Genomic DNA, 114547 nt, shown 5'->3' with positions numbered 1-114547 from the left:
TGTTGCGCCCGGCCAGTAGCACGAAGTAGTAGCGCCAGCGCCACAACTTGAGCGTCCCTCGTAGATCCAGAGGATGGCGCCCCCATTGGCGTGCGCCAAAAGCAACCTTTAGCGCATCGAGCTGCTCGTCACTGAACGAATCCTTGAGATCATCGGGCAGGCGCTCCTTGAGCCCCTTGATGAAGGAGTCTTGCTCATTCACGGTCTTTCTCCAAATAGCTGAACCCTTCATGCCAGACACCTTATCAGCCCTCAACGAAAACGGGCCCCGTCATCGGTGATGACGGGGCCCGCTCGATTCACTTGCCGAATTCAGCGCGAGGCGAACGCCGCACAAAAACCACTGAGATTATCGGCGCCACAGATGTGGTTGACCGATGTCATCAGCATCTGGCTCGGCGTGGACTGGGAATCCACCGACATCATCACGCTCAGCGCAGTGATAGTGACGATCGAGAACACGAACAGCTTGCGTGCCCAGACCTTGTCATCGACAGCCTTGTAACCCGACACCCCCATCCACAACCAGTAGGCGCCGCTGACCACTGCTACCACGAAGTAGCTGTAACCGGCGTAACCACTGATGGTCAGCATCAAGGTGGCGACCAGGAACGCGGCGATGTACAGGACGATGCTGCGCTTGGCAGCAGGAATGCCCTTGATCACCGGCAACACCGGAATGTTGGCGGCCTGGTAGTCATTGAAACGAAAGATGGCAATAGCGTACGAATGGGGCATCTGCCAGAGGCTGAAGATCAGCAGCAGAATCGCTGCTCCCATATCGAACTCGTTGCTTACAGCGCAATAGCCCACAACGGGTGGAGCGGCGCCCGACAGACTGCCAACCAGCGTTCCATAAACCGAATTGCGCTTGAGGTACAGGCTGTAAAGCCCGACGTAGACGACGAAGCCCATCAGGACCAAGGCGACAGCAAGCAGATTCGTAGCTTTATAGAGCAAGGCAACGCCTGCAATCCCAAGGATGCAGGCGTAAATGATGGCATGTGTCGGCGGAACCAGGCCTTTAACCAGCACCCTGTTCTTGGTCCGCTCCATCTTTACATCGATGTCCCTATCGATGTAGTTGTTGAACACGCAACCGGAAGCAATCACCAGAGCGACGCCGAGTGCTGTTGCCAGGAACAGCATCAGGTCGATATCCCCCTTCGAAGCCAGGAAGAAGCCACCGGCGACGGAAATCATGTTTCCGAAGACGATGCCTGGCTTGGTCAGGAGCAGGTATTGCTTGAACATCAGGCTGCTCTCTTTTTAGTTGGCCATCATGTAGTAGTGCATGCTCCAGATGATCCAGATCGAGAGCGCTACGACGATGATGGTGATCAGGATGGTGAACGCGAACGCCACCGTATTCCAACGCTGCTCGGACGAGGTGTTCATGTGCAGGAAGTACACGAGGTGTACGTAGATCTGCACGACCGCGAAAGCGACGATGGTGAACAGCGTGGCCGCTTTCGACATGACGGGATTCATCACGATCGCGAACGGGATCACGGTGAGGATTACCGACAGTAAGAAACCGACGACGTAATCCTTGGTGCTGCCATGGCTCGCGCCGGCGGCAGAGTGGTGATCATGAGCCATTACAGAGCCCCCATCAGATAGACAACGGTAAACACGCAGATCCACACCACGTCGAGGAAGTGCCAGAACAGGCTCAGGCAGCTCAGGCGGGTCTGGGTGACCGGCGTCAGGCCGCGGCTAGCGACCTGATGCATCATCACCGCCATCCACACCAGGCCGGCACTAACGTGCAGACCGTGGGTGCCGACCAGGGTGAAGAACGCGGACCAGTAGGCACTGACCTGCGGCGCGGCACCTTCGTGGATCAGGTGATGGAACTCGTACAGTTCGATCGAGATGAACACCACACCGAACAGGAAGGTGGCTGCCAGCCAAGCCAGCACCTTGCTCTTGTCGCCACGGTACATGGCCAGCATGGCCATGCCGTAGGTGATGCTCGAGAACAACAGAGCGAATGTTTCGACCAGAACGAGCTTCAGGTCGATCAGATCTGCCGGAGTCGGACCGCCGGCGTACGCGGTGCTGAGCACCGCGAAGCCTGCGAAGATACTCGCGAACAGGATGCAGTCGGTCATCAGGTAAATCCAGAACCCGAAGACCTTCATCTCACCCGCGTCGTGGTGATGTTCGTGCTCATGCTCATCGGCATGAGCAGCGTGGTTGCTGATCACTTCACTAGACATGGTTTAAGCCTGCTTAGCCTTTGCTTGAATGTGTGCCTTCTCGATGCGTTCGATCTCATCGGGCTGCACGTAGTAGTCGACGTCCGTGTTGTAGCTGTTGCGAATCAGGACGGCGAAGGTACCCACGAAGCTCAATGCAGCCAGCCACCAGATGTGCCAGATCAGGGCGAAACCGAAGGCCAGAGCGCCTACGGACATGATCAGGCCAACGCCGGTGTTCTTCGGCATGTGGATCGGCGAGTACTTGCTTGGCGCAGCCGGCAGACCGTCACGCTTCATTTCGTGGAACTCGTCGATACGATCACCACGCGGGGTTACCGCGAAGTTGTAGAACGGCGGTGGCGACGAAGTCGACCATTCCAGAGTACGAGCGTCCCACGGGTCGCCAGTCACGTCGGCCAGTTCTTTGCGCTTGATGATCGACACAGCGAACTGGATCAGGGTGCAGAGGATACCGATACCGATCAGCACGGCGCCGACCACGGCGATGTGCAGCCACGGCTCCCACTCGGGGTTGGTGGTGCTGTTCAGGCGACGGGTCATGCCCATGAAGCCGAGGATGTACAGCGGCATGAACGCCAGGTAGAAACCGACGATCCAGAACCAGAACGACGCCTTGCCCCAACCTTCGTGCAGCTTGAAGCCGAACGCTTTCGGGAACCAGAAGGTGATACCGGCCATGTAGCCGAATACCGCACCGCCGATGATCACGTTGTGGAAGTGGGCGATCAGGAACAGGCTGTTGTGCAGCAGGAAGTCAGCACCTGGAACGGCCAGCAGTACGCCGGTCATACCACCGATGGAGAAGGTGATGATGAAGCCCAGGGTCCACAGGATCGGCGAAGTGAACTCCAGACGACCGCGGTACATGGTGAACAGCCAGGTGAAGATCTTCACACCGGTCGGGATGGCGATGATCATCGTCGCGATACCGAAGAAGGCGTTGACGCTGGCGCCAGAGCCCATGGTGAAGAAGTGGTGCAGCCATACCACGAACGACAGTACGGTGATCGCCACGGTAGCCCAGACCATCGAGGCATAACCGAACAGACGCTTGCGAGCGAACACCGACGTCACTTCGGAGAACACACCGAAGGCCGGCAGGATCAGGATGTACACCTCAGGGTGGCCCCAGGCCCACAGTAGGTTGACGTACATCATCGGGTTGCCACCAGCTTCGTTAGTAAAGAAGTGGAAATCCAGGTAGCGATCCAGAGTCAGCATGCCGAGTACGGCGGTCAGAATCGGGAAGGCGCCGCAGATGATCACGCTGGTGCACAGGATGGTCCAGGTGAAGATCGGCATTTTCATCAGAGTCATGCCAGGGGCACGCATCTTGATGATGGTCACGAAGAAGTTCACACCGGTCAGCAGCGTACCGATACCGGATATCTGCAGAGCCCATATGTAGTAGTCGACCCCGACTCCCGGACTGTACTCGATGCCTGACAGCGGTGGATACGCGACCCAGCCGGTCATGGCGAACTCGCCCACGAACAGCGAAACGTTGGTCAGCAGTACACCCACCACGAACAGCCAGAAGCTCAACGAGTTGAGGAACGGGAAGGCAACGTCGCGCGCACCGATCTGCAGCGGCGTGACGATGTTCATCAGGCCGACCACCATTGGCATGGCCACGAAGAAGATCATGATCGTACCGTGAGCGGTAAAGATCTGATCGTAGTGGTGCGGAGGCAAATACCCTTCAGAGCCGCCAGTGGCGATAGCCAACTGGGTACGCATCATGATCGCGTCGGCAAAGCCGCGCAGCAGCATGACCAGGGCGACGAGGATGTACATCACGCCGATTTTCTTGTGGTCGACCGAAGTCAGCCACTCGTGCCACAGGTAGCCCCACTTCTTGAAGTAGGTCAGGGCGGCGAACAGCCCGAGACCACCCAGCACCACGGCAATCATCGTGACGACAAGGATGGGCTCGTGCAGGGGTATTGCGTCTAACGTCAGCTTTCCGAACATCGTTTATTCCTCCGCACCTGAATCGTGCGCGGCTTCGCTCACAGGGTTGCTCTTGTAATCGATGTACTGGCCAAGGATCTGACGGAACAGACCAGGCTGAGCGTTGAAGTACTCGACGGGATTGTTCTCACTTGCCTTGCTCAGCAGCTGGTAGCTGCCGTTGAAGTCCAGCGTGTTCGGCGACTGTTTGACCTTGGCCACCCACTGCTCGAACTCTTCGTTGCTGGTTGCATGAGTCTTGAACTTCATGCCAGAGAAACCATGGCCGCTGTAGTTGCCCGACACGCCGAAGAACTCGCCCGGCTCGTTGGCAATCAGATGCAGCTGAGTGCGCATACCGCCCATCGCGTAGACCATGCCGCCCAGTTGCGGGATGAAGAAGGTATTCATCACGGTCTGAGAGGTGATCTGGAAGCTCAGCGGGGTGTTCGCAGGCACATACAGTTCATTGACGGTAGCGATGCCCTGCTCCGGGTAGATGAACAGCCATTTCCAGTCCAGCGAAACCACTTCGACAACCAGCGGTTTGACGTCGGATTCGATCGGCTTGTACGGGTCGAGCTCGTGCGTGGTTTTCCAGGTAATGACCGCCAGTACGGCGATGATCACGCAAGGAACGCCCCAGACGATGGCCTCGATCTTGTGCGAATGAGCCCACTCAGGCGCGTAAGTCGCGTCTTTGTTCGAGGAGCGATAGCGCCAGGCGAACAGAATGGTCATGAAAATGACGGGCACCACCACGATCAGCATCAGCAGAGTGGCGGTAATGATGAGGTTGCGCTGCTCGATGCCGATCTGGCCTTTCGAATCGAAAAGAATCCAATCGCAGCCACTCAGGGAGACGGCCACGACAATCGTCAGAAGCGTGCGGAACAAGCGGTGGTACTTCTCTTCTCTCATTTCACGACCTTCAGCAAAGTGATATCCCACATAGCGTTCTGTTCAGCCTGATACCCAATACGGCAGGGCATGCCAGGAAAACGGTGCACAGGCGCACCGAAATCGTTTCAGCATCGAAACTACTAAACGGAGGGGGCGACATTTTCGGTTACGCAGCCAAAAAAACCAACCGCATAACGACGATGGGCCTACAAATAGTCGGGGTGTACAGCTCGCCCCGCCCTGCCCCAGCCCTACACCGCCGGCCGCAACCCTGCGCCCGGTGACATCTCGCTTAACTCGCAAAGCCCCATATGACCGCACCTACAGCGCGAGACAAAATCGCGGCCCGCTAACGGGCTACGGATAAATGGATATGTTGCGACTCATAATAGTGGCTCATATCACCAAAATTGCGCGGCAATATGTCGCACAGCAATACCCCTTAAAAATACAGGGAATTGCCTGAAATCAGGATCCTTCTGCCGGTTTCCAGTCGCAGTAGCAGCCTACGGCCATGGTATTGGCCGCAGAAACGCTGCGATTAGCTGAAAGCGCGTCGAGAATCGGTTCTACGAAACTGTTCGAGGAGTTGCACACCAACCCCTCGCTATAAGGGCCGGCATAGGCCAAACGGCCCTGCTGATCCCAGATGGCGATGGCCGGGCTGGCCGGAATCGACTCCATGCCTTCCAAAGACTCGAGCGGCGTGAGCTTGCCACGCAGGAACGGCAGCATCTCGCCCTCGCTCCCGGGCTTCTGCACGCTGTAGAACTCGACCCCGGAGAAACGGTAGAGGCTGATCAGATAATTGAGGTGGGCGTCGGTTTCCTTGTGGCACGGGCACTGGGGATCCCAGAAATGCACCACACGAATCTTGCCAGGCCCGGCGAGTTCGGCAGGCAGCTTGAGCCCGCCGCCCTCGAAGAACACTGCTTGTTCCTGATCACCGAAGGGGCGCAGATACGCCACGCCAAAACGCCCCCACACCCAGGCAGCGATCGCCAGCACGATGGCCAGCAGCAGCAGGCACAAAATCAGCAGGAAGCGCTTGGACGGGGCGGTCTGGTCCTTGCTCATCTACTCGGGCTCACGGCCGTACTTGATACGGAACTGCTTTTCCATTTCCTTGCAGCTATCGGTAGCGAACGAGCGCGAGGTCGGCTTGGCAGACGGGTCATTCGCCTTGACCCAGCAGGCCTGGATGGCACCAAGCTCGTTGGCTTGAATGTCGGCGGTCTGCTCACGGGTGATGGCGTAGATGATGATGCCGAAAACCAGGGCGATGAAAGCCAGGCCCAACAGGGTCAGCCACAGACAGCCGCCGCGCTTGCCAGTGTCCAGCTGATCTGTCGATGGATTGCGTGCCTTGTCGTCGCTCATGATCTACCCCTGCCGAAGAGGGTGCGGAACATAGCATTTTTACCCTGGCCGGGGCAGGGGCCAAAAAGCACACAGAAAAAGCAGGGTTATCGCCCTCCCCCACCCTGCCGAGCCGCTGAGGCCCGCTATTACAGGGCTCCAAGGCCTGCGCCAGAGCGCCCATGATCGTCGCCGGACATACTCCGTTACGACGCTTCTGCTCGCTCGCGGAACCCGCCGAGCATCCCGTCATTCGCAGCCTCTGGCGTGATGCCTGGCGCGCTGTAAGTGCCTGCAGCCGGCATCGGGCAAATTTCTGGTCAAACCTATTGCGGTGAACTTCACTCATACCTTGTGAGGGCTGAATTGTATTGCGGGTGCCGCACGATCCAGGCTGATCAGCTCTCGGATATCTCATACCGGCAGCAATGCCGGAGCCAGAGGAGAAGAGTCATGATCAATCACATTTGGGGGCTACTGGCCAATCCGGGCCGCGAGTGGCGCAACATTGATCGGGAAAAGGAAAGCATCACGCGCCTTTACGCCCATCACGTATTACTGATGGCACTCATTCCCGTCGTCAGCGCCTTCATCGGCACCACCCAAATCGGTTGGCATCTGGGTGGAGAGGCCTACAAGGTGGCATTACCCACGGCAGCAGCGCTGGGTATCGTGTTCTATATCCTGATGCTGGTCGGCGTTGCCATCATGGGTAACGTCATCCACTGGATGTCGGATTCGTTTGCCAGTCGCCCGAGTCGTCGCCGCTGTATCGTCTTCGCAGGCTATGTAGCCACGCCACTGTTCATTGCCGGTATCGCACTGCTTTATCCCAAGGCATGGTTGCTGCTGATGGTCGGCATCATCGCCCTCGCCTACAGCGCTCGCCTTCTTTATGTTGGCATGCCAGCGTTCCTGCGTATTCCGGTCAACGAAGGCCTGACCATCTCCGGCGGCACTCTGGCGATCGGCGTGCTGGTACTGGAGCTGATTCTGGCACTGACCGTTGCGCTCTGGGGCCTGGGCTTCGATGACTATGCGGTAAGCTGGTCGCTGTTCCGTTAAGACAGCCACCAGTCTCAAACTGCAAGCCCCAATCCAGACACTGCGACAGCAGTGCCCTGGCCTGGGGCTTTTGGCTCAAGGCCTGCTTAAAGGAACCAGCGATATTCGCGGGCACTGATGCTGTCCATAAATGCCAGGTGATCCTGGCGTTTGTTCTCGCAATAAACCATCACGAACTCCTCGCCCAACCCGGCATTCACCGAAGGATGGTGGCGCATGGCTGCGACCGCGGAAAGCATGTCCATGGGGAAATCGATACCGCTCTGGCGGTTCTCATTGAGTGGCGCGATAGGCTCCAGTCGCTGCTCAAGGCCGTACTCCATCGCCGCCAAAATCGCCGCCAGTACCAGATAGGGATTGGCATCAGCACCCGCAAGACGGTGCTCGATGCGCAGGTTGCGAGCGTCCGAATCGGGGATACGCACACAGGCATCACGATCTTCATAGCCCCAACTGGCGCGACTCGCGGCATTGACCCGCGAGCCATAGCGTCGGTAGGCGTTGTGGTGGGCGGCGAAGATCGGCATGCAGTGCGGCAACCACTCCAGGCAACCGGCTACCGCGTGGCGTAGCGGCCGCTGTTCGTCGACCGCCAGCAGGTTGTTGCCCTGTTCGTCATAGAGGCTGACATGCACGTGCATGCCACTGCCCGGCGCGTCGAGATACGGCTTGCTCATGAAGCTAGCGCGATGACCGTTCTTGAGCGCCACACCGCGAGTAAGCCGCGTAAAGAGCGCAGCCCAGTCCGCCGCCTGCAGGCCATCATCGCAATGGCCGAAGTTGATCTCGAACTGCCCTGGGCCGATTTCCGCGGTGATCACGTTGGCGTCGATGCCCTGCTCTTCGGCCGCCTCGACTATCTCGTGCAGCACCGTGGAGAAGCGCGACAGCCGGTCGATGTGCAGAGTGGGCTGGTCGTCCTCATCGCCACACAGGGTGTCGCGCGGGTACTGCGGCAGCCCGTCCTTGAGGGCACGGTCAAACAGATAGAACTCCAGTTCGAAGGCCACCACTGGGCGAATGCCCTTGGCCGCCAACCGCTGCAGCACCCGCGACAACACCTCTCGCGGTTCGAACTCGATGGGCGATTCGGTGCCATCGGAGCTGATCAGCATCTGGCCCAAGGGTTGGTTTTCCCAGCGCACCGGCTTGAGCGTGCCGGGAATCAGCCGGCGGGTGGCATCCGGGTCGCCATCGTTGAAGCAGTAGTCGCCGATCACATGCAGGCCGCCCTGGGCGCCGAGCAGCACGCAGTTCTGCGGCAGCTTGAGCAGGCTGCCGGCCGCGACCTTCTCCAGCATGTCGATGGGATAGCGCTTGCCGTAGAAATGCCCGGGAATGTCCAGGCAGATCAGATCCACATAGCGAACGTCAGGGTGAGCGGCGCGAAAGGTGCGGACTTCGTCGAGCAGGTTGTCGGTGGTCATGGCGAGGTTCCTGTGTCCGCTCAGCGGAACACCCAGAGTACCCGTGCGGGCTGATCAGTGAGGTTGGCGTAACGAAAGTGGCGATGGGGCGGCAACTGGAAGCTGTCGTTGGGGCCCAGAGTGACGGGATCCGGCTGATCGTCCAGCCAGATGCTCAACTGCCCTTCGAGCACGAAGCCGCCCTGCTCGGAACTGTCGTTCAGGTGCCCGTCACCACTGGTGGCACCAGGCGCCAGGTGACTTTCCAGCATGGAGAACCCGGCCGACATGCTCGGCGAAACCAGCACATCGGTGATCCCACCGGCGTAATAGAGTGTGCGGCGCTCCCCTGGCCGGGTGACCCAAGGCAACACCCGCGGCTTGGCGAGGCTATAGAAGTAGGTGGTCGGCACCCCCAGGGTCTCGCTGATGGCGGTCAAATCGGCCACGGTCGGCCGCGACAGGCCACGCTCGACCTGGGACAGAAAGCCCACCGAGCGACCGATACGTGCCGCCAGCTCACCCAACGTCAGGTTCTTGTGCTTGCGCAGGTCGCGAATCAGGATCGCGAGCCCCTCGATTTCTTCTTGCATGTCCATGGCGCTGTCCTTCAGATGCTGTCGCGCAGCCGGTACCAGGCCTTGCCAGCCGCTTCGAGCGGCGCAGCCAGCCAGGAGCCGCCGGGAAAACGCGGATTGCCGATTCGTTGATAGAGTGCCAACAACTGCTCATCGCCAAGAATCGAATCGCTCACCGCCCGCGCCGCGGCCAGGGTCGGCAGCACGCCGTGCCCGGAAAATCCCTGCAGCCAGTAACGCTGCCCCTGGCGACCGATATCGGGTGTGCGCTTCATGGTGACGTCGATATGCCCGCCCCAGCCGAACTCGATATCCACACCGGCGAGCTGCGGAAACACCCGTTCCAGGTAGGGCCGGGTCGCCGCGGGCACGTCACTGGGCAAGCCCCCCAGATAGGTGCAACCACCGCCGAACAGCAGGCGGTTGTCCGGCATAAGGCGGAAATAGTCAGGGACGAACTGGTTGTCGATCACGCAGCTGTCATGGGGCAGCAGCGAACGCGCCAGCTGTGGATCGAGCACCGCCGTCGCCACCTGATAGGAGCCCACCGGCAGAATGCGCCGGGACAGGGATCTGTCCAGATCATCGAGATAGGCATTGCACGCCAGCACCAGCACATCGGCCCGCACTTCACCTCGAGCGGTACGCGCACGATAGCCGCCAGGCACCTCTGCGTAATCGAGCACTTGGCTCTGCTCGAAGATCAGCCCGCCAGCCTGTTCGATAGCCTTCGCCAGCCCCTGGGCCAATTTAAGCGGATTGAGATGAGCGCCACGGGCGTCGTGCAGCGCTGCGATATAGCGCGGGCTATCGACCCACTCGCGCAGCTCCTCGCCCTCGATCAGGCGAAGATCCCCATAGCCCCATTTGTGCAGTGCTTCGCTCTGCGCCTCGCGCAACTGACCGACACGCCGCTGCTGGACTGCAGTCCACAAGCTGCCAAGCCGGTAATCAACCTCAAAACCGTGGCGCCCGGGCAGCTCGCGCATTTCTTCGGCAGCCCAGCACATGCTGTCCCAGAGGCGTCGCGCGCCCTCTAGGCCAAGCGCCTTTTCCAGCGGCGGCATATCGCAGGACCAGCCCAGTAACGCCTGCCCGCCGTTACGCCCAGACGCCGCCCAGGCAACACGACTGGCCTCCAGCAGCACCACGCGCTTGCCAGTCAATGCCAGGCGCAGGCCGGTGTGCAGACCGCTGAAACCAGCGCCGATGATCAGCACGTCACAATCGAGGCTAGCCTCCAGAGCAGGACGAAGTGGAATCGGGCCGGGGTAGGTGCCGGCATAGTAAGTACCGACATGCTGGGCGGATTGCTTGAACATGAAATGAAATGAAATGAAATGAAATTATCGAAAGATATTTCATGAAAAAATACACGATTAATTTCACATCGCCAAGCCGGTTCGACTTTTACCGAGATGAACGAACCGTTGAGCTGCAACCGGGTCGAACCCCCCACAACAATCGAAGCACTGGCGGCTGTGTGACCAGAATCGGTCACCGAGCACAGCCCGTCCTTGCCCTGGAGCCAAGCAATGAACCGACTTTCACACCTGACCACTCCTCTGTTGCTGGCATTCGGCATCCTGCTGATGGCCGGTTGCGCCAGCCGGGAAGATGCAGCCAAGCCGCCCGCCACCCAGGATCCGGCCGCAGCAGTGACGCCTGAACAGCAGGCAGGTGACGACGACTTCCAACGCCTGAGCAGCATGGCGCAACGCGGCGACCTGGACAGCCAGTTCAAGCTCGGCAGCTTCTACTTCGTCGGCAATCCGCAGAAGGATCTCAAACAGGCCGAATACTGGTGGAAACAGGCAGCCGACCGCGGCCATGCCGAAGCCGCCGTCAGCCTCGCCTACCTGTACACCGGGCGCGACAACCCTGAGTTCGGCAACCCGCAAGCCATGCTCAAGTACCTGAACCAGTCCGCCAGCAGCGGCAACCCCATGGCTCAGCACATTCTCGGCAACCTTTATATGCGTGGCGTCCAGGGCGTCGAACGCGACCCGAACCAGGCCCGCCGCCTGTTCCAGAGCGCCTGTAGGCAGAACTACGCAGCCAGTTGCAAGGCGTTGGACAGCAAACCGGGCGCCTGACTGCGCCTATGGCTGCAGACCGAAAGCCGTCTGCCCGGTGAGCATGTCGAAGGGGATGGAGAAATGCTCATGGGCGATCAGCCAGTGATCGTTCTGCTTACGATAGCTCTGACTGACGCGCATCCATGAAGACTGCATTTCACCCTGCTCGTTGATCCCCCCGCAGTGGCAAAGGAAATAACCAAAGCCCAAATCCTGCCCCAACTCGATGTGCAACTGCTGCACATCGAACAAGGTAGGGCCTGGGCAGGCGGCCATGCAGGCTTGCCAGTGCGCCATATAGGCATCGCGCCCTTTGAACTGCAATTGCCCTACTGCATCGAAAGCCACCACATCGGCGCAGTAATGTTCGCGGATACGTGGCAGATCCTTGTCGGTAACGGCCTGGCTCCAGTGCTTCAACGTCTGCTCGATGCTGGCGTGATCCGCCGCGTTCCGGGTGATGGTATTCATCGCCTCCTCCACTCATCGTCCACATTCGAAGCGCCCATGCGCTCCGATGTAGCCCTACTATAGCCGGGCGATCAGCAGTGGTCGGAGAAGGCGACGAATGCCCTGCCTGGAGCGCTAAGCCAGCGCCTGTAACGCCTCGTCCAATGCAAAGACCAGCAGATCCGCATGCGCCTTCTCGAAGGCCAGCAGTGGGCGAATCTTTAGGATGTTCTCCAGTGGCCCGGCCGCGCTGATCAGCACACCACGCTCACGCATGCCGTTGACCACCCGCCGCGTCTGCTCCGCCGCCGGTTTTTTGCTTGCCCGGTTGGTCACCAGTTCGACGCCGAGGAACATCCCGGCGCCGCGTACATCGCCGATCAGCTCGTGACGCTCTCTCAGCTTGCCAAGCTCATCGAGCAGATAGCCGCCAACCTGCGCCGAACGCTGCTGCAGGCCTTCGTCACGAATCACATCCAGCACGGCCTGGCCGGCGGCGCAGGACACCGGGTTGCCGCCGAAGGTATTGAAGTAGCGCATGCTGCGCCCGAAGGGCTCGAGCACTTCAGGGCGTACCACCACGCCGGCGATCGGCTGGCCATTGCCCATCGGTTTGCCGAGGCTGACCAGATCGGGCTGCACGGCATGCCGCTGAAAACCCCACATGTGTTCACCGGTACGGGCAAAACCGCACTGCACTTCATCGGCGATATACAGCAGCCCTTCGGCCTGAGCGATGGCCACTGCTTCGCTGATGCAGCCCTGAGGGCCTGGGAAGATGCCATCACTGGCGAAGATACCGTCGATCAGCAGTGCCGCAGGCTTGATGCCGTTGGCGCGCAGATCGGCGATGGCGGCGCGTACGTCCTCGGCGAACAGCTTGCCCGCCTGCTCGGCACCCAGACGATAGGCGTCCGGCGCGCGCACGCTGCGCGCATGGGCGGGCAGCTGGATGCTCGCACCGAGCGACGGCGACAGAGAGGAAATATCGCCGGTAACGCCGTGGTAGGCGAACCGGGTGATGATCACCCCGGTGCCGCCGGTGTAATGGCGGGCGATGCGCAGGGCCAGGTCGTTGGCTTCGCTGCCGGTGCAAGTGAACATCACCTGCTGCAGGCCGGCGGGAAAGGTGGCGAGCAGGTTCTCGGCATAATCGAGAATGCCTTCCTGCAGATAGCGGGTGTGGGTATTCAGGCGCGCCGCCTGCTCGGCGATGGCCTGTACCACCCGCGGATGGCAATGGCCAATGGACGCAACGTTGTTGTAAGCGTCCAGATAGGCGCGACCGTTCTCGTCGTACAGCCACACGCCCTCGCCGCGCACCGTGTGCAGCGGGCGCTCGTAGAACAGCCGGTAGGCGGGGCCAAGCAGCCGTTCACGACGCTCGATCAGGCTTTTTTCCCTGTCGCTCAAACGTGCCGCATCGGCGGCGCCGAAACCGTTGATCATGCTCATGGCTGCAGCGCTCCCTGACAGGCCTGATGAATTCGATTGCGCGCCGTATCGCTGGAGATGGCCGCCAGGCCACGCAGACTGGCACTCGCCTGGCGAACGTTGCGCAGGATGTAGTCGCGATTTTCCGGATGCAGGCTGGCCCGCCAGGCGGTAATGCTGATGGTCATCACCAGCCGCGTGGCGATCAGTTCGGCGAGAATATCCAGCTCGGCATCGTGTAGCGGATTGAGGCGGTGATAAGCGGCGATGAAGGTCAGCGCCGGCGCCAGCACGTCGCCCTCGCTGCCCAGTTGATAGGCGGCTGCCACGCCGACTTCATTGATCAGCGGCGCATGCACCATATCGCCGAAGTCGAGGATGTTGAGCAGTCGCTCCGGACGCAGGGGGTCAACGATGACGTTGTGCGGGTTGAGATCGTTGTGGATGACCTGCGCACGCAGCTGCGGGTAACGCGGCTGTGCCTGGCCCTCGAAGGCATCCAGCGCCTGCGTCACCAGATCGCGCAGTTCACCGTCATCGATGTGTTGCAGCAATGGCCGCAACCGTGTGGCTTGCTGCATGTCCCACAGCAGTTCATGGCTTGAGGCAGGATGGTGAAAGTCGCTCAGCGCGCGGTCGAGCCGCGCCATGGCCTCGCCCAGGTTATGACGAAGCGCCGAACTGCGCTGTGCCACCTGGTGCAGCGGCAAGCCCTCGACGAAGGAGAACAGACGCACCAGCATCTGCTGCCCGTCGATATCGACGGAGACCGCATAGCGCCCGTCCCGCGCTGCATATACACGCTGCACGGGGAGTTCGGGATCGGCCCGCTGGATATGCAGCAGGGCCTGATTCTGGAAGTCCACCACCTGGGGATTCTCCAGGGGATGGGAAATTTTCAGCAGGTAGGATGAGCCGTCCGCACAAGACAGCTGGAAATTCAGATCGCGCTCGCCGGCCAACGGCCGGATCGCGCCCAGCACGCCAAAGCATTCGCTGGCGATGGCGCCAGCCCGCACCGGGCTGACCCGGGCCGGCTGCGCCTGCAACAAGGGATCATGCACAACCAGGGTATTCAGCGACACATCCTTACACTCCGCAATTGACTGCTTACTGGCGGTGCCCGGCTGCTTCTAGGCGGCCGGGCACCGCGCGTTTACTTGCTGGCCCAGGCGTTGAAACGCTGCTCCAGATCTTCGCCATGGTCGATCCAGAACTCGATATCCATGGCCCGTGCGTTCTTCAGGTTCTGCGGCGCCGTTGGCAGGCTGCTCTGGATCGCCGGATCGATCATCGCGGTCGTGTGGATATTGGTCGGGCCGTAGGGAATGCCCTCGGCGTAGACTTTCTGCAGTTCCGGCGTGCTGGCCATTGCGATGAATTTCTCGGCCAGCTCCTTGTTCTTGCTGCCTTTGACGATCGCCCAGTGATCAAGGTCGTAGAGGCTGCCGTTCCACTGCATGACGAAATCGCGGCCTTCCTTCTGTGCGGTGGTAACCCGACCGTTGTAGGCCGAAGTCATCACCACGTCCCCGGCGGCCAGCCACTGCAATGGCTGCGCACCGGCTTCCCACCACTGGATATTCGACTTGATCTGATCGAGCTTGCGGAACGCCCGCTCGACACCTTCGTCGGTGCCCAGCACCTTGTAGAGATCGGCCTGCGCCACGCCATCGGCGAGCAGGGCGAACTCGAGCGTGAACTTGGCGCCACGGCGCAGGCCACGCTTGCCGGGGAATGTCTTCACATCCCAGAAATCCGCCCATCCCGTCGGTGTGCCCTTGAGCTTGCTGCTGTCGTAGGTCAGCACCGTCGACCAGATGAAAATGCCGGCGCCACATTCGCTCACCGCTTCCGGGATGAAATCCTCACGCTTGCCGATGCTTGCCCAGTTCAGCGGCTCGAACAGCCCTTCACTGCAACCACGGATCAGTTCCGGGGTCTCCACTTCTACGACATCCCAGGTGACCTGACCGGTATCGGCCATGACCTTGATCTTGGCCATCTCGCCGTTGTACGCGGAGGCTTCGATACGCACCTTCTCGCGCTCTTCGAAGGGTTTGTAGAAGGCTTTTTCCTGAACCACCTTGTTATCGCCGCCGAAGGAAACCACGGCGAGCTTTTCCGCCGCTTGCAAGGTCGCGGCGCTGCAGGTGATGGCGATCAGTAATGCGGTTTTCTTGAACATTGAGGGTTGCTCCTGGCAGGGCCTCTTCAGGCTCTGGATGGGTAAGGGCAGCTTCAAGAAACGAACACCGATGCTTTACCTACAAGAACCATTAGGTACCTGGGGGTGGAGCGGGAGCCTAGCGCTGGGAGGCTGACAACGTTCATCAGGCCATCTAATTGTTGTTATTGGCTTGCACGGCAGGGCCATTAAAGCACTCAGAAAATTATGATGCATCATATTTTTAATTGAGCCATGATCCATCCAGGCAGTTGTGCCTGAGCACGCCTTCTATTCCGGGAGATACGCAATGAGCGATCAGAAAACGCTGCTGCTGACCGGCGCCAGCCGCGGCATCGGCCATGCCACGGTGAAGCATTTCAACGCGGCCGGTTGGCGGGTGTTCACCGCCTCGCGGCATGACTGGGTGGCTGAATGCCCGTGGGCGGAAGGCAAGCTCAACCATATCCACCTGGATCTGGAGGACATCGAGCACTTGGAGGAGAGCCTGCCGCTAATACGCGAAAAGCTTGGCGGGCGCCTGGATGCACTGGTCAACAATGCCGGCGTGTCGCCCAAGGGCGACGAAGGCCAGCGCCTCGGCGTGCTGGGCAGCGACTACGCGACCTGGATCCAGGTGTTCAACGTCAACCTGTTCTCCACGGCCCTGCTCGCCCGCGGCCTGTTCGAAGAGCTGAAGGCAGCCAAGGGCAGCATCATCAACGTCACCTCCATCGCCGGTTCACGGGTGCACCCATTCGCGGGCTCGGCCTACGCTGCGTCCAAGGCCGCCCTCTCCGCCCTGACCCGGGAGATGGCCCATGAGTTCGGCTGCCACGGCGTGCGGGTCAATGCCATCGCTCCCGGTGAGATCGACACCTCGATTCTGTCCTCGGGCACCGAGCTGATCGTCGAACGCGACATTCCCATGCATCGCCTGGGCAAACCCGAGGAGGTGGCGTCACTGGTGCATTTTCTGTGTACCTCCGGCGCGGGTTACGTCAACGGCGCAGAAATTCACGTTAATGGCGGGCAGCACGTGTGACGTTCGCCGCGGTAGAATCCGCGCGCCCGCGCTCCGGAAGTCACTGCCATGAAGTACCCCATCGATGGTCTCAGCCACGCCTACCTGGGCAGTGGCGTTTATGCATTGCTGCGCGAAGCGCTGATCACCGGCCGCTTTCGGCCTGACGATCGCTTGCGCATCCGCGACCTGGCCGAGCAGTTGGGCACCAGCGTCACACCGGTGCGCGACGCCATTCTGCAACTGGCCAAGGAAAAGGCCCTGGTTCTCAAAACGCCGCGAGATATTCGCGTGCCGGTACTGAGCCAGGAGCAGTACGCCGAGATCCGCAGCATCCGTCTGGCGCTTGAAGGCCTGGCGGCGGAAACCGCAGCCGCCAAGGTGACGGCCGAGCAGCTGCAGGTGCTCGAAAGCAACATTCGCGACAACCTGCACGCCGTGCACAGCGGTGAACTGGTCGCTGCGCTGAAGCTCAATCAGGCTTTTCATTTTGCCCTGGCCGATATTGCCGGCATGCCGCTGCTGCGCGACGTGCTCGATAGCCTGTGGATGCGTACCGGCCCACTGATCGCCCTGGCCTACGGCGACTTCAACGAACGCATGGCCATCGAACATCATTGGGAAGTGTTGCGCGCCCTGGAAAAAGGCGACGGCGCTGCGGCGCGCCAGGCGATCTGCACCGATATTCTCGATGGCAATCAGAAGATGATGGAATTCATCGCTCAGCGCGAAGCCACGGTAGCCTGAGAACCGGTGCGCTTGTGGCGCACCGGGTGACGCTCAAGGGTAAGAACCGCGGTCAGGCTTGTGGCCCGGCGCGTATAAGCGAGGCCGCCGAGGCGACCCGCCTATTCGGTCAGAGCGGAGTGACCAGCTCACCACGCTCTATAAAGGCATCGAGATTATCGAACACCAGGTTCTCCATGGCCAGCCGGGTTTCCTCGGTGGCGCTGCCAACGTGGGGTAAGAGCACCACGTTGGGCATCTCGAACAGTACGTCGGGCACTCGCGGCTCATCTTCGAACACGTCCAGCCCTGCACCACCTAGGGTACCGGCCTGCAATGCAGCGACCAGCGCCTGCTCATCGATCACGCTGCCCCGGGCGATATTCACGACGATACCTTGCGGCCCAAGCGCCTCGAGCACTGCAGCATCGATCAGATGATGGGTCGACGCCCCACCGGGACAGGCCAGCACCAGAAAATCGGCCCAGCCTGCCAGCGCCTTGAGATCGGCCTCGTAGCCATAGTCGGTGGTCGGATCGGGACGGCGATTGTGGTAGCGGATTTCCATGTCGAAACCGGCAGCACGCTTGACGATGTCCTTGCCGATCCGGCCAAAGCCGACGATGCCCAGTTTCTTGCCACTGACCTTGCGGGTCAGCGGGTACTGGCCCTTGAGCCATTTGCCCTGCCGCACATGCTGATCGGAGGCGGAGAACTGCCGTGCGGTGTCGATGAGCAGGCCGATGGCCGTATCGGCGACACATTCGTTGAGTACGTCCGGCGTGGTGCTGATGGGGATGCCCCGCGCTTTCGCGTCATCGACGGCAATCGAATCGTAGCCGACACCGAAACTGCAGATGGCCCGCAGGTTGGGCATCTGCGCCAGTTGCTCGGCCGAGCAACCGTAGCGAGCCGAGGTGACCACGATGTCGATATCGGCACCGTGCTCGGCGAGAAAATCCTTGGGCTGTTCCCAAAGGCGGGTCAGTTGATAGTCGCGCTGCAGACGCTCGTTGAAGCGGCTCGGGAAACGACCGACCTGAAGTACGTTGGGGCGACTCATGCAGCTCTCCTCTGATTCTGGCTGAGAAGCAGATGATACCTGCCACTGCGCAAGCGAAAGCAACGCGGCAGTGATCATCGCGCTATAAAACGAACCGGCCTCAAGTCTTGCGAGCTAGAGCCCTGCAAGGCAAAAAGAGGCGAGGAAGCGGAGTGTACTTTTGTACATGAGCATTCCGAGCCTGTTTTTAACGCCGCAGGGCCGACGCGCAGCTGACTTTAGGCTGGTTCTCAGGTCACTGGAGCCGGATTGAAAAGCACCAAGTCGTTGTGCAGGCGATGCTTCTCCGCCCAGGTCTGCTTCCTGCCGCTGGCGACGTCCAGATAGAGCTGGAAAATGTGCCAGCCCATCTCGTCGAGGGTCATGCGCCCCGAGGTGATCTGCCCGGCATCGACGTCGATCAGGTCCGGCCAGCGCTCCGCCAGTTGCGTGCGGGTGGCTACCTTGATCACCGGCACCATGGACAGGCCATAGGGCGTGCCGCGACCGGTGGTGAAGATGTGCAGGTTCATGCCGGCCGCCAATTGCAGCGTGCCGCAGATGAAATCGCTGGCCGGGGTGGCGCAGAAGTACAGACCTTTGCCACGAATCCGCTCGCCCGGCGAAACCACGCCGACGATCGGACTGTTGCCCGATTTGGCGATGGAGCCCATGGCCTTCTCGACGATGTTATTCAGGCCGCCTTTCTTGTTGCCTGGCGTGGTGTTGGCACTGCGATCGGCCATGCCGCGTTCCAGGTAACGGTCGTACCAATCCATCTCGCGGATCAGCGCGTCGGCCACTTCGGTGGTCGAGGCACGCGGGGTAAGCAGGTGGATGCCGTCACGCACTTCGGTGTTTTCCGAGAACATCACGGTGGCGCCAGCCCGCACCAGCAGGTCAGAAGCCACGCCGAGGGCCGGGTTGGCGGTGATGCCGGAGAACGCGTCGCTACCGCCACACTGCATGCCGACCACCAGCTCGGAAGCCGGTACGGTTTCGCGACGACGCTGATCGAGCACCTTCAGGCGCTCCTCGATCATGGCCATGATTTCTTCGACCATTCCGACGAAGCCGGTGCTGGAATCCTGCAAGCGGAACAGCCACTCCTCCTCCTCCATGCCGTTGGTCAACTGGTCGCCATCCATCAACTGATTGGCCTGCAGCTTTTCGCAGCCCAGGCTGATCACCAGCGCCTGGCCGCCAAGGTTGGGGTTACGACTGATGTTGTAGAGGGTACGGATGGGCACCACGGCGTCCGGCGCGTTGATCGCCACACCACAGCCGTAGCTGTGCGACAGCGCCACCACGTCGTCGACGTTCGGGTATTTGGGAAGGATTTCCTTGCGCACGCGGTCGACGCAATGGTCGAGCACGCCGACCACGCACTGCACGGTGGTGGTCACGCCGAGGATGTTGCGCGTGCCGACGGTGCCGTCCGGGTTACGGAAGCCTTCGAATGTATAGCCTTCCAACGGCGCCGGCGCAGGGGCCTTGATCGTCGCCTTGGGCAGGTTGTCCAGCACTGGCGGCTCGGGCATGCGCAGCACCGCCTCGGTCACCCAGGTGCCGGCGGCGATGGGGTTCAGCGCATAGCCGATCACCTCACCGTAGCGCACCACGTTGCCACCTTCGGGAATCGCCACCAGCGATACCTTGTGGCTCTGCGGAATGCCCTCCAGCGCCTCCAGGCCATCGGCGAAACGGCCACCGGCCGCCACCCCCTGTTCATTGACCACTACGCCGACATTGTCGTCGGCGTGCAGGCGGATGTAACGCGGGGAGTCCAGATGTTGAATGAGTTCCATGGGGCTAATCCTTTTCTTGTTGTGGTAACACGTTCATGGCCTCGCCTGCCGGTGCCAGGCGAGGCCATGAGCGGGGTCAGGTCGCCGGAGCAGGCGAAGCCTGATCGTTGAGCGCCTGGCCGTTTTCATCCTTCAGCACGACGCGCTGGATAGGGCCGACGATAAACAGGTAGCTGAATACCGCTACCAACGCGTTGGCGCCTACATACACCAATGCCCACTTGAACGAACCCGTGGCGCTGATGATGTAGCCGATGACGATCGGGGTGGTGATCGAAGCGATGTTGCCGAAGGTGTTGAACAGGCCACCGGACAGGCCGGCGATCTGCTTGGGCGAAGTATCCGATACCACGGCCCAACCCAGGGCACCGAGACCTTTACCAAAGAATGCGAGGGTCATGAAACCGACGACCATCCACTCGGCGGAGACGTAGTTGCACAGCACCATGCTGGTCGACAGCATCAGGCCGCAGACGATCGGCAACTTGCGCGCAAGGGTCAGGCTGTGACCGCGACGCAGCAGCCAATCGGAGAGCACGCCGCCCAATACGCCACCGACGAAACCCATGATGGCCGGCAAGGAGGCGATGATGCCGGCCTTGAGGATGGTCATGCCGCGCTCCTGCACCAGGTACACGGGGAACCAGGTCAGGAAGAAATAGGTGATGGCGTTGATGCAGTACTGGCCCAGGTAGACGCCAACCATCATGCGGTTGGTGAGCAGCTGAGTGATGTAATTCCACTTCGGCCCGCCGCTGCCCTTGGTTTGATCCATATCGACCAGGCCGCCATTGTTGGCGATGTACTCGACCTCGGCAGCGCTGACGCGCGGGTGTTCCTTGGGGTTGTAGATGGTCTTCATCCACACGCCGGCGAATATGATGCCCAGCACGCCCATGACCACGAACACGTGCTCCCAGCCGTAGGTGTAGACGATCCAGCCCATCAGCGGCGCGAACAGTGCGGTGGCGAAATACTGCGCCGAGTTGAAGATGGCCGACGCCGTGCCCCGCTCTGCCGTAGGAAACCAGGCGGCGACGATGCGCGCGTTACCGGGGAACGAAGGCGCTTCGGCGAAACCGACCATGAAACGCAGTACGAACAGGGTCACCACGGCCCAGGCAATCGGCATCATGCCGACGAAGCCCTGCAGCAGGGTAAACAGCGACCAGATGAAGATGCCCGCGGCATACACGCGCTTGGAGCCGAAACGGTCGAGCAACCAGCCGCCCGGAATCTGCCCGATCACATAAGCCCAGCCGAAAGCAGAGAAGATAAAGCCAAGAGTGACCGCATCAATGCCCAGATCCTTCTGCATGCTGGAACCAGCAATGGAGATGGTGGCGCGGTCGGCGTAGTTGATGGTGGTTACCAGAAACAGCATCAGCAGTATCAGGTAACGGACGTGGGTTTTCTTCGTGTCTCCCATGGAGATCTCACCTCAGTGTTATTTTTATTACTGAAAAGGTTGTTATCAGGCACGTGCGGGCGTACCAGCCGCCTTGGGGCGGGGATCATCAAGTTTTGAACGAGGTTGTACTTGGCGCGCTAGCTCGTGGCAGCAGACGTCGTGACACCCGGATCGGATCTCAGAACGTTGGGCGCAGACAAGGACGGTCGAACGCAGCCCGTTTTGGGGCTTGGGGAGGACGTGCGGATACTGTTTTTCACGGTTTTATTATCCTTATTGGCTGACGGCGCCTGGCACGGTGACGGCAATCAATGATTGCGCAATCAATCCGGCAGTGAACACGGCACCACGCAGTTCGCTACACAGCCGACTCTACTATGATTGCGCAATCATTCAAGCAATTTCTTGTTACGTTGTCAGTTGTCTGATGAGAGGTCAGGTGGTAGCGCGGTCGACCAGCGTGAAGCCGGTATCCAGACGCACTGGCTCCAGCTCGCCAGCATCACGAAAACGCTGCAACAGCGCGTTGGCGACCTGCTTGCCCATGCGCGCGCCGTCGACGTTCACCGTCGACAGCGCCGGATGCAGGTGCGCTGCGCTGGACAAGTCACCGAAGCCCATTACCGCCAATTGGCTGGGAATCTCGATGCCCTGGCTCGCCGCCTCGGCCAGGATGCCCTGGGCCACGGTATCCGAACTGCAAACGATCACCTGCGGCTGATGACCGTCGGCGAGCAACTGACGCAGCCCTTCCCGTCCGCTTTGCAGCGTGGCGGGCGCGCTAAGCACTGCCATCGGTACTTCATCGACCCCCAACTCCTTGAGCTGCGCGATCACGCTGTTGCCCCGCCGGAAAGCCCGGGAGTCGTCCACCGAGACGATGGCGAAACGTCGGTAGCCCTTGCCATGCAGATGATTGGCGAGCGCCTGGCCGACCTTTTCGTGGGAGAAGCCAACCTGCATGTCGATGGGGGACGCGCCCAGATCCCACGCTTCTACCACAGGAATGCCGGCCGCCTGCAAGCGCAGCCGGCTCTCCTCGGTGTGCAGCGTGCCGGTCAGCACGATCCCGTCGGGGCGCCGCCCCAGCACCGCGCCGAGCAGACGCTCTTCCTGCTCGGCGGAATAGCCGGTGAGGCCGATCATGGTCTGGTAGCCGGCGGCAGTCAGGTGATCCATCAACGACTGCACCGTCTCGGCGAAGATCGAGTGCGCGATGGTCGGCACGAAGATGGCGATCAAGCGGCTCTTGTTCGACGCCAACCCGCCCGCCAGCATGTTCGGCACGTAACCGGTCACGCGCACGGCTTCGAGGACTTTCTTGCGCGCATCCTCGCTGACCACTTCGGGCCGGTGCAGCGCCCGCGATACGGTGATCGGCGACACACCCGCCACCTTGGCCACGTCGATCAGGGTGACGCTCGCGCCCTTGTTGACAGGCGACAGCGTGGATGCAGAGCGGGGGGATTTCTTTGCCATGACGGGCCGCGGGGTTGTGCGAGAGAAGCCGCATCTTAACCAGCGCACAGGGCAGTAACTAGGGTCTATTGACGTTTCAACGCGAGCCGCGTTGCCGCGAGACGGCGTTACTCGATGGCTCATTTGGCCCGCCAAACTTCGCATCTCGTGCCTTGCCTCGCGCAAAAACAGGCTCCGGCGCGGCCGTGCGTGAAACGTCAACAGACCCTAGACACAGCTGTAATCGAGTGTTGCCTACGGAATGCAAAAAGCCCGGGCACGAGGCCCGGGCTTTTCGAGTGCCTTGCAAAGACGAAGCGCTTACTGGGCGCCTTGCTTCTTGATCAGCGCAGCCAGTTGCTCGTACTCGGCAGGCCGCAGGTCGGTCAGTGGCGCGCGAACCGGGCCGGCGTCGTAGCCGGAGATCTTGGCGCCAGCCTTGACGATACTGACCCCGTAACCGGCTGTCAGGTTGCGGATATCCAGGTACGGCAGGAAGAAGTCATCGATGATCTTGCCAACGGTGGCGTGATCTTCACGGGCGATCGCGTTGTAGAAGTCCATCGCGGTTTTCGGAATGAAGTTGAACACCGCCGAGGAGTAAACCGGTACGCCCAGTGCTTTGTAAGCAGCGGCATAGACTTCAGCAGTCGGCAGACCGCCCAGGTAGGTGAGACGATCACCCAGACGACGGCGGATCGAGACCATCAGTTCGATGTCACCCAGGCCATCTTTGTAACCGATCAGGTTCGGGCAACGCTCGGCCAGTTGCTCCAGCAGCGGAGCGGTCAGGCGGCAGACGTTACGGTTGTAGACCACCACACCGATCTTCACCGACTTGCACACTTGCTCGACGTGCGCAGCCACACCTTCCTGCGAGGCCTCGGTCAGGTAATGCGGCAGCAGCAGCAGACCTTTGGCGCCCAGGCGCTCAGCTTCTTGTGCGTACTGGATGGCCTGGCGAGTGGAACCACCTACGCCAGCCAGGATTGGCACGCTACCGGAGCAGGTGTCGACGGCAGTCTTGATGATGGAGGAGTACTCGTCGGCAGCCAGGGAGAAGAACTCACCAGTACCACCAGCGGCGAACAGAGCGGTAGCGCCGTACGGGGCCAGCCACTCGAGGCGACGTACGTAACCAGCCGGGTTGAATTCACCAGCAGCATCGAAGTCGGTCAGCGGGAAGGACAGCAGGCCGGAGGAGAGGACGGTTTTTAATTCTTGTGGAGTCATTCTTCTTACACCTTGGATGAGGACATGGAGGCCGTTACCGGCAACGGAAGTCATACGTTATCGTACAACTATAAATATTCCAAGTCCCAGAGGGCATTTTTCTTCTACTTGCACCATTTCGGAGCGATAGCTGAAAAGTCCAACGATATGTCCAAAAAACAGGAAAAACCTCGGCAAATCTCCAATTACATTGGAAATCTCATGCTTTAGATTGGTGAAAAGTCGCTTTCTGGCGAAGAAAGTTCCCACTGACCCAAGCGTTCACGGGCAATAAGCAGCAGATAGGTCGTACGACGACCTCAGCCAGATAGCTGTTACGAATCGACAATCATAAAGGTGCGCAACATGACGACACCCCTCCGCAACCGCCAGGACATCAATGTCCTTTGCGCCAAGCCGCATGCCGGCCTGACCGCCCTCCCCCATCAATCAAGCGCATTGCGGCACCACATACAACGTCGGTAGCCACCCGCGTTCGAGCCACCATCACGCCGCCACCAACCAGCGCCTGTTTTCACCCAGGTGCCGTGCATGGCTGCGCCGATTGCGGCCATCAGCGGAAGCCTGACAACGGCGCCCCGCACCTTCGCTGCACAATAACAAGAGAAGGAAATACCCATGCGACACACCTCCCTGCACAAAGCCCTCGGTCTGTTTGCGGCCCTTTCCATGAGCGCCGTAGCGCCCCACGTGTATGCCGACGACAAGTACCCGACCAAGGCCATTCAAGTCGTACTGCCCATCGCCCCGGGTGGTGACACCGATGTGAATGCTCGCGTCTTCAACCGCTACCTGGAAAAGGAACTCGGCAAGCCGCTGGTGGCCGTCAACGTGGATGGTGGTGGTGGCACCATCGGCATGCGCCGGGTGATGTCGGCCAAGCCCGATGGCTACACCGCACTGTTCTTCCACGGCGAGGCCATGGTGCCGAAGCTGGCCGGCTTATCGGACATCGACATCGATGATTTCCAGATGGTCGCCGTGGCCATGGAAGATGACACCACCATTCTGGTGACCGGCAAGGATGCGCCCTACCAAGACATGAAGTCCTTCGTCGACTACGCCAAGGCCAATCCCGGCCAGACCCGCTTCGGCATGCTCACCGGCGGCTATCCGCACCTGGTCGGCGTTGCCCTGGAGCACGAGTTGGGCGTGAAGATGAACCTCATCGACGTGGGCGGCAACACCGCCAAGATCGTCGCCCTGCGAGGCGGCCGCGTGGATCTGATCAACGTCCAGTACAACCTGGTGCGCGACTACCTGAAGGCCGGCAGCTTCATCAACCTCGGCCTGCTCTCGGATGAACGCAACCCACTGATCGCCGACTCACCTACCACCGCCGAACAGGGCTTCCCGGCCAGCTTCAGCAAGTTCTTCTTCTTCGCCATGCCCAAAGAAACCCCGACCGCGGTGGTCGAGAAGTTCTCTGCGGCGGTCAAGCGCGTGGTGGAGAACCCCGAGTACCACGCCGAAGCCAAGAAGATGCTGGTGACCCCGACCTACCTCGACCCGGAGGAAGGCGCTGCTTTCGCCAAGGCCCAGCAGCAAACGCTGCAGCAGTATCAAAGCCTGCTGCGCGGCCAGTAAGCCCGCTCGCCTGAATATCTCAGGCAATGTCTGGGCGCTGCGATGAGGCGCCCTTCCCTATTCCTTCCCTCCGGGCTGGCTTGCCCCCCGGACAGGAGAGCGCTCATGCCTCAATTCGCGTTACGCGATTACCGTGACCTGATCACAGGTTCGGCGGTGATTCTCGGCGCCGTAACGATGTTCGTCGCCTCGGCCAACCTCAAGGATTTCGCCGCCATCGGCGTCGGCGCTTCGTTCATGCCACGCCTGACCGCCCTGCTGCTGTTCATCGTCGGCCTGGTCATCGTGGCCTCCACCTGGCGCAGCGCTGGACGCAACCGCGAGCCACTGAAGGCCGAGGAAAGCGAACCGGGCGTGTTTGGCGGTCTCCCCGCCGTGCTGCTGAGCATCGTGCTGATGTTCATCTACCTGGCGCTGCTCGACCCGCTGGGCTTTCTGCTCTCATCGGTGCTCTACGCCTTCGCCCAGATGATCGTGCTGACCAAGGACGGCAACCGTCGCTACCTGGTGTTCGCAGTTTCCTCGCTGGTCACGGCCATCGCTGCCTACTACCTGTTCGTCAACGTTTTCGACATCAGCCTGCCTGCCGGATTAATGGGCTAAAGCGCTGAAAGGAGCTGCAACGTGTTAATCGAAGGCATTCTGTCGATCCTCAACTTCCAGACACTGTTCCTGATCATCGGCGGAACCGTGCTGGGCATCATCATCGGCGCCATTCCCGGCCTGACGGTGACCATGGGCGTGGCCCTGTTCCTGCCTGTGACCTTCGCCATGAGCCCAGTGGACGGCCTATCACTGCTGATGGGGCTGTATATCGGCGGCACGTCGGGCGGTCTGATCCCGTCCATTCTGCTGAACATTCCCGGCACGCCGGCTTCGGTGGCGACGACCTTCGACGGTTATCCCATGGCCGTTCGTGGCGAGGCTGGCAAGGCGCTGTCGGTAGCGATCATTTCGTCATTTCTGGGCGGCGTGTTCAGCCTACTGGTGCTGTTCGCGGTGTCACCGATCCTCGCCGAAGTGGCGCTGAAGTTCGGCCCCTACGAATACTTCGCCGTGGCGCTGTTCTCCCTGACGCTGGTCGCCGGCCTCAGCGGCGGCTCGCTGGCACGCGGCATGGCCGCCGCTGGTATCGGCCTCACCGTGTCCTTCGTCGGCATGGCGCCGATCACCGCCTTCCCGCGCTTCACCTTCGACTGGCACGAGTTGGACGCCGGCATCACCCTGCTGCCTGCGCTGATCGGTTTGTTCGCGGTATCGCAGATCCTCGAGGAAGCCGAATCGCGCAAACCGCAGAAGAAGCTCCAGGTTCTGAGCTACAAGCTCAACAATCTGGGTTTCTCGGTCAAAGCCATCCTTGCGCACTTCCCCAACTGGCTGCGCTCGTCGCTGATCGGCACCGGTATCGGCGTACTGCCGGGCCTGGGCGCGGCGGTGTGCAACATCCTCGCCTACGGCGCCGCGAAAAAGCGCTCCAAGCACCCGGAGAAGTTCGGCACCGGCATCAGCGACGGCGTGATCGCCAGCGAATCGTCGGGCAATGCCTCGACCGGCGGCGGCATGGTGCCCCTGCTGACGCTCGGCATTCCCGGCGACAACACCTCGGTGATCCTGCTGGCCGGCTTCATGATCCACGGCATCACCCCGGGGCCGATGCTGTTCGAAACCCAAAGCCTGCTGGTGTACGGCATCTTCGCCGCCCTGGTGGTCTCCAACCTGGCGATGATCATCGCGCTGTTCGGCCTGATGCGCGGCTTCGTGCACATCCTCTCGGTGCCCAAGCACATCCTGCTGCCGATCATCATGTTGCTCTGCGTGATCGGCGCCTACGGCATCAACAACCGCCTGTTCGATGTCGGTTGCATGCTGGTGTTCGGCGTGTTGGGCTGGCTGATGAAGAAGGCCTCTCTGCCGATTACTCCGCTACTGCTGGGTTTCATCCTCGGCCCGATCATCGAAACCAACCTGCGTCGCGGCCTGATGAGCAGCCAGGGCGACTTCATGCCCTTCATCACCGAACCGATCTCCGGCGTGGTGCTGGTCGCCACCGTGATCGTGGTGATCGTCACCGCCTACAAGGAATACGTGAAAATCCGCCGGCCGCAGGGGCAGATCGTGACCAGCAGCTAAGCGACGTCGAAACGGAAAAGCCGCTGTAGCCTCGAGGGTTACAGCGGCTTTTTTCGCATATTGGAATTCAATCCAGGCAAAGCGTGTAGATGCTAAAGCGAAGGCAGGAAAGTGGCGAAAGCGGTCATCTGCTGCGAGGTTCGATCTGATCGTTCCTCACGCTCCGCGTGGGAATGCCTGCAGGGACGCTCTGCGTCCGATGTCGAGGCCTGGCGGGCGCAGAGCGCCCTGGATTGGGCTCCCACGCGGGAGCGTGGGAGCCATCATCAAGCGGTGCCTGAAGGTCGAAACGTGGCGACGTTTGTGGGAGAGGCTTTAGCCTCGATTTTGCCTGGCTAAGCGTAAAGAGCTCGCGGCTAAAGCGGATCGCCGCCCGGCCCCTCCCACGAGATCGCGACCGGCTGCTTTTGCCTTGTGACAGCCCATCAAGCATCAGACAGCCTGACTAACTGTAGAGCACCGACCACAGCATAAATAATTGCCGCAAACGAAAAAGCCCAGGCACTAGGCCTGGGCTTTTGTTTTGTCGCGTATAGCTTACTGAGCGCCTTGCTTCTTGATCAGCGCAGCCAGTTGCTCGTACTCGGCAGGCAGCAGGTCGGTCAGCGGAGCGCGAACCGGGCCGGCGTCGTAGCCGGAGATCTTGGCGCCAGCCTTGACGATACTCACTGCATAGCCGGACTTGCGATTGCGGATGTCCAGGTAAGGCAGGAAGAAGTCGTCGATGATCTTGCCAACGGTGGCGTGATCTTCCTTGGCAATGGCGTGGTAGAAGTCCATCGCGGTTTTCGGGATGAAGTTGAACACCGCAGACGAGTAAACCGGTACGCCCAGCGCCTTGTAGGCAGCGGCGTAGACTTCGGCGGTCGGCAGGCCGCCCAGGTAGCTGAAACGATCACCCAGACGGCGACGGATCGAGACCATCAGTTCAATGTCGCCCAGGCCGTCTTTGTAGCCGATCAGGTTCGGGCAACGCTCGGCCAGTTGCTCGAGCAGCGGAGCGGTCAGGCGGCAAACGTTACGGTTGTAGACGACTACGCCGATCTTCACCGATTTGCAGACCTGCTCGACGTGAGCGGCAACACCTTCCTGCGACGCTTCGGTCAGGTAGTGCGGCAGCAGCAGCAGGCCTTTGGCGCCCAGACGCTCGGCTTCCTGTGCGTACTGGATGGCCTGGCGAGTGGAACCGCCTACGCCAGCGAGAATTGGCACGCTGCCGGCGCAGGTGTCGACGGCAGTCTTGATGACAGACGAGTACTCGTCGGCCGCCAGGGAGAAGAATTCACCAGTACCGCCAGCGGCGAACAGCGCGGTAGCGCCGTACGGGGCCAGCCACTCGAGGCGACGTACGTAGCCTTCTGGGTTGAATTCGCCTTGGGCATCGAAATCGGTCAGCGGGAAAGACAGCAGACCGGAGGAGAGGACAGTTTTTAATTCTTGTGGGGTCATTCTTCGAATACCTGTAGCGGGGATGGAAATTGAGCAGCCTAGGCTGTTAGAGATACGTTATCGTACGACATTATTGAAAGCCATACTTTTCTCTTCGTCCGCTCACAGAGCGCTCTATCTCGGCCATGTCAGGTAATGCTCAGGTATCCCTGCGATTAGCTGAAGCGCTTGCAGGCCACCGTCATCCGACAACTTCTGCAAGCCCTTCTCATACATGCATGCCATCGTCCCGACTACGGCGCGGTGGCGATTCCCAGGTATCGCTTCGCTCAACCCAGGCTACGGGCTGAAGCGCATGCAAGACACCGTCATCTGACAACATCTGCCAGCCCTTCTCATACATGCATGCCATCGTCCCGACTACGGCGCGGTGGTGATTCCCGGGTATCGCTTCGCTCAACCCAGGCTACGGGCTCGCGAAACACTCTGCTGGCCGCTACGGTTGCCAGAGTTGGTTGAGCAGTAGCCCGTCATGACGACACGCCAATGATAACGTCATCAGACAACCTTAGACTTAAGCACGATGCCAGCGGTCGCCGCGTCCACCCCCATCACTTAGGACATAAAGCCGTCTATCTCGACCGTTACAGCCCTATCAAGCGACACAATGGGACGATATTCTTGTTTTGTGAGCGCGTTGACAAACGCTTGGATGGATGTCGATAATCCAGCCATGTCATACGACAACAGATGACAATCTCTAAATAACAACAAGCAGAGAACAGGCCTCCCGCCCATGACTACGACTTCCAACGCCCAAGTACCCTTCAATCGTCTGCTGCTCACTGGCGCAGCTGGCGGGCTGGGCAAGGTACTGCGCGAACGTCTGCAGCCCCTGACCAAGATCCTGCGTCTCTCGGACATCGTCGAAATGGCGCCGGCCGAAGGTGACCACATCGAAGTACAGCTCTGCGATCTGGCCGACAAGCAGGCCGTTCATCAGCTCGTTGAAGGTGTCGATGCGATCCTGCACTTTGGCGGGGTGTCGGTTGAGCGTCCATTCGAGGAAATCCTCGGCCCGAACATCAGCGGCGTTTTCCACATCTACGAAGCCGCACGTCGCCATGGCGTCAAACGTGTGATCTTCGCCAGCTCCAACCATGTCATCGGTTTCCACAAGCAGACCGACACCATCGACGCCAACGCCCCGCGCCGTCCCGATGGTTACTACGGCCTGTCGAAGTCCTACGGCGAGGACATGGCCAGCTTCTACTTTGATCGCTACGGTATCGAAACCGTCAGCATCCGCATTGGCTCCTCGTTCACCGAACCGCTCAATCGCCGCATGATGAGCACCTGGCTGAGCTACGACGACCTGGTGCAACTGATCGAACGTGGCCTGACCACCCCGAATGTCGGCCACACCGTGGTTTACGGCGCGTCGGCGAACAAGACCGTGTGGTGGGACAACAGCAAGGCCGCTCACCTGGGCTACGTACCCAAGGACAGCTCCGAAGTATTCCGCGACAAGGTCGAGACCCAGCCAGCAGTGGCGGCAGATGATCCCAACGCTCTCTACCATGGCGGCGCCTTCACGGCAGCCGGCCCGTTCGGCGACAACTGATACCTCGCATACTCGATAACAATAAAAGAGGTCGGACATGCCCAAGCAAGCCGAACTGATTCTCGATGCCCGCAACACAGTGGGTGAAAGTCCGGTGTGGAGCGCACAGGATCAGGCCCTTTACTGGGCCGACATCCCCAACAAACGCCTGTACCGCTGGAACCTGACGGACGCCACCACGCAAAGCTGGGAAGCGGATGAGATGCTTGCCTGCATCGCCCGGCGCGCTGACGGCAGCTGGATCGCTGGCATGGAAAGCGGCATCTTCCAGCTAAGCGCCGGTGAAGATGGTCGACTGACTGGCGAACGCCTGGTCGAAGTCAGCCATGCTCGCGAAGGCATGCGCTTCAACGACGGTCGCTGTGACCGCCAAGGCCGTTTCTGGGCAGGCACCATGCTCCTGGACATGGCCGCAGGCGCCAACGTCGGCGCGCTGTATCGCTATGACGGCGCCGGGCAGAGCACCCTCCCGGTGCTGCTCGATGACCTGATCGTACCCAACGGCCTGGGCTTCAGCCCCGACGGCCGCACCATGTATCTGTCCGACTCGCATCCGTCGGCGCAGCTCATCTGGGCATTCGATTACGACATCGACAGCGGCACGCCACACAACCGCCGCCTGTTCGTCGACATGAACGACTATCCCGGCCGCCCTGACGGCGCAGCCGTGGATGCCGATGGTTGCTACTGGATCTGCGGCAACGATGCGGGCCTGATTCACCGTTTCACCCCAGCCGGACGCCTTGATCGCTCGCTGGAAGTACCCGTGAAAAAGCCGACCATGTGTGCATTCGGCGGCGCCAACCTCGATACCTTGTACGTCACTTCGATTCGCCCGGGCGGCAACCTGGACGATCAACCTCTGGCTGGCGGCGTGTTCGCCCTGCAGCCAGGCGTCAGTGGCCTTGAAGAAACATCATTCCAGTTCTAATTACCAACATCTGGGGAACCCGTGATCCAGCGGGCCACCCTGGAGCTTCATAACGCTGCACACCAACAACAACAAAACGGAGCTTCACATGAACCTCAAGCGCAAGTTGCTCATCGCCGCACTCCCGCTGGCCATCGGCCTGTCGAGCCTGGCTCAGGCTGCGACCACCCTGAAAATGGCTGAAATCCACCCCGCCGGTTACCCGACCGTCGTGGCCATGGAAAATCTCGGCAAGAAGCTTGAAGAAGCCACCAAAGGCGAACTCAAGTACCGCATGTTCGCTGGCGGCGTTCTGGGTTCTGAAAAAGAAGTCATCGAACAAACCCAGATTGGCGCCGTGCAGATCACCCGCGTGAGCCTTGGCTCCGTAGGCCCGGTAGTACCGGACACCAACGTCTTCAACATGCCGTTCGTGTTCCGCGATGTTGACCACATGCGCAAGGTCATCGACGGCGACGTTGGTCAGGAAATCCTCGACAAGATCACCGCTTCCGAATTCAACATGGTCGGTCTGGCCTGGATGGATGGCGGCAGCCGCAGCATCTACACCAAGAAACCTGTTCGCAAGATCGAAGACCTCAAGGGCATGAAGATCCGCGTGATCGGCAACCCGCTGTTCATCGATACCCTCAATGCCATGGGTGCCAACGGCATCGCCATGGACACCGGTGAGATCTTCAGCGCCCTGCAAACCGGCGTGATCGACGGTGCCGAGAACAACCCGCCTACCCTGCTCGAGCACAACCACTTCCAGTCGGCCAAGTACTACACCCAGACCCATCACCTGATCCTGCCGGAGCCGCTGATGATGTCCAAGGCCGCCTGGGAGAAGCTGACGCCTGAGCAGCAAGAGCTGGTCAAGAAGTTCGCCAAGGAAGCTCAGCTCGAAGAGCGCAAGCTGTGGGACGAGAAGAGCGCAGCCAGCGTCGAGAAACTGAAAGCGGCCGGCGTTGAGTTCATCGAAGTCGACACCAAGCCCTTCTATGACGCCACTGCTCCGGTTCGCGAGAAGTACGGCGCACCTTATGTCGAGCTGATCAAGCGCATCGAAGCCGTCAAGTAAACCGATCACTCCGACGAATGCTGTGGCGGCGCGTCCTGCGCCGCCACGCTGTGGTGAAGTCTCATGAAGAATACATTCTTACGCGCCTGTGACGCCCTATACATGACCTGTATCTGGGTAGCGGGGCTGTCCATCCTGGTCATGGCCCTGATCATTCCTTGGGGCATTTTTGCCCGCTACGTGCTTGGTGCTGGCTCCAGCTGGCCCGAGCCCGTAGCCATTTTGCTGATGGCACTGTTCACGTTCGTCGGTGCCGCAGCCAGTTACCGCGCTGGGGCGCACATGGCCGTGACTTCCCTGACCGATCGCCTGCCGAAAGCTTGGCATGGCGCAATCACTCTGCTGGTAGAGCTGCTGATGGCGGCGGTGTGCCTGTTCATGCTCATCTGGGGCATCAAACTGTGCATGGCTACCTGGAACCAGTTCCTCGCCTCACTGACCTCGGTGCGCGTGGGCATGGCTTACTCCCCTATTCCAATCGGTGGTTTCGTGACCCTGATCTTTATCCTCGAAAGGCTGTTGTTCGGCGATCAGAGTGGTCGACGAGTGAGCAATTACGAGCATGTTGAAGAAGCCAAGGAGGCCGTGTAAATGGACGCGCTAATCCTGCTTGGTAGTTTCGTCGTACTGATCCTGCTGCGTATGCCGGTGGCTTATGCACTGGGTCTGTCTGCGCTGATCGGCGCGTGGTGGATCGATATTCCGCTGCACGCGGTGATGATTTCCGTCACCGGCGGCATCAGCAAGTTCTCCCTGCTGGCCATTCCGTTCTTCGTACTCGCGGGTGCGATCATGGCGGAAGGCGGTATGTCCCGCCGTCTGGTCGCTTTCGCTGGCGTACTGGTAGGTTTCGTCCGTGGTGGCCTGTCGCTGGTCAACATCATGGCCTCGACCTTCTTCGGCGCCATCTCCGGCTCGGCCCTGGCGGATACCGCCTCGGTAGGTTCGGTGATGATCCCGGAAATGGAGCGCAACGGTTATCCGCGCGAATACGCCACCGCCGTAACGGTGAGTGGCTCGGTACAAGCGCTGCTGACCCCGCCGAGCCACAACTCGGTGATCTACTCGCTGGCTGCTGGTGGCACCGTCTCCATCGCATCGCTGTTCATCGCCGGCATTGGCCCGGGTCTGCTGCTCAGCGCCGTGATGATGGGCCTGTGCATGTTCTTCGCGAAGAAGCGCAACTACCCGAAAGGCGAAGTCATCCCGCTGCGCCAGGCACTGAAGATCTGCGTCGATGCGATCTGGGGCCTGTTCACCATGGTGATCATCCTCGGCGGGATCATCTCCGGCATCTTCACCGCTACCGAATCGGCAGCGATTGCAGTGCTGTGGGCGTTCTTCGTCACCATGTTCGTCTACCGCGACTACAAGTGGCGTGACCTTCCCAAGCTGATGCACCGCACGGTGCGTACGATCTCCATCGTGATGATCCTGATCGCCTTCGCGGCCAGCTTCGGCTACATCATGACGCTGATGCAGATCCCGGCGAAGATCACCACCGCGTTCATGACCATCTCCGACAACCGCTACGTGATCCTGATGTGCATCAACTTCATGTTGCTGGCTCTGGGCACGGTAATGGACATGGCGCCGCTGATCCTGATCCTCACCCCGATCCTGTTGCCGGTGGTGCTGTCGATTGGTGTCGATCCGGTGCACTTCGGCATGATCATGCTGGTCAACCTGGGTATCGGGCTGATAACGCCACCGGTGGGTGCGGTGCTGTTCGTCGGCGCGGCGATTGGCAAGGTCACCATCGAAAACACCGTGAAAGCACTGCTGCCGTTCTACGCTGCACTGTTCATGGTACTGATGGCCGTGACCTACATCCCGGCAATTTCGCTGTGGCTGCCTAGCGTCGTACTCTGATACTGCTACACCCGCGGCGGGTCGCGTGCATAACGCGACCCGCCGTTTTTTTTAGAGAGGCAGAACGGTCACCAAGCCGTCACGCCATCTCGCCCTGACGGCTCAATCAATACGGAAATTGCTGCCATGACGTCCCCTGCCCTGTTTCCCCGCCATATCGCCGTGCTGTTGTTGGCCCTGCTGGCATGCTCCTTCGCCGGCAACCACATCGCTGCACGCATCGCTTTCGACAACGACACCGGCCTGCTCCTGGCGATCCTGTGTCGTTCCGGTGTCACCATGCTGGTGCTACTGGGCATCGTCGTCTGGCAACGCCAGGCTCTGCAGATGCCACCTGGCGCCTGGCGCTGGCAATTGCTGCTGGGTCTGCTGATCGCCACCCAGAGCATCTGCCTGTACTCCGCTGTGGCGCGCATCCCCGTGGCACTTGCGCTGCTGATCGGCAACACCTTCCCGATCCTGCTCGCCCTGCTCACCTGGGCACTGGGTGGCTCGGCGCCGACGCGGCGCACGGTGATGCTCATGGGCCTGATTCTGCTCGGCCTGATGTTCGCCCTGGATCTTCCCGCACGCCTGAGCGCCAGCGAGCCTGCCGGCCCGGAATGGGTGGTTGGAGTAAGCGTGTCGTTCCTCGCCGCCTGCGTATTCGCCTGCGCGCTGTGGATCACCGACCACAAGCTGTCGAGCCTGCGCGGCTCGGTGCGTAGCATGCTGACCCTGATGATCGTGTTCAGCAGCATGGCACTGGCTGGCAGCGCCGACCTGATCCCTGGCGGCATGAACCTGCCGGGCAACGAAACCGGCTGGATCGCGCTGGGCGCCCTGGTGCTGCTCTACGGCATCGCCTTCTGCATGCTGTTCGTCACCGTGCCGCGCCTGAACATGGCCAAGAACGCACCGGTGATGAACATGGAGCCCATCGCCACGCTGCTGTTCGGCTGGCTGCTGCTGGATCAGGTATTGAGCGGTATACAGATGATCGGCGGCGCGATCGTGCTGGCGGGGATTGTTCTACTGACCTATCGCAAGGACGCCTGAGCATCTACCTGCGATCAGCTGTGCATCGATTTTGCGGCGTTAGAAACAGGCTGGCTCTGCAGCCCGTTTCTGCCTTGCAGGGCTCAGGCCTGCTTGACGACCACTTCAGCGGCCTCATGGGCCTGACGCAGCCGCTCGCGGCTGTTGGTCAGGTGCAGGCGCATGGCGGCGCGCGCAGCGTCGGAGTCCTGGCGGGCGATCGCTTCGAAGATCTGCTCATGCTCACGCTCGAGGCGCGCCATGTAGTGGGCATGATCGTCATGGGCGATACGCGCCGAGTTCAGCCGGGTACGCGGAATGATGCTGGTACCCAGGTGGCTCATGATATCGGTGAAGTAGCGGTTGCCGGTGGCGTGAGCGATCTGCAGGTGAAACTGGAAATCCGACGACACCGCATCGCTTTCGTGGGCCGCGCCTTCATTCAGCGCATCCAAAGCCTGGCGCATGGAAGCCAGTTGCTCAGGCGTACGCCGATGGGCAGCCAGGCCAGCCGACTCGACTTCCAGGCTGATGCGCAGCTCGAGCACGGCGAGCACTTCACGCAGGGTGACGATGGTCGCGGGATCGATGCGAAAGACACCCGGATTGGGAATATCCAGAACGAAGGTACCGATGCCATGGCGAGTTTCTACCAGGCCAGAAGCCTGCAAACGCGACAAGGCTTCGCGCACTACGGTGCGGCTTACGCCCTGCTCTTCCATGATCGCCGACTCGGTCGGCAACTTCTCGCCACGCTTGATCACTCCATCGCGAATGCGCTCGGACAACTCCGCGACCAGCTCCTGAGCCAGGCTGCGGTGCTTGCGGCGCGCACGTGGTGGTGTGTTCTGATTTTCCATAGCAATCAATATCGTCTGGATGGGCAAACTGCATCATATATCAGGCGGTTGTATGATGACACGTTCTTCGTTTATCTCCGGCAAATGACTCGTTAACTGCACAGGTACCGCACTATGCCGCTCGACACATTGCATCTGCAGGATCGCTTCACACGCCTCACTCTGGCTCCTCGAACCGGTGGCAGCATCGCCAACTGGACGGTCAAGGACGGGGGGCAGCCCTTGCTACGCCATAGCGACGAACAAGCCCTGCAGGCCGGCACCCCTCGCCAGCTTGGCTGCTACCCGCTGGCGCCATGGTCGAACCGCATTACCGATGGCGGCTTCGACAATCCGCAAGGCTGGCTCGCGCTGGAGGCCAATGCCGACAACTCGCCACTGCCGATCCACGGCAGCGCCTGGCAGCAGCCCTGGCAAGTAGTGGAGCACAGTGAAGATTCGGCACTGCTGCGCCTGGAAAGCCAGACACCGTTCGCCTATATCGCAGAGCAGCACATCCGTCTGCACGAAGGCCGCCTGGACATCCACCTGCAAGTCACTCACATGGCCGACGCGCCAATGTGGCACGGCCTGGGGCTGCATCCGTATTTCCCGCGTACGCCCGCTACCCGCCTGCAGGCGCGTGCCGGGCAGGTCTGGAATTGCGACGCGAACAGCCTGCCGACGCAATTGAGCGAACTGCCGGAACATTGGGACTTCAACGACGAGCATGATCTGCCGGCCCAACATACCGACAACGCCTTTGTCGACTGGAACGGCCAGGCTCGCATCCTGCAGCCCGACGCCGGCTACAGCCTGGAGATCAGCGCCACGGGCAGCGATCTGTATCTACTGTTCTGCCCGGAGCAAAAGCCGTTCTTCTGCTTCGAGCCAGTCAGCCACCCGGTCAACGCTCATCACCTGCCAGGCAGGCCCGGACTGGTGCTGCTGGACAAGGGGCAGAGCCACAGCCTGACGTTCAGCCTGCAGTACCGAACGCTAGCTTGATGCAATATGAGTCACAACTCGTGGCGGCTTTGCTGGACTTTCGCTGCACCTTGGCGATAATCAGCCGCTGCACCCTGACTTTCGACTACGTTTGACGCCAATAGCCGGAACTTTAGTAGGGGCAACAGCTACAAATAGATGTGGCGACCGTATCAGTAAGACCGCCCGGTCTTACGTTGTCGCCCTTCTCTTATTAGAAACCATGGGTACTATCGTGACGAAAGACGAACTGCGCGCCGAACTCGAGCGCCAGGCGCAGCGTTACAAGGATGTATACGGCGGAGAGGTCATCACTTACGCCGCCCAACCGGATCCGGAACGCAAGCCTTGGCGCAAGCGAGCCAGCCTGCTTGATCAGGCATTCGATAAAGAAATCGAGAAGATCGAGAAAGACTTGTCCAGCAAGGAAGAAGCCAGAGCCGAAAGCGCCTGACCAGCTGACCGGTGCCGGCTGGCGCGCTCGAGCACGCCGCCGGCGGTGCATCACTCAGCGTCGCTTCGACGTCGACTTGCCACCCAGCAAAGACCCCAGCACACCGCGAACCAGTTGCCGACCGAGTTGATTGGCGACTTGGCGCATGGCGCTTTTCATTGCCTGACCAGCCAACCCGCCGAGGAACTCGCCAGCCACGCTGACCGTGGACGGCGGCGCCTTGCCCGCCTGAACCTGTTCGCTCGCCTGGGTCGCACGGGCGGTCAGGATCTCGTAGGCCGACTCCCGGTCGAATGCCTTGTCGTAGCGCCCCGCCTGCGGCGACTGGCGAATCAGGTCTGCGCGCTCGCCTGCCTCCAGCGGCCCGATACGCGATTGCGGCGGGGCGATGGCGACACGCTGCACCATCGCCGGCGTGCCTTTGTCCTCCAGCGTACCCACCAGCGCCTCACCGATCCCCAACTCGGTCAGCACCGACAGGCAGTCGAACGCCGGATTGGGCCGGAACCCGTCAGCCACCGCGCGCAGCGCCTTCTGCTCCCGCGTGGTGAACGCCCGCAGGCCGTGCTGGATACGCAAACCCAGTTGCGCCAGCACATCGTCCGGCAGATCTCCCGGCGACTGGGTGACGAAATACACGCCCACGCCCTTGGAACGAATCAGCCGCACGACCTGCTCCAGCCGCGCCTGCAAAGCCTTCGGCGTATCGGCGAAAAGCAGATGGGCCTCGTCGAAAAACAGCGCCAGAATCGGTTTGTCCGCATCACCGCGCTCGGGCAACTGCTCGAACAACTCGGCCAGCAGCCACAGCAGAAAGGTCGCATAGACCTTGGGCGCTTCGTGAACCAGGCGACTGGCATCGAGCAGGTGAATACGCCCGCGACCGTCTCGATCAGGCTGCAGGATGTCTTCGAGCTGCAGCGCCGGTTCGCCGAAGAGCGCATCGCCGCCCTGTTGTTCCAGGCTAGCCAGACGGCGCAGCAGCGCCTGCGCGGAAGTATTGGTGAACAACGCGCTGTCGGCGCCCAGCACCTGCGGCTGCTCCCTGAGATGGGTCAGCAAAGCCTTGAGATCCTTCAGGTCGAGCAGCAACAGGCCTTCACGGTCGGCCACCTTGAACGCCGCATACAGCGCCGCCTGCTGACTGTCGGTAAGTTCCAGCAACGCGCCGAGCAGCAGCGGGCCCATTTCACTCAAGGTGGTACGCAGCGGATGGCCGCTTTGCCCGTGCACATCCCACAGGCTGACTGGATAGGCCTTGGGGCTGTGCGCCAGCCAGGGCATGCTGGCGATACGTTCGGCTATCTTGCCCTGCGGCGCCCCTGCAGCGCCGAGCCCACAAAGGTCGCCCTTTACATCGGCAGCGAACACGGCCACGCCGGCATCGCTGAAGTTCTCGATCAGGCGCTGCAAGGTTACGGTCTTACCGGTTCCCGTGGCACCGGCGATGAGACCGTGACGATTGGCAAGACGCAGTGATTGGCCAACCGCTTGGCCATCGCCACCAGCGCCCAAAACGAATTGCTGACTCAAAGACATAATGCCGTCCTCTGGATTAAAGCTTTGCGGCCTCAATGCCGACATAAACGCCATGCGAAGACCGATCAGCCTTCGCTGATCGCCTACCCCGCTCTACTCGCCCGATGGCGACGCCCCCAAGACTGGTTCCAGTGACTTCCGGACGCAAGATGCCATGACGAGAAACCTGCAGTTCAGCCACAAGATTCTGCTGGCCGCCACCCTGGTGGTCACGGTCGCCTTTGCCTTGTTCAGCCTTTATAACGACAGCCGCCAGCGTAACAGCATCCAGCAGGCACTCCAGAACAACCTGAGCCAGGCCAGTAACGCTGCGGCAGGCAACATCGAAAGCTGGCTGTCGGGGCGTATTCTGCTGGTCGAGAGTCTTGCCCAGAATCTGGAGTTGGCGATTGCCGAAGGCAACCTGCAGGAGGTCATCTCCCGTCCGGTGTACAAGAGCGCGTTTCTCTCCACGTATATTGGCCTGGAAAGTGATGGACGCTTCCTTTCCAGCCCGCCCACGCAGATGGCCGCCGGCTACGACCCGCGTACACGTCCCTGGTACAAGGACACCGCCCAGGCCAACCGCACGATTCTCACCGCCCCCTACGTCGACCAGATCACCAACTCGCTGGTGATTTCGCCAATCGCGCCAGTCCGCGGCCCGGATGGCAAAGCGTTCGGCATGACCGGCGGCGATGTCAGCCTGGAGACGTTGGTGAAAATCATCAATTCCATCGAGCTGGGTGATCTCGGTTACGCCTTCCTGGTCAGCAAGGACGGCACCGTCTTGGTTCACCCCCAGGCCGACCTGGTGATGAAGAACCTGCGCGACCTTTACCCCAACACCAGCATCGGCCTCGACAGCAAGCTGACCGAGGTTGCACAGGATGGCCAGGATCGGCTGCTGACCTTCGCCCCGGTCAAGGGTCTGCCCGATGTGCAGTGGTATGTCGGCTTGTCCATCGACAAGAACCTGGCCTACGCGGAGCTCAATGAATTCCGCCTGTCGGCGGCCGTCGCCACGCTGATTGCAGTGGCATTGATCATCGCATTGCTCAGCGTGCTGATCCGTGTGCTGATGCAGCCGCTGACCACCATGGGCAAGGCCATGGAAGATATCGCCCGCGGCGAAGGTGACCTGACCAAACGTCTGGCCATTCAGTCCAACGACGAATTCGGCGCCCTGGCCAGCTCGTTCAACCGCTTCGTCGAACGTATCCACGCGTCCATTCGTGAGGTGTCCTCGGCCACCGCCCAGGTCAACGAAGTCGCCAAACTGGTGGTCAATGCGTCCAACTCGTCCATCGTCAATTCGGACGAACAGGCCAGCCGCACCAACAGCGTCGCGGCGGCGATCAACGAGCTTGGCGCCGCCGCCCAGGAGATCGCCCGTAACGCTGCGGATGCTTCCAATCAAGCGTCGGACGCCCGCCTGCAGGCCGAGGATGGCGGCAAGGTGGTGCAACAGGCGATCAAATCCATGACCGAGCTGTCGACCAAGGTCATCGACGCCCGCGCCAAGATCGAGATGCTCAACGGCAAGACCGTCGACATCGGGCAGATTCTCGAAGTGATCAAGAGCATCTCCCAGCAGACCAACCTGCTCGCCCTCAACGCCGCCATCGAAGCGGCACGCGCCGGTGAAGCGGGTCGCGGTTTCGCCGTGGTTGCCGACGAGGTGCGCAACCTCGCCCACCGTACCCAGGAGTCGGCGCAGGAAATCGAGAAGATGATCGAGGAACTGCAGATCGGTTCCCGCGAATCGGTCACCACCATGACCGAGAGCCAGCGCTACAGCGAGGAAAGCGTGGCGGTCGCCAACCAGGCAGGCGAGCGACTGGGCAGCGTCACCACGCGGATTGGTGAGATCGACGGCATGAACCAGTCGGTGGCGACCGCCACGGAAGAGCAGACCTCGGTGATCGAGGCATTGAACATGGACATCACCGAAATCAACACCCTCAATCAGGAAGGCGTGGAAAACCTCCAGGCCACCCTGCGCGCCTGCGCGGATCTGGAGCAACAGGCAGCTCGCCTGACCCACCTGGTCGGCAGCTTCCGCATCTGATCGCAGAAAACCAAGAAGGGCGCCATTGGCGCCCTTCTTCGTCGATGTCCGACCTACTTGTCCGACGTAGCGTCACGCTCACGCTGCAAGCGCTGCCATAACGCCTCGGCACCTTCGAACTCGGTGCCATCCTCTTCGCTCAACGCCTGCGGATCATAACGCCGCACGCAACCTTCACCCAGAGTGGGAGGTGGCGTTGCGGTACCGGGCTGGTGAGGCTCGTCATCGCTCATTGGAGATCAGCCGCGCGGATGGCCCTGTTCATGCTGAGCGAACTCCTTCACCGCCAGCAGCACATCATGACGACTGATCTGACCGACCAGCTTGCCACCTTCCACGACCGGAAAACGTCGGCGACGACCTTTCAGGAAACGCTCGGCCACATCGATGATGTCGGCTTCCGGCGAGGTGGTTTCGACGTTGGTGGTCATGTAGGAACTGATGGTGCCGCCAGTCGACTCGTAGTAAGCCCCCTGAAGAATGCCGCGCAGGCAGTCGCCCTCCGACAACAAGCCAACCAGACGACCCTGACCATCGACCACTGGCGCCCCGGAAATACGGTGCTCCAGCAATTGGTTGATGGCCGTGAACAGATCGGTGTCGGCATGGAAAGTGACCAAGTGACGGGTCATGTAATCACGCACTTTTACGGACTTGAGCATGAACGGACTCCCTTATTCGAGCATCGGGTCGAATGGATCAGTCGAACACAACGGTCTTGTTGTTGTGTACCAGTACCCGATCTTCCAAGTGATAGCGCAGACCGCGGGAAAGCACCATCTTTTCCACGTCCTTGCCGAGGCGCACCATCTCTTCGATGCTCTCGCGATGGCTGACGCGCACCACGTCCTGTTCGATGATCGGGCCGGCATCCAGCTCTTCGGTCACATAGTGGGACGTCGCGCCAATCAGCTTGACGCCTCGTAGCGAGGCCTGGTGGTAAGGCTTGGCACCTACGAACGACGGCAGGAAGCTGTGGTGAATGTTGATCACCCGCTGTGCATAGTCCTGACACAATTTGGGCGGCAGGATTTGCATGTAGCGGGCCAGCACGATGGCATCGGCACGGTTTTCTTCAACCAGGCGCGCGACCTCATCGAAGGCCGGCTGCTTGTTCTGCGGGTCCACCGGCACATGAATGAACGGAATGCCGTGCCACTCGACCATGCTGCGCAGGTCGTCATGGTTGGAGATCACGCAGGGAATGTCACAGTCGAGTTCGTTGCTGTGCCAGCGATGCAGCAGGTCGGCCAGGCAGTGGGACTCGCGGCTGGCCATCAGCACCACGCGCTTTTTCTGCGCCGAATCGGTGATCCGCCACTCCATGGAGAATTCCCGAGCGATCGGCGAGAACGCCTGATTGAAGCCATCGAGATCGAAGGGCAACGAATCAGCGCGAATTTCATGACGCATGAAGAACCAGCCGCTCTGCGTGTCCGAGTGGTGGCTCGCCTCGGTGATCCAGCCGTTGTAAGTCGCCAGAAAGTTACTGACCTTGGCAACGATGCCGGTACGGTCAGGGCAGGCGATGACCAGCCGAAAAGTGCGCATGAACAACTCCAGAGAAATAGCGAAGGCGCGCATTTTAGCCAGACTAACGGAAAACTGCAGTATCCCGACGAACCTGACTGCGTTGCCTTGCCCGGCATGCCTCATGATGCGGAGAGAAAACTCTGCTGGCCTCGGTAATAAGGCGTTCAATCCCAGGCGAAAAGGGATTAATTCCCACATACTTTTAAGTGCCACTAAAACAGTAAATCGGTGTTGCCGAATGCAACTACTTTGGTATGACAGCGTCTCTTTACTACAAATCGGTTTACTTATAATTAACCGATGTCTACCATAAGCAAAACTTGGTCACTACCCCCCTGCATTATTAAAGGTAAGCACATGTCCCTGATCACTGAATACCGCAGCCTTGAAGAAAACATCAAAGAACTGCAAGAACGCCTGAAGAATCTGTCGCAAGACGACAAACTGAAGAAAGAACTGGAATTCGAAGGCAAGCTGCGCACCTTGATGGGCGAATACCAGAAATCGCTGCGCGACATCATCGCGCTGCTGGATCCGGATGCCAAAGCTGGCAAAACTACGCGTAATGCCAAAGCTGCAACAACTGGCACCAAGCGTGCTCGTAAAGTTAAGCAGTACAAAAATCCGAATACCGGCGAAGTCATCGAAACCAAAGGTGGCAACCACAAGACTCTGAAAGAGTGGAAAGCCAAGTGGGGCGCTGACGTCGTTGAAAGCTGGGTCACCCTGCTGGGCTGATGCCATGCCGGGGCGGTGAGTCCATAAAAAACGCCAGCATTGCTGGCGTTTTTTATGGGCGCTATTAAGTTAATCGCTTAGAAAAAATCACCATGAACAGAGCAACGCAAGCTCAGCGTGCCTTGAGGCGCGCGCCTCTTGCCTTTTGCTTGCCCACCTATGGGTTTACAGCGTGTAACGCTGACGCAAACGCTCGGCATACTCTCTCCACCCCTGCAATATCACTCGCTGAGCATCTGTCGCGGTGGTCAGGTACTGCATCATTTCCGTCTCGAAACTCGCCAGCGTATTAGGTGCCCCGAACTCAGACTGGCTCAGGCGCTGCTGACAGAATTTGTGCCAGCGCCGCCGTTCCTCATCATTCAAGGTCATGGGAAAGTTGCGGGCCCGATAACGGAACAGCAATTCAGGTAAGCGATGATCATCGAAAGGCCAGCGCTGAGTTCCTAGCTGTTGTGGATCGCAATTGCGTACTTGTTCACAAAGTCGTCGATCCCGATCTCCGATAAAGCCGTCATACAACTGCTGTTCCGGATCAATCCCGGCGGCAAAATTTTCTTCCTCATAGACCTGCGACAATTTGTCCTGCCACTCGGACTGACAATCGATCAGATGCTGTGCACGGGCTACGTAATCGGTTTTATCCAATTGCAGCCGCTGGCAATCCTCTGGGCGTAGCACACTCAAGGGAGCAACCACCGGGCAACGGTTGATATGGATAAGCTTGAGTGGCACCGGCAGTTGCCCCTCGGCCAGCTCGTCACGGCGGGTGTACAGCCGGCGACGCAGCGTTTCGCCATCTTCATTGAGTAGCGGCGTGCTATCGAGGTGCAGGTCGCAGACGATCAGTGCATTGCGGTTACGCGGATGCCAGGCCAGCGGTAGCACGATTCCTAGATAATGACGTGCCCCGGCAAAGCGCCCGGACACGTGCACCAGCGGCTGCAACAGGCGTATCTGATCGAGCACCCGCTGCTTGCTACGCAATCCATAGAGATACTCGTAGAGTTTCGGCTGGCGCTCACGCACCAGGCGCGCCAGCGCAATAGTCGCGCGTACATCGGACAACGCATCGTGGGCCTGGCCATGTTCGATGCCGTTGGCGGCGGTCAGCCGCTCAAGCTTGAGGCTGACACCCGCCTCGTCGCGCGGCCACTCGATGCCCTCCGGGCGCAATGCGTAGGCGGTTCGCATCATGTCTATCAGATCCCAGCGGCTGTTGCCGCCCTGCCACTCCCGCGCATAGGGGTCGAAGAAGTTGCGATACAGGCTGTAGCGCGTTACCTCGTCATCGAAACGCAGGCTGTTATAGCCCACGCCGCAGGTGCCAGGGCGTGCCATTTCGGCATGCACGCGGGTCATGAATTCGGCTTCGCTTAGCCCGTCACTGGCCAATCGATCCGGGCCGATACCGGTAATCATGCAAGCGGCGGGATGCGGCAGGATGTCGTCGCTAGGCTGACAGTAGAGGTTGAGCGGCGCTTCGATTTCGTTGAGCTGCTCATCGGTGCGGATACCCGCGACCTGGAGAGGCCGATCACGGCGTGGGTCGATACCGGTGGTTTCGTAGTCGTACCAGAACAGGCTCGAAGGCACGGGTAGCTCCTGTAAATAGTGGATGCCGCAGTCTAGGGGCTGTTACCGCCTGATCACAAACTGCAGCGTATTATCCAAAGCTTGATGGCCCGCACATCTTGAGCGAGGGCGTAGTGCGCTGGCCCTTGTGGCGCTTCACTTCCATCATTAATATTACGAAACAATCTTGTTCACACTCGCCAAGGATGAATCATGAGTGACGTTATTTCCGCAAACCCCTATGCCGTTCCCACCAGTGAATTGCAGGAAGCGCCCAGCAGCAACGAGGCGCCGAGCATCGAGCAAGCCCTGAGCCGTGGCTACGACTTCAGCATCAGCGCGCTGATCAGCGAAGCTTGGCAACTGACCAAGGGCACCAAAGGCATCATTATCGGCGGCTTCCTGATCTTCTACGTGGCGATCTTCATCGCCTCGTTCGTGATCGGTGCAGTACTGGGCATTTTCACCGCGTTCAGCGAAAACCTGGTACTGATCATCATCGGCCAGATCGTCACGACTATTCTCGCGTCCGCCGTGAGCTACCCCTTCATCGCCGGCCTGAACATGATCGGCATTCGCCGCGCTGCAGGCCAGCCATACAGCTTCAACGAGATTTTCAGCCACTTCGGTCGCACCGTACCGCTGCTGATCGTTGCGGTAGTGATGATGCTGTTCATCTACCTCGGCATGATCCTGCTGCTGATTCCGGGTATCTACCTGGCGGTCGCCTATATGCTGGCCATTCCCCTGGTCGTCGAGCGTGGCCTGTCGCCCTGGCAAGCCATGGAAGCTTCGCGCAAAGCCATCACTCAGCACTGGTTCAAGGTATTCGGCCTGTTCCTGCTGCTCGGTCTGATCCTTGCCATCAGCGCCATCCCGGTGTTTATCGGTCTGATCTGGACCGTGCCACTGTTCGTCGTAGCCATGGGCGTGCTGTACCGCACCATCTTCGGCGTACTGCCGGTCGCACGTTAAGCACCTCCTTACCTGGCCGCGTTTCTCGCGGCCAGGTTGCTTCCTGACTCGCTGCTGGCTAGCATCGGGCTTTGCTCATACGACGTGACGATGCCGCCCTCCTCAATTCCCCCCATCACTCGACAGCAGCAGCCAGTGCTGGATACGCGCTATCAGGTGGAAACTCCGGAAGGCATCGACCTGGCATTGCGCCCAGCCGGCCTGGTACCTCGGGCGCTGGCCTTTACCATCGACCTGCTGATCCGCGGCGCGATTCTCGCGGTCGTCTACCTGACGCTGGGCATGTTCGGCCAACTCGGCATGGGCATCGCGACCATCGCGCTGTTTCTGGTCACCTGGTGGTACATGGTGCTGTTCGAAGTACTCAACCAGGGCCGCTCACCGGGCAAGCAGCTACTCGGCCTGCGCGTGGTACATGACGATGGCACGCCAATCGGCTGGCCAGCCTCGCTGACCCGTAACCTGCTGCGCTTCGTCGACCTGCTGCCATTCGCCTATACCCTTGGCATCATCAGTTGCCTGAGCAATCGCGCGTTCAAGCGTCTAGGTGACATTGCCGCCGGCACGCTGGTGGTCTATCGCGATCAGTCCATCGAGCGTCCCAGTATTCCCGAGGCCGACGCATTGCGTGCGCCCTTCCCGCTCGACTTCGCCGAACAGCGCGCCATGCTCGCCTTCGCCGAACGCAGTGAAGGCCTGTCGACTGCACGGCGCGCCGAGCTGGCGGCCATTCTCGCCGAACCCCTGCAGGTGGATGCCGAGCATGCGGAAGGCAGAATCAACGGCATCGCCCGCAGCCTGTTGGGTCCGACATGAAGCAGAGTCTTTTCGAGTCCCGGCACCAACCACAGTGGCAAGCATTCAGCGAGCAGTTGGCTCGACTGGAGAAAGGCAGCGCCGATGCGGAAAAAAGCCGTACCTTCGCCGCCGACTACCGACGCCTCTGTCAGCATCTCGCTCTGGCCAGGGAACGCGGCTACAGCAACCACCTGATCGATGAGTTGCAGCAACTGGCGTTGCGAGGCCATCAGCAGTTCTATCGCCATCACAGCGCCATAGGGCCGCAACTGATCAGCTTCGTGCTGGCGGGGTTCCCGCGTCTGGTGCGTGAGGAATGGCGCCTGGTGACGATCGCCAGCCTGCTGTTCTTCGGCAGCCTGGCCGTCATGGGCACTCTCGTCTACCTGTTTCCGGATCTCGTCTACAGCGTCATGGATCCCAGCCGCGTCAGCGAGATGGAGAGCATGTACGACCCCGATACCTCGCGCCTCGGACGCTTCGGCGAACGTGACTCCGGCGATGACTGGATGATGTTCGGCTACTACATCATGAACAACATCGGCATCGCCTTTCAGACCTTCGCCAGCGGCCTGCTGTTCGGCGTCGGCAGCCTGTTCTTCCTGCTGTTCAACGGGCTGATGATCGGGGCCGTGGCCGGTTACCTGACGCAACTGGGCTACAGCGAAACCTTCTGGTCATTCGTCATAGGCCACGGCGCCTTCGAGCTGACCGCCATCGCCCTGGCCGGCGCCGCTGGCCTCAAGCTCGGCTGGGCGCTGCTCGCTCCAGGCCGCCTGCCCCGTGGCGAAGCCCTGCGCCTGGCCGCGACGCGCGCCGTACGGCTGCTTGGCGGTGCGGCCCTGTTCCTGCTGATCGCGGCGTTCATCGAAGCCTATTGGTCCTCCATGACCTTCACCACACCGCATATCAAATACTGGGTGGGAGCCGGCCTCTGGGCACTGGTACTGGCTTATCTGTGCCTGGCCGGCAGGGGGCAGCATGCGCCTGACTGATGCCAGCGTGGCGATCCGCCCGCGCACGCCCTGGGAAGCCATCGATCTCGGCGTGCTCATGGCCGGCCGTCATCGCGGCCTGCTGATGGCCAGCTGGGCTGCCGTCACCGTGCCGATTTTCGCCCTGCTCTGTGCGCTGCTGTGGCAATACCCCACCTGGGCCATGTTCATTTTCTGGTGGCTGAAGCCGGCCTACGAACGGCTACCGCTGTACATCCTCTCTCGCGCGCTGTTTGGCGATACGCCGACCTTCAAACAGGCACTCAAGGCTTTCCCCGGCCTGCTCAAACCGCAGTTGCTGGCCAGCCTGACCTGGCGACGCTTCAGCCCGTCGCGCAGTTTCGACCTGCCGGTGCTGCAACTCGAAGGCCTCAAGGGCAAGGAACGTACGCAGCGTCTGAACGTGCTGGCGCAACGCGATGCCGGCGCCGCGACCTGGCTGACCGTGGTTGGCGTGCACCTCGAAACGGCCCTGTGGATCGGCCTGGGCAGCCTGGTCTACCTGCTGATCCCCACCCAGGTATCCACCGAGTGGGATTGGCAGAGCCTGATCAATGGCGATACCAGCGGCTGGCTCTGGCTGGAGCACCTTTCCAACCTGGCCTACGTGCTGCTGCTGATTCTCTGGGAACCGATCTACGTCGCCTGCGGTTTCAGCCTGTACCTGAACCGTCGCACTGCGCTGGAAGGCTGGGACATCGAATTGACCTTCCGCCGCCTGCGCCAGCGTCTCACCGGTGTCGCTTACGCACTATTGCTGGGCTGCGGCATGTTGTTGCTGAACGTGCCGACGCCAGCCCTGGCAGATACGCCGCACAGCTGCCCGCTGCCCAGCGAAGACCCGAACGGCCCACAGGCCCCGCGCATGCTCGCCCAACCGCTGAGCAGCGAAGCCTCGCGCGAATCGGTGCTGGCGATTCTTGACGAACCACCCTTCGTGAACCGCGAGACGGTGACCCGCTGGCGCTTCGGCGACGAAGCCAAGCAGGAGGAACCCTCGGAAGACACCCGCAAGGCGCTGGAAAGCCTGTTCGAGATGCTCGAGAACCTGACCGCCTTGAAAGGCATCGCACTGTTCTTCGAGGCCCTGCTGTGGGCCTTGCTGATCGGCATCATCGGCCTGGTGCTGTGGCGCTACCGCGAATGGCTGAGCACCTTCGCTGGCCGTACACGCCTGCGCCTGCCGGAAAGACATGAATCACCTAACCAGCTGTTCGGCCTGGAAGTGCTGCCACAGAGCCTGCCTGACGATGTCGCCAGCACCGCCGAACGACTCTGGCAGGACGATCCACGGGCGGCCCTGGGCCTGCTTTACCGCGCGCTGCTCAGCCGCCTGATTCACGATCACAAGTTGCCGCTCAAGAGTTCTCATACCGAAGCCGAAGTACTGCCCCTGGTCGACGGCCTCGACGATCCGGAGCTCAGCAATTTCAGCCAGACCCTGACCCGGCACTGGCAGAACCTCGCCTACGGCCACCGTCTGCCGCCGACAGAGGCGCGCCCGGCGCTGTGCAATGACTGGCGACGCCTGATCGAACACGGTGGCCGGCCATGAACCGCACCGCACGTTTCGTCATCGGCGCCCTGCTGGTACTGGGGCTTGGCTTGCTCGGCAGCTACCTGCTGAGCCGTGCCGAGCCCTATGAGGATGTAGTGAGCCACGGGCCATCTCCGGAGGCACGTGACAACCCCTATATGGCCGCCGAGCACTTTCTGCGCAAACAGGGCCTGGAAGTGGCGCGCGCCGACAACCTTACCGGCCTGGCCGAATTACCCAGCCGCGGCCATACCCTGCTGCTGCTCGGTAACCGCAGCAACCTGACACCACGCCAGAACGAACGCCTGCTGCAGTGGGCAGCACAGGGCGGTCACCTGCTGTTTGTCGCCGAACGCATGTGGGACGAAGAGCAAGGCAAGAGCGGCGACCTGCTGCTCGATGCTCTGAATGTGCAGCAATACCCGGTCGAGAAACTCGACGAAGACGAGGAAGAAGCAGACAGCGCTGCCGACGAGGAAACCGCGGAGCCGACCCGTGAGGAAAGCCAGGAAGAACCGAAGGATGCTTATCCGCAGCTGACCAAGCTGTACCTGGAAAACGAGCAGGCACCGGCCTATGTCAATTTCGATACCGACTTCCACCTGTACGACGCCAACAACCTTGCCCATGTCTGGGCCAATAGCGGCGAAGCCACGCACCTGCTGCAGATCTATCACGGCGAAGGGCTGATCAGCATCGTCACCGACGCCTGGATCTGGCAGAACGCCAACCTGGCCGATTACGACAACGCCTGGCTGCTCTGGTACCTCAGCCAGGACAGTGCCGTGACCCTGATCTACAACGCCGACCGTGACAACCTGCTGACCCTCCTGCAGCGTCATTTCACTCCGGCTCTGCTGGCCCTCGGCCTCCTGCTGCTAATGGGCCTGTGGCACGTCGGCCAGCGGCGCGGCCCGCTGCTGCAGCCGCAACCGGCGAGCCGCAGGCAACTGCAGGAACACCTGCGCGGTGCGGCCGACTTCCTGCTTCGTCACGGAGGCCAGCAGCGCCTGTTGAACAACCTGCAGCAGGACATCCTGCGTCGCGCCCGACGCCGTCATCCCGGCTTCGAGCGCCTGGGCGTCGCCGATCAGTGGCAGATTCTCGGCCGCCTCAGCCGCCAACCTTCCGCAGCCATCAGCCAGGCCATGCGCCCGCTGAGCAAGAAACGCCTTTCCGCCAGCGACTTCACCCGTCAGGTCGCCCACCTGCAAACACTCAGGAATGCCCTATGAGCGAACATACGCCCGACCAGCCGAGCAGTCCGATCAGCGAGCCTGCCAGCACCACCGCCGCACCAGCCGCCAGCAATATCGCCCAGCAGCGCCAGCGTGCCAGCCAGTTGGCCCAGGCCTTGCGCCAGGAACTGCAGAAGGCGGTAATCGGCCAGACGGCAGTCATCGACGACGTACTTACCGCGCTGATCGCTGGCGGTCACGTACTGCTCGAAGGCGTACCCGGCCTCGGCAAGACCCTGCTGGTGCGCGCCCTGGCCCGCTGCTTCGGCGGTGAGTTCGCACGCATCCAGTTCACCCCGGATCTGATGCCCAGCGACATCACCGGCCACGCCGTGTACGACCTGCAGAGCGAACAGTTCAAACTGCGCAAGGGGCCGATCTTCACCAACTTGCTGCTTGCCGACGAGATCAACCGCGCTCCGGCCAAGACCCAGGCCGCGCTGCTGGAGGTCATGCAGGAGCGTCAGGTGACCCTAGAGGGCCGTCCGCTGGCAGTACCGCTGCCGTTCATGGTGCTGGCCACCCAGAACCCCATCGAACAGGAAGGCACCTACCCGCTGCCGGAAGCCGAACTCGACCGTTTCATGCTCAAGCTGCACATGGATTACCCCGAGCAGGACGAAGAGTTGAGCATGGTGCGTCAGGTATCGCGCTCGACCAAGGCCGACATGCTCGAAGTCACGCCCCTGCGCACCCTGCTGCAGGCCAAGGACGTGCTGATCATGCAGAAGATCGCCGGCGATCTACCGCTGGACGAACAGGTACTCGACTACGCTGTGCGCCTTGCCCGTGCGACCCGCAGCTGGCCGGGCCTGGCCATCGGTGCCGGCCCGCGCGCCTCCATCGCGCTGGTACGCGGCGCCCGCGCACGCGCTCTGCTGCGTGGCGGCGATTTTGTGCTGCCCGATGACGTCAAGGGCTGCGCCCTGGCCGTGTTGCGCCACCGCGTACGCCTGTCGCCGGAGCTGGATATCGAAGGGCTGTCCATCGATCAGGTGCTGCTGCAGTTGCTCGATCAGGTTCCCGCACCCCGTCTATGAACACCTCGACCCTGGATAGCACGGCATGAAGCCCTCCTCCCTCCTGCTCCGCCTGCTGGCCGGGCTGCTGGTGGTCGCCATCGTCCTCGGCGCGCTGGACGCCCTGTCCGTCGCCGTGCCGGAGCGCCTCGTCGCGCTCTGGTGGGGAGCCTTGCTGATCCTGACGGGCGCCGCGCTGATCGACGCCCTGCGCCTGTATCGCCAGGCGTCGCCGCGCCTGCAACGGCACCTGCCGGGCAACCTGCCACTGGGTCGCTGGAGCGATGTGCAGCTGACCGTCCATCACGCCTACCCGCGTGCGCTGCACATCCAGGTATTCGATCATGTCCCGCAGGACATGGCTGTCGAGCATCTACCGCAACAGGTCGAACTGCGCCCGGGCGAACAGACCACCTTCAGCTACCGGGTGCGCCCGCTGCTGCGTGGTCATTTCGTCTTTCCACGCTGCGAGGTCAGCCTGCCCAGCCCGCTGCGTCTGTGGCAGTCGCGGCGCTATCTGGATCTGCGCGACGAAGCGCGCGTCTACCCGGATTTCGCCCGCCTGTACGGCGCACAACTGATGGCCGTGGACGACTGGGTCGCCCAGCTGGGTGTGCGCCAGCAGCAGCGTCGTGGCCTCGGCCAGGAATTTCATCAGCTACGCGAATTCCGCGATGGCGACACGCTGCGGCAGATCGACTGGAAGGCCACTGCCCGCAAGCGCACGCCCATCGCCCGTGAGTATCAGGACGAACGTGACCAGCAGATTCTGTTCCTGATCGACTGCGGCCGGCGCATGCGCAGCCAGGACGGCGAGCTGTCGCATTTCGACCACGCCCTCAACGCCAGCCTGCTGCTCAGTTACGTGGCCCTGCGCCAGGGCGATGCCGTGGGGTTGATGACTTTCGCTGGTGAGCAAAGCCGCTACCTGGCGCCAGTCAAGGGCCAGGCTCAGGTCAATGTGCTGCTCAACGCCGTCTACGACCTGCAGAGCACCCAGCGCCCGGCCGACTACGCCGCGGCTGCGGATACCCTGCTCAGCCGCCAGAGCCGACGCGCCCTGGTGGTACTGATCACCAACCTGCGCGACGAGGACGACGAGGAGTTGCTGGGCGCGGTGAAACGCCTGGAACGTCGGCACCGGGTGCTGATCGCCAGCCTGCGCGAGGAAGTGCTCGACAGCCTGCGGCATACCGAGGTGCGCGACTACGAGTCGGCCTTGAACTATTGCGGCGCCGTGGATTACCTCAACGCACGCAACACCCTGCACGAGCGCCTGGCCGCTCACAACGTCCCGGTGCTGGACGCCCGCCCGGGTGAACTCGGCCCCGAGCTGGTCAACCGCTACCTGGCCTGGAAAAAGGCTGGAGTGCTGTAAAACCCACTTTTGTAGCCTGGGTCGAGCGCAGCGACACCCGGGAGATGGTGTCCAGGGTTTTACACGGCTCAACCTCAGGCTACGGGTGAGGTTGTTTGTTTCTGGCTACTGCCCTGGAACGCGCCATTCCTTATACTGCGCCCCATCGATTTCGCCTGTGGAGCGTACGCCTGTGAATTTTTCTTCCTGGACACCCAAGGAGCGCCTGATTTCCGGGGCTTTCTTCGCTGTGGCCATCGGTTGCCTGCTGTACGGTTTCACATCGGGCGTGCCGCCCATGAGCAGCGAGTTCTTTTCGATGTTCGCCGTGGTGTCGCTGGTGATCGGCCTGGCGCTGACGCCGCAGTTCATGCTCCAGCCGCTGCGCGAAAGCCTGGGCAGCAATCTGTCGAAGCCGATGCGCATCGCCTTGGGCTTCTTCTGCGCCTTCCAGCTGATAGCGGTCATTCGCGTGATTCTCGGCTAAGGCCCGCAGCCCACCACTCGGCAGGCTGGCGTACTCAGTTCGCGGGTAACGGCATGACCGTGACCTGCACCTCGGGGTCATGATCACCACCACCGAGAATCACCCCACGCAACGGGGAAACATCAGAAAAGTCACGGCCCCAGGCCAGGGTGATGTGCTCCAGCGCCGGCAAAATGTTGTTGGTCGGGTCGAAGTCCACCCAGCCATTGCGCGGGCAATACACCGACACCCAGGCATGCGAAGCATCGGCGCCGATCAGGCGCGGCTGGCCGGGTGGCGGCTGGGTGAGCAGGTAGCCGCTGACGTAACGCGCCGCCAGGCCCCGGGAACGCAGGCAGGCGAGCATCAGGTGGGCGAAGTCCTGACAGACCCCGCGGCGTTCCTCGAGCACCTTGAGCAACGGCGTCGCCACCTGTGTGGCTTCGGCATCGAAGGTGAACTCGTCGAAAATTTTCTGCATCAGCGTGCGCACCGAGAGCAGCAGCGGCTGCTCGGGCAGGAAGCAATCGTCGGCGAACAGGCTGAAGGCGCGCTTCAAGCGCACGTAGGGTGACTGAAAGCGGTAGCGGGTGGCATCCAGCAACTCCAGATCCCACGGCCGCCCTTGATACCCCAGTGCCTCACAGGCGGATTCCCAGGACGGCGAGTCCTGCAGATCGAGATACGCCCGCGGCAGCACTTCGACACTCAGCCTGGCGCAGACTTTCAAGGCATCATGCGGGCGCTCGAAAGCCAGGCGAGTCAGCGGATTGCCGAATACATCGACGATGTCGTGACGCTGGCAGGGCTGCGGGGTGACCTGCAGGTGGCGTTCTTCACAGCGCTGCCAGGCGCAGTCACGCGGCCACAAGTGCGCCAGCTGCTGGGCCAGGGACACTGGCGAGGCGTAGCGATAATGGGTGTCGTGCAATACCTGATAACGCGCACTCATGACGACCGGGTTCCCTGGCTGGCGGCAACGTGCACGAAAAAGCGCAGGCCCAGTTCATCCGACGCCTTGCCAGACGCCTGCCCGATGGCCTCGAGCAGATTGGCCAGGCCATCAAGTACCGCGCGAATGCCCCGCGCGCCGAACAGTGGGTTTTCCAGGCTACGCAGATCGACGGCGCTCAATTGCCGCTCAAGCTGTATCAGTGCAGCTGCCTCGGGCAGATGGAAGCGCTCGGCCAGGCGCTCCAGGGAGCGCAACAGCGTGCGCACCTGGAACAGCACCGCGTGGGGGTTCTGCTCATCGAGCAATAGCAGGTCGAGTACCGGAATCAGCTGCGCCGAAGCCATGTAGCGGGTGCGGTAGGTAATGCTGCTATTACCCAACTCCAGCAGCCACTCGAGAGCCGACTGATCATCCGGCGTACTGCCGCGCAGGAAGCTGCCAACGCTGTCGCAAAGGAACTGCAGGCGTTCGATGCAGCGGCCGATCATCAGGAAACGCCAGCCATCGTCACGGGTCATGTCGTCCAGCGCGAACCCGGAGAGCGCCGCCAGGGACATCAACAAACGATTGAGAAAATCCAGCAACTGCCCGAAATCGCCGCCACGGGCTTCCAGATTCTGCGCATCGCGCTGCAGTTCCACCAGCGCCTGCCAGTTGGCCTGGGACAGCTTGCCACGCACACTGCCGGCGGTCCATTGCAGGCGTTGCAGATTGGTACGCAGGCTGGCCGGCCATTCGGCGCCAAGCACCGCTTCCAGCAGCCGGGCATCCAGTGCGCCGTGCTCCTCATCCGGTAGCAGGCCGAGGCTTTCGCCCAGATCCAGCGCAGCTTCAAGAGCTTGCGGGTCATCGTCGTCATCGACGTAACGACTGAGCATGATGCGCAGCAGTCGCGCGTTGTCCTCGCAGCGCTCGCTGTAACGACCGAACCAGAACAGGTTTTCCACCACCCGCGACGGCAGATAGGGGTCGCTGCGCACCAGATCGGCGGCACCCAGCGGGCGCATGCCCTGCCAAGGCTCACCAGGGCCGTGGCGCTCGCCGAGTACCCAGGTGTCCTTGCTAGCTCCGCCGCGCTGCATCGACACCACCTCGGCGTCGGCTTCTGCAGCCACTCGGGTCAGGCCGCCCGCCATCACCCGGTAACCGTCGGCACTGGCCACGGCGAACACGCGCATGCCGATGGCTCGGGATTGCAGCTTGCCCTCCTCGGCCTGCCAGACCGGCGCCTGGGACAGCTGCGCCAGCGCCTGAGCGACATAGGCATAAGGGCGCAGCCGCAGGCGTGCAGCCAGTTCGGCACGCTGCGCGGCATCCAGATCACGGCCGAATACCGGGGTAAAACTCTGCGACGGGAAGCTCGGCCGGATCAGCAGCTCCGGCAATTTCTCCAGTGCCTCCTCCAGCACCGGCGGCTCACCGCACCACCAACTGGCGATGCTCGGTAGCAGCAGCGGCTCACCCAGCAGCTTCTCGCTGATCGCCGGCAGGAAGCCCGGCAACCCGGGCGCCTCCAGCACACCACTACCGAGCGCATTGGCGACCAGCACGCGGCCCTGACGCACCGCTTCCAGCAGGCCGGGCACGCCCAGTGCGGAGTCGGTACGCAGCTCCAGCGGGTCGCAGAAATCGTCGTCGAGACGGCGCAGCACCGCGTGCACGCGGCGCAACCCGGCAAGCGTCTTGAGATACAGGGTGGCGTCGCGCACGGTCAGGTCACTGCCTTCCACCAGCGGATAACCGAGCTGACGGGCCAGGTACAGGTGCTCGAAGTAGCTTTCGTTGAATCGTCCGGGGGTCAACACCACCACCAGTGGCGTCTCGCCATCGGCTGGAGCTTGACGTGCCAGAGTGTCCTGCAGGGTGCGGAAGAACCCAGCCAGGTACTGCACGCCGAGATCCCGGTACAGCTCGGGGAAGGCGCGGGAAACGATCTGCCGGTTTTCCAGCGCGTAACCGGCGCCAGAAGGCGCCTGGGTACGATCGGCCGTGACCCACCAGCGGCCATCGGGCGCCCGCGCCAGATCCACGGCGTACACATGCAGGAAAGTACCGCCTGGCGGCTGCAAGCCCTGGCAGGGCCAGAGAAAGTTCTCGTGGCCGAAAACCAGCTCCGGCGGCAGCAGGCCATCGGCCAGCAACTGCTGAGGGCCGTAGAGATCGGCCAATACCTTATCGAGCAACGCTGCACGCTGCGCCACACCGGCAGCGATGGTCTGCCACTCGGCGGCGGGAATCAGGTTGGGCAGCAGATCCAGTTCCCAGGGGCGATCCGCGCCATCAGGATCGGCGTAAACGTTATAGGTAACGCCGTTTTCCTGGATCTGTCGGGTCAGCATGGCCTGGCGCTGCTGCAGCTGCGCAGGGCGGCTGCGTTGCAGTTGGGCCAGCAGTTTGCGCCAGTGCGGGCGCACCTCTCCCTTGGCATCGAGCAGCTCATGGTAAGCCGCATCAGTCAGCGGATAATCGGCAAGCAGGTCTGGCATCAAGATCTCGACAGTGTCTTCTCATACCCACAGGCCAGGGGCTGTTCCCGTTTCCAGCACAGTCATGCCGAAACGGGAACACACCTTAGGCATCGCGGCGTTACAGAATAGCCGCTGCCAACCCGCGCTGTCGTCAGACTCGGCGCAAATCCAGGGTCATGGGCAGTTCGTTATTACTGATGGGTGCCAGCAGCGGCCTTTTACCCGGGCTATGACCCAGGCGGAAGAAGCGCGCCAGACGCCGACTTTCAGCTTCATAGGCATTCACCGGCAGGCTTTCATAGCTGCGCCCGCCCGGGTGAGTGACATGATACTGGCATCCGCCGATGGAGCGATTCATCCAGGTATCCACCAAGTCGAATATCAACGGCGCGTGTACGCCTATCGTAGGCTGTAGGCAGGCCGCCGGCTGCCAGGCACGAAAGCGTACGCCGGCGACGAACTCGCCGACCTTGCCCGTACTGCGCAATGGCACTGGCACACCATTGCAGGTCAGTACGTAGCGATCCGGTGTCAGGCCATTGAGCTTGACCTGCATACGTTCGAGGGACGAATCGACATAACGCACCGCGCCGCCAGCCGCGCCCTCCTCACCCAGTACATGCCAGGGCTCCAGCGCCTGGCGCAGCTCCAGCTCGATGCCTTTGACGTTGAGATCTCCGGCGCGCGGGAAGCGGAATTCGAAGTGCGCGGCAAACCATTCAGCACCCAGGCGGTAGCCGCTCTGCGCCAGTTCCTGAAGCACGTCGGCGAAATCCTGCTCGACAAAATGCGCCTGCAAAAACCGATCATGCAACTCGGTGCCCCAGCGCACCAGGCGCGCCGGTTTGTAGGGTTCTTTCCAGAAACGCGCGATCAGCGCCCGCAACAGCAGTTGCTGGGCAAGGCTCATGCGCGCATTGGGCGGCATCTCGAAAGCACGCAACTCGAGCAGACCAAGGCGCCCCGAGGCCGAATCCGGCGAATACAGCTTGTCGATGCAGAACTCGGCGCGGTGGGTATTGCCGGTGACATCCACCAGCAGGTTGCGCAACAACCGGTCAACCAGCCAGGGCGGACACTCGCGACCCATTTCGGGCATCTGCGCGAAGGCGATTTCCAGCTCGTAGAGCGAATCGTTACGTGCCTCGTCGACCCTCGGCGCCTGGGAGGTCGGGCCGATGAACAGCCCCGAGAACAGGTAGGACAACGACGGGTGGTTGTGCCAATAACTGACCAGGCTACGCAGCAGATCGGGGCGGCGCAGGAAGGGTGAATCCGCTGGCGTGGCACCACCCAGAACGAAGTGGTTGCCGCCACCGGTGCCGGTATGGCGACCGTCGATCATGAACTTCTCGCTGCTCAGGCGACACTGGCGAGCCTGCTCATAAAGAAACTCGGTGCGCTCGACCAACTCGTCCCAACTAGCCGCCGGGTGGATGTTCACCTCGATCACACCAGGGTCTGGGGTAACCCGGAAGAACTGCAGGCGCGGGTCATTCGGCGGCTCGCAGCCTTCGAGCAGCACCGGGCACTGCAGCTCGGCCGCGGTTTCCTCAATAGCCGCAGCCAGTTCCAGGTAGTCTTCGAGATCGCTCAGTGGCGGCATGAACAAGTAAAGGCGCCCGCCACGGGGCTCGGCGCATAGCGCAGTGCGCACGACATCCACGGCTGACTGACCACGCTTGGGCTTGCCTGATCCGTTCCCCCGGCCACCATTCCAAACGCCACGCTCTTGGTACTGAAGCTCAGCAGAGGACGGCAGCGGCGCGAATACCTGGGAAGGGTCTGCCGGTGTCACATAGGGATACTCTTCGGCCCTGACCCAGGGCAGCGAATCCAGCGGCAGGCGATAACCCAGAGCCGAGTCGCCAGGCACCAGGCGACAATATTCATCGCGCAGATACCAGGAACCACTGCGCCAGCCGGCCCGGCGCGTATCGCGTGCCAACGGCAGAACATGGCCGATCACTCGATCCAGCCCCTGATCGAACACCTTGCGCAGGCGCTCGCGCTCAAGCGGGTCGTTCAATCGGGCATCTTCGGGCGAGACGTTGTCGGGCAAACGCCCCTCGCGCCACAGGTAGTAGAGGCCGTCCTCATAAGCGGGGAAGCAGTGCTGGGCCTCCACGCCGAGGCGCTCGGCCAGGTTGCCGAGGAAACGCGCGGCCAGTTCAGCGTCGGCACCATAGTCGCGGCTTTCGTCGGCCAGCAACGCCGAATTCTGCCAAACCGGCTGGCCGTCCCGGCGCCAGAAGGCATTCAGCGACCAACGCGGCAACTGCTCACCCGGGTACCACTTGCCTTGGCCGAAATGCACCAGAGCGGCCGGCGCGTAATGCTCACGCAGGCGCAGGAACAGATCCGTGGCCAAGCGGCGCTTGTTCGGGCCCAGGGCCGCCGTGTTCCATTCGGCATCATCGGGATAATCGAGGGCAACAAAGGTGGGCTCGCCGCCCATGGTCAAACGCACATCGCCGGCCTGCAGGTCTTCGTCGACGCGGCGGCCGAGCTCGACGATGTCGCGCCACTGGTCGTCGCTGTAGGGTTTGGTCACCCGCGGCGCTTCCCAGATGCGCTCCACGCGCATCTCGTGGCTGAACTCGCTTTCGCAATCCTCCACCGCCCCACTGATCGGCGCGGCTGAGGAAGGTTCCGGACTACAGGCCAGAGGGATGTGGCCCTCCCCCGCGAACAGCCCGCTGGTAGGGTCAAGGCCGATCCAGCCCGCACCCGGCAGGTAAACCTCGCACCAGGCGTGCAGGTCGGTGAAATCCACCTCGGTACCCGAAGGACCGTCCAGGGATTTGACGTCGGCGCTGAGCTGAATCAAGTACCCGGAGACAAAGCGCGCGGCCAGCCCCAAATGGCGGAACAGTTGCACCAGCAGCCAGGATGAATCGCGGCACGAACCGGAAGCATTGAGCAGGGTTTGCTCAGGCGTTTGCACGCCAGGCTCCATGCGAATCAAGTAATTGATGTCAGCGGCTAGGCGCTGATTCAGGGCCACGAGGAAATCCACACTGGGCCGTGGCGTGCGATCAATGCTCGCCAGGTACTCGGCAAAGTGCGGTTCGCTCGGCAGCTTGACCAGATAGGGCGCCAGCTCGCGCTGCTCGCCCGCGGTATAGGTCAGAGGAATCTGCTCGGCATAGGGTTCGAGGAAGAAATCGAAGGGATTGAACACCGCCATTTCGGCGACCAGATCCACCTCGACACGCAACTCGCGGGTCTTCTCCGGAAAGACCAGGCGTGCCAGGTAATTGCCCTGGGGATCCTGCTGCCAGTTGATGAAGTGATCGCCCGGCTCGACGCTCAGGGAGTAGGAAAGAATCCGTGTGCGACTATGCGGTGCCGGGCGCAAGCGAATGATCTGCGGCCCCAAGGTGATGGCACGGTCATAGCGATAATGAGTGACGTGGTGCAGCGCGACATGAATCGACACGGCGGCCTCCTACAAGCCTGGGCGATAGAGATGCCAGCGCAAGACTTGTGCCAGCGCCAGCCTGCAGCAGCAAGCTGAACGCCTTGACGAAGGCTATGCCCCGGCAAAGGGCAGACCATGCCCCACGACGAACATCACGCACCATAACAGCACCTTAGCCAGCGCACTGCGCTTCCGTTACCATCGCCATACTCAGTAGCGAGACGCGGCATGTATATCTATCGATTGGTTCTGATCCTGGTAGTGGGCATCTACCTGTTCTCGCCCGCCATCATGGACTGGTGGATCGACCCCAATGGTGCCTGGTATCGGCCTTATATGCTGTGGCTGATCCTCATCGTGGTGACTTTCATTCTGCAGAGCCAGCGTGATGCCGATGAGCTTTAGCCTTACCCAGCTGATGCTGGTCAGCGCCGCGTACCTACTTGTCCTGTTCAGCGTCGCCTGGTGTGCTGACCGCGGCCTGATTCCACGCCGGCTGATTCGTCACCCGCTGACCTATACCCTGTCGCTGGGCGTGTATGCCAGCGCCTGGGCCTTCTATGGCACCGTCGGCCTGGCCTACCAGTACGGCTACGGTTTCCTGGCCAGCTATCTGGGTGTAACCGGGGCGTTCCTGCTGGCGCCGGTGCTGCTCTACCCGATTTTGCGCATCACCCGCACCTATCAGCTATCGTCCCTGGCCGATCTATTCGCCTTTCGCTTTCGCAGTACCTGGGCCGGCGCGCTGAGCACCATTTGCATGCTCATCGCCGTACTGCCACTGCTGGCACTGCAAATCCAGGCCGTTACCGACGCCATCAGCATTCTCACCCGCGAGCCGGTGCAACCGCAGATCGCGCTGGCGTTTTGTGGCCTATTCATCCTGATCACCATCCTCTTTGGCGCCCGCCATTTGGCCACGCGGGAAAAGCACCAGGGCCTGGTGCTCGCCATCGCCTTTGAATCGATGGTCAAGCTGCTCGCCATGGGCGCGATCGGCCTCTATGCGCTGTATGCGGTGTTCGACGGCCCGCGCGACCTGGAACAGTGGCTGGTGCTTAATCAGGCCGCTCTGGCCAGCCTGCATACGCCGCTGCAGGAAGGCCCATGGCGTACCTTGCTGCTGGTGTTCTTCGCCTCGGCCATCGTCATGCCACACATGTACCACATGACCTTTACCGAAAACCTCAACCCCCGCGCCCTGGTCAGCGCCAGTTGGGGCCTGCCGCTGTTCTTGCTGTTGATGAGCCTGGCGGTACCGCTGATTCTCTGGGCCGGCCTGCGCCTGGGTTCGACCACCAGCCCGGAGTATTTCACCCTGGGCCTAGGTATAGCGGTAGACAGCCCAACGTTGGCACTGATCGCTTACGTCGGCGGGCTTTCGGCCTCCAGCGGTTTGATCATCGTCACCACCCTGGCGCTGTCAGGCATGCTGCTCAACCACGTGGTGCTGCCGCTTTACCAGCCACCGGCCGAGGGCAACATCTACCGCTGGCTGAAATGGACGCGCCGCGCGCTGATCGTCGCCATCATCTTCGCCAGCTACGCGTTCTATACCCTGCTTGACGCCAAGCAGAATCTGGCCAACCTGGGCATCGTCTCCTTCGTCGCCACCTTACAGTTCCTCCCAGGCGTGCTCTCGGTACTGTATTGGCCGACTGCCAACCGTCGCGGCTTTATCGCTGGTCTGCTGGCCGGCATCGCCGTGTGGGCAGTGAGCATGCTGATGCCCCTGCTGGGCACCCTGCCTGGCCTGTATGTACCGATCCTCGATCTGGTCTACGTGCTGGATGACAGCAGCTGGCACCTGGCGGCCATCGCCTCGCTGGCCACCAACGTACTGGTGTTCACCCTGGTCTCGGTATTCACCGACTCAAGCCCGGAAGAAGACAGCGCCGCTGAAGCCTGCGCCGTGGACAACGTGCGCCGCCCACAGCGCCGTGAGCTTTTGGCCCTGTCGCCCCAGGAGTTCGCCACCCAACTGGCCAAGCCACTGGGCGCCAAGACCGCCCAGCGTGAGATCGAGCAAGCCCTGCGCGACCTGCAACTACCGTTCGACGAGAGACGCCCCTACGCCCTGCGCCGCCTGCGCGACCGCCTGGAGGCCAACCTTTCTGGCCTGATGGGGCCGAGCGTAGCCCAGGACATCGTCGAATCTTTCCTGCCTTACAAGTCTGGCAGTGAGAGTTACGTGACCGAGGATATCCACTTCATCGAGAGCCGCCTGGAGGACTACCACTCGCGCCTCACCGGCCTTGCCGCCGAACTCGACACCTTGCGCCGCTACCACCGCCAGACCCTGCAGGAACTGCCGATGGGCGTCTGCTCCCTGGCCAAGGATCACGAGATCCTGATGTGGAACAAGGCCATGGAAGAACTCACCGAAATCCCCGCGCAGCACATCGTCGGCTCGCGCCTGTCGACCCTCGGCGAGCCCTGGCGCGACCTGCTACAGCGTTTTATCGAGATACCCGACGAGCATTTGCACAAACAACGCCTGGCGCTGGACGGCCAGACCCGCTGGCTCAACCTGCACAAAGCAGCGATCGCCGAACCCCTCGCGCCGGGTAACAGCGGGCTGGTGCTGCTGGTCGAGGATCTGACCGAAACGCAGATGCTCGAAGACAAGCTGGTGCACTCCGAGCGTTTGGCCAGCATCGGCCGCCTCGCCGCCGGCGTAGCCCATGAAATCGGCAACCCGATCACCGGCATTGCCTGCCTGGCGCAGAACCTGCGCGAGGAACGCGAAGGCGATCCGGAACTGACCGAAATCAGCGGGCAGATTCTCGAACAAACCAAGCGGGTGACGCGCATCGTCCACTCGCTGATGAATTTCGCCCACTCCGGCAGCCATCAACAGGCCGACGAGCCGGTATGCCTGGCCGAAATAGCCCAGGAAGCCATCGGCCTGCTGGCCCTCAATCGACGCAGTGTCGACGTGCAGTTCTTCAACCTGTGCAGGCCTGAACACTGGGCGGAAGGCGACCCACAGCGCCTCGCCCAAGTACTGATCAACCTGCTGAGCAACGCCCGCGACGCTTCGCCAGACGGCGGCGCCATCCGGGTGCGCAGCGAAGCCTCGGAACACACCGTCGACCTGATCGTCGAGGACGAAGGCAGCGGAATTCCCAAGGGCGTGATGGATCAGCTATTCGAACCGTTCTTCACCACCAAGGATCCCGGCAAGGGAACCGGACTCGGCCTCGCACTGGTCTATTCCATCGTGGAAGAGCATTATGGACAGATAATAATCGACAGCCCGATTGACCTTGAGCAGCAACGTGGCACCCGTATAAGGGTGACGCTGCCCAGGCATATCGAGGCAATGCCACTGGCAACCTAAACACCGAAGAACCGCATTCCCGGCGACGCGCGTGGCCCGGCTTGGCTGCAGGCACCGTGGAAGCAGGTTCCGAGACCGTCGAGAGAATTCGATTAAATGCCTCATATCCTGATCGTCGAAGACGAAACCATTATCCGCTCTGCGCTGCGCCGCCTGTTAGAACGCAACCAGTACCAAGTCAGCGAGGCGGGTTCAGTACAGGAAGCCCAGGAGCGTTTCGATATCCCCGGGTTCGACCTGGTGGTCAGCGACCTGCGCCTGCCTGGTGCACCGGGCACCGAGCTGATCAAGCTCGCCCAGGGCGCGCCGGTGCTGATCATGACCAGCTACGCCAGCCTGCGCTCGGCGGTCGACTCGATGAAAATGGGCGCGGTGGATTACATCGCCAAACCCTTCGACCATGACGAAATGTTGCAAGCCGTGGCGCGCATCCTGCGTGACCGTCAGGCGGTGCGCAGCCAGTCAGGCGATGCACCCGCAGCAGCCCGTGCAGCGGAAAAAAGCGACAAGGCTGCCAACGGCGAAATCGGCATCATTGGCGCCAGCCCTGCGATGCTGGAGTTGTACAGCAAGATCCGCAAAGTCGCCCCGACCGACTCCAACGTGCTGGTGCAAGGCGAGTCCGGCACCGGCAAGGAACTGGTCGCACGTGCACTGCACAATCTCTCCAAGCGCGCCAAGGCACCGATGATTTCGGTCAACTGTGCGGCAATCCCGGAATCGCTGATCGAGTCGGAACTGTTCGGCCATGAAAAGGGCGCCTTCACCGGCGCCAGCGCGAGCCGCGCCGGTCTGGTGGAAGCGGCGGACGGCGGCACGCTGTTTCTCGATGAAATCGGCGAGCTGCCCCTCGAAGCCCAGGCGCGCCTGCTGCGGGTACTGCAGGAAGGTGAAATCCGCCGAGTCGGCTCCGTGCAGTCGCAGAAAGTCGATGTACGCCTGATCGCGGCGACCCACCGCGACCTGAAAACCCTGTCGAAAATCGGCCAGTTCCGCGAAGACCTTTACTACCGCTTGCATGTCATTGCGCTGAAATTGCCGCCACTGCGTGAGCGCGACGGCGATGTGCTGGAAATTGCCCGCGCCTTTCTCCTGCGTCAATCCACACGCATGGGTCGCACCGACCTGCGTTTCGCCCCAGACGCCGAGCAGGCGATCCATCATTACAGCTGGCCGGGCAACGTGCGGGAGCTGGAGAACGCCATCGAGCGTTCGGTGATCCTTTGCGAGGGCAGCGTCATCAATGCCGAGCTGCTCGGCATCGACGTCGAGCTGGAAGATCTGGAAGACCACGCTTTTATCGGCCTGCCGCCGCATAGTGGGACGGTCAACGCCACCAGTCAGGATCCCAGTGAAGATCTGTCGCTGGAGGACTACTTCCAGCATTTCGTACTCGAGCACCAGGATCACATGACCGAGACCGAGCTGGCCCGCAAGCTGGGCATCAGCCGCAAGTGCCTGTGGGAACGCCGTCAGCGATTGGGCATCCCGCGACGCAAATCGAGTGTCGCCAGCGAATAGTGTGCGAGGGCTCTAGGGCGGCTGTTACCGCACTGAGTGAAGCACGTAACAAAGCCGGGGTTTACGGTAACGGAATCCCGGCTTTTTTCTGCTCATAAAAAACACGAAAACCATCAAGCCGTTGTTTTAAAAGAGAAAATAAAAACTGGCACGCGGAATGCTTTATCTCTTGCACAACAACAATAACAAGCAAGACCAAGACAATAAAAATAAGACGAAACGACTCCAGCACAATAAGAACAAGACGGCAGGAGACGCAGCTAACTGATTCTTTTGGAGAGGATTTCCTCATAGGGTTTTGCCCTGTAACCAGATAGAGAACAATAAAACTGTCGATAGACAGCACCGGTTCTGGTTGGGTCGAAGACCCGAGGTAGCGTCAGCATCCAAAGTAATCCGTTTGCTCTTGCTCCCGATGACGGGAGGTTTTCCGGACAGCTGGATTCCGGGACGGGCGATCAAACAAAAACAACAAGCCCGCATAACAAGAAAAACGCATAGCAACATTTTATGGGGGAGCTTCGGCTCCCCCAGTAGCTTCCGCTCCGACCTGCCTTCTCCTCCCCGCTTACACCCATCTGCGACTCAATGCTAGAATCCGCGCTATTTCTGCGCCTTTACATTATTCTGGCCATTCATTTCGTCATACAGTGCCCTCCATGCTGAAAAAGCTGTTCAAGTCCCTGCGTTCGCCGCTGCGCCGCGCTCACCAGCCTCACAGTACGCCGCACGTGCTGAACAACAACCAGCACCCGATCCAGCGCGGGCAGATAAGCCGCTACGCCATCAGCGTGGTCGAGCGTCTGCAGAACGCAGGCTACGAGGCCTATCTGGTCGGTGGCTGTGTACGCGATCTGTTGCTGGGTATCGAGCCCAAGGACTTCGACGTCGCCACCAGCGCCACACCCGAGCAGGTCAGGGGCGAGTTCCGCAATGCCCGGGTAATCGGTCGCCGCTTCAAGCTGGTCCACGTGCACTTCGGCCGTGAGATCATCGAGACCGCCACCTTCCGCGCCAATCACCCGCAAGGTGAAGAAGAAGAGGACACCAATCAGTCCTCGCGCAACGAGAGTGGCCGCATTCTGCGTGACAACGTCTACGGCACCCTGGAAGACGACGCCCAGCGCCGCGACTTCACCATCAATGCGCTGTACTACGATCCGGTATCCGAGCGGATTCTCGATTACGCCAACGGCATGCACGATATCCGCAACAACCTGGTGCGGCTGATCGGCAACCCGACGCAGCGTTATCAGGAAGACCCGGTACGCATGCTGCGTGCCGTGCGCTTCGCCGCCAAGCTGGACTTCGATATCGAGAAGCACAGCGCCGACCCCATCTATGACCTGGCCCCTCTGCTGGGCGGCATTCCTGCGGCGCGCCTGTTCGATGAAGTGCTCAAGCTGTTTCTCAGCGGCTACGCCATCTACACCTATGACCTGTTGGTGGACTACGGCCTGTTCGGTCAACTGTTCCCGGCCAGCGCCGCGGCACTGAGGCAGAACCCGGAATACACCGACACGCTGATCCGCAACGCCCTGGACAACACCGATCTGCGCATCCACCAAGGCAAGCCGGTCACCCCCGCCTTCCTGTTCGCGGCGCTGCTCTGGCCAGCGCTGCCGGCTCGGGTGATTCGCCTCCAGGAGCGCGGCATGCCGGCCATTCCGGCCATGCAGGAAGCGGCTCACGAACTGATCACCGAGCAGTGCCAGCGCATCGCTGTGCCGAAACGTTTCACCCTGCCGATCCGCGAGATCTGGGACATGCAGGAGCGCCTGCCGCGGCGCAGCGGCAAGCGCGCCGATCTGCTGCTGGAAAACCCACGTTTCCGTGCCGGTTACGACTTCCTGCTGCTGCGCGAGAGCGCGGGCGAGGAAACCGGCGGCCTCGGCGACTGGTGGACGGATTACCAGGACGCCAGCGACAGCGAACGCAGGGTGATGATCCGCGACCTGTCCAGCAAGGACGACGCACCAGGCGCCCCCCGCAAGCGCCGCCGCAGTGGCGGCAGCAAGCGCAAGCGTAGCCCTCAGGGCGGCGCAGCCGAGTAAGCATGGAACGCGTCCACATTGGCCTGGGCAGTAACCTCGCCGAGCCGGCCGAGCAGTTGCGCCAGGCGCTCAGCGCGCTCGAGCAACTGCCAGGCACCCACGTCGTGGCAGTGTCTTCCTTTTATGCCAGCGATTCGCTGCTGCCCGGCCAGCCGCGTTATACCAATGCCGTCGCGGCCGTGGAGACCGATCTGCAGCCGTTGCAGCTGCTCGATGCGCTGCAGGCCATCGAACTGGGCCAGGGCCGTGAGCGCCACGAGCGCTGGGGCCCGCGTACGCTCGATCTGGATATCCTGCTGTTCGGCGACCGCCTGATCGACGAGCCACGGTTGAGCGTCCCGCACTACCACATGCACGCCCGCGCCTTCGTCCTTTACCCGCTCGCGGAAATCGCCGCGGGGCTGGAATTGCCTGATGGTCGCTCCCTCGACGCGCTACTGGCGGCCTGCCCCTTCGAAGGCCTGGAACGCCTGACGCCCTGAAGCGGCTGGCTCTGCCGCTGGCGGTAACGACGTAACAGCGCGGTAACACATTCGATTGACTTGCCCCCTCGCCATCGGGACTATAGCCACCCATTGCCCCATGCCGGAGCAAAAAGGGCCGCTAAACAGGCCGAATCGGGGCAGCCCTGCTGCCTCTTGAATGCCAGAAAGAACCTGCTCCACGAGAGCCTGCATCCAACAGGCCCGCACAGGTTCCGAGTGAGGATACGTTCATGCCTGATGTAACCCTGACCACCCTGCGAGCGCTCAAGCAGAAGGGTGAGAAGATCACCATGCTGACCTGCTACGACGCCACTTTTGCCAGCGCCTGCTGCAAAGCCGGTGTCGAAGTGCTGCTGATTGGCGATTCGCTGGGCATGGTGCTACAGGGGCATGACAGCACCCTGCCGGTAAGCATGGCCGACACGGTCTATCACACCGCCAGCGTGAAGCGCGGCAACGAGGGTGCGCTGATCGTCGCCGACCTGCCATTCATGGCCAACGCCACGCTCGAGCTGACATTGCACAATGCCGGCCTGCTGATGCAGGCGGGTGCGCATATGATCAAGGTCGAAGGTACTGCCTGGCTGGCCGAATCCATCACTCGACTGGCCGAGCGCGGTGTACCGGTGTGCGCGCACATGGGGCTGACCCCTCAGGCAGTGAACATTCTCGGTGGCTACAAGGTGCAGGGCCGTGAACAGGCCCAGGCCCGCCAGATGGTCGCCGACGCCATCGCCCTGGAGCAGGCCGGCGCTGCCATGCTGTTGCTCGAATGCGTACCGAGCGAACTGGCTGGGGAAATCAGCCGCGCGGTGAAGGTTCCGGTGATCGGCATTGGTGCCGGCCCGCAAACCGACGGCCAGGTGCTGGTGCTGCATGACATGCTGGGCCTGTCGCTGAGCGGCCGGGTGCCCAAGTTCGTGAAGAACTTCCTGGCCGGCCAGGCCAGCATTCAGGACGCCCTCGCCGCCTATGTGAGTGAGGTCAAGGCTGTCAGCTTCCCGGCCGCCGAACACGGATTCTCCGCATGAACACCGTGAAGACCGTGCGCGAGCTGCGCGCTGCCGTTGCTCAGGCCCGTGCCGAAGGCAAGCAGATCGGCCTGGTGCCGACCATGGGTAACCTGCACGCCGGCCACGCCGCACTGGTGGAAAAGGCCGCGCAACGCAGCGACTTCGTGGTCGCCAGTATCTTCGTCAACCCGATGCAGTTCGGCCCCTCCGAGGATCTCGACAAGTACCCGCGCACCCTCCAGGCCGACCAGCAGCGCCTGGTCGACGCAGGCTGTCATCTGCTGTTCCACCCGGACGTCGAGGAGATTTACCCAGGCGGCATGGGTGAACAGACCCGCATCAGCGTGCCGGGCGTGTCCGAGGGGCTTTGCGGGGCCAGCCGCCCTGGTCACTTCGAGGGCGTCGCAACCGTGGTCACCAAACTATTCAACATGGTGCAGCCCGATCTGGCGGTGTTTGGTCAGAAGGACTTCCAGCAGTTGGCGGTGATCCGCACCATGGTGCGCGACCTCAACATGCCGATCCAGATCATCGGCGAGCCCACCGTGCGCGCCGAGAGCGGCCTGGCCCTGTCGTCGCGCAACGGTTACCTGAGCGACGAGCAGCGCGACACCGCCACCGTTCTCTACCGCTCGCTCCAGCACATCGCCCAGGCCATCCAGGCTGGCGAACGCGACCTGCCGGCCCTGATTGCTCAGGCGCAGCGCCAGCATGCCGACGCCGGTCTGCGCGCCGACTACCTGGAAGTGCGCGAAGCACAGAGCCTGCGCCAACTCAGCCCGGGCGATCGCGAGTTGGTGGTACTGGTAGCGGCCTATCTGGGTAACACCCGGCTGATCGACAACCTGAGTTTCACCCTCGATCAGGGCTACTGACGGCCACCTCCACCGGGCCTGAAAACCCGGATACACTCGAAAGCCCGGACAATCAGCCGGGCTTTTTGGTATGTAATCATCGCTGAAGCCTGCCAACCGAATGCCTCAACAAGGAAGCCCCATGGCGTATTACCAACAGCCGCTCGATGTTCTCGCCCTCCCCACTTGGCAGGCGCTGCAGCAGCATCGCCAGGCCATGCAGCACTTCAGCATGCGCGACGCCTTCGCTGGCAACCCGCAACGTTTCGAGCAGTTTTCCCTGAGCAGCTGTGGCCTGTTTCTCGACTATTCGAAGAACCTGGCCAGTGACGAGACCATCGCGCTGTTGATGGCGCTGGCGCGCGAAGCCGGCCTGGAGCAATCAATCCGCGCCATGTTCGACGGCGAGAAGCTCAATGCGTCGGAAGGCCGCCCAGCGCTGCACACCGCACTGCGCCGCCCGCTTGGCGACAAGGTGCTGGTCGACGGCGTCGACGTGATGCCCCACGTGCAGCGGGTACTGCAGCAGATGACCGAGCTGGTCGGGCGCATCCACAACGGCCTGTGGCGCGGTTACACCGAAAAGCCCATCACCGATGTGGTGAACATCGGCATCGGCGGCTCGTTCCTCGGCCCGCAGCTGGTTTCCGAGGCCCTGCTGCCCTTCGCCCAGCGCGGCGTGCGCTGCCACTACCTGGCCAATATCGACGGCAGCGAATTCCACGAGCTGTCGGCCAAGCTGCAGGCCGAAACCACCCTGTTCATCGTTTCGTCGAAGTCCTTCGGCACCCTGGAAACCCTGAAGAACGCCCAGGCCGCTCGCGGCTGGTACCTGGCTCAGGGTGGGTCGGAGGCCGAGCTCTATCGCCATTTCATCGCCGTATCGAGCAACCGTGAAGCCGCGGTGGCGTTCGGCATCCGCGAAGAGAACATCTTCCCGATGTGGGACTGGGTTGGCGGGCGTTATTCACTGTGGTCGGCCATCGGCCTGCCGATTGCCCTGTCCATCGGCATGTCCAACTTCAAGGAGCTGCTGGCCGGCGCCTACAGCATGGACATGCACTTCAAGACCGCGCCGTTCGAGCAGAACATGCCGATCCTGCTGGCGCTGCTGGGCATCTGGTACGGCAATTTCTGGGATGCCCAGAGCCAGGCGATCCTGCCGTACGACCATTACCTGCGCAACATCACCCGGCACCTGCAGCAGTTGGACATGGAGTCCAACGGCAAGAGCGTGCGCCAGGACGGCAGTCCGGTCAGCGGTTCGACCGGGCCGGTGATCTGGGGCGGCGTGGGCTGTAATGGCCAGCACGCCTATCACCAGTTGCTGCATCAGGGCACCCAGCTGATTCCCGCGGACTTCATCGTCCCGGTGGTCAGTTACAACCCGGTTGCCGACCACCACCAGTGGCTCTACGCCAACTGCCTGTCGCAGAGCCAGGCCCTGATGCTCGGCAAATCCCGCGAAGAAGCTGAGGCCGAACTGCGCAGCAAGGGCCTGAGCGAAGACGACATCCAGAGCCTGGCGCCGCACAAGGTGATCCCCGGCAACCGGCCGAGCAACACTTTGGTACTCGAACGCATCAGCCCCCGCCGTTTAGGCGCGCTGGTGGCCCTGTACGAGCACAAGGTGTTCGCCCAGAGCGCCATCTGGGGCATCAACGCCTTCGACCAGTGGGGCGTGGAACTCGGCAAGGAGCTGGGCAAGGGCGTCTACTCGCGCATGGTCGGCAGCGAGCCAAGTAGCGCCGAGGACGGTTCAACCCAGGGGCTGATCAACTACTTCCGCGGTCGCCATCGCGGTTGATGGATTGCGGGCGCTCGCTCATCGGCGAGCGCCCGCAACACTTTGCGTCACTCCCAGGCTCGTCCGAGTCGACCAATAAAACTTGGCTGCTACCCTTAGTGTCTATTGGATACCTCTAAAAACGTCGGCGAGGCAGTCAGCGCAAGGCAAAAACAGGCGAAAAGCGACCGGGGTCGCGCTCGACTTTACTGGTGTAAATGAGCATTTTGAGCCTGTTTTTAACGCCGCGATGGCAACGCAGGTAGTTTTTAGAGGTGCCCATTGCGGACATATAACAACAAGGGTATCCCGCCATGTTCACGATCAGCCGTCACCCCGTCAGCGACGAAACACGCCAACGTGCCCACATCGACGACGCCGCCTACCAGCGCCTCTACCGCCAATCGGTCGACGACTCCCAGACGTTCTGGGGCGAACAGGCCAAGGCCTTTCTCGACTGGTTCAAGCCCTGGGACGAAGTCTCCAGCGGCAGCCTGAGCAAGGGCGACATTCGCTGGTTTTCCGGCGGCCAGCTGAACATTAGCCACAATTGCATCGACCGCCACCTGGCCAAGCGTGGCGATCAGGTAGCGCTGATCTGGGAAGGCGACGACCCCAAGGACTCGGCCAGCATCACCTACCGGCAGTTGCACGAGCAGGTCTGCCGGCTGGCCAACGTGCTCAAACAACGCGGCGTGAAGAAGGGCGACCGCGTGTGCATCTACATGCCGATGATCCCGGAAGCCGCATACGCGATGCTCGCCTGCACCCGCATCGGCGCCGTGCACTCGGTGGTGTTCGGCGGCTTCTCGCCGGATGCCTTGCGTGACCGCATTCTCGATGCCGACTGCCGCACCGTGATCACCGCCGATGAGGCCGTGCGTGGTGGCAAGTTCATTCCTCTCAAAAGCAATGTCGACAAGGCCCTGAAGAGCTGCCCTAACGTATCCACCGTGCTGGTGGTCGAGCGTACTCACAACAAAGTCGAGTGGGACGAGAAACGCGATCTTTGGTACCACGAGGCCGTGCAACAGGTGGCCGCCGACTGCCCCGCCGAGCCCATGGACGCCGAAGACCCGCTGTTCATCCTCTACACCTCCGGCAGTACCGGCAAACCCAAGGGCGTGCTGCACAGCACCGCTGGCTACCTGCTGCAGGCGGCGATGACCCACAAGTACGTGTTCGACTATCACGATGGCGATATCTACTGGTGCACCGCGGATGTCGGCTGGGTGACCGGGCACAGTTACATCGTCTACGGCCCGCTGGCCAACGGCGCCACCAGCCTGATCTTCGAGGGTGTGCCCAACTACCCCGACACCTCGCGCTTCTGGCAGGTGATCGACAAACACAAGGTAAACATCTTCTACACCGCACCGACGGCGCTGCGCGCCCTGATGCGCGAAGGCGAAGAGCCGGTTAAGAAAACCTCGCGCAGCAGCCTGCGCCTGCTCGGCAGCGTTGGCGAGCCGATCAACCCGGAAGCCTGGGAGTGGTACTTCAACGTGGTCGGCGAAAAGCGCTGCCCCATCGTCGACACCTGGTGGCAGACCGAGACTGGCGCCATCATGATCACCCCACTGCCGGGTGCCACCGACCTCAAGCCCGGCTCGGCGACTCGCCCGTTCTTCGGCGTACAACCGGTGCTGCTGGACGAACAAGGCAAGGAAATCGATGGCCCCGGTGCCGGCGTACTGGCGATCAAGGCCAGTTGGCCAAGCCAGATTCGCAGCATCTACGGCGATCACCAGCGCATGCTCGAGACCTACTTCACCGCCTACCCTGGTTACTACTTCTGCGGTGACGGCGCACGCCGCGACGAGGACGGCTACTGGTGGATCACTGGGCGTATCGACGACGTGATCAATGTCTCCGGCCACCGTATCGGCACCGCCGAAGTGGAAAGCGCACTGGTGCTGCACGACGCCGTGGCCGAAGCGGCTGTGGTCGGCTACCCCCACGACGTCAAGGGCCAGGGTATCTATGCCTTCGTCACCACCATGAACGGCATCGAGCCGAGCGACGAGCTGAAGAAGGAGCTGCTCAGCCTGGTTGGCAAGGAAATCGGCAGCTTCGCCAAACCGGAGTTGATCCAGTGGGCGCCGGGCCTGCCGAAGACCCGCTCGGGCAAGATCATGCGCCGCATTCTGCGCAAGATCGCCTGCAACGAGCTGGACACTCTGGGCGACACCTCGACCCTGGCCGACCCGGCAGTGGTCGACAGCCTGGTCGCCGAGCGGCTGAATTCCTGACGGCAGCTCCCTGGGTATCGCTACGCTCGACCGCAGGCTACGCAAGGTTCGGTAGCCCGGCGTTGAGCGCAGCGATACCCGGGACGGCCTCAAGCCGGCCGCTGACTTGTGGCATGCAGCGGGGCACATTAACCTCGCGCCATGGAATTCATCCGCCGTCGTATAGAAAGCCAGGTACTCAGCCTCAGCGGCATCGCGCTGGGGCAGATCGATTTCGAGAACCCCAAGGGCGATCCCGGCTTGTTCGGCCCGGATTCGGTGTGCTGGCGCATCCATGGCGACTTCACCAGCATGCTCATAGGCGGGGTCAGTGCCTTGCTGTTGCAGGCCCTGCATCCACTGGCACTGGCTGGCGTGTGGGATCACTCGAATTTCCGCGAGGACTTACTGGGTCGCCTGCGCCGTACCGGCCAGTTCGTCTCCGGCACCACCTTCGCCAGTAGCAAAGATGCCGACTGGCTGATCGACAAGGTCAAACGCATTCACCTGCACGTGGTTGGCACCGCGCCGGACGGTCGCCCCTATGCCGCCAGTGACCCGCACCTGCTGACCTGGGTGCATGTGGCCGAGGTGTACAGCTTTCTGCAGGCGCACCTGCGCTACCTGAATCCGCACATGAGCGAAGCCGATCAGGATCGTTACTACGCAGAAATCGCCCTGGTCGCCGAGCGCCTGGGGGCCGCCGAGGTACCCCGTAATCGGCTGCAGATAGCGGCCTATCTGGAGCGCATGCGCGGCCAATTGTTGTGCGACGAGCGCTCCCACGAGATCTTGCGCATCCTGCTCGCCGCGCCAGCACCAAGCAGACTGGCCGCCCCCGTTGGCCAACTGTTCCTGCAAGCCGGCATCGACCTGCTACCCGACTGGGCGCAGATCATGCTCGACCAGCGCATGACACCGCTGCGCAGCCGCCTGACCCGCAGTGGCGTGCACGCCATCGCACCGATCATCCGCTGGGCGGTACGCAGTGGCTCATTGCACAAGTCGCGGATACGCATGGGCCTGCCGCCCTATTGAGGGTGATAAACTCCGCACCCTCCAATTTACAGAGCCGCCGCACATGCCGTCTCTCGACCAGGCAGTGCGCAGCGCGCTTGCCAATCGCCACGCCCTGATCGCCGAGCTGCATGGGCAGCAGACCGACTGCTATCGCCTGTTCCATGGCAGCCAGGAAGGTGCCGGCGGTCTGACCGTCGACCGCTACGGCCAGCAGTTGATGGTGCAGAGTTTCCACCAGACACTGGCTCGTGACGAATTGCTGGCCCTGCATGATCAGGTCAACGAAACGCTCGGGCTACACACGCTGCTGGTCTACAACGACCGTTCCCGGGGCAACTCGCGCGTCGACCGCAGCGACCCCGTCTATACCGCGAGTGATGAGGCCCTGGCCGATCAGACGGGTCAGGAGTGGGGCCTCGATTACCGCGTCCGCGGCCGCCACGCTGGGCAGGATCCACTGCTGTTTCTCGACCTGCGCAACGTCCGTGGCTGGATTCAGCATCACAGCGCCGGGAAAAGTGTGCTCAATCTGTTCGCCTACACCTGCGGCGTTGGCCTCAATGCGGCGGCCGGTGGTGCGCATGAAGTGGTCAACCTCGATTTCGCCGAGGGCAACCTCGCGGTCGGCCGCGAAAACGGTGCGCTCAATCCGCATCTGCAGCCCATGCAATTCGTCCAGTCGGACTACTTTCCGGCGATCCGCCAGTGGGCAGGGCTGCCCATCGCGGCGCGGCGCGGGCAGAAGCTGCCGAGTTATCCACGCCTCGAGCAGCGCCAGTTCGACCTGGTGTTTCTCGACCCACCGGCCTGGGCTAAGAGCGCCTTCGGCACCGTCGATCTCTTGCGTGATTACCAGAGCCTGCTGAAACCAGCGATTCTCGCTACCGCCGAGCACGGCACCCTGGTGTGCTGCAACAACCTGGCGAAAGTACCCATGGCCGACTGGCGCGAACAGGTGCTGCGTTGCGCCAGCAAACTGGGGCGCCCGGTGCGCGAGCATGAACAACTGCTGCCGGCCGCGGACTTCCCCTCCACCGATGGCAACCCGCCGCTGAAAACCCTCGTCCTGCATTTTTGAGCCCGCGCAGCGTCTCGCGGAACCCAGAGCTCATGCCATAATCCAAGGCACTCTCGCCAGGAAGATGAAGCAAGACCATGCCCAAAGGATTGCGACGCGCCGCCACCGCTGTATTGATTACCCTCGGCCTTTACAGCCTGATCGGGTTCCTCATCTTGCCCGGCATCGCACTGCGCATCGCCAACCAGCAATTGCAGCAATACGCGACCGAGCCCGCCCGTCTGGATCGCCTGCAACTCAACCCCTTCACCCTCGAGTTGGATCTTTGGGGCCTGCACTTGGGTGCGCCCGGCAAGGAACAGGTAGCCTTCGAGCACTTGGCCGTGAACCTGCAACTGGACAGCCTGTGGAGCGGCGCCCTGCATCTCGCCGACGTCAAGCTGGTCAAACCCCACACCGACGTGCGTTTCGACAAGGACGGCACCCTCAACCTGGCGCAACTGTTCAAGCTGCCGGCCAGCGAGAAGCAGCCGGAAGAAGCCAGCGAGCCGTTCCCCCTGCGCATCGACCGCATCGAACTGCTGGGTGGCAATCTGCACTTCCAGGATCTGCGCCCGCAGGAGCCGATCGACATCCACTACGACGATCTCAACCTCGAGTTGCAAAACCTCAGCACCCTGCCCGACGACAACGCCGAGATGACCCTGGTAGCCACCGGCCCGGCTGGCGGTCGTATCGACTGGAGTGGCGAGCTGAGCCTGAGCCCGATCAGCTCCAGCGGCACCCTGAAGATCACTGACGAGCCCATGAAAGCGTTCTGGCCCTACGTGCGGGACGCCGTACCACTGGTGCTAGAGAAAGGCGTCGTGAGCCTGTCCACCGACTACCGGCTGAACCTGCGCGACGGCACCGAGCTGCTGCTCAGTAACGCACGCATCAAGGTGGCGCCATTCGCCATGCAGGCACCGGACGGCAAGCCGCTGGTGAAGCTGGATTCCCTCGAGGTCAGCGAAACGTCTCTGGATCTGGCCAAACAGCAGGTGGTGATCGGCAAGGTACGCGGGCAGAAACTGGAAGCCTGGGCGGCCCGCGAGGCCGATGGCGAACTCGACTGGCAGAAGCTCCTGGCCGGCAAACCGCAGCAAGCCGCGAAGCAGGCGCCAGCGGCAGATGCGCCAGAGCCCGAAGCGACCGCCCCTGCCGGCGACGCTACACAACCGGCTGCGAAAGAGCCTGGCAAACCCTGGCAGGTGCAGGTCAAGGACGTGCAACTGCGCGACTATCACGCCCATTTGATCGACCGTGTACCGAGCGAAGCAGTCGCCGTAGAGCTTGGCCCGCTCGATCTGGACATGCAGAACTTCGACAGCCTCGGCACCTCGCCCTTCGCGCTCAAGCTGGATACCGGCGTCGGCAAACAGGGCAAGCTGCAGGCCGAGGGCCAGGTACAACTGAGCCCGACCACCGCCAACCTGAAGGTGGCCACCCGCAATATCGACCTGCGTGTAGCACAGGCCTACCTCAGCCCCTTCGTGCACCTGGAGTTGCGCAGCGGCCTGCTGAGCAGCGATCTTGGCGTTGAACTCACGGCAACCGAGCCACTGGCACTGCGTGTTCAAGGCAAGGCCCAGATCACTCAGTTGCACACCCTCGACACCCTCAAGGATCGCGACCTGCTGCGCTGGAAGCAGTTGGATCTGGGCGGCATAGACTATCGACACGGCGACCGCCTGGACATCGAACGAGTCGACCTGGAACAGCCCTACGTACGCTTCATCATCAACGAAGACCTGACCACCAACGTCAACGAGTTGATCATCAAGCAACCTGCCGGCAATGCCGCCCAGGCGCAGTCCTCGGCCACCGCCGACAAGCCGATGGCGATTCGCATCGGCGAGGTCAGCCTGAAGGATGGCTCGGCCAACTTCGCCGACTTCAGCCTCAGGCCCAACTTCGCCACCGCCGTGCAGCAGCTCAATGGCCGCATCGGCACTCTCGACAGCACCAGCAGCAAACCGGCGCCTGTGGATATCAGCGGCAAGGTCGACCGCTACGCACCGGTCAGCATCAAGGGCAGCCTGACGCCTTTCGACCCCATGCAGAGCCTGGATATCGCCACCCAGTTCAAGCAGGTCGAGCTGACCACACTGACGCCCTACTCTGGCAAGTTCGCCGGCTACCGTATCCGCAAGGGCCGCCTCAACCTGGACCTGCACTACCGCATCAACGACGGCAAGCTGAACGCCCAGAACAAGGTACTGGTCGAGCAGCTGCAACTCGGTGAGAAGGTCGACAGCCCGGATGCGGTGGATCTGCCAATCCGCCTGGCCGTAGCCCTGCTCAAGGATACTCAGGGGCGCATTTCTATCGAGCTGCCGCTGGAGGGTGACCTCAACAACCCGCAATTCAGTGTCATGCCGATCGTCTGGCAGACCCTGCGCAATCTGGTGCTGCGAGCCGCCCAGGCGCCGTTCAAGTTCATCGGCGGGCTGGTCAGTGGCGGCGCCGAGATGGACTTGAGCACCGTAGTCTTCGCAGCAGGCAGCGACGAACTGGACGGCCAGGCGAAGAAGTCTCTCGACGTACTCTCCAGCGCCCTGCAGGAGCGTCCTACCCTGCGCCTGGAAATCGAAGGCGCCAGCGCACAGAGCAGCGACGGCCCACTGCTGGCCGCGCAGCGCCTCGAGCGCGAGTATCAGGATTATCTGTATCGCATCATGCAGCGCCGCGGTGATCAGGTACCGGCCAGTGCAGATCTGCTGGTTGTGCCCGAAGACGAAAAGGCGCCGCTGCTGGAGGGCATCTACCGTGCGCGCCTGAAACAGCAGCCGCCTGCCGAGTGGGCCGACCTGGACAGTGACGAACGCACGCAGCGCCTGCGCGATGCCGTGGTCGAATCCTGGACAGACAGCCGTGGCCTGCTGCGCCAGCTGGCCCAGGATCGCGCCGCGGCGATCAAGGCCTATCTGGTAGATAGCGGCAAACTGGCGGCCGAGCGCGTCTATCTACTCGACGTCAGCTTCGGCGAGGCCACCAGCGACGGCCGTGTGGCCACCCCCTTCACCTGGGCAGCGAGTGACGACATGAAACGACTGGGTCTGATGCTGGCGCTTTGCGCCGCCCCACTGCTGAGCCAGGCCGATACCCTGCGCTGCGGCAGCAAGCTGGTGAACCTCGGCGATCGCACCTTCGAGGTGATGCAGAAATGTGGCGAGCCGGCATTCCGCGACCCTGTCGGCTATACCCTAGGCGGCTACGACAGGCGCGAAACGAACATCGAGGAATGGGCTTACGAGCCCAGCAACGGCATGTTTACCATCCTAACCTTCGAGGGCAATCGGCTGACGCGCATCGAGCGCAAACGCCAGCAATGACGACCATGAAGACACTCATATCTTGCACCCTGCTCATGCTCCTGGCCGGCACCGTCAACGCAGCGACCTGGCGCTGTGGCAGCGCCCTGGCGAGCAGCGGCGACAGCACCGCCGAAGTCCTGTCCAAATGTGGCGAACCAAACAACCGCGCGTTCATTGGCTACAAGGAACAGACCGACAGCTACGGCTTCACCCATGAAGTGCAGATAGAAGAATGGAATTACGGCCCGCGCAACGGCATGAACTACTTTCTGCGTTTCGAGGGCAATCGTCTGAACAGGATCGACAGTAAACGCGGCGATTAGCCATCAGACGATCAGAGCGGGCGACGACAGGACGCCGTCACCCGCTGGCGATCAACCGCGCGCGGCGGTGATTGCCTGGATGTAAGCCTCGGACTGACGCTGATCCTTGATCAGGGCGACGAAGTCATTACCGTCGGCATCCTTGGCATCGAGGTCATAACCGGCTTCGACGAAGAAACCCACGAAACGCTCGAAGTCGTGGTCACGCAGACCGCGGTAGGCCTTGACCAGTTTGTGCAGCGAGGGCGGCGTGGCGTCAGCCGGTTCCACGGCGAGAAACAGCTTGATCTGCTCATCGCTCACTTCGTCGCCAATCACCTGCTTCTTGTCTTTACGCATCGCTCACTCCAGCAAACCAGACCACACGGGGCGGGCAGTGTAACCCCGGCGCCGCAACCGCTCAACGCAGGGCGCAGGACTCAGACGCAGCCGACCTTTCTAACACCAGCACGACTTGAGCGGTACGCGACCTAAGTCAACCACCACGCCCTCTACCCGCTCCTATACTGGCGGCAATCTCCCAGGAAGTGCCACGATGCCCACCCTGTTCGCCGCTTGTCGCCAGAGCCTGCGCGGTTACTCCTGGGCCAGCCTGCGTGGCGACCTGAGCGCTGGCCTCACGGTGGGTATCATCGCCATCCCGCTGGCCATGGCCCTGGCGATCGCCGTCGGCGTGGCGCCGCAGCATGGCCTCTACACCGTGCTGGTCGCAGCGCCGCTGATCGCCCTGTGTGGTGGTTCGCGTTTCAACATTTCCGGCCCCACCGCAGCCTTCGTGGTGATTCTGCTGCCGATCACTCAGCAGTTCGGCATCGGCGGCCTGCTGCTGTGCACCATGCTGGCCGGGCTGATCCTGATCGCCCTGGGCCTGATCAAGGCCGGTCGCCTGATCGAGTTCGTGCCCTACCCGGTCACGCTTGGCTTCACCGCGGGTATCGGCATCGTCATCGCCACCCTGCAGATCAAGGACTTGCTCGGCCTACAACTGGCCGGACAACCGAGCCATTACGTGGAGCAATTGCAGTTGCTGTTCCAGGCCCTGCCCGGCATCCATCTGGGCGACAGCCTGGTAGCGCTGGCCTGCTTTGCTGTGTTGCTGCTGTGGCCGCGGCTGGTGCCGCGCATCCCCGGGCATCTGGTGGCACTGACGGTCGGTGCGCTGCTCGGCCTGCTGCTGGAGCGAGGCGGCCTACCGGTAGCGACGCTGGGTGAGCGCTTCAGCTACGTCGTCGACGGCGTCAGCTACCCGGGCATTCCGCCCTTTCTGCCGACCTTTGCCTGGCCCTGGCATCTACCTGGCGCCGATGGCCAGCCGCTGATTCTGTCCTTCGAGCTGATCCGCCAGTTGCTGGCCCCGGCGTTCGCCATCGCCATGCTTGGCGCCATCGAATCGCTGCTCTGCGCCGTGGTCGCCGATGGCATGACCGACAGTAAACACGACCCCAATGCCGAATTGCTCGGCCAGGGCATCGGCAACCTGGTCGCGCCGCTGTTCGGCGGTATCACCGCAACCGCTGCCATCGCCCGCAGCGCCGCCAACGTGAGAGCCGGTGCCCGCTCGCCCCTGGCAGCCATCATCCACGCTGCCGTGGTGCTGGCGGCGATCCTGTTTCTCGCCCCACTGTTCAGTTACCTGCCGATGGCCGCGCTGGCCGCCCTGCTGCTGATGGTCGCGTGGAACATGAGCGAAGCCCACCATGTGGCGCATACCCTGCGCATCGCGCCACGCAGCGACGTGCTGGTATTGCTGACCTGCCTTCTGCTCACGGTGCTGTTCGACATGGTGCTGGCGGTTGGCGTCGGCCTGTTGCTGGCTGCCGGGCTGTTCATCAAGCGCATGAGCGAACTGACCGACACGCGCAGCCTGCCACGGCACAGCCACCAGGCCCTGAACGACCTGCCGGAGCATGTGCAGGCCCTGGCCATTCGTGGCCCGTTGTTCTTCGGTGCAGCGGAGCGCACGCTGGGCGCCCTGCGCCGCCTCGATCCGCATATCCGGGTGGTGATTCTCGACGTCAGCGGCGTGCCGATGCTCGATATGACCGCCCTCGCGGCACTGCACAGCATCGTGCTGGAGTACCGCAAGCACGGCATTTCCCTGATCGTCAGCGGCGCCTCGCCGTCGCTGCGCCTGAAGCTGCGCCGTGCCGGCCTGCAGAATGCCCATGGCCGCCTGAGCTATGCCCGGGATCTACCCCGCGCTCGGGCGATCTGCGAGAGCTGGCGATCAGAGTCCGACGAATCGACGAACCTTTAGAGCCCTTTCACCGCATAAATCCCCGGCGCATTGCGCCAGTAGCCCTTGTAGTCCATGCCGTAACCGAAGATATAGCGGTCGACGCACGGCAGGCCCACGTAGTCGGCTTTGAGGTCCGGGCGCGCCTTGCGGTCGTGATCCTTGTCGATCAGCACGGCGGTGTGCACCTTGGCAGCGCCGGCGTGGTGGCAGAAGTCGATGATCGCGCCCAGGGTGTGCCCTTCGTCGAGGATGTCGTCGATGATCAGCACGTCGCGGTCGATGAACGAGACTTCCGGCTTGGCCTTCCAGAACAGCTCGCCGCCACTGGTCTGGTTGCGGTAGCGGCTGGCATGCAGATAAGAGGCCTCCAAGGGGAAGTCGAGCTTGGTCAGCAGCTTGCCGGAAAAGATCAGCCCGCCATTCATCACGCAGAACACCACCGGGTTGCGCTCGGCCAGTTCGGCGTTGATGGCCACGGCGACGCGGGCGATGGCGGCTTCCACTTCGGCCTCGCTGTACAGACAGTCGGCTTCGGTCATTACCTGGCGGATGTGGGCGAGATCGGCGGGCATGTCATGTCCTCATTGGCGGCGACTGTGAGCAGAAGCGTGGCTCTGCGGGCGTCGGTTCGCACGGTATGAATGGCTCCGGCGTACAAACTGATCACCGGGTCAGAAAAAGGCGGCACGTTACCCATCAGCTGAGAGGGGCGCAAGCGTCCACGGATGCGCTCGACAAGTGGCATGGCCGTTGCGAGCGGTTTTTAAAAAGTTCCACATTCGCAGCGCCCACAGCGCAACGCAATGCTTTAATCTAGCGTGTTTTTTGCCCATTTTTGCCGGAGACCCCGCAATGCCAGTCCTCGAGATCCGCCATCCGCTGATTCGCCACAAGATCGGCCTCATGCGCCGCGCGGATATCAGTACCAAGAACTTCCGCGAACTGGCCCAGGAAGTGGGCGCCCTGCTCACTTACGAGGCGACCAAGGATCTGCCGCTGGAAAACTACGAAATCGCCGGCTGGGCAGGCCCCGTGCAGGTCGAGAAGATCTCCGGCAAGAAGATCACCGTGGTGCCGATCCTGCGTGCTGGCATCGGCATGCTCGACGGCGTGCTCAGCCTGATTCCGGGTGCCAAGGTCAGCGCCGTCGGCGTGGCCCGCAACGAAGAAACCCTGAAGGCGCACACCTACCTGGAGAAGCTGGTACCGGAAATCAACGAGCGTCTGGCGATGATCATCGACCCGATGCTGGCCACCGGTGCGTCGATGGTCGCCACCATCGACCTGCTGAAGAAGGCCGGCTGCAAGGAAATCCGCGCCATGGTGCTGGTCGCCGCGCCCGAGGGCATCAAGGCGGTCAACGAAGCCCATCCGGACGTGAAGATCTACACCGCGTCCATCGACCAGCGTCTCAACGAACACGGCTACATCATCCCCGGGCTGGGTGATGCCGGCGACAAGATCTTCGGCACCAAGCAGAAGGACGCCTGATCGATGCGCGACGAATTCAACGATCCGTTGTGGCGTCAGGTGCTGTCCGGCGCGCAGATGCTCTTCGTGGCCTTCGGCGCCCTGGTGCTGATGCCGCTGATCACTGGCCTCGATCCCAACGTGGCACTGTTCACCGCGGGCCTGGGCACCCTGCTGTTCCAGATCGTCACGGGCCGTCAGGTACCGGTGTTCCTGGCCTCGAGCTTCGCGTTCATCACCCCGATCATTCTCGCCAAGGGCCAGTTCGGCCTGGCGGAAACCATGGGCGGCGTGGTCGCGGCCGGCTTCGTCTACACCTTTCTCGGCCTGGCCGTGAAGATCAAGGGCACCGGTTTCATCGACCGTTTGCTACCGCCCGTGGTGATCGGCCCGGTGATCATTTCCATCGGCCTGGCCATGGCACCGATCGCCGCCAATATGGCGATGGGTAAAAGTGGCGACGGCAGCGTACTGGTTCCCTACGCCACGGCGATGTGGATCTCCATGCTGACGCTGCTGACCACGGTGATCGTCGCCGTGTTCGGTCGCGGCATCTTCCGCCTGGTGCCGATCATCTCCGGCATCCTGGTGGGCTTCGCCCTGTCGATCTACTTCGGCGTTCTCGACCTTAGTCATGTTGCCGACGCGCCCTGGCTGGCAGTGCCGGCCTTCACCGCACCGGCCTTCAACTGGCAGGCGATCCTATTCATCGTACCGGTGGCGCTGGCTCCGGCCATCGAGCACATCGGCGGCGTCATCGCGGTGGGCAGCGTTACTGGCAAGAACTACCTGAAGAAGCCGGGCCTGCACCGCACCCTGTTCGGTGACGGCCTGGCCACCTCGGCAGCCGGTCTGTTCGGTGGCCCACCGAATACCACCTACGCGGAAGTCACCGGCGCGGTGATGCTGACCAAGGCCTACAACCCGAAGATCATGACCTGGGCGGCGATCTTCGCCATCACCCTGGCCTTCATCGGCAAGTTCGGCGCCATCCTGCAGAGTATTCCGGTACCGGTGATGGGCGGCATTCTATGCCTGCTGTTCGGCTCGATCGCTGCGGTGGGCATGAACACCCTGATCCGCCACAGCGTCGACCTCAGCGAGGCACGCAACTTGGTGATCGTCTCGGTGACCCTGGTGTTCGGTATCGGTGGCGTGCTGATCGGCACCGGCGACGGCCCGGACGACTTCGGCCTCAAGGGCATCGCCCTGTGTGCCATCGTCGCCATCGCGCTGAATCTGATCCTGCCGGGCAATGACGGTTGGAAGAAAAAGAAAGCGGACGACGCGCCAGATATCTGAGAAAGAAAATGCCCGGCTCTAACCGGGCATTTTTTACACGCTTTGCGGCGCTCGCTCGCAAAGCCGATTGAGCGCTGCAGCCCAGTCCGGGTGGTCGTTCAGGCAAGGCACCAGTTCCAGGCTCTCCCCCCTGCCTCCACGAACTGTTCGCGGCCGCGATCACCGATCTCCTCCAGGGTCTCGATACAGTCGGCAACGAAGGCCGGGCACATCACCAGCAGCTTCTTCACGCCCTGAGCAGCCAGCTCATCGAGGCGCGCTTCGGTGTAGGGCTCGATCCACTTGTCCTTGCCCAGCCGCGACTGGAACGACACCGACCACTGTTCGGGCCGCAGGCCCATACGCGCAGCGAAGGCCTCCGCGGTGCGCTGGCACTGGCTGCGGTAACAACGCGCCAGCACCTCGTCGCTGACGCCCACGCTGTCAGGGCGACGCAGGTCGTGCTGCGGATCGATGTGCTTCACCAGCTTGCGGATATGTCGTTCCGGCAAGCCGTGGAAGCTAAGCAGCAGATGATCGAAATCCTGCTGCAGATAAGGCCGTGCACTCTCGGCCAGGGCATCGAGGTAGTCGGGGTCGTCGAAGAACGGCTGCAGGATGGCGAAACGGATCGGCAGTTTGCGCTCACGCACCACCCTTTTGGCTTCTTCGATCACGGTCGTGGTGGTGCTGTCGGCGAACTGCGGATACAGCGGCGCCAGAGTGACCTGGGTGATGCCCTGGCTGGCCAGGCGAGTCAGCACGGTTTCCAACGAAGGCTCGCCATAGCGCATGGCCAGTTCGACCGGCCCCTGGATCCACTGGGTTTTCATCGCCTCCTGCAGGCGCTTACTAAGAACGATCAGCGGCGAACCATCCGGCCACCAGATCGACGCGTAGGCATGGGCCGACTGCGCCGGGCGGCGGATCAGAATCAGCGACACCAGCAACCGCCGTAGCGGCCACGGCAGATCAACCACATAGGGATCCATCAGAAACTGGTTGAGGTAACTGCGCACATCGGCCACCTCGGTGGAAGCCGGTGAGCCCAGGTTAACGAGCAGTAAAGCGTGGTCGGTCATGCAATGTCATCCCGTCAATGAAGGCTCAGCAAATCCACTAGAGCCACGTCCAGATGAGTGAAACGAAATTCGAAGCCGGCTTCCTGCGTCCTCACTGGCAGCGCGTGTTGGCCGCCGAGCAGGAGCAGCGACATTTCTCCGAGGCCGGCGCGCAGTGCGAAGGCTGGCAACGGCATGATGGCAGGGCGATGCACGGCGTGGCCGAGCTCACTGGCGAACTCAGCGTTGCGTACCGGGTGTGGCGAGCACGCATTATAGGGACCGCGCGCCTGCTCCTGCTGCAAGAGAAAATCAATCAAGGCGATTTGGTCGGCGATATGTATCCACGGCATCCACTGGCGTCCACCGCCGATGCGGCCACCCAGCCCAAAGCGGAATGGCGTGACCATACGTTTGAGAATGCCGCCCTGCTTCGCCAGCACCAGGCCGGTGCGCAGCAGGATCACGCGAATCCCCATAGCTTCAGCCTGCTGTGCGGTGTCCTCCCAGGCCACGCACAGTTGCGCGGCGAAATCAGCGCCCGAGGGGGCCTGCTCGTCGACGATGTGCTCGCCGCTGTCGCCGTACCAACCGACTGCCGAGCCGGACAACAGCACGGCTGGCTTCTGCTCACGGGCCTGCAGCCAGGCCAGCAGGCGCTCGGTCAGCTGGATGCGGCTTTCCCACAGCAGTTGCTTGCGCGCCTTGCTCCAGGGGCGGTCGGCGATCGGTGCGCCAGCCAGATTGACCACGGCATCCAGTGGTTCATCGCCGATATCCTCCAGGCGTCCAACACCACGTACCCGGGTACCGCAAAGCATTGCCACCTGCTCCGGGCGACGACTCCATACCGTCAGCCGATGCCCCTGTTCGATCCACTGGTGACAAAGTGCGCGGCCAATCAGGCCAGTACCGCCGGTGATAAGGATATGCATGGCAGGTTCCTCACTGTTTGTGCTCCGGAATTCGACGCTGCTGGCAGAGGGCGATGAGCTGGAACAATCGCACGTCAGAACAGACCGTCGACAGAAACGGGGAAACTATTGCCGCCCGCGCCTATTCTGAAGAATAGATGCCCTGGCTGCAGATACTGGCCGACCGGACATAAGCTTATACATCAATTGTACATTGTATGAGCCATGTCCAAGGCGTAGCCTTGGGGCCCAGCGGCCTGTCGACATGCAGTTGCGACAGCCCGACAGCACGTGAGGTAGACATGACCAGCACAGCCCCCATCGCCATCATAGGTACCGGCATCGCCGGCCTGTCCGCGGCAGAGGCCCTGCATGCAGCCGGATATCCGGTGCAATTGTTCGACAAGAGTCGCGGCAGTGGCGGCCGCATGGCCAGCAAACGCAGCGACGCTGGCGCCCTGGATCTCGGCGCTCAGTATTTCACCGCCCGCGACCGTCGCTTCGCCGCTGCCGTTCAGCAGTGGCAGGCCCGTGGCTGGGTCGAGGAATGGACGCCCAGCCTCTATCAATATGCCAACGGCACGCTCAGCCTATCGGCCGACGAGCAAGTACGCTGGGTCGGCAAACCGCGCATGAGCGCGATCACCCGCGCCATGCTCGGCGCCCTGCCGGTGAAGTTCTCCTGCCGCATCACTGAAGTATTTCGCGGCGAGCAACACTGGCATCTGCTCGATGCGGATGGAGAAAGCCACGGGCCGTTCAGCCACGTCGTCATCGCCACCCCGGCGCCCCAGGCCAGCGCCCTGCTGGCAGCGGCACCCAAGCTCGCCGGCACGGTAGCGGGCGTCAGCATGGAGCCGACCTGGGCGGTGGCACTGGCCTTCGCAGAGCCGCTGAAGACGCCCCTGGAAGGCTGCTTCGTGCAGGATGAGGTGATCGACTGGACGGCGCGCAACCGCAGCAAACCAGGCCGCGACACCACCCTGGACACCTGGGTGCTACACGCCAGCAGCAGCTGGAGCCGCCAGCATCTGGATCTCTCCAAGGAGCAGGTGATCGAACGCCTGCATGGCGCCTTCGCGGAAATGATCGGCTGCGCCGTACCGGCCCCGGTGTTCAGCCTGGCCCATCGCTGGTTGTACGCCCGTCCCACTGCAGCCCATCAACTGGGTGCCCTGGCCGATGCCGATCTGGGTCTCTACGCCTGCGGCGACTGGTGCCTGTCCGGGCGGGTCGAAGGTGCCTGGCTCAGCGGTCAGGAAGTGGCTCGCAAACTGATCGCGCACAACCAGTGAACACCACCAAGCATCGCCTGACCCCGCGCAAGCTGCTGCTCTCCAAGTGGACGGCAGCCACGCCACAGAACCGCGAAAAGCACTTTCTGGTCACCGAACTGTTCTGCGACGAGGAAGGTACGGTGCTGGAAGTGGAGCTGCAGGCCATACTCAGCAAGCGTGCCCAGCGCATCGACTGGCGTGTTCTTCAGGATGCCGACAACTGGAAGATGGGCTGGCGTTGAGACGTCGCTTATTGCACCTGATGCGGACAGAAGCTGTACACAGTATTTGACTTGTACAAGATCGCGCTTAAGATGAAATGAAACTTGTACAAAAATAAATCCTTGTACAAGAACATTCTCGAAGGTGCGCCATGCCAGCCAGCCCGCTCCACCGCGAAAAACCCAAGCTTGGCGTCAGCGCCTGCCTGCTCGGCGCCGAAGTGCGCTACAACGGCGGCCACAAGGCCTCCCGGCTATGCCTGGATCAGTTGAGCGACTATTTCGAGTTCGTGCCCTTCTGCCCGGAAGTCGCCATTGGCCTGGGTACGCCGCGCGAGCCGATCCGCCTGGTGGGTGACCCGGCAGCGCCCCGTGCCGTGGGCACCGTACATCCTGACAAGGATCACACCGAGGCGCTGACCGCCTATGGCGAGCAGGTGGCTGCCGATTTGCCACCGATCTGCGGCTATATCGTCATGCAGCAGTCGCCGTCCTGTGGCCTGGAACGGGTCAAGGTCTATCAGGACAACGGTCACCCCAGCGAGCCGAAAGGCCGCGGCCTGTACACCGCGGTGCTGTGCGAACGCCACCCAAACCTGCCCATCGAGGAAGATGGCCGGCTCAACGACCCGGTGCTGCGTGAGAACTTCCTGACCCGGGTATTCACCTACGCGCAGTGGCAGGCGCTCTGTGAATCCGGCCTGAGCCGCGGCAAGCTGATCGCATTCCATGCCCGCCACAAATACCTGCTGATGGCCACCGATCCACTGCGCTACAAACGCCTCGGTCGCCTACTCAGCGATTTGTCCGGGCAGGATCTACACAGCCTGGCCGAGCACTACATCGGCGAACTGATGACCGCGCTGAAACGCTGCGCGACGCGCGGCACGCATGCCAACGTGCTGCAACACCTGAGCGGCTACCTGAAAAGCTCCCTGAGCGCCGCGGAAAAGCAGGAAATGCAGCAGCTCATCGAGCAGTACCGGCAGGGCATCGTGCCACTGGTGGTGCCGCTGACCCTGCTCAAGCACCACTTCCGCCAGCACCCCGACAGCTACATCGAGCAGCAGGTCTACCTGCAACCGCACCCGGAAAACCTCAGCCTGCGGAACGCCCTATGAACCAACCAATCTCTCCAGAGCCGAGCGCCGAGGCTTACCGCGATGCCATTGCCGACGGCTACCTGCCGATCCGCGACGTGGCCAGCCTGACTGGCGTGAATCCGGTCACCCTGCGCGCCTGGGAGCGCCGTTACGGCCTGATCGTGCCGCACCGTACCGCCAAGGGCCACCGCCTGTACTCCCCGGAGCAGGTGCAGACCATCCACGCCGTGCTCGGCTGGCTCAATCGCGGCGTATCGGTCGGCCAGGTCAAGGGTCTGCTGCGTGCCGATCAGCCGCTGCCAGCCGACCAGGCCTCGCAGTGGCAGGAAAAACGTGAGCAGCTGTGCCATGCCATCCACTTGCTCGACGAGCGCCAGCTGGACGAACGCTTCAATGCCGAACTGGCTCTCTACCCGCCACAGATTCTTTGCCAGCACCTGCTCCTGCCGCTGCTGGCAATCCTGGAGGAGCGCTGGCCACAGCGCGCCGGCGCGAAGACCGAGCGGCTGTTCCTGCACAGCTGGTTGCGCAGCAAGCTCGGCGCACGGGTCTACCACGACAACCGCCAGCACAATGGCAAGCCGCTGCTGCTGATCAATCTCTGCCAGGTACCGATGTCGCCGCAGCTGTGGCTGTGCGCCTGGCTGATCGGCACCGCCGGCTGCCCGGTCGACGCCTTCGACGGGCCGATTCCGCCCAGTGAACTGCCGCTGGCAATCGCCCGCCTGCAACCCCGCGCCCTGCTGCTGTTCTGCGAAGCGGACTCCAACCCCGATGCCGAGTCGTCGCTGCGTGAGTGGCTGGGCGACCACGGAATTCCCTGCCTGCTGATCGGGGTTCAAGACCAGGCGCGTGGTGAGCAACTGATCGCCAATGCACCAGAGGGCGCAGACATCACTTTCATGGCCGATCCCCTGGCAGCGTTGCAAGTGCTCGCTGATCGCCATCTGCTCGAATAGGACGACTCATGTTGCAACTGATGTGGTTTCGAACCGACCTGCGCGTCACCGATAACAGCGCGCTGGCTGCGGCCATGCAGGCCGGGCCTACCGTCGCCGTATTCCTGCTCAGCCCGGCTCAGTGGCGCCAGCACGACGATGCACCGAGCAAGGTGGATTTCTGGCTGCGCAACCTGGCCGAATTGAGTGTGGAACTGCAGCGCCTCAACGTGCCGCTGCTGATTCGCGAGGCCGATGAATGGAGCGCAGCGCCCAGGGTGCTCGCCAAGCTGGCCCAGGAACTGGAAGCCACTGCAGTGCACGCCAACGATGAGTACGGCGTCAACGAAACCCGCCGCGACCGTGATGTCGCCGCCGCACTGGACGAACGTGGCGTCAACTTCAACAGCCACCTCGACCGCCTGCTGTTCAAGCCCGGCAGCGTGCTGACTCGCACGGGCACCTACTTCAAGGTTTACAGCCAGTTCCGTGGTGTCTGCTATCAGCGCCTGCACAGCGCGCTGCCGCCTCTGGTGGCACTGCCAAAGGCGCAAGCCAAGCTGAAGATCGACGCCGATCAGGTGCCGAGCAACGTCGCCGGCTTCGAAACGCCAAGCCAGGCGCTGCGCGATACCTGGCCGGCCGGCGAGCAGGTCGCTCGCGAACGGCTGCAGCGCTTCGCTGATGAATGGATCGAGGATTATCACGACAACCGCGACTTTCCCGCGCGCCCCGGCACCAGCCAGCTTTCCGCCTATCTGGCGGCGGGCGTGGTATCGCCACGTCAGTGCCTGCACACGGCGCTGAACATCAATCAGGGTGAGTTCGAAAGCGGCAATCAGGGCGCCGTCACCTGGGTCAACGAGCTGATCTGGCGAGAGTTCTACACCCATATTCTGGTCGGCTATCCACGGGTATCCATGCACCGCGCCTTCCGCCCAGACACCGAAGCCCTGCCGTGGCGCAATGCTGGCAAGGAACTACAGGCGTGGCAGGAAGGCCGCACCGGCATCCCGATCATCGACGCGGCGATGCGCCAGTTGCTGGAAACCGGCTGGATGCACAACCGCCTGCGCATGGTGGTGGCGATGTTCCTGACCAAGAACCTGCTGATCGACTGGCGCGAGGGCGAGCGCTTCTTCATGCGCCACCTGATCGACGGCGACCTCGCCGCCAACAACGGTGGCTGGCAGTGGAGCGCGTCGACCGGCACCGACTCGGTGCCCTACTTCCGCATCTTCAATCCGGTCAGCCAGTCCCAGCGTTTCGATCCGGATGGCCGCTTCATCCGCCACTGGCTGCCGGAACTGGCCAAGCTCAGCGACAAGGCGATTCACGACCCGCACGCCGGTAGCAAGGGGCAGAAGGGTCTGTTCGGCAGCAGCCCGGACTACCCACTGCCCATCGTCGATCTGCGCGCCAGCCGCCAACGTGCCCTGGATGCGTTCAAGAATCTGCCCTCGGCAAGCGAGCCCTCATGAGCGAATTTCTGCAGCGTTTCGCCAGTGGCTTCGCCGCCCTGGACAAGCACAACCTGGATCGTCTCGGCGAGCTGTACAGCGACGACATTCAGTTTCGCGACCCGCTGCATGAGATTCATGGGTTGGCCGATCTGCGGCGCTACTTCGAGCAGCTGTACGCCAACGTTCGCGAACTGCACTTCGACTTTCAGGGTTATGACCAGGTTGCCGAGGGTGAGGGCTATTTGCGCTGGACGATGCGCTATCGCCATCCGCGCCTCAGTGGGGGTGAGGAGATCTGCGTACCCGGCTGCTCCCACCTGCGCTGGCGCGATGGTCGCGTATACAGCCATCGCGATTTCTTCGACGCCGGCAACCTGCTTTACGAACACCTGCCTGTATTCGGCTCGGTCATTCGCTGGCTGAAAGGCAGGCTGGCATGAGCGCCTTCAGCAAACGCATCTGGCTGACCGGCGCCAGCAGCGGCATCGGCAACGCCCTGGCCGAGCGCCTGCTGCGCGATGGCCATCATCTGGCCCTGAGCGCGCGCCGGGAAGAGCCACTGCAGGTACTGGCCGAGCGCTTCCCCGGCCAGGTACTGGTACTGCCGGGCGACCTCAGCGAAGCCGCCGAGGTCAACGCCATTGCCGAGCGCCTTACCGAACAGTGGGGCGCCCTCGACTGCGCGATTCTCAACGCCGGCACCTGTGAATACATCGACGCCAGTCATTTCGAGGCGGACATGGTCGAGCGCGTGATGCGCGCCAACCTGTTCTCAGCCAGCCACTGCATCGTCGCGGCGCTGCCGCTGCTGCGCCAGGCGAAGTCGGCGCATCTAGTTGGCGTCGCCAGTGCGGTCACCTACCTGCCACTGCCACGTGCGGGTGCCTATGGGGCGTCCAAAGCAGCGCTGCGTTATCTGCTCGAGTCCCTGCGCGTGGATCTTGCCCACGAAGGCATTGCCGTCACCGTGGTCAGCCCTGGCTTCGTCGATACACCGCTGACCGAGAACAACGACTTTCCCATGCCCATGCGCTGGTCGTCAACAAAGCCGCCAACCACATCGCTGACAAACTTAACGCACGGCCTCTGGAGATTGCCTTTCCAGGCCCGTTCATCGCCGCTCTGTGTCTGCTTGGCCGGCTGCCCGCACGCCTGCAACTGGCACTGGGCAAACGCCTGGCCCGCACTGACGACAAGGACGCTTCATGAAGATTGCCATCATCGGCAGCGGTATCTCCGGCCTCACCAGCGCGTACTTGCTCGCGCGCCGTCACGACATCAGTGTGTTCGAGGCCAGCGACTGGGTCGGCGGGCACACTCACACCGTGAATGTCGAAGTAGCGGGCAAGCCCTACGCGATCGATACCGGCTTCATTGTCTTCAACGACTGGACGTACCCCAATTTCATTCGCCTGCTCAACCAGTTGGGCGTCGGCTACAAAGCCACCGAGATGAGCTTCTCGGTGAGCGATCCGGTCAGCGGCGTCGAATACAACGGCAACAACCTCAACACCCTGTTCGCCCAGCGCCGCAATCTACTCTCGCCAGCGTTCATCGGCATGGTGCGTGACATCCTGCGCTTTAACCGCGCCGCCCTCGACGACCTGCAACACAATCGTCTGGCGCCAGACACCACGCTGGGCGATTACCTGAAACGCGGCGGCTACAGCCAACGCTTCATCCATCACTACATCGTGCCGATGGGCGCTGCCATCTGGTCGACCTCGCTGAGCGATATGCAAGCTTTCCCCTTGCAGTTCTTCGTACGTTTCTTCAAGAACCACGGCCTGCTTTCAGTCAGTGACCGGCCGCAGTGGTGCGTGGTTGAAGGCGGCTCGAGCAGCTACGTGGCACCGCTCAGCGCATCCTTCAAAGAACGCATCCGCCTCAATTGCCCCGTGCAGCGAGTGGAGCGCGACAGCGAGGGAGTGACCTTGCACAGCAGCGCTGGTGTGGAGCGCTTCGACAAGGTGATCTTCGCCTGCCACAGCGACCAGGCGCTGGCGTTGCTGGCACAACCCAGCGCAGCCGAGCAGGCGATCCTCGGTGATCTGCCCTACTCCACCAACGACGTGGTGCTGCACACCGATACCCGCCTGCTGCCCAAGCGCCGCTTGGCCTGGGCCAGCTGGAACTACCGGCTGGGCGGCAGCGAACAGCGGCCGGCAGCGGTGACGTACGACATGAACATTCTGCAAGGCATCGCCAGCGACACCACGTTCTGCGTCAGCCTCAACCAGACCGAAGCTATCGACCCGAGCACGATTCTCGCCCGCTACAGTTACGCCCACCCGCAATACAGCATCGCCGGCATCGCCGCACAAGCACGCTGGGAAGAATTGCAGGACAGCCAGCACAGCTATTTCTGTGGCGCTTACTGGGCCAACGGCTTCCACGAGGACGGCGTGGTCAGCGCGCTGCGCGTGGCTAGCGCATTCGGCGAGAGCCTCTGATGAATAGCGCGCTGTACAGCGGCTGGGTGCAGCACCGGCGCTTCTCGCCGCGCGCGCACCAGTTTCGCTATCGCATGGGCCTGCTGTACCTGGATCTGGACGAACTGGATCAGGTGCTATCCCTGTCGCCACTCTCCGGTCACAGCCGCTGGGCACCATTTTCCCTGCGCGAACGCGACTTCCTACCGGGGCACATTGACCAGGGCGTACGCCTGATCGAAGCCGTACGCCACCTTGTGGAAAAGGCCTTGGGTAAACGTCCGAACGGGGCGATCTACCTTCTCGCCCAGCCTCGTGGCTGGGGCCTGGCGTTCAACCCGGCGAGTTTCTTCTACTGCCACGATGAAGCCGGCAGGCTAGCGGCGATCCTCGTCGAGGTACGCAACACACCGTGGCACGAGCGCTACCACTATGTGCTGCCGGTCTCGGGTGAGGGTCATCAGCGGGTGCGCGTCGACAAGGCGTTCCACGTTTCGCCGTTTCTGCCCCGCAATCTCGAATACCGCATGGCGTTCAGCCCGGTAGGCGAACGGTTGGGCATTCACATGGCGGACTGGCAGTCTGAGGAAAAACTATTCGACGCCACCCTGAATCTGCACCGCCAACCCCTGCACCGCGCAGCCGTACACCGCTACCTGGTGAGTTTTCCGTGGATGACCGGCAAGACCCTGGCAGCCATCTATTGGCAGGCCTTGCGCCTGCTGCTCAAACGAATCCCCCTGTTCAATCACCAGGCTGCCAACGGCGACTTCCAGATAGCCCAGCCAGTCGAGGACGTGCACCATGAAAAGCCCTGATCTGACCAGCGCCAAACGGTCGGTGCGCGCCAGCGCGGGTATCGGCGCCAGCCTCTTGCGCGGTGCGGTACTTCGCCAGTTACGCGGCCTGCGCCACGGTTCGCTGCTGATCACCGAGAATGGCGAACACCTGCAGTTCGGCGATTCGCACGCCAGCATGAGCGCGCATATCGATGTGCACGACAGTGCGATCTGGGGCATGGTCGCCAGCAATGGCTCGATCGGTGCCGGCGAGGCGTATATCCACGGGTACTGGAGTAGCCCGGATCTGACTGCTGTGATTCGCATATTCGCCAGCAACCTCGACCTGCTCGACGCCATGGAAGGCGGCCTGGCACGCCTCGGTCGCCCCCTGCTGCACGGCCTGCACTGGCTCAACCGCAACACCCGCCAAGGCTCGCGTGACAACATTGCCGCTCATTACGACCTGGGCAATAGCCTGTTCGAGCAGTTTCTCGACCCGACCATGATGTACTCCGCCGCCCAGTTCCAGAGTGCAGACGACAGCCTGGAACAGGCTCAGTTGAACAAGCTGGAGCGCATTTGCCAGAAACTGGCGCTGAGCGCCGATGACCATCTGCTAGAGATCGGTACCGGTTGGGGCAGCATGGCAATCTACGCCGCACAGCAGTACGGCTGCCGTGTGACCACCACAACACTGTCGCGCGAGCAGCACGCCCACACTGCGCAACGTATCGCCGAGCAGGGCTTGCAGGATCGCATCACCCTGTTGCTGGAGGATTACCGCGATCTTAGCGGGCAGTTCGACAAGCTGGTGTCGATCGAGATGATCGAGGCAGTCGGCCACCGCTTTCTGCCCACCTACTTCGACAAATGCGCCAGCCTGCTAAAGCCCAACGGCTTGATGCTGCTGCAGGCCATCACCATTCGCGACCAGCGCTACCAGCAGACGAAACGCAGCGTCGACTTCATCCAGCGCTACATATTCCCCGGTGGTGCCCTGCCATCGCTGCACACCATGTTGCAGATCGTCACTAACAAGACAGATCTGAACCTGCACCACATGGAAGACTTCGGCCTGCACTACGCCCGCACCTTGCGCTTATGGCACGAGAATCTGCTGCAGGCGCGACACAAACTGGAGCACCTGGGGTACGACGAATTCTTCTTCCGGCTGTGGGAGTTTTACCTCTGCTATTGCGAAGGCGGCTTTATCGAGCGCACCATCGGCACCGCTCAACTGCTGCTGGCCAAACCGGCAGCGCGCCCGCAACCGCTGCTTGGACGATTCGGTGCCTAAAAACCTGCTCAACGCCATCCTCTTTCAAATCGGCTGGTTCGCCTGTGTACTCGGCGGCGGCCCCTGGTTGTGGTTGGTGGCGGTGATCATGCTGGTGCACCTGTTTTACATCGGCAGTTGGCAGCGCGAAGGCAAGTTGCTGGTGAGCGTGTTTCTGATGGGCAGTGCAGTGGACAGTTTTCTACTGCAGCTCGGGATCTTCGATTTCGGCGAAACTCGCCTGCTCATTCCCCTGTGGCTCGCGCTGCTGTGGCTGCTGCTCGGCACCACGCTATGCCACTGCCTGGCCTGGACAGCGCAGCCCTGGTGGCGCGCCAGCCTGCTCGGCGCCGGCTTCGCGCCACTCTCTTACTACGCGGGCGCCACCCTGAGCGGGGTGAGTTTTCCTTACGGCACCACCATCACCCTGGCCGTGCTGGCGCTAATCTGGGCGGCAGTACTGCCGACGCTGCACGGCTTTGCCAGGCTCTACGCCGCGGACAACCGCCCAGCTTGAATCCACTCGGTACAGCCACACCTGGCGTAAACTAGCGCAATGAGCACCGACGACTACATCCCCCATACGCAGATTCCCGAAAGCACCGAGGTCAGCTGTAGCACCTGTGCGGCCTGCTGCTGCCAGCTGGAAGTGATACTGATCACCGATACCGGCGTACCACAGCGCTTCATCGACAACGATGAGTGGGGCGGCGAGGTGATGCTCCGGCTGGATGACGGTTGGTGCGCAGCACTGGATCGCGACACCATGCGCTGCACGATCTACTCGGTGCGCCCACTGCTTTGCCGCGAGTATGAAATGGGCGCCCCCGAGTGCCTGGAAGAACGCCGCGGCATCATCAATGCCTATCGCTGAACGCGCTTGCACGGCTCAGCCACGCACTTATTGCGCGCATAAAAAACCGGGCGCGAGGCCCGGTTCAGCATGCAGGGTTTAACGGTGATTCACGTTTAGAAATTCAAACGATAGTGCACCGTATAAGCCTCGACACCATCGTTGGGGCTTTTAATGCCGGCGTTGGAATAGTGAATCGCACGAATCCCGACTTCGTGACCACCCGCGAAACGCAGACCCGCACCAATGCGGTCTTCGAACTGGAACGAAGAACCCAGGTCGTTGGACTCGAGCTGGGTGTTGGAGAACGCCGCGACACCGATACCGGCTTCCAGGTAGGGCTTGACGTTCTGCCCGGCGAATTCGTAAACGAATACCGGCGCGAAGGAAATGCTGTGGTTGGTAGAGGTGTCGTCCCCCTCCCAATAGGTGTAACCCGCATCCCAGTAACCGCTCAGATGGCCGACGCTGCTTTCGAACCAGCGGCTGTTGAAATCGAACTGAGCACCAAGACGGTAAACCATGGTGGAATCACCGGATTGACCCACGGAAAAGGTCACACCTGCGGCCTGAACGGCGGTTACCGAGCCAAGAGACAACGCAACTGCAGCGGCCAAGCCAACCAGCTTCTTCATTGGAAACATCCTTTTTTATAGGGATCACGGATTGTTTTAAGTGAGGCACGGGAAAACTATAGTTACAGAGTTGAGCTAAGTTCCATTTGTTCTAAAAATATTTAATGGCCAATGGCCCATTAACGCGTTTGGGGAAAATCACTCACCTGCTCGGCGCTACCCCATAGCCGCGGCATGACTCTTTGCATGACCGATGGATCACCGCTGCACCAGAACTGCTCTGGCGCTGCCGGGCCAACCGCCAGCATGCGCCGCTCGCTCAGCAAGCGCTGCAATTGCCGGGCCACGGCGGCGCCGGTATCGATCAGGCTGATCGACGGGCCCAGCCACTGGCTCAGTAAAGGCTTGAGAAAGGGGTAATGGGTGCAGCCGAGAATCAGCGTGTCGCAGCCCTCGGCGAGCAGCGGATCGACATAGCCCCGCAGCAGCTCGTGCAGCCGTGGATCATCCAGCTCGCCCGCCTCGATCAACTCCACCAGGCCCGGACACGGCTGGGTGACCACCCGCACATCGCTGGCGAACTGATCGAGCAGCGCGGCGAAGCGTGCGCTTTTCAGCGTGCCGGTCGTCGCCAGCACACCGACCACGCCAGAGCGCGTTGCAGCCGCCGCCGGTTTGACCGCAGGCTCCATGGCGACAATGGGCAGTTGTGGATAAAGCCCACGCAGCTCGGCGACACCAGCCACGGTGGCGGTATTGCAGGCCAGCACCAGCGCCTTGGCATCGCGGGCCAGCAGGAACTCGGCGATGACCCGGCAGCGCTCGCGGATGTACTCGGCGCTCTTTTCGCCATAGGGCACATGACCGCTATCGGCGACATACAGCAGCGACTCGTGCGGCAGCAGGGTGCGGATCTCACGCAGCACGGTGAGGCCGCCGACACCGGAATCGAAGACCCCGATGGGCGCTTCACTCATGGCTGTTGCCTGCACAGACCGCACACCCCGGATCGCGCTTGACCCGCAGTTCGCGAAAGCGCGAGCCAAAGGCATCGATCAGCAGCAGCCGCCCCACCAGCGGCTCACCGAAACCGGCTAGCAACTTCAGGGCTTCCAGTGCCTGCAGGCTGCCGACCATACCCACCAACGGGCCAGCCACACCGGCTTCGCTGCAGGTCAGCTCGGCTTCGCTGCCATGGCCATACAGACAGTGATAACAGGGGCTGTCGGCACGTCGCGGGTCGAACACCGACAACTGCCCTTCCAGGCGGATCGCGGCGCCACTGACCAGCGGCCTGCGGGCGGCAACACAGGTCGCGTTCACCGCCTCGCGGGTGGTGAAGTTGTCCGAGCAATCGAGCACCAGATCGACCGCCGTCACCGCCGCTGCGAGGGAGTCCGCATCCAGCGCCTGGCGGTGGGCACGTAGCTGAATGCCGGGGTTGATCGCCGCCAGCCGCGCCAACGCCGAATCCACCTTGCTCTGGCCGATGCTGGCGGTGTCGTGGGCGATCTGCCGTTGCAGGTTGCTCAGGTCGACGCTGTCGAAGTCCGCCAGGTGCAGCTCACCGACCCCGGCCGCCGCCAGATACAGCGCCACCGGCGAACCGAGCCCACCGAGGCCGACGATCAGCACGCGGCTGCTCTTGAGCCGCAGTTGGCCGTCGATATCGACCTGCGACAGCAGGATCTGCCGGCTGTAGCGCAGCAGCTCTTCGTCACTCAAGTGTTCATTCATGCGGCCACCGCCCCAGGCTGATGCGTTCATGATTGGCCAGATCGCGGCGGCTGTGAACCTCGGTGAATCCGCGATTGCCAAGCAGCTCACGCACCGCCTCGGCCTGATCGAAGCCATGTTCGAGCAGCAACCAGCCGGGGGCCATCAGATGCGCCGGCGCCTGCTCGATGATCGAACGGATATCGTCCAGCCCATCGATGCCCGATACCAGTGCGCTGTTCGGCTCGAAACGCACATCGCCCTCGCCCAGATGACGGTCGTCATTGGCGATATAAGGGGGATTGCTGACGATCAATGCATAACGCTCGCCGCCCAGCCCGTCGAACCAGTGGCTGGAGGCGAACGCGGCGTTGTGCAGACCCAGGCGCGCGCGATTACCTTCCGCCAACGCCACGGCCTTGTCGACCCGATCGACTCCGGTCACCTGCCAGGCCGGACGCTCGCTGGCCAGAGCCAGGGCGATGGCGCCGGTGCCGGTGCCCAGGTCGAGCACCCGTGCCGGGCCGCCAGGCAACAGCGCCAGCGTGGTTTCCACCAACAGTTCGGTATCCGGGCGTGGAATCAGGGTATGCGGCGCGACGTCCAGATCCAGGCTCCAGAAGCCCTGCCGGCCGAGAATATAAGCCACCGGCTCACCGTCACGGCGGCGCACCAGGCTGGCGGCGAATCGTGCAGCCGCGTCGGCCTCGACCTCACGATCCGCCCAGGTGCGCAGATAGCTGCGCGGCTTGCCGAGAGCGTGGGCGAGCAACAGCTCGGCATCCACACGGGCGCTGGGCGAGTCCGGTAGCTCAGCGGCATTCAATAAAGACTCAATGGAAGCCATGACACACCGCCTTTGGTGGAAGCTTGCTTGCCAGCGAAGTCGTTCGCGCGATGATCGCCGGCAAGCCGGCTCCTACAGGAGATTTATCGATCACAGTACGCACCGTCCACGACATCCTTCCTTAACCCGGCCAGGATCAATCGCCGAGCGCGGCCAGCTGGTCGGCCTGGTACTCGGCGAGCAGCGGTTCGATCACTGCGTCGACGCCACCGGCGATTACTTCATTGAGCGAATACAGGGTCAGATTGATGCGGTGATCGGTGACTCGGCCCTGGGGGAAATTGTAGGTACGGATACGCTCGGAGCGGTCACCGGAACCGACCAGCAGCTTGCGCGTGTCGGAGATTTCCTTGTGCGCGGCGGCGTCCTGCTGATCCTTGAGCTTGGCCGACAGCCAGGCCATGGCCTTGGCGCGGTTCTTGTGCTGCGAACGCTCTTCCTGACACTCGACCACCGTACCGGTGGGAATGTGAGTGATGCGGATCGCCGAATCGGTGGTGTTGACGTGTTGACCACCGGCGCCCGAAGAGCGGTAGGTGTCGACGCGCAGATCGGCCGGGTTGATCTCGATGGCCATCTGTTCATCCGGCTCGGGCAACACTGCCACGGTGCAAGCCGAGGTATGGATGCGGCCCTGGGATTCGGTTTCCGGGACACGCTGCACACGGTGCGCGCCGGATTCGAACTTGAGCTTGGCGAACACATTGTCGCCCTCGACCCGGGCGATCACTTCCTTGAAGCCGCCGTGCTCGCCTTCGTTGGCCGACAGCACCTCGACGCGCCAGCCCTGCTTCTCGGCATAGCGCGAGTACATGCGGAACAGGTCACCGGAGAAGATCGCCGCTTCGTCGCCGCCGGTGCCGGCACGCACTTCGAGGAACACGTTGCGACCGTCGTTGGGGTCTTTGGGCAGCAGCATGCGCTGCAGGCTGTCTTCCAGTTCGAGGAGGCGAGCCTTGGCGGTGTCGACTTCTTCCTCGGCCATTTCGCGCATGTCCGGGTCGCTGTCCTTGAGCAACGCCTGGGCACCCTCCAGATCAGCCTGCACCCTGCGGAACTCGCGGAACGCCATGATCACCGGTTCGATCTCGGCGTATTCCTTGGAATAGGCGCGGAACTGGTTCTGGTTGCCAATCACTTCGGCATCACCGAGCAGCGCCGTGACTTCTTCGAAGCGATCGTGCAATACGTCGAGCTTATTGATCAGCGAAGCTTTCATTGCATGCCTTTGTTGGACGACGCGCCTTCTTCAAGGGCGAAGAGTTCCTGGGCCACGCCAAGCGCATCGGCGCGCCCGTCGGCGGAGAATTTTTTCAATTGTACGCTGGGTGCGTGCAACAACTTGTTGGTCAGGCCACGGGCCAGCTGCGCCAGCACGTCTTCGGCAGCGGCGCCATTGGCGAGCATGCGCTGGGCGCGGGCCAGTTCATCGTCACGCAGACGCTCGGCCTGCTGCCGGTAGGCGCGCAACACATCCACCGCGGCCAGCTCGCGCAGGCGCACCATGAAATCGTCAGCACCGACGGCGACCAGCTCCTCGGCGGCCTGGGCAGCGCCCTGGCGGCTCTTGAGGTTTTCCTCGATGACTTCGTGCAAGTCGTCGACGGTATACAGATAGACGTCGTCCAGCTCACCGACCTGAGGTTCGATGTCCCGCGGTACAGCGATGTCGACCATGAAGATCGGCTTGTGCTTGCGCTGCTTCAGGGCACTTTCCACCGCGCCCTTGCCGAGAATCGGCAACTGGCTGGCGGTGGAGCTGATGACGATATCGCTGTGCGCCAGCTCCTGAGGAATATCGGAAAGCAGCACGGCATGGGCGCCGAACTGTTCGGCCAGGCTGCTGGCGCGTTCGAGGGTACGGTTGGCCACGACGATTCGCTTGATCCCCTGATCGTGAAGGTGACGGGCGACCAGGCTGATGGTCTCCCCCGCGCCGATCAGCAGCGCCTGGCTGCGATGCAGGTCGGAGAAAATCTGCTTGGCCAGGCTCACGGCAGCGAACGCCACCGATACCGGGTTCTCGCCGATGGCGGTGTCGGTACGCACCTGCTTGGCGGTACTGAAGGTGGCCTGAAACAAACGCCCGAGCAGCGGGCCGAGGGTGCCGGCTTCGCGGGCCACAGCGAAGGCGGACTTCATCTGGCCGAGAATCTGCGGTTCGCCCAGCACCATGGAATCGAGGCCGGAGGCCACGCGCATCATGTGACGAACTGCCGCATCGTCTTCATGGACGTATGAGCAGGCACGCAGCTCATCGACGCTCAAATGGTGATAATCGGCCAGCCAGCCGAGCACTGCCTCGACGCCCGAACCATCCTGTTCCAGATACAACTCACTGCGGTTGCAGGTCGACAGAATTGCCGCCTCACGGCTTGGCGTATTTCGGCAAAGCAGCTGCAGCGCCTCTACCAGCTGCTCCGGGGTAAAAGCCACGCGCTCGCGGACGTCCACCGAAGCGGTCTTGTGGTTGATACCGAGGGCGATAAAGGCCATGCACGTCGCTGACAGGGGGGTGGAAGCCGCCAATTGTCCTACTTCGGTCGAGGTAGGACAACCATTGCCCACCGCATGGCGACGATAGCGAACCTCGATCGCAGGCAATGAGAATTACTCAGCCCGACACTCACACATGGCATGCCGGCTGGAGCCCAGCGAGCAGGATTGGCCTATATAAGCCGTGAACGAATGCCATGGATCATCTCACCAGCGGGTGCGAACAGGGCCCTGCGAGGGAGCGCCGCTGATCCGATGCAACACTGCCCGTGTTCGGCAGTCCAACCTCACATCGCCAGGACACACAGCCTGCCCATGGGCTTGCCCAACGGCTTGTGTCATGATGGCCAAAACCGCAGGTTAGTCGCATTTCCTCTATGAATAGACCCATCGCGTTGCTGACCGCCCTTGCCTTTTTGGGTGGTTGCCAGACTTTTTCGCCGTCCGCTCCGGACGGTAACGTGCCCGTGGAAGAACCGGGCAATGAAGCGCAGGCCGAGGCGCCCAAGGCGTACGGCTCGTTCAGCCAGGAAACCATGCTGGCACTGCTCACCGCCGAGTTGGCGGGACAGAGAAATCGCTTCGACATCGCCCTGAACAATTACGTCCAGCAGGCCAATTCGACTCAGGATGCAGGTGTCGCCGAGCGCGGCTTCCGTATCGCCGAATACCTGGGGGCTGACGAAGAGGCACTGGATCTTTCGCTGGTCTGGGCCAAGAACGCCCCCAGCAATGTGGACGCGCAGCGCGCTGCTGCCGTGCAGCTGGCGCGCGCCGGGCGCTATGACGAATCCATGTCGTACATGGAGCGTGTGCTGCAGCGTCAGGGCAACACCCATTTCGACTTCCTCGCCCTGTCAGCGGCGGACTCCGATCCGGACACCCGTGCCGGCCTGCTACAGAGCTTCGACCGCCTGCTCGGCAAGTACCCGAACGACGGCCAACTGCTGTTCGGCAAAGCGCTCCTCCTGCAGCAGGACGACCGCCCCGAAGAAGCCTTGAAACTGCTCGAAAATAGCAATGCCAAGCATGACCAGTCGGCTCCCCTGCTACTGCGTGCGCGCCTGCTGCAGAGCCTGGGTCGCGGCGAAGAAGCCCTGCCGCTGCTCAAGAAAGGCATGGAGCAGAACCCCAACGACAAGCGTCTGCGCCTCACCTATGCCCGCCAACTGGTCGAGCTAGGCCGTATGGACGAAGCGCGCAGCGAGTTTTCTTCGCTGCTGCAGCAATTCCCCGAAGACGATGACCTGCGCTTCTCCCTGGCGCTGGTCTGCCTGGAAGCCGAAGCCTGGCGTGAAGCCATCGTTTACCTGGAAGAACTGGTCGCGCGCGACGCCCACGTCGACCCGGCACAGTACAACCTGGGGCGTGCTCATGAAGCCCTGGGCGAAGTGGACGAAGCCCTGCTCGCCTATTCCATGGTCGGCGGCGGCAACGATTACCTGCCAGCACAGGCACGCATGACCGATCTGCTGGTCGCCAACGGCCGCGGCGCCGAAGCGTCCAAGCACCTGGCCGAAGCACGCGACAGCGAGCCGGACTATGCGCTGCAGCTGTACCTGATCGAAGCCGAGTCGCTGTCCAAGCAGAACCAGTCCGACAAGGCCTGGGCGCTGATCCAGCAGGCACTGGCGCAATACCCGGGTGACCTCAACCTGCTCTACACCCGCGCCATGCTGGCCGAGCCGCGCAACGACCTGAAGCAGTTGGAACAGGATCTGCGCACCATTCTCGACCGTGAGCCGGACAACGCCATGGCGCTCAACGCCCTCGGCTACACCCTGGTCGACCGCACGAATCGCCACCAGGAAGGCCTGAAGCTGATTCAGCAGGCTCACGACCTCAACCCTGAAGATCCGGCGATTCTCGACAGCCTGGGCTGGGCCAACTTCCGCCTGGGCAACCTGGCCGAAGCGGAAAAGTGGCTGCGCCAGGCGTTCGAACGCTACCCGGATCACGAAGTAGCCGCCCACTTGGGCGAAGCACTGTGGGCTCAAGACAAGCAGCGCGAGGCCAGAAAGATCTGGCGCGACGCGCTGAAGGAACAGCCCGACAGTGAAATTCTGCGCAGCACCGTGCTGCGCCTGACCGGATCAGAGAGGCCTTGATGCAGTTTCGCCCCCTACTCGCACTCGCCCTGGTAACCCTGCTCGCTGGCTGCTCCGGCCTGTCCACCCGTGAAGCGGTGGAACAGGGCCTCGGCGACCCGGCGCGCTGGCAGGCGCACAAGCAACAGATCAGCACCCTCGACGGCTGGCAGATCAACGGCAAGGTCGGCATCCGCGCCCCCCGTGATTCCGGCAGCGGCACGCTGTTCTGGCTGCAACGCCAGGACTACGCCGACATTCGCCTGTCCGGCCCTCTCGGTCGTGGCGCCGCACGCCTCACCGGGCGCTCTGGCGACGTACAGCTGGAAGTCGCCAACCAGGGCCGCTACCAGGCCGAATCGCCGGAAGAGCTCCTGCAACAGCAACTGGGCCTCAACCTGCCGGTCTCCCACCTGCTGTGGTGGATTCGTGGCCTGCCCGCTCCGGACAGCAAAAGCCGCCTGACCCTGGACGGCGACAGCCGCCTGGCACAACTGAGCCAGGACGGTTGGGAAGTAAGCTACACGAGCTACGCCGAGCAGAACGGCTACTGGCTGCCCGAGCGCCTGCGCCTCGAAGGCCACGATATTCAGGTGACCCTGGTGATCAAGGACTGGCAACCGCGCCAGCTCGGTCAGTAACCCATTCCAGTCAGCGTGCGATGCATTCGTGTATCGCGCGCTGCTGATCGCCGGCAAGCCGGCTCCTACAGCTGGGTGCGGTATTTGGCCGCAACCGTAGCCTGCGGTAATCTCTCATCCCCTCTCGCCAGCCATCGCCCAATGACGACCGACGCCATCCCTGTTCACGCCGAACTGATTCTGCCGGCTCCGGCCAAGCTAAATCTGATGCTGCACATCCTTGGCCGCCGTGCAGACGGTTATCACGAACTGCAGACCCTGTTTCAGTTCCTCGACCATGGTGACGAGCTCGGCTTCAGCCTGCGTGAAGATGGTGTCATTCGTCTGCACACCGAGATTGCTGGCGTGCCCCACGACAGCAACCTGATCGTGCGGGCTGCGCGGCAGTTACAGGAACAGAGCGGCACGCACCTGGGTGCGGATATCTGGCTGGATAAACGCCTACCCATGGGCGGCGGCATAGGCGGCGGCAGTTCGGATGCCGCAACCACCCTGCTCGGCCTTGCTCACCTCTGGCAGCTGGACTGGAATGAAGATCGCCTGGCAGCACTGGGCCTGAGCCTGGGTGCCGACGTACCGGTATTCGTGCGCGGCCGGGCAGCATTCGCCGAAGGCGTCGGTGAAAAACTCACGCCAGTCGAACTGCCGCAACCCTGGTTTCTCGTCGCTGTGCCGCAAGTACTTGTCAGTACAGCAGAAGTTTTCTCCGACCCTGAGTTGACACGCGATACGCCGCCCATTAAAGTTCGCAGCCTTCTTGAGGGGGGTGGTCGTAATGACTGCCAGCCGGTTGTTGAAAAGCGTTACTCAGTTGTTCGTAACGCGCTGATCTTGCTGAACAAATTTGTTCCAACGAGATTGACCGGCACTGGAGCTTGTGTGTTTGGGAGCTTCCCAAACAGGGACGATGCTGATAAAGTCGCCCGCCAACTTCCAGCCACATTGCCAAGTTTTGTTGCGCAAGGTGCCAACGTTTCGATGTTGCATCGCACGCTCCAAGAACTGGTCAGGAAGTGAATGCGTAGCATCGGTTATACGTTACAGGGGCGTCGCCAAGCGGTAAGGCACCAGGTTTTGATCCTGGCATGCGTTGGTTCAAATCCAGCCGCCCCTGCCATAACCACCCAAGGGTGGCTCGTAATACCGAATTGAGCAGCATTGCGTCACACACGATACAGGGGCGTCGCCAAGCGGTAAGGCACCAGGTTTTGATCCTGGCATGCGTTGGTTCGAATCCAGCCGCCCCTGCCATTTTTACTCATCCAGGTTACCCTCAGCCGACAGGTACTGCGCGTGTCCAAGATGATGGTCTTTACGGGGAACGCTAACCCCGATCTGGCGCGACGTATCGTTCGTCAGCTGCACATTCCCCTCGGTGATGCTTCGGTCGGAAAATTCTCCGACGGCGAAATCATGATTGAAATCAACGAAAACGTCCGCGGTAAAGACGTCTTCCTGATTCAACCGACGTGCGCGCCAACCAATGACAACCTGATGGAACTGGTAGTGATGGCCGATGCCTTCCGCCGCTCCTCAGCCACTCGAATCACAGCTGTCATCCCCTACTTTGGCTATGCCCGCCAGGATCGCCGTCCGCGTTCCGCCCGCGTGGCAATCAGCGCCAAAGTCGTGGCCGACATGCTGACCGTCGTAGGCATCGACCGTGTTCTCACCGTCGACCTGCACGCGGATCAGATTCAAGGCTTCTTCGATATTCCGGTAGATAACATCTACGGTTCGCCAGTACTGGTGGACGATATCGAAGATCAGCGTTTCGAAAACCTGATGATCGTCTCCCCGGATATTGGTGGTGTGGTGCGTGCTCGTGCCGTGGCCAAATCTCTGGGTGTAGATCTGGCGATCATCGACAAGCGTCGTGAGAAAGCCAACCACTCCGAAGTGATGCACATCATCGGTGACGTGGAAGGTCGTACCTGCATCCTGGTCGACGACATGGTCGACACCGCCGGCACCCTGTGCCACGCGGCCAAGGCGCTGAAGGAACACGGTGCCGCCAAGGTGTTCGCTTACGCGACTCACGCTGTATTGTCGGGCCGTGCCATCGAGAACATCGAGAACTCGGTACTGGACGAACTGGTGGTGACCAACACCATCCCGCTGTCCGCCGCCGCGCAATCCTGTGCACGTATTCGCCAACTGGACATCGCGCCGGTTGTCGCTGAAGCGGTACGCCGCATCAGCAATGAAGAATCTATCAGCGCGATGTTCCGCTAAGAACACAGCCTGATGAACACGCCTGGCTATTTGGACAGGCATATCACTGAACCGCCCCGTCGCTGGTCGCAAGCGTAACGGGCGGTTTGGTTATTTTGGAGAAGTGAAATGACTACTGAATTTACTGTGAATGCCGAAGCGCGTTCCGACCTGGGGAAAGGTGCGAGCCGCCGCCTGCGTCGTAACGCCGCTCTGGTTCCTGCCGTTGTTTACGGTGGCTCGAAAACGCCTGTGTCGATCAGCCTGATCGCTAAGGATTTCGCCAAGCTGCTGGAAAACGAAGCTGCATTCAGCCACGTGCTGAGCCTGGTCGTTGATGGCAAAAAAGAAAACGTCCTGATCAAAGCCCTGCAACGCCACCCGGCCAAAGGCTTCGTTCTGCACGCTGACTTCATCCGCGTCGTAGCTGGCCAGAAACTGACCGCTCACGTACCGCTGCACTTCATCAACGAAGCCACCTCGGTTGGCGTCAAGAAAGGCGGCGGCGAAGTCCTGCACAGCCTGAACGAAGTTGAAGTTTCCTGCCTGCCGAAAGACCTGCCGGAATTCCTCGAAGTCGACATCGCCAACGTTGAAGTCGATCAGACCGTTCACCTGTCCGACATCAAACTGCCGAAAGGCGTTGAGCTGGTTGCTCTGGCCCACGGTAGCGATCTGCCGGTTGCCAGCATCCACCTGCCGCGCGTTCGTGTAGAAGAAGACAGCGAAGGCGAAAGCACCGCCGAGTAATATCGACGGGCTGTGCACCTAGGTGCACGCCAGCTTCAAGAAAGGGCTCCTGTATGACTGCCGTACAACTGATCGTTGGCCTGGGTAACCCGGGCCCCGAATACGACCAGACCCGGCACAATGCAGGGGCCCTTTTCGTTGAGCGCCTGGCAGACAGCCAGCGCGCCAACCTCAGCGTTGATCGCAAATATTTCGGCCTGGTGGGCAAGTTCGTCCATCAGGGTCGCGAAGTTCGTCTGCTCATCCCCACCACCTTCATGAACCGCAGCGGCCAGTCCGTGGCGGCGTTGGCGAATTTCTTCAAGCTCAAGCCCGAAGAAATCCTGGTGGCCCACGACGAACTCGACATGCCTCCCGGCGTCGCCAAACTCAAACAGGGTGGCGGGCACGGCGGGCATAACGGGCTGCGCGACATCATCGCGCAACTCGGCAACCAGAATACGTTCCACCGCCTGCGGCTTGGCATCGGCCACCCCGGGCACGCCAGCATGGTTTCCAACTTCGTGCTCGGCCGCGCTCCGCGTGGCGAACAGGAACTGCTGGATACCAGCATCGGCTTCGCCCTCGACGTCCTCCCGGAAATACTCGCCGGTGACTGGACGGTAGCGATGCGCAAGCTGCACAGCCAGAAAGCCACTCTCTAACTTTATCTACCGCCTTTGGCGCGAGGGACACACCATGGGATTCAATTGCGGCATCGTCGGCCTACCCAACGTCGGCAAGTCCACCCTGTTCAATGCCCTCACCAAATCCGGTATCGCGGCCGAGAACTTCCCGTTCTGCACCATCGAGCCGAACAGCGGCATCGTGCCGATGCCCGACCCGCGTCTCGACGCCCTGGCCACCATCGTCAAGCCCGAGCGCGTGATCCCCACCACCATGGAATTCGTCGACATCGCCGGCCTGGTAGCGGGCGCGTCCAAGGGTGAAGGCCTGGGCAACAAGTTTCTCGCCAACATCCGCGAGACCGACGCCATCGCCCACGTGGTGCGCTGCTTCGAAGACGACAACGTCATCCACGTTGCCAACAGCGTCGACCCCAAGCGCGACATCGAGATCATCGACCTCGAACTGATCATGGCCGACCTCGACAGCTGCGAGAAGCAACTGCAGCGCGTCACCCGTACCGCCAAGGGCGGCGACAAGGAAGCCGTGGCGCAGAAAGCGCTGCTGGAAAAACTCATCCCCCACTTCACCGAAGCCAAGCCGGCCCGCAGCCTGCTGAAGACCCTGGGCGACGACGAGAAGCGTCTGGCCAAGACCTTCCACCTGCTGACCACCAAGCCGGTGATGTACATCGCCAACGTCGCCGAAGACGGCTTCGAGAACAACCCGCTGCTCGACGTGGTGCAAGCCATCGCCGATGCCGAAGGCGCCATCGTGGTACCGGTGTGCAACAAGATCGAGGCCGAGATCGCCGAGCTGGACGATCTGGAAGAAATGCAGATGTTCCTCGAGACCATGGGCATGACCGAGCCAGGCCTGAACCGCGTGATCCGCGCCGGTTACTCGATGCTCAACCTGCAGACCTACTTCACCGCTGGCGTGAAGGAAGTACGCGCCTGGACCGTCAAGGTCGGCGCCACCGCACCGCAGTCCGCTGCCGCGATCCACACCGACTTCGAGAAAGGCTTCATCCGCGCCGAAGTCGTCGCCTATGACGACTTCATCCAGTTCAAGGGCGAAGCCGGTGCCAAGGAAGCGGGCAAATGGCGCCTGGAAGGCAAGGAATACATCGTCAAGGACGGCGACGTGATGCACTTCCGCTTCAACGTCTAAGCCGCCTCCGTGACCAGACGAAGCCGCGTGAAAACGCGGCTTCGTCGTTTCTGCATCCCCTACCCCAGCCTGCAGCACCCGCCTGAAAACCCTGAAAGCCCGCCACCACGGCACCTGCAGGCACGTCATTACTGCCAAGCAGACGAACGGCAGTAAAATGACGGCGTTTAGCCATCACTCGCCATCGACGGGGATTTACTCCGCAGTATACTGGCCCTGCCCTCACCAGCAGGCGCAGTACCTTGAAACCTGACGATGAGCTGCAGGAATCGTCGAACGCCGCCCCCGCGGAAGCCCGTTTCGACGCTTTGTTCCGGCTCGCAAAACGCCTCAGTGGCGTAACCCTCGCAAGGATCGCAACCGACACCCTCCTCAGCGGCTCTACAGAGCCCGAGCAGCGCCTGCCCGATACATTCAGCACCTACTTGCAGGAACTGGTCATACGAACCAGCTTCGGCCACTCGCCCCTGCTGCTGCCCGACACCCGACTCGACACCGCACCACAGGCTGCACCACCGCCCGCCTTTTTCGCCGGTTATCCGCTGCGCAGCAGTGAGGGTGGCTACCTGGGCGTGTTCTACCTGGCCGACACCAAGCCCCAGCGGCTCAGTGAAGAGCAATTACTGTCCCTGCACGATATCGCCGAGAGCGCCGCCAACCTGCTCGAACAGATTCGCCGTGAAGCCGCTGCCTGCCAGGCCAGCGAAACCCTGCTCGCCGAGGAAAGCCGCATGGCCCTGGCCATTCAGGGCAGCGGTACGGCCATCTGGGATCGCGACGTGGTCACCGGCGAGATCCACTACTCCACCGCTTGGAAAGCGCTGCTCGGCTACGCCGAAGATGAAGTCAGCAACCGCATCACGGACAGCTACGAGCGCGTCCACCCCGATGACCTCAGCTACGTGCAGCAGGCCCTGCAAGCGCACCTGCGCGGCCACACCGAGAGCTACGAGGTGGAACACCGCCTGCGTTGCCGCGACGGCAACTACAAATGGGTGTGCAGCCGCGGCAAGGTGGTCACCCGTGACGAGTCAGGCAATGCCCTGCGCATGCTCGGCACCACCACCGACATCACCGCTCTGCGCGAGCTTTCCGAGCGCCTGCAGCGCAGTGTCGAGCTGATCACTCGGCTGACCGACCAGGTGCCCGGCATGGTTTTCCAGTTCCGCAGCCTGCCGAACGGCAAAGGCCACATCACTTATGCCAGCGCTGGCGTCTACGACATGTTCGAAGTAACCCGCGAGCAGATACAGCAAGACCCGGAAATCCTCCATGCGCTGGTACACCCGGACGACGTTGCTATCTACCAGAAGGCCCGGAAGCAGGCGGAGCACGAGCTCAGCACCTGGCACATCGAATACCGCGTGCTGCTCCCCCGCCAGGGCCTACGCTGGCGTCTGGGCGAAGCACGGCCGCAGCGCGAAGCAGACGGCAGCATCTTCTGGCACGGTGTGGTCACCGACATCACCGAACGCAAGCGCATCGAAAGCGAGCTGCAGGAATTCGCCTCCCTCGACGGCCTCACTCAGTTGGCCAACCGCCGAGTCTTCATGGGCTACCTGGAAACCGAACTGGCCCGTATCCAGCGCGGCGACGTGGGCGTTTCCAGCTTGCTGATGTGCGACCTGGATCACTTCAAGCGCGTCAACGACAAGTGGGGCCACGCGATCGGCGACCAGGCCCTACGCCATTTCAGCCGCATCCTGCGCGAGCAGTTGCGCAAGAGTGACCTGGCCGGGCGTGTCGGCGGAGAAGAGTTTGCCGTGGTACTCAGCGGCGCCGGCCTCATCCAGGCCCGCGACTTCGCCTGCCGCGTGCAGCACTGCCTGAAGGACGAGCCACTGTTCATCGGCGACCAACAGATCCGCCTGACCCTGAGCATCGGCATCGCCCTGCTCGACCGCCAGGACACCACCCCGGACACCGCCCTGTGCCGCAGCGACGCCGCCCTCTACCGCGCCAAAAAGAACGGCCGCAACCGTATCGAGGTCGGCTGAAGCCGTGCCACCACCGAGCGCCCACGAAAAAACCGCAACCGTTCGGCTAAGCAATTGAAAGTGCGTAAATTTATTCTGCCCTCAGGGCTTGACACATCAGGGGCAGATGCGGAAAATGCGCGCCACTCGGCTACGTAGCTCAGCTGGTTAGAGCATAGCATTCATAATGCTGGGGTCGGGGTTCAAGTCCCTGCGTAGCCACCAAACAAAACAAGGGTTTACCGAAAGGTAAGCCCTTTTTTGTGCGCGCTAGTCACTACAAAGTGACTACGGCGTGTCCACTACGATCAATCAACCCAAGGGTTTATGACGCGAACCCCTAGGTGATCGAAGTGCCGGACATTACGCGTAGCAACAGGCGCATCGTATAAAGCCGCAATGGCAGCGATCTGCGCATCAGCCATATCTGACACTCGCCCCTTCGCCTCGCTAGCTGCAGCCAAACTGGCATAGCGAATCGCTGCATCTGTATCGAACGGCAGAACACGCCCAGAGAAGTCCTCATCGAACATCAACTCCGCCAGATCAGCAAAAGCCGTCTTACGCTTACCGTCAGGCAGTCGAGCAATTCCATAGAGGATTTCAGCCACAGTAATGGAGCTTATATAAAGCTCACCTGCAGGCTGCTGATCAATCCAGGACAGAACCTCTAGCGCTGGCTTCGCTTTCATCAGCTCCGACAGCACGTTGGTATCTATCAGGATCATTCGTCGAAGCTCGCAGCCTTGGCTTTGGTGATTCGATCAGGCACTTCGAGGTCAGCACCACCCACCGCAGAAAAACGGGCATGAATGCGGCTACCCAAACCACCTTTTTTGTCTTGCTTGGTCAACGCTTGGCGGATGATCAATCTCGCCTCTTCCTCCATGGAACGCCCGTGGCTAGCAGCAACAACGCGCAGCATGGCCTTGAGGTCATCATCCAGATTTCGAATAGTGATAGTTGCCATGGAGCCCTCCAAATGAAATCAATGCAGTCATTGCTATCATACTTGCGTGCATGTGGACATGCACACATGTTTACAAGGCAATGGCGTAGCTGCTCTGCTGCAGTCGCGATAGTCGAAAGGCCGAGGCTAAGTGATCAGGCGACAGGTGCGCATACCTCATAGTCATCGTGATGGATGAGTGCCCCAGGATGCGTTGCAAACTGAGAATGCCCCTCCCCCCATCATGTAATGACTGGCGAAGGTGTGCCGCAGGATGTGGGTTAGCTGGCCCGTCGTGTATAAACCACTACACCCGCACAGAGAACCGTTTCGCGAATGCGGCCATGGCGACGTGAACTCCTCGTTTGGATTACTCATGAGTAGCGGCCTTGGCTTCGGCGATCAAATCATCGATATCCACCGATATGGTTTCACCACCTGAGCGGGCGCGAACGATCTCGGCCAGCAGGAAGTCCTCAGTGTGGTCAGGGTCGTCTTGCTGGCACTCGCCCGTGATGCAAGCGCCATCCTCAACACCGCTCGGCACCATAAGCAGTGATGGGTTAGAGCCATTCGATTTCATCTGCCGACTCTCTCCCGGCCAATAATCTCAGGGATCGGGTATTTCATCGCAAGCCACACCACTGCTGCTCGCAGGGCACGCCATCGTTATTGCCATCCATCTTCGTGCCTGGGCAATTACGTAAAAAGTAGGTCGCCTCTTCGCAGGAACGCATCTGCGAGCAGTGCTGACGACCGTCGCAACGAAAGGTCGAGACGGGCTGTGATTGGGACTTTGGCTGGGCTTCTGTCCCCGTCCAGGCAAACGTAGGCATAAAGCGCTCGAAGGAAAAACCAGGGGCTGCCCGCTCGATCACCGGATTGCTCAGTATCGAGCCATCCGCTCCGATATTGGTGATCACCGGACTGCTTGGCGGTTTCAGATAGAAATGCCAGACCGCAAAGCCCAGAGCCAATAAAACGACGATTTTCTTCATGCTGCACTCCTTTGCCTATGTTTTTCCACTCATGCGGCGTAGAGAATACAGCACCTTATCTCAGGCAGGGTTGGCCGGATCCTATCTATGGCTGCGCAACACGCTATGCCTAGCCCTATCTAGGTAGTGCCTTTCACGGTTTACTAGGAGAAGGCGTGGTGGCACTATGCCAAAAATAAATCTGCCCCCTTATTTAGGGGAAAAATACCACTACAGCTGTGTTGTGGAATATTTCGACGGAGAGTTTTTAGATCTTTATGGAATCAACACAGGATCGAGTTAGACACTTTATGTCGGTTTTCGGCCACCGTGAGGTTGGCGA

At 61.7% G+C, this 114547-nt stretch carries 104 protein-coding genes, 3 tRNA genes and 3 pseudogenes (1 of these 110 only partly in view); 64 read left to right on the top strand and 46 right to left on the bottom strand.

What is annotated here, in order from left to right; genetic code table 11:
- The 8 genes from K5Q02_RS10220 to K5Q02_RS10185 form a co-directional block, all read right to left on the bottom strand.
- Positions 1–232: the 5' portion of a 3-phosphoshikimate 1-carboxyvinyltransferase gene (locus tag K5Q02_RS10220; protein WP_225838847.1), read on the bottom strand. Its footprint begins 185 nt before the window's first position; the window shows 232 of its 417 coding nt (coding positions 1–232); it begins with the start codon at positions 230–232; its stop codon lies off the left edge, out of view.
- An 80-nt stretch (positions 233–312) separates the two neighbouring features.
- Positions 313–1257, bottom strand: a complete 945-nt coding sequence (gene cyoE, locus K5Q02_RS10215) for a heme o synthase (protein ID WP_225839639.1) — start codon at positions 1255–1257, stop codon at positions 313–315.
- Between the two features lie 12 nt (positions 1258–1269).
- Positions 1270–1602 carry a cytochrome o ubiquinol oxidase subunit IV gene (locus K5Q02_RS10210; RefSeq protein WP_225838844.1) on the bottom strand — a complete coding sequence of 111 codons (333 nt, stop codon included), beginning with the start codon at positions 1600–1602 and terminating at the stop codon, positions 1270–1272.
- Positions 1602–2225, bottom strand: a complete 624-nt coding sequence (gene cyoC, locus K5Q02_RS10205) for a cytochrome o ubiquinol oxidase subunit III (RefSeq protein WP_225838842.1) — start codon at positions 2223–2225, stop codon at positions 1602–1604. Before cyoC ends, K5Q02_RS10210 begins: the two co-directional genes overlap by 1 nt.
- A 3-nt stretch (positions 2226–2228) precedes the next feature.
- On the bottom strand, positions 2229–4202 hold the full coding sequence (cyoB, locus tag K5Q02_RS10200) for a cytochrome o ubiquinol oxidase subunit I (protein WP_225838840.1): 1974 nt from the start codon (positions 4200–4202) through the stop codon (positions 2229–2231).
- Between the two features lie 3 nt (positions 4203–4205).
- Positions 4206–5102 carry a ubiquinol oxidase subunit II gene (gene cyoA / locus K5Q02_RS10195; RefSeq protein ID WP_042555389.1) on the bottom strand — a complete coding sequence of 299 codons (897 nt, stop codon included), beginning with the start codon at positions 5100–5102 and terminating at the stop codon, positions 4206–4208.
- Between the two features lie 450 nt (positions 5103–5552).
- The gene (locus K5Q02_RS10190; RefSeq protein WP_225838838.1) at positions 5553–6161 is read right to left on the bottom strand and encodes a DUF6436 domain-containing protein; all 609 of its coding nucleotides are present in this window, start codon (positions 6159–6161) and stop codon (positions 5553–5555) included.
- A complete protein-coding gene (locus K5Q02_RS10185; protein ID WP_225838836.1) occupies positions 6162–6464 on the bottom strand; it encodes a hypothetical protein in 303 nt (100 codons plus the stop codon).
- A gap of 432 nt (positions 6465–6896) precedes the next feature.
- Between K5Q02_RS10185 and K5Q02_RS10180 the strand changes: the two genes are divergently transcribed.
- Positions 6897–7508 carry a Yip1 family protein gene (locus K5Q02_RS10180; RefSeq protein WP_225838834.1) on the top strand — a complete coding sequence of 204 codons (612 nt, stop codon included), beginning with the start codon at positions 6897–6899 and terminating at the stop codon, positions 7506–7508.
- 86 nt (positions 7509–7594) lie between these two features.
- Here the strand turns inward: K5Q02_RS10180 and K5Q02_RS10175 are convergent, their stop codons facing one another.
- The 3 genes from K5Q02_RS10175 to K5Q02_RS10165 are packed head-to-tail and all read right to left on the bottom strand — an operon-like array spanning position 7595 to position 10814.
- A complete protein-coding gene (locus tag K5Q02_RS10175; protein ID WP_225838832.1) occupies positions 7595–8935 on the bottom strand; it encodes a glutamine synthetase family protein in 1341 nt (446 codons plus the stop codon).
- A 20-nt stretch (positions 8936–8955) separates the two neighbouring features.
- Positions 8956–9513 carry a helix-turn-helix domain-containing protein gene (locus K5Q02_RS10170; RefSeq protein WP_225838830.1) on the bottom strand — a complete coding sequence of 186 codons (558 nt, stop codon included), beginning with the start codon at positions 9511–9513 and terminating at the stop codon, positions 8956–8958.
- A gap of 11 nt (positions 9514–9524) precedes the next feature.
- Complete coding sequence (locus K5Q02_RS10165) at positions 9525–10814, bottom strand: NAD(P)/FAD-dependent oxidoreductase (RefSeq protein ID WP_225838828.1); 1290 nt, start codon at positions 10812–10814, stop codon at positions 9525–9527.
- A gap of 213 nt (positions 10815–11027) precedes the next feature.
- On the opposite strand from K5Q02_RS10165, the gene K5Q02_RS10160 reads away from it, so the two are divergent.
- A complete protein-coding gene (locus K5Q02_RS10160; RefSeq protein ID WP_225838826.1) occupies positions 11028–11588 on the top strand; it encodes a tetratricopeptide repeat protein in 561 nt (186 codons plus the stop codon).
- 6 nt (positions 11589–11594) lie between these two features.
- Here the strand turns inward: K5Q02_RS10160 and K5Q02_RS10155 are convergent, their stop codons facing one another.
- The 4 genes from K5Q02_RS10155 to K5Q02_RS10140 form a co-directional block, all read right to left on the bottom strand.
- Positions 11595–12041, bottom strand: coding sequence for a YybH family protein (locus K5Q02_RS10155; protein WP_225838825.1), 447 nt, complete (start codon positions 12039–12041; stop codon positions 11595–11597).
- Between the two features lie 114 nt (positions 12042–12155).
- Positions 12156–13475 carry an aspartate aminotransferase family protein gene (locus K5Q02_RS10150; protein ID WP_225838823.1) on the bottom strand — a complete coding sequence of 440 codons (1320 nt, stop codon included), beginning with the start codon at positions 13473–13475 and terminating at the stop codon, positions 12156–12158.
- On the bottom strand, positions 13472–14539 hold the full coding sequence (locus K5Q02_RS10145) for a phosphotransferase (RefSeq protein WP_225838822.1): 1068 nt from the start codon (positions 14537–14539) through the stop codon (positions 13472–13474). Before K5Q02_RS10145 ends, K5Q02_RS10150 begins: the two co-directional genes overlap by 4 nt.
- Before the next feature lie 71 nt (positions 14540–14610).
- Entirely contained in the window at positions 14611–15642 is a 1032-nt protein-coding gene (locus K5Q02_RS10140) for an ABC transporter substrate-binding protein (RefSeq protein WP_225838820.1), read from the bottom strand.
- A 289-nt stretch (positions 15643–15931) separates the two neighbouring features.
- Here K5Q02_RS10140 and K5Q02_RS10135 point away from each other — a divergent pair, with 289 nt between their 5' ends.
- Positions 15932–16666, top strand: a complete 735-nt coding sequence (locus K5Q02_RS10135; RefSeq protein ID WP_225838817.1) for an SDR family NAD(P)-dependent oxidoreductase — start codon at positions 15932–15934, stop codon at positions 16664–16666.
- Positions 16667–16714: 48 nt separating this feature from the next.
- Positions 16715–17392, top strand: coding sequence for a GntR family transcriptional regulator (locus K5Q02_RS10130; protein WP_225838815.1), 678 nt, complete (start codon positions 16715–16717; stop codon positions 17390–17392).
- Between the two features lie 109 nt (positions 17393–17501).
- Here the strand turns inward: K5Q02_RS10130 and K5Q02_RS10125 are convergent, their stop codons facing one another.
- From K5Q02_RS10125 to kdgD (K5Q02_RS10105), 5 genes are all read right to left on the bottom strand, one after another.
- Complete coding sequence (locus tag K5Q02_RS10125) at positions 17502–18434, bottom strand: 2-hydroxyacid dehydrogenase (RefSeq protein WP_225838805.1); 933 nt, start codon at positions 18432–18434, stop codon at positions 17502–17504.
- Between the two features lie 230 nt (positions 18435–18664).
- Positions 18665–20221, bottom strand: coding sequence for a galactarate dehydratase (garD, locus tag K5Q02_RS10120; protein ID WP_225838803.1), 1557 nt, complete (start codon positions 20219–20221; stop codon positions 18665–18667).
- 76 nt (positions 20222–20297) lie between these two features.
- Positions 20298–21650 (bottom strand): MFS transporter, encoded by a 1353-nt coding sequence (locus tag K5Q02_RS10115; RefSeq protein ID WP_225838801.1) that lies wholly within the window; start codon positions 21648–21650, stop codon positions 20298–20300.
- Between the two features lie 417 nt (positions 21651–22067).
- Positions 22068–23111 (bottom strand): LacI family DNA-binding transcriptional regulator, encoded by a 1044-nt coding sequence (locus K5Q02_RS10110; protein WP_225838800.1) that lies wholly within the window; start codon positions 23109–23111, stop codon positions 22068–22070.
- A gap of 300 nt (positions 23112–23411) precedes the next feature.
- Complete coding sequence (kdgD, locus tag K5Q02_RS10105; protein WP_225838798.1) at positions 23412–24323, bottom strand: 5-dehydro-4-deoxyglucarate dehydratase; 912 nt, start codon at positions 24321–24323, stop codon at positions 23412–23414.
- A 618-nt stretch (positions 24324–24941) separates the two neighbouring features.
- On the opposite strand from kdgD (K5Q02_RS10105), the gene K5Q02_RS10100 reads away from it, so the two are divergent.
- From K5Q02_RS10100 to K5Q02_RS10090, 3 genes are all read left to right on the top strand, one after another.
- Complete coding sequence (locus tag K5Q02_RS10100) at positions 24942–25910, top strand: tripartite tricarboxylate transporter substrate binding protein (protein WP_225838795.1); 969 nt, start codon at positions 24942–24944, stop codon at positions 25908–25910.
- Positions 25911–26015: 105 nt separating this feature from the next.
- Complete coding sequence (locus K5Q02_RS10095; RefSeq protein WP_225838793.1) at positions 26016–26513, top strand: tripartite tricarboxylate transporter TctB family protein; 498 nt, start codon at positions 26016–26018, stop codon at positions 26511–26513.
- 21 nt (positions 26514–26534) lie between these two features.
- Positions 26535–28040 carry a tripartite tricarboxylate transporter permease gene (locus K5Q02_RS10090; RefSeq protein ID WP_225838791.1) on the top strand — a complete coding sequence of 502 codons (1506 nt, stop codon included), beginning with the start codon at positions 26535–26537 and terminating at the stop codon, positions 28038–28040.
- Positions 28041–28577: 537 nt separating this feature from the next.
- Here K5Q02_RS10090 and kdgD (K5Q02_RS10085) read toward each other — a convergent pair.
- Positions 28578–29489, bottom strand: a complete 912-nt coding sequence (gene kdgD, locus K5Q02_RS10085; protein WP_225838789.1) for a 5-dehydro-4-deoxyglucarate dehydratase — start codon at positions 29487–29489, stop codon at positions 28578–28580.
- Positions 29490–30225: 736 nt separating this feature from the next.
- Between kdgD (K5Q02_RS10085) and K5Q02_RS10080 the strand changes: the two genes are divergently transcribed.
- The 6 genes from K5Q02_RS10080 to K5Q02_RS10055 all read left to right on the top strand — a co-directional run bounded on the left by K5Q02_RS10080 (position 30226) and on the right by K5Q02_RS10055 (position 35957).
- On the top strand, positions 30226–31053 hold the full coding sequence (locus tag K5Q02_RS10080; RefSeq protein WP_225838786.1) for an NAD-dependent epimerase/dehydratase family protein: 828 nt from the start codon (positions 30226–30228) through the stop codon (positions 31051–31053).
- Positions 31054–31090: 37 nt separating this feature from the next.
- A complete protein-coding gene (locus tag K5Q02_RS10075; RefSeq protein ID WP_225838784.1) occupies positions 31091–31984 on the top strand; it encodes an SMP-30/gluconolactonase/LRE family protein in 894 nt (297 codons plus the stop codon).
- A gap of 88 nt (positions 31985–32072) precedes the next feature.
- On the top strand, positions 32073–33047 hold the full coding sequence (locus K5Q02_RS10070) for a TRAP transporter substrate-binding protein (RefSeq protein ID WP_225838782.1): 975 nt from the start codon (positions 32073–32075) through the stop codon (positions 33045–33047).
- 63 nt (positions 33048–33110) lie between these two features.
- On the top strand, positions 33111–33638 hold the full coding sequence (locus K5Q02_RS10065) for a TRAP transporter small permease (protein ID WP_225838780.1): 528 nt from the start codon (positions 33111–33113) through the stop codon (positions 33636–33638).
- The gene (locus K5Q02_RS10060) at positions 33639–34919 is read left to right on the top strand and encodes a TRAP transporter large permease (protein ID WP_225838778.1); all 1281 of its coding nucleotides are present in this window, start codon (positions 33639–33641) and stop codon (positions 34917–34919) included.
- Positions 34920–35045: 126 nt separating this feature from the next.
- Positions 35046–35957 (top strand): EamA family transporter, encoded by a 912-nt coding sequence (locus K5Q02_RS10055; RefSeq protein ID WP_225838777.1) that lies wholly within the window; start codon positions 35046–35048, stop codon positions 35955–35957.
- A gap of 83 nt (positions 35958–36040) precedes the next feature.
- Here the strand turns inward: K5Q02_RS10055 and K5Q02_RS10050 are convergent, their stop codons facing one another.
- Entirely contained in the window at positions 36041–36796 is a 756-nt protein-coding gene (locus K5Q02_RS10050; protein ID WP_225838775.1) for a FadR/GntR family transcriptional regulator, read from the bottom strand.
- Between the two features lie 114 nt (positions 36797–36910).
- Between K5Q02_RS10050 and K5Q02_RS10045 the strand changes: the two genes are divergently transcribed.
- Together K5Q02_RS10045 and K5Q02_RS10040 are read left to right on the top strand one after the other, a co-directional pair.
- Positions 36911–37783 carry an aldose 1-epimerase gene (locus K5Q02_RS10045; protein ID WP_225838774.1) on the top strand — a complete coding sequence of 291 codons (873 nt, stop codon included), beginning with the start codon at positions 36911–36913 and terminating at the stop codon, positions 37781–37783.
- A 214-nt stretch (positions 37784–37997) separates the two neighbouring features.
- Entirely contained in the window at positions 37998–38216 is a 219-nt protein-coding gene (locus K5Q02_RS10040) for a hypothetical protein (protein WP_042556287.1), read from the top strand.
- A 54-nt stretch (positions 38217–38270) separates the two neighbouring features.
- On the opposite strand, the gene K5Q02_RS10035 is transcribed toward K5Q02_RS10040, so the two are convergent.
- Positions 38271–39755, bottom strand: coding sequence for a helicase HerA-like domain-containing protein (locus K5Q02_RS10035; RefSeq protein ID WP_225838772.1), 1485 nt, complete (start codon positions 39753–39755; stop codon positions 38271–38273).
- Between the two features lie 154 nt (positions 39756–39909).
- Here K5Q02_RS10035 and K5Q02_RS10030 point away from each other — a divergent pair, with 154 nt between their 5' ends.
- Positions 39910–41805 carry a methyl-accepting chemotaxis protein gene (locus tag K5Q02_RS10030; protein ID WP_225838770.1) on the top strand — a complete coding sequence of 632 codons (1896 nt, stop codon included), beginning with the start codon at positions 39910–39912 and terminating at the stop codon, positions 41803–41805.
- Between the two features lie 53 nt (positions 41806–41858).
- Here the strand turns inward: K5Q02_RS10030 and K5Q02_RS10025 are convergent, their stop codons facing one another.
- Genes K5Q02_RS10025 through purU form a run of 3 tightly spaced genes read right to left on the bottom strand, consistent with a single transcriptional unit; the run spans position 41859 to position 43356 of the window.
- Complete coding sequence (locus tag K5Q02_RS10025; RefSeq protein ID WP_225838768.1) at positions 41859–42038, bottom strand: hypothetical protein; 180 nt, start codon at positions 42036–42038, stop codon at positions 41859–41861.
- Between the two features lie 6 nt (positions 42039–42044).
- Positions 42045–42467, bottom strand: a complete 423-nt coding sequence (locus tag K5Q02_RS10020) for a CBS domain-containing protein (protein ID WP_225838766.1) — start codon at positions 42465–42467, stop codon at positions 42045–42047.
- Positions 42468–42504: 37 nt separating this feature from the next.
- Complete coding sequence (purU, locus tag K5Q02_RS10015) at positions 42505–43356, bottom strand: formyltetrahydrofolate deformylase (protein WP_225838764.1); 852 nt, start codon at positions 43354–43356, stop codon at positions 42505–42507.
- A gap of 339 nt (positions 43357–43695) precedes the next feature.
- Between purU and mvaT the strand changes: the two genes are divergently transcribed.
- The gene (gene mvaT, locus K5Q02_RS10010) at positions 43696–44076 is read left to right on the top strand and encodes a histone-like nucleoid-structuring protein MvaT (RefSeq protein ID WP_225838763.1); all 381 of its coding nucleotides are present in this window, start codon (positions 43696–43698) and stop codon (positions 44074–44076) included.
- 165 nt (positions 44077–44241) lie between these two features.
- Here the strand turns inward: mvaT and sbcB are convergent, their stop codons facing one another.
- On the bottom strand, positions 44242–45672 hold the full coding sequence (gene sbcB / locus K5Q02_RS10005; RefSeq protein WP_225838761.1) for an exodeoxyribonuclease I: 1431 nt from the start codon (positions 45670–45672) through the stop codon (positions 44242–44244).
- Between the two features lie 192 nt (positions 45673–45864).
- On the opposite strand from sbcB, the gene K5Q02_RS10000 reads away from it, so the two are divergent.
- The 8 genes from K5Q02_RS10000 to K5Q02_RS09965 all read left to right on the top strand — a co-directional run bounded on the left by K5Q02_RS10000 (position 45865) and on the right by K5Q02_RS09965 (position 54057).
- Positions 45865–46626, top strand: coding sequence for a hypothetical protein (locus tag K5Q02_RS10000; RefSeq protein ID WP_225838759.1), 762 nt, complete (start codon positions 45865–45867; stop codon positions 46624–46626).
- Positions 46627–46716: 90 nt separating this feature from the next.
- Positions 46717–47442 carry an RDD family protein gene (locus tag K5Q02_RS09995; RefSeq protein ID WP_225838757.1) on the top strand — a complete coding sequence of 242 codons (726 nt, stop codon included), beginning with the start codon at positions 46717–46719 and terminating at the stop codon, positions 47440–47442.
- On the top strand, positions 47439–48419 hold the full coding sequence (locus tag K5Q02_RS09990; protein WP_225838754.1) for a stage II sporulation protein M: 981 nt from the start codon (positions 47439–47441) through the stop codon (positions 48417–48419). Before K5Q02_RS09995 ends, K5Q02_RS09990 begins: the two co-directional genes overlap by 4 nt.
- Positions 48406–49974, top strand: coding sequence for a DUF4129 domain-containing protein (locus K5Q02_RS09985; RefSeq protein ID WP_225838752.1), 1569 nt, complete (start codon positions 48406–48408; stop codon positions 49972–49974). The genes K5Q02_RS09990 and K5Q02_RS09985 overlap by 14 nt, the downstream gene beginning before the upstream one ends.
- A complete protein-coding gene (locus K5Q02_RS09980; protein WP_225838751.1) occupies positions 49971–51191 on the top strand; it encodes a DUF4350 domain-containing protein in 1221 nt (406 codons plus the stop codon). Before K5Q02_RS09985 ends, K5Q02_RS09980 begins: the two co-directional genes overlap by 4 nt.
- Positions 51188–52234: an AAA family ATPase gene (locus tag K5Q02_RS09975; RefSeq protein WP_225838748.1), complete on the top strand. Its 1047-nt coding sequence runs from the start codon at positions 51188–51190 to the stop codon at positions 52232–52234. The genes K5Q02_RS09980 and K5Q02_RS09975 overlap by 4 nt, the downstream gene beginning before the upstream one ends.
- 25 nt (positions 52235–52259) lie before the next feature.
- The gene (locus K5Q02_RS09970) at positions 52260–53591 is read left to right on the top strand and encodes a DUF58 domain-containing protein (RefSeq protein WP_225838746.1); all 1332 of its coding nucleotides are present in this window, start codon (positions 52260–52262) and stop codon (positions 53589–53591) included.
- Between the two features lie 172 nt (positions 53592–53763).
- Complete coding sequence (locus tag K5Q02_RS09965; protein WP_225838744.1) at positions 53764–54057, top strand: hypothetical protein; 294 nt, start codon at positions 53764–53766, stop codon at positions 54055–54057.
- 34 nt (positions 54058–54091) lie between these two features.
- On the opposite strand, the gene K5Q02_RS09960 is transcribed toward K5Q02_RS09965, so the two are convergent.
- The 3 genes from K5Q02_RS09960 to K5Q02_RS09950 form a co-directional block, all read right to left on the bottom strand.
- Positions 54092–54988: a transglutaminase family protein gene (locus tag K5Q02_RS09960; protein WP_225838743.1), complete on the bottom strand. Its 897-nt coding sequence runs from the start codon at positions 54986–54988 to the stop codon at positions 54092–54094.
- Positions 54985–57477: a circularly permuted type 2 ATP-grasp protein gene (locus K5Q02_RS09955; protein WP_225838741.1), complete on the bottom strand. Its 2493-nt coding sequence runs from the start codon at positions 57475–57477 to the stop codon at positions 54985–54987. Before K5Q02_RS09955 ends, K5Q02_RS09960 begins: the two co-directional genes overlap by 4 nt.
- Positions 57478–57610: 133 nt before the next feature.
- The gene (locus tag K5Q02_RS09950; RefSeq protein WP_225838739.1) at positions 57611–60901 is read right to left on the bottom strand and encodes a transglutaminase family protein; all 3291 of its coding nucleotides are present in this window, start codon (positions 60899–60901) and stop codon (positions 57611–57613) included.
- A gap of 210 nt (positions 60902–61111) precedes the next feature.
- Between K5Q02_RS09950 and K5Q02_RS09945 the strand changes: the two genes are divergently transcribed.
- From K5Q02_RS09945 to K5Q02_RS09935, 3 genes are all read left to right on the top strand, one after another.
- The gene (locus K5Q02_RS09945; RefSeq protein WP_042556252.1) at positions 61112–61288 is read left to right on the top strand and encodes a hypothetical protein; all 177 of its coding nucleotides are present in this window, start codon (positions 61112–61114) and stop codon (positions 61286–61288) included.
- Positions 61272–64226: a sensor histidine kinase gene (locus tag K5Q02_RS09940; RefSeq protein WP_225838738.1), complete on the top strand. Its 2955-nt coding sequence runs from the start codon at positions 61272–61274 to the stop codon at positions 64224–64226. The genes K5Q02_RS09945 and K5Q02_RS09940 overlap by 17 nt, the downstream gene beginning before the upstream one ends.
- Before the next feature lie 96 nt (positions 64227–64322).
- Positions 64323–65747 carry a sigma-54-dependent transcriptional regulator gene (locus K5Q02_RS09935; protein ID WP_225838736.1) on the top strand — a complete coding sequence of 475 codons (1425 nt, stop codon included), beginning with the start codon at positions 64323–64325 and terminating at the stop codon, positions 65745–65747.
- 61 nt (positions 65748–65808) lie between these two features.
- Here K5Q02_RS09935 and K5Q02_RS09930 read toward each other — a convergent pair whose 3' ends face one another.
- Positions 65809–66093, bottom strand: coding sequence for a hypothetical protein (locus tag K5Q02_RS09930; RefSeq protein WP_225838734.1), 285 nt, complete (start codon positions 66091–66093; stop codon positions 65809–65811).
- A 313-nt stretch (positions 66094–66406) separates the two neighbouring features.
- Between K5Q02_RS09930 and K5Q02_RS09925 the strand changes: the two genes are divergently transcribed.
- The 10 genes from K5Q02_RS09925 to K5Q02_RS09880 all read left to right on the top strand — a co-directional run bounded on the left by K5Q02_RS09925 (position 66407) and on the right by K5Q02_RS09880 (position 79887).
- Positions 66407–67801, top strand: coding sequence for a polynucleotide adenylyltransferase PcnB (locus tag K5Q02_RS09925; protein ID WP_225838732.1), 1395 nt, complete (start codon positions 66407–66409; stop codon positions 67799–67801).
- Positions 67802–67803: 2 nt separating this feature from the next.
- On the top strand, positions 67804–68283 hold the full coding sequence (folK, locus tag K5Q02_RS09920) for a 2-amino-4-hydroxy-6-hydroxymethyldihydropteridine diphosphokinase (protein WP_225838730.1): 480 nt from the start codon (positions 67804–67806) through the stop codon (positions 68281–68283).
- A 233-nt stretch (positions 68284–68516) separates the two neighbouring features.
- Positions 68517–69317: a 3-methyl-2-oxobutanoate hydroxymethyltransferase gene (panB, locus tag K5Q02_RS09915; protein WP_225838728.1), complete on the top strand. Its 801-nt coding sequence runs from the start codon at positions 68517–68519 to the stop codon at positions 69315–69317.
- A complete protein-coding gene (gene panC, locus K5Q02_RS09910; RefSeq protein ID WP_225838726.1) occupies positions 69314–70174 on the top strand; it encodes a pantoate--beta-alanine ligase in 861 nt (286 codons plus the stop codon). The genes panB and panC overlap by 4 nt, the downstream gene beginning before the upstream one ends.
- A gap of 121 nt (positions 70175–70295) precedes the next feature.
- Positions 70296–71960, top strand: coding sequence for a glucose-6-phosphate isomerase (gene pgi, locus K5Q02_RS09905; protein ID WP_225838724.1), 1665 nt, complete (start codon positions 70296–70298; stop codon positions 71958–71960).
- 293 nt (positions 71961–72253) lie between these two features.
- Positions 72254–74191: an acetate--CoA ligase gene (gene acs, locus K5Q02_RS09900; protein WP_225838722.1), complete on the top strand. Its 1938-nt coding sequence runs from the start codon at positions 72254–72256 to the stop codon at positions 74189–74191.
- Positions 74192–74332: 141 nt separating this feature from the next.
- A complete protein-coding gene (locus K5Q02_RS09895) occupies positions 74333–75208 on the top strand; it encodes an oxygenase MpaB family protein (protein WP_225838720.1) in 876 nt (291 codons plus the stop codon).
- A 43-nt stretch (positions 75209–75251) separates the two neighbouring features.
- Positions 75252–76268, top strand: a complete 1017-nt coding sequence (locus K5Q02_RS09890; RefSeq protein ID WP_225838712.1) for a class I SAM-dependent rRNA methyltransferase — start codon at positions 75252–75254, stop codon at positions 76266–76268.
- A 77-nt stretch (positions 76269–76345) separates the two neighbouring features.
- Positions 76346–79582, top strand: coding sequence for a DUF748 domain-containing protein (locus tag K5Q02_RS09885; RefSeq protein WP_225838710.1), 3237 nt, complete (start codon positions 76346–76348; stop codon positions 79580–79582).
- Complete coding sequence (locus K5Q02_RS09880) at positions 79579–79887, top strand: DUF2845 domain-containing protein (RefSeq protein ID WP_225838708.1); 309 nt, start codon at positions 79579–79581, stop codon at positions 79885–79887. The genes K5Q02_RS09885 and K5Q02_RS09880 overlap by 4 nt, the downstream gene beginning before the upstream one ends.
- Before the next feature lie 51 nt (positions 79888–79938).
- On the opposite strand, the gene K5Q02_RS09875 is transcribed toward K5Q02_RS09880, so the two are convergent.
- Complete coding sequence (locus K5Q02_RS09875) at positions 79939–80226, bottom strand: PA4642 family protein (protein ID WP_225838706.1); 288 nt, start codon at positions 80224–80226, stop codon at positions 79939–79941.
- Between the two features lie 196 nt (positions 80227–80422).
- Here K5Q02_RS09875 and dauA point away from each other — a divergent pair, with 196 nt between their 5' ends.
- Entirely contained in the window at positions 80423–82144 is a 1722-nt protein-coding gene (gene dauA, locus K5Q02_RS09870) for a C4-dicarboxylic acid transporter DauA (protein ID WP_225838704.1), read from the top strand.
- Here dauA and K5Q02_RS09865 read toward each other — a convergent pair.
- On the bottom strand, positions 82141–82698 hold the full coding sequence (locus K5Q02_RS09865) for a hypoxanthine-guanine phosphoribosyltransferase (protein WP_225838703.1): 558 nt from the start codon (positions 82696–82698) through the stop codon (positions 82141–82143). The two genes, dauA and K5Q02_RS09865, sit on opposite strands and share 4 nt — an antisense overlap.
- 280 nt (positions 82699–82978) lie before the next feature.
- On the opposite strand from K5Q02_RS09865, the gene upp reads away from it, so the two are divergent.
- Positions 82979–83617, top strand: coding sequence for a uracil phosphoribosyltransferase (upp, locus tag K5Q02_RS09860; protein WP_225838701.1), 639 nt, complete (start codon positions 82979–82981; stop codon positions 83615–83617).
- A gap of 3 nt (positions 83618–83620) precedes the next feature.
- Positions 83621–84898: a uracil-xanthine permease family protein gene (locus tag K5Q02_RS09855; protein ID WP_225838700.1), complete on the top strand. Its 1278-nt coding sequence runs from the start codon at positions 83621–83623 to the stop codon at positions 84896–84898.
- A gap of 33 nt (positions 84899–84931) precedes the next feature.
- On the opposite strand, the pseudogene hemH reads toward K5Q02_RS09855, so the two are convergent.
- Positions 84932–85959 (bottom strand): annotated as a pseudogene (hemH, locus tag K5Q02_RS09850) (ferrochelatase).
- Between the two features lie 14 nt (positions 85960–85973).
- The gene (locus tag K5Q02_RS09845) at positions 85974–86873 is read right to left on the bottom strand and encodes a TIGR01777 family oxidoreductase (RefSeq protein ID WP_225838698.1); all 900 of its coding nucleotides are present in this window, start codon (positions 86871–86873) and stop codon (positions 85974–85976) included.
- 281 nt (positions 86874–87154) lie between these two features.
- Here K5Q02_RS09845 and K5Q02_RS09840 point away from each other — a divergent pair, with 281 nt between their 5' ends.
- The 12 genes and pseudogenes from K5Q02_RS09840 to K5Q02_RS09785 all read left to right on the top strand — a co-directional run bounded on the left by K5Q02_RS09840 (position 87155) and on the right by K5Q02_RS09785 (position 97218).
- Positions 87155–88147 (top strand): NAD(P)/FAD-dependent oxidoreductase, encoded by a 993-nt coding sequence (locus tag K5Q02_RS09840; RefSeq protein WP_225838696.1) that lies wholly within the window; start codon positions 87155–87157, stop codon positions 88145–88147.
- Positions 88144–88371 (top strand): TIGR02450 family Trp-rich protein, encoded by a 228-nt coding sequence (locus K5Q02_RS09835; protein ID WP_225838694.1) that lies wholly within the window; start codon positions 88144–88146, stop codon positions 88369–88371. The genes K5Q02_RS09840 and K5Q02_RS09835 overlap by 4 nt, the downstream gene beginning before the upstream one ends.
- A 131-nt stretch (positions 88372–88502) precedes the next feature.
- Positions 88503–89471 (top strand): YbgA family protein, encoded by a 969-nt coding sequence (locus K5Q02_RS09830; RefSeq protein WP_225838692.1) that lies wholly within the window; start codon positions 88503–88505, stop codon positions 89469–89471.
- The gene (locus K5Q02_RS09825) at positions 89468–90412 is read left to right on the top strand and encodes a MerR family transcriptional regulator (protein ID WP_225838690.1); all 945 of its coding nucleotides are present in this window, start codon (positions 89468–89470) and stop codon (positions 90410–90412) included. Before K5Q02_RS09830 ends, K5Q02_RS09825 begins: the two co-directional genes overlap by 4 nt.
- A gap of 11 nt (positions 90413–90423) precedes the next feature.
- Complete coding sequence (gene phrB, locus K5Q02_RS09820; protein ID WP_225839637.1) at positions 90424–91872, top strand: deoxyribodipyrimidine photo-lyase; 1449 nt, start codon at positions 90424–90426, stop codon at positions 91870–91872.
- Positions 91869–92294, top strand: a complete 426-nt coding sequence (locus K5Q02_RS09815; protein ID WP_225838688.1) for a nuclear transport factor 2 family protein — start codon at positions 91869–91871, stop codon at positions 92292–92294. The genes phrB and K5Q02_RS09815 overlap by 4 nt, the downstream gene beginning before the upstream one ends.
- Positions 92291–93063: pseudogene (locus K5Q02_RS09810) on the top strand (SDR family NAD(P)-dependent oxidoreductase). Before K5Q02_RS09815 ends, K5Q02_RS09810 begins: the two are co-directional and overlap by 4 nt.
- The gene (locus K5Q02_RS09805; protein ID WP_225838686.1) at positions 93060–94307 is read left to right on the top strand and encodes an NAD(P)/FAD-dependent oxidoreductase; all 1248 of its coding nucleotides are present in this window, start codon (positions 93060–93062) and stop codon (positions 94305–94307) included. The pseudogene K5Q02_RS09810 and the gene K5Q02_RS09805 overlap by 4 nt, the downstream one beginning before the upstream one ends.
- The gene (locus K5Q02_RS09800) at positions 94307–95104 is read left to right on the top strand and encodes a DUF1365 domain-containing protein (protein ID WP_225838685.1); all 798 of its coding nucleotides are present in this window, start codon (positions 94307–94309) and stop codon (positions 95102–95104) included. The genes K5Q02_RS09805 and K5Q02_RS09800 overlap by 1 nt, the downstream gene beginning before the upstream one ends.
- Positions 95091–96365 (top strand): SAM-dependent methyltransferase, encoded by a 1275-nt coding sequence (locus K5Q02_RS09795; RefSeq protein ID WP_225838683.1) that lies wholly within the window; start codon positions 95091–95093, stop codon positions 96363–96365. Before K5Q02_RS09800 ends, K5Q02_RS09795 begins: the two co-directional genes overlap by 14 nt.
- Positions 96358–96861, top strand: a complete 504-nt coding sequence (locus K5Q02_RS09790; RefSeq protein ID WP_225838681.1) for a DUF2878 domain-containing protein — start codon at positions 96358–96360, stop codon at positions 96859–96861. Before K5Q02_RS09795 ends, K5Q02_RS09790 begins: the two co-directional genes overlap by 8 nt.
- Positions 96862–96900: 39 nt before the next feature.
- Complete coding sequence (locus K5Q02_RS09785; protein WP_225838680.1) at positions 96901–97218, top strand: YkgJ family cysteine cluster protein; 318 nt, start codon at positions 96901–96903, stop codon at positions 97216–97218.
- A 95-nt stretch (positions 97219–97313) separates the two neighbouring features.
- Here K5Q02_RS09785 and K5Q02_RS09780 read toward each other — a convergent pair whose 3' ends face one another.
- The 6 genes from K5Q02_RS09780 to hemA form a co-directional block, all read right to left on the bottom strand.
- Entirely contained in the window at positions 97314–97832 is a 519-nt protein-coding gene (locus K5Q02_RS09780) for an acyloxyacyl hydrolase (protein WP_225838678.1), read from the bottom strand.
- A 119-nt stretch (positions 97833–97951) separates the two neighbouring features.
- The gene (gene murI, locus K5Q02_RS09775) at positions 97952–98749 is read right to left on the bottom strand and encodes a glutamate racemase (RefSeq protein WP_225838676.1); all 798 of its coding nucleotides are present in this window, start codon (positions 98747–98749) and stop codon (positions 97952–97954) included.
- Positions 98742–99509 carry a molybdopterin-synthase adenylyltransferase MoeB gene (locus K5Q02_RS09770; protein ID WP_225838674.1) on the bottom strand — a complete coding sequence of 256 codons (768 nt, stop codon included), beginning with the start codon at positions 99507–99509 and terminating at the stop codon, positions 98742–98744. Before K5Q02_RS09770 ends, murI begins: the two co-directional genes overlap by 8 nt.
- Positions 99502–100335 (bottom strand): peptide chain release factor N(5)-glutamine methyltransferase, encoded by an 834-nt coding sequence (gene prmC, locus K5Q02_RS09765; RefSeq protein WP_225838672.1) that lies wholly within the window; start codon positions 100333–100335, stop codon positions 99502–99504. The genes K5Q02_RS09770 and prmC overlap by 8 nt, the downstream gene beginning before the upstream one ends.
- 136 nt (positions 100336–100471) lie before the next feature.
- Positions 100472–101554 carry a peptide chain release factor 1 gene (prfA, locus tag K5Q02_RS09760; RefSeq protein ID WP_225838670.1) on the bottom strand — a complete coding sequence of 361 codons (1083 nt, stop codon included), beginning with the start codon at positions 101552–101554 and terminating at the stop codon, positions 100472–100474.
- Positions 101551–102831, bottom strand: a complete 1281-nt coding sequence (gene hemA / locus K5Q02_RS09755) for a glutamyl-tRNA reductase (RefSeq protein WP_225838668.1) — start codon at positions 102829–102831, stop codon at positions 101551–101553. The genes prfA and hemA overlap by 4 nt, the downstream gene beginning before the upstream one ends.
- A gap of 377 nt (positions 102832–103208) precedes the next feature.
- Between hemA and K5Q02_RS09750 the strand changes: the two genes are divergently transcribed.
- From K5Q02_RS09750 to K5Q02_RS09700, 11 genes are all read left to right on the top strand, one after another.
- Entirely contained in the window at positions 103209–104939 is a 1731-nt protein-coding gene (locus tag K5Q02_RS09750) for a tetratricopeptide repeat protein (protein WP_225838666.1), read from the top strand.
- Complete coding sequence (gene lolB, locus K5Q02_RS09745; RefSeq protein ID WP_225838665.1) at positions 104939–105559, top strand: lipoprotein insertase outer membrane protein LolB; 621 nt, start codon at positions 104939–104941, stop codon at positions 105557–105559. The genes K5Q02_RS09750 and lolB overlap by 1 nt, the downstream gene beginning before the upstream one ends.
- Positions 105560–105700: 141 nt before the next feature.
- A complete protein-coding gene (gene ispE, locus K5Q02_RS09740) occupies positions 105701–106576 on the top strand; it encodes a 4-(cytidine 5'-diphospho)-2-C-methyl-D-erythritol kinase (RefSeq protein WP_225838664.1) in 876 nt (291 codons plus the stop codon).
- 25 nt (positions 106577–106601) lie between these two features.
- Positions 106602–106676: transfer RNA gene (locus K5Q02_RS09735), tRNA-Gln, on the top strand.
- Positions 106677–106735: 59 nt separating this feature from the next.
- Positions 106736–106810 (top strand) — tRNA-Gln (locus K5Q02_RS09730).
- Between the two features lie 42 nt (positions 106811–106852).
- A complete protein-coding gene (locus tag K5Q02_RS09725) occupies positions 106853–107794 on the top strand; it encodes a ribose-phosphate pyrophosphokinase (protein ID WP_225838663.1) in 942 nt (313 codons plus the stop codon).
- A gap of 108 nt (positions 107795–107902) precedes the next feature.
- Positions 107903–108523: a 50S ribosomal protein L25/general stress protein Ctc gene (locus tag K5Q02_RS09720; RefSeq protein WP_225838661.1), complete on the top strand. Its 621-nt coding sequence runs from the start codon at positions 107903–107905 to the stop codon at positions 108521–108523.
- 53 nt (positions 108524–108576) lie between these two features.
- Positions 108577–109167, top strand: coding sequence for an aminoacyl-tRNA hydrolase (gene pth, locus K5Q02_RS09715; protein ID WP_225838659.1), 591 nt, complete (start codon positions 108577–108579; stop codon positions 109165–109167).
- A gap of 34 nt (positions 109168–109201) precedes the next feature.
- The gene (gene ychF, locus K5Q02_RS09710; protein WP_225838657.1) at positions 109202–110302 is read left to right on the top strand and encodes a redox-regulated ATPase YchF; all 1101 of its coding nucleotides are present in this window, start codon (positions 109202–109204) and stop codon (positions 110300–110302) included.
- A 242-nt stretch (positions 110303–110544) separates the two neighbouring features.
- Complete coding sequence (locus K5Q02_RS09705) at positions 110545–112299, top strand: sensor domain-containing diguanylate cyclase (protein WP_225838647.1); 1755 nt, start codon at positions 110545–110547, stop codon at positions 112297–112299.
- A gap of 128 nt (positions 112300–112427) precedes the next feature.
- A tRNA-Met gene (locus K5Q02_RS09700) sits at positions 112428–112503 on the top strand.
- Positions 112504–112586: 83 nt separating this feature from the next.
- Here K5Q02_RS09700 and K5Q02_RS09695 read toward each other — a convergent pair.
- From K5Q02_RS09695 to K5Q02_RS09675, 5 genes and pseudogenes are all read right to left on the bottom strand, one after another.
- Positions 112587–113006, bottom strand: a complete 420-nt coding sequence (locus tag K5Q02_RS09695) for a type II toxin-antitoxin system VapC family toxin (protein ID WP_225838645.1) — start codon at positions 113004–113006, stop codon at positions 112587–112589.
- Entirely contained in the window at positions 113003–113248 is a 246-nt protein-coding gene (locus K5Q02_RS09690) for a FitA-like ribbon-helix-helix domain-containing protein (RefSeq protein WP_225838643.1), read from the bottom strand. The genes K5Q02_RS09695 and K5Q02_RS09690 overlap by 4 nt, the downstream gene beginning before the upstream one ends.
- A gap of 70 nt (positions 113249–113318) precedes the next feature.
- A pseudogene (locus K5Q02_RS09685) lies at positions 113319–113533 on the bottom strand (tyrosine-type recombinase/integrase); the annotation flags it as partial.
- A 64-nt stretch (positions 113534–113597) separates the two neighbouring features.
- On the bottom strand, positions 113598–113810 hold the full coding sequence (locus tag K5Q02_RS09680) for a hypothetical protein (RefSeq protein ID WP_225838641.1): 213 nt from the start codon (positions 113808–113810) through the stop codon (positions 113598–113600).
- A 43-nt stretch (positions 113811–113853) separates the two neighbouring features.
- Entirely contained in the window at positions 113854–114225 is a 372-nt protein-coding gene (locus tag K5Q02_RS09675) for an excalibur calcium-binding domain-containing protein (protein ID WP_225838631.1), read from the bottom strand.
- Positions 114226–114547 lie beyond the last annotated feature (322 nt).

The organism is Pseudomonas sp. MM211, from assembly GCF_020386635.1.
Taxonomy (GTDB): domain Bacteria; phylum Pseudomonadota; class Gammaproteobacteria; order Pseudomonadales; family Pseudomonadaceae; genus Aquipseudomonas.
This window is presented reverse-complemented; position numbering and strand designations above follow the sequence as displayed.

Excerpts from the sequence above, each read along its gene's own strand:
- K5Q02_RS10210 (WP_225838844.1), bottom strand. The coding sequence starts at position 1,602 with ATGGCTCATGATCACCACTCTGCCGCCGGCGCGAGCCATGGCAGCACC.
- cyoC (WP_225838842.1), bottom strand. The coding sequence starts at position 2,225 with ATGTCTAGTGAAGTGATCAGCAACCACGCTGCTCATGCCGATGAGCAT.
- cyoB (WP_225838840.1), bottom strand. The coding sequence starts at position 4,202 with ATGTTCGGAAAGCTGACGTTAGACGCAATACCCCTGCACGAGCCCATC.
- cyoA (WP_042555389.1), bottom strand. The coding sequence starts at position 5,102 with ATGAGAGAAGAGAAGTACCACCGCTTGTTCCGCACGCTTCTGACGATT.
- K5Q02_RS10190 (WP_225838838.1), bottom strand. The coding sequence starts at position 6,161 with ATGAGCAAGGACCAGACCGCCCCGTCCAAGCGCTTCCTGCTGATTTTG.
- K5Q02_RS10185 (WP_225838836.1), bottom strand. The coding sequence starts at position 6,464 with ATGAGCGACGACAAGGCACGCAATCCATCGACAGATCAGCTGGACACT.
- K5Q02_RS10180 (WP_225838834.1), top strand. The coding sequence starts at position 6,897 with ATGATCAATCACATTTGGGGGCTACTGGCCAATCCGGGCCGCGAGTGG.
- K5Q02_RS10175 (WP_225838832.1), bottom strand. The coding sequence starts at position 8,935 with ATGACCACCGACAACCTGCTCGACGAAGTCCGCACCTTTCGCGCCGCT.
- K5Q02_RS10170 (WP_225838830.1), bottom strand. The coding sequence starts at position 9,513 with ATGGACATGCAAGAAGAAATCGAGGGGCTCGCGATCCTGATTCGCGAC.
- K5Q02_RS10165 (WP_225838828.1), bottom strand. The coding sequence starts at position 10,814 with ATGTTCAAGCAATCCGCCCAGCATGTCGGTACTTACTATGCCGGCACC.
- K5Q02_RS10160 (WP_225838826.1), top strand. The coding sequence starts at position 11,028 with ATGAACCGACTTTCACACCTGACCACTCCTCTGTTGCTGGCATTCGGC.
- K5Q02_RS10155 (WP_225838825.1), bottom strand. The coding sequence starts at position 12,041 with ATGAATACCATCACCCGGAACGCGGCGGATCACGCCAGCATCGAGCAG.
- K5Q02_RS10150 (WP_225838823.1), bottom strand. The coding sequence starts at position 13,475 with ATGAGCATGATCAACGGTTTCGGCGCCGCCGATGCGGCACGTTTGAGC.
- K5Q02_RS10140 (WP_225838820.1), bottom strand. The coding sequence starts at position 15,642 with ATGTTCAAGAAAACCGCATTACTGATCGCCATCACCTGCAGCGCCGCG.
- K5Q02_RS10135 (WP_225838817.1), top strand. The coding sequence starts at position 15,932 with ATGAGCGATCAGAAAACGCTGCTGCTGACCGGCGCCAGCCGCGGCATC.
- K5Q02_RS10130 (WP_225838815.1), top strand. The coding sequence starts at position 16,715 with ATGAAGTACCCCATCGATGGTCTCAGCCACGCCTACCTGGGCAGTGGC.
- K5Q02_RS10125 (WP_225838805.1), bottom strand. The coding sequence starts at position 18,434 with ATGAGTCGCCCCAACGTACTTCAGGTCGGTCGTTTCCCGAGCCGCTTC.
- garD (WP_225838803.1), bottom strand. The coding sequence starts at position 20,221 with ATGGAACTCATTCAACATCTGGACTCCCCGCGTTACATCCGCCTGCAC.
- K5Q02_RS10115 (WP_225838801.1), bottom strand. The coding sequence starts at position 21,650 with ATGGGAGACACGAAGAAAACCCACGTCCGTTACCTGATACTGCTGATG.
- K5Q02_RS10110 (WP_225838800.1), bottom strand. The coding sequence starts at position 23,111 with ATGGCAAAGAAATCCCCCCGCTCTGCATCCACGCTGTCGCCTGTCAAC.
- kdgD (WP_225838798.1), bottom strand. The coding sequence starts at position 24,323 with ATGACTCCACAAGAATTAAAAACCGTCCTCTCCTCCGGCCTGCTGTCC.
- K5Q02_RS10100 (WP_225838795.1), top strand. The coding sequence starts at position 24,942 with ATGCGACACACCTCCCTGCACAAAGCCCTCGGTCTGTTTGCGGCCCTT.
- K5Q02_RS10095 (WP_225838793.1), top strand. The coding sequence starts at position 26,016 with ATGCCTCAATTCGCGTTACGCGATTACCGTGACCTGATCACAGGTTCG.
- kdgD (WP_225838789.1), bottom strand. The coding sequence starts at position 29,489 with ATGACCCCACAAGAATTAAAAACTGTCCTCTCCTCCGGTCTGCTGTCT.
- K5Q02_RS10080 (WP_225838786.1), top strand. The coding sequence starts at position 30,226 with ATGACTACGACTTCCAACGCCCAAGTACCCTTCAATCGTCTGCTGCTC.
- K5Q02_RS10075 (WP_225838784.1), top strand. The coding sequence starts at position 31,091 with ATGCCCAAGCAAGCCGAACTGATTCTCGATGCCCGCAACACAGTGGGT.
- K5Q02_RS10070 (WP_225838782.1), top strand. The coding sequence starts at position 32,073 with ATGAACCTCAAGCGCAAGTTGCTCATCGCCGCACTCCCGCTGGCCATC.
- K5Q02_RS10065 (WP_225838780.1), top strand. The coding sequence starts at position 33,111 with ATGAAGAATACATTCTTACGCGCCTGTGACGCCCTATACATGACCTGT.
- K5Q02_RS10060 (WP_225838778.1), top strand. The coding sequence starts at position 33,639 with ATGGACGCGCTAATCCTGCTTGGTAGTTTCGTCGTACTGATCCTGCTG.
- K5Q02_RS10055 (WP_225838777.1), top strand. The coding sequence starts at position 35,046 with ATGACGTCCCCTGCCCTGTTTCCCCGCCATATCGCCGTGCTGTTGTTG.
- K5Q02_RS10050 (WP_225838775.1), bottom strand. The coding sequence starts at position 36,796 with ATGGAAAATCAGAACACACCACCACGTGCGCGCCGCAAGCACCGCAGC.
- K5Q02_RS10045 (WP_225838774.1), top strand. The coding sequence starts at position 36,911 with ATGCCGCTCGACACATTGCATCTGCAGGATCGCTTCACACGCCTCACT.
- K5Q02_RS10035 (WP_225838772.1), bottom strand. The coding sequence starts at position 39,755 with ATGTCTTTGAGTCAGCAATTCGTTTTGGGCGCTGGTGGCGATGGCCAA.
- K5Q02_RS10030 (WP_225838770.1), top strand. The coding sequence starts at position 39,910 with ATGACGAGAAACCTGCAGTTCAGCCACAAGATTCTGCTGGCCGCCACC.
- K5Q02_RS10025 (WP_225838768.1), bottom strand. The coding sequence starts at position 42,038 with ATGAGCGATGACGAGCCTCACCAGCCCGGTACCGCAACGCCACCTCCC.
- K5Q02_RS10020 (WP_225838766.1), bottom strand. The coding sequence starts at position 42,467 with ATGCTCAAGTCCGTAAAAGTGCGTGATTACATGACCCGTCACTTGGTC.
- purU (WP_225838764.1), bottom strand. The coding sequence starts at position 43,356 with ATGCGCACTTTTCGGCTGGTCATCGCCTGCCCTGACCGTACCGGCATC.
- mvaT (WP_225838763.1), top strand. The coding sequence starts at position 43,696 with ATGTCCCTGATCACTGAATACCGCAGCCTTGAAGAAAACATCAAAGAA.
- K5Q02_RS10000 (WP_225838759.1), top strand. The coding sequence starts at position 45,865 with ATGAGTGACGTTATTTCCGCAAACCCCTATGCCGTTCCCACCAGTGAA.
- K5Q02_RS09995 (WP_225838757.1), top strand. The coding sequence starts at position 46,717 with ATGCCGCCCTCCTCAATTCCCCCCATCACTCGACAGCAGCAGCCAGTG.
- K5Q02_RS09990 (WP_225838754.1), top strand. The coding sequence starts at position 47,439 with ATGAAGCAGAGTCTTTTCGAGTCCCGGCACCAACCACAGTGGCAAGCA.
- K5Q02_RS09985 (WP_225838752.1), top strand. The coding sequence starts at position 48,406 with ATGCGCCTGACTGATGCCAGCGTGGCGATCCGCCCGCGCACGCCCTGG.
- K5Q02_RS09980 (WP_225838751.1), top strand. The coding sequence starts at position 49,971 with ATGAACCGCACCGCACGTTTCGTCATCGGCGCCCTGCTGGTACTGGGG.
- K5Q02_RS09975 (WP_225838748.1), top strand. The coding sequence starts at position 51,188 with ATGAGCGAACATACGCCCGACCAGCCGAGCAGTCCGATCAGCGAGCCT.
- K5Q02_RS09970 (WP_225838746.1), top strand. The coding sequence starts at position 52,260 with ATGAAGCCCTCCTCCCTCCTGCTCCGCCTGCTGGCCGGGCTGCTGGTG.
- K5Q02_RS09960 (WP_225838743.1), bottom strand. The coding sequence starts at position 54,988 with ATGAGTGCGCGTTATCAGGTATTGCACGACACCCATTATCGCTACGCC.
- K5Q02_RS09955 (WP_225838741.1), bottom strand. The coding sequence starts at position 57,477 with ATGCCAGACCTGCTTGCCGATTATCCGCTGACTGATGCGGCTTACCAT.
- K5Q02_RS09945 (WP_042556252.1), top strand. The coding sequence starts at position 61,112 with ATGTATATCTATCGATTGGTTCTGATCCTGGTAGTGGGCATCTACCTG.
- K5Q02_RS09940 (WP_225838738.1), top strand. The coding sequence starts at position 61,272 with ATGCCGATGAGCTTTAGCCTTACCCAGCTGATGCTGGTCAGCGCCGCG.
- K5Q02_RS09935 (WP_225838736.1), top strand. The coding sequence starts at position 64,323 with ATGCCTCATATCCTGATCGTCGAAGACGAAACCATTATCCGCTCTGCG.
- K5Q02_RS09925 (WP_225838732.1), top strand. The coding sequence starts at position 66,407 with ATGCTGAAAAAGCTGTTCAAGTCCCTGCGTTCGCCGCTGCGCCGCGCT.
- folK (WP_225838730.1), top strand. The coding sequence starts at position 67,804 with ATGGAACGCGTCCACATTGGCCTGGGCAGTAACCTCGCCGAGCCGGCC.
- panB (WP_225838728.1), top strand. The coding sequence starts at position 68,517 with ATGCCTGATGTAACCCTGACCACCCTGCGAGCGCTCAAGCAGAAGGGT.
- panC (WP_225838726.1), top strand. The coding sequence starts at position 69,314 with ATGAACACCGTGAAGACCGTGCGCGAGCTGCGCGCTGCCGTTGCTCAG.
- pgi (WP_225838724.1), top strand. The coding sequence starts at position 70,296 with ATGGCGTATTACCAACAGCCGCTCGATGTTCTCGCCCTCCCCACTTGG.
- acs (WP_225838722.1), top strand. The coding sequence starts at position 72,254 with ATGTTCACGATCAGCCGTCACCCCGTCAGCGACGAAACACGCCAACGT.
- K5Q02_RS09895 (WP_225838720.1), top strand. The coding sequence starts at position 74,333 with ATGGAATTCATCCGCCGTCGTATAGAAAGCCAGGTACTCAGCCTCAGC.
- K5Q02_RS09890 (WP_225838712.1), top strand. The coding sequence starts at position 75,252 with ATGCCGTCTCTCGACCAGGCAGTGCGCAGCGCGCTTGCCAATCGCCAC.
- K5Q02_RS09885 (WP_225838710.1), top strand. The coding sequence starts at position 76,346 with ATGCCCAAAGGATTGCGACGCGCCGCCACCGCTGTATTGATTACCCTC.
- K5Q02_RS09880 (WP_225838708.1), top strand. The coding sequence starts at position 79,579 with ATGACGACCATGAAGACACTCATATCTTGCACCCTGCTCATGCTCCTG.
- K5Q02_RS09875 (WP_225838706.1), bottom strand. The coding sequence starts at position 80,226 with ATGCGTAAAGACAAGAAGCAGGTGATTGGCGACGAAGTGAGCGATGAG.
- dauA (WP_225838704.1), top strand. The coding sequence starts at position 80,423 with ATGCCCACCCTGTTCGCCGCTTGTCGCCAGAGCCTGCGCGGTTACTCC.
- K5Q02_RS09865 (WP_225838703.1), bottom strand. The coding sequence starts at position 82,698 with ATGCCCGCCGATCTCGCCCACATCCGCCAGGTAATGACCGAAGCCGAC.
- upp (WP_225838701.1), top strand. The coding sequence starts at position 82,979 with ATGCCAGTCCTCGAGATCCGCCATCCGCTGATTCGCCACAAGATCGGC.
- K5Q02_RS09855 (WP_225838700.1), top strand. The coding sequence starts at position 83,621 with ATGCGCGACGAATTCAACGATCCGTTGTGGCGTCAGGTGCTGTCCGGC.
- K5Q02_RS09845 (WP_225838698.1), bottom strand. The coding sequence starts at position 86,873 with ATGCATATCCTTATCACCGGCGGTACTGGCCTGATTGGCCGCGCACTT.
- K5Q02_RS09840 (WP_225838696.1), top strand. The coding sequence starts at position 87,155 with ATGACCAGCACAGCCCCCATCGCCATCATAGGTACCGGCATCGCCGGC.
- K5Q02_RS09830 (WP_225838692.1), top strand. The coding sequence starts at position 88,503 with ATGCCAGCCAGCCCGCTCCACCGCGAAAAACCCAAGCTTGGCGTCAGC.
- K5Q02_RS09825 (WP_225838690.1), top strand. The coding sequence starts at position 89,468 with ATGAACCAACCAATCTCTCCAGAGCCGAGCGCCGAGGCTTACCGCGAT.
- K5Q02_RS09815 (WP_225838688.1), top strand. The coding sequence starts at position 91,869 with ATGAGCGAATTTCTGCAGCGTTTCGCCAGTGGCTTCGCCGCCCTGGAC.
- K5Q02_RS09805 (WP_225838686.1), top strand. The coding sequence starts at position 93,060 with ATGAAGATTGCCATCATCGGCAGCGGTATCTCCGGCCTCACCAGCGCG.
- K5Q02_RS09800 (WP_225838685.1), top strand. The coding sequence starts at position 94,307 with ATGAATAGCGCGCTGTACAGCGGCTGGGTGCAGCACCGGCGCTTCTCG.
- K5Q02_RS09795 (WP_225838683.1), top strand. The coding sequence starts at position 95,091 with ATGAAAAGCCCTGATCTGACCAGCGCCAAACGGTCGGTGCGCGCCAGC.
- K5Q02_RS09785 (WP_225838680.1), top strand. The coding sequence starts at position 96,901 with ATGAGCACCGACGACTACATCCCCCATACGCAGATTCCCGAAAGCACC.
- K5Q02_RS09780 (WP_225838678.1), bottom strand. The coding sequence starts at position 97,832 with ATGAAGAAGCTGGTTGGCTTGGCCGCTGCAGTTGCGTTGTCTCTTGGC.
- murI (WP_225838676.1), bottom strand. The coding sequence starts at position 98,749 with ATGAGTGAAGCGCCCATCGGGGTCTTCGATTCCGGTGTCGGCGGCCTC.
- K5Q02_RS09770 (WP_225838674.1), bottom strand. The coding sequence starts at position 99,509 with ATGAATGAACACTTGAGTGACGAAGAGCTGCTGCGCTACAGCCGGCAG.
- prmC (WP_225838672.1), bottom strand. The coding sequence starts at position 100,335 with ATGGCTTCCATTGAGTCTTTATTGAATGCCGCTGAGCTACCGGACTCG.
- prfA (WP_225838670.1), bottom strand. The coding sequence starts at position 101,554 with ATGAAAGCTTCGCTGATCAATAAGCTCGACGTATTGCACGATCGCTTC.
- hemA (WP_225838668.1), bottom strand. The coding sequence starts at position 102,831 with ATGGCCTTTATCGCCCTCGGTATCAACCACAAGACCGCTTCGGTGGAC.
- K5Q02_RS09750 (WP_225838666.1), top strand. The coding sequence starts at position 103,209 with ATGAATAGACCCATCGCGTTGCTGACCGCCCTTGCCTTTTTGGGTGGT.
- lolB (WP_225838665.1), top strand. The coding sequence starts at position 104,939 with ATGCAGTTTCGCCCCCTACTCGCACTCGCCCTGGTAACCCTGCTCGCT.
- ispE (WP_225838664.1), top strand. The coding sequence starts at position 105,701 with ATGACGACCGACGCCATCCCTGTTCACGCCGAACTGATTCTGCCGGCT.
- K5Q02_RS09720 (WP_225838661.1), top strand. The coding sequence starts at position 107,903 with ATGACTACTGAATTTACTGTGAATGCCGAAGCGCGTTCCGACCTGGGG.
- pth (WP_225838659.1), top strand. The coding sequence starts at position 108,577 with ATGACTGCCGTACAACTGATCGTTGGCCTGGGTAACCCGGGCCCCGAA.
- ychF (WP_225838657.1), top strand. The coding sequence starts at position 109,202 with ATGGGATTCAATTGCGGCATCGTCGGCCTACCCAACGTCGGCAAGTCC.
- K5Q02_RS09695 (WP_225838645.1), bottom strand. The coding sequence starts at position 113,006 with ATGATCCTGATAGATACCAACGTGCTGTCGGAGCTGATGAAAGCGAAG.
- K5Q02_RS09690 (WP_225838643.1), bottom strand. The coding sequence starts at position 113,248 with ATGGCAACTATCACTATTCGAAATCTGGATGATGACCTCAAGGCCATG.
- K5Q02_RS09680 (WP_225838641.1), bottom strand. The coding sequence starts at position 113,810 with ATGAAATCGAATGGCTCTAACCCATCACTGCTTATGGTGCCGAGCGGT.
- K5Q02_RS09675 (WP_225838631.1), bottom strand. The coding sequence starts at position 114,225 with ATGAAGAAAATCGTCGTTTTATTGGCTCTGGGCTTTGCGGTCTGGCAT.